115 protein-coding genes and 1 pseudogene (1 of these 116 only partly in view) are annotated in these 111,042 nt (G+C 63.1%); 61 read left to right on the forward strand and 55 right to left on the reverse strand.

Going from position 1 to position 111,042, the window contains the following annotated elements:
- Positions 1-728: 728 nt before the first annotated feature.
- Positions 729-1,304, reverse strand: coding sequence for a hypothetical protein (locus tag NKI10_RS09720; RefSeq protein ID WP_352859677.1), 576 nt, complete (start codon positions 1,302-1,304; stop codon positions 729-731).
- A gap of 57 nt (positions 1,305-1,361) precedes the next feature.
- On the opposite strand from NKI10_RS09720, the gene NKI10_RS09725 reads away from it, so the two are divergent.
- Positions 1,362-2,183 carry a M15 family metallopeptidase gene (locus NKI10_RS09725; protein ID WP_352859678.1) on the forward strand — a complete coding sequence of 274 codons (822 nt, stop codon included), beginning with the start codon at positions 1,362-1,364 and terminating at the stop codon, positions 2,181-2,183.
- Here NKI10_RS09725 and NKI10_RS09730 read toward each other — a convergent pair whose 3' ends face one another.
- The 5 genes from NKI10_RS09730 to NKI10_RS09750 form a co-directional block, all read right to left on the reverse strand.
- The gene (locus NKI10_RS09730) at positions 2,184-2,954 is read right to left on the reverse strand and encodes an SDR family oxidoreductase (RefSeq protein WP_352859680.1); all 771 of its coding nucleotides are present in this window, start codon (positions 2,952-2,954) and stop codon (positions 2,184-2,186) included. It abuts the gene before it with no gap.
- 12 nt (positions 2,955-2,966) lie between these two features.
- Positions 2,967-3,962, reverse strand: coding sequence for an ABC transporter permease (locus NKI10_RS09735; RefSeq protein WP_023694096.1), 996 nt, complete (start codon positions 3,960-3,962; stop codon positions 2,967-2,969).
- 160 nt (positions 3,963-4,122) lie between these two features.
- The gene (locus NKI10_RS09740; RefSeq protein WP_023684845.1) at positions 4,123-5,163 is read right to left on the reverse strand and encodes a sugar ABC transporter substrate-binding protein; all 1,041 of its coding nucleotides are present in this window, start codon (positions 5,161-5,163) and stop codon (positions 4,123-4,125) included.
- Positions 5,164-5,204: 41 nt separating this feature from the next.
- Positions 5,205-5,969 carry an ATP-binding cassette domain-containing protein gene (locus NKI10_RS09745; RefSeq protein ID WP_023669142.1) on the reverse strand — a complete coding sequence of 255 codons (765 nt, stop codon included), beginning with the start codon at positions 5,967-5,969 and terminating at the stop codon, positions 5,205-5,207.
- Positions 5,966-7,132: an ROK family transcriptional regulator gene (locus tag NKI10_RS09750; protein WP_023684846.1), complete on the reverse strand. Its 1,167-nt coding sequence runs from the start codon at positions 7,130-7,132 to the stop codon at positions 5,966-5,968. Before NKI10_RS09750 ends, NKI10_RS09745 begins: the two co-directional genes overlap by 4 nt.
- A gap of 211 nt (positions 7,133-7,343) precedes the next feature.
- On the opposite strand from NKI10_RS09750, the gene NKI10_RS09755 reads away from it, so the two are divergent.
- Positions 7,344-8,525, forward strand: a complete 1,182-nt coding sequence (locus tag NKI10_RS09755; protein WP_352859683.1) for a M24 family metallopeptidase — start codon at positions 7,344-7,346, stop codon at positions 8,523-8,525.
- A gap of 425 nt (positions 8,526-8,950) precedes the next feature.
- Here the strand turns inward: NKI10_RS09755 and NKI10_RS09760 are convergent, their stop codons facing one another.
- Positions 8,951-10,228 (reverse strand): M23 family metallopeptidase, encoded by a 1,278-nt coding sequence (locus tag NKI10_RS09760; RefSeq protein ID WP_352859685.1) that lies wholly within the window; start codon positions 10,226-10,228, stop codon positions 8,951-8,953.
- Positions 10,229-10,392: 164 nt separating this feature from the next.
- Positions 10,393-10,860 carry a peroxiredoxin gene (locus tag NKI10_RS09765; protein WP_023697549.1) on the reverse strand — a complete coding sequence of 156 codons (468 nt, stop codon included), beginning with the start codon at positions 10,858-10,860 and terminating at the stop codon, positions 10,393-10,395.
- Positions 10,861-11,044: 184 nt separating this feature from the next.
- On the opposite strand from NKI10_RS09765, the gene NKI10_RS09770 reads away from it, so the two are divergent.
- Positions 11,045-14,431, forward strand: a complete 3,387-nt coding sequence (locus NKI10_RS09770; protein ID WP_352859687.1) for a YhdP family protein — start codon at positions 11,045-11,047, stop codon at positions 14,429-14,431.
- Positions 14,432-14,448: 17 nt separating this feature from the next.
- Here NKI10_RS09770 and tyrS read toward each other — a convergent pair whose 3' ends face one another.
- The gene (gene tyrS, locus NKI10_RS09775; RefSeq protein WP_352859689.1) at positions 14,449-15,702 is read right to left on the reverse strand and encodes a tyrosine--tRNA ligase; all 1,254 of its coding nucleotides are present in this window, start codon (positions 15,700-15,702) and stop codon (positions 14,449-14,451) included.
- A gap of 254 nt (positions 15,703-15,956) precedes the next feature.
- Between tyrS and NKI10_RS09780 the strand changes: the two genes are divergently transcribed.
- The 4 genes from NKI10_RS09780 to NKI10_RS09795 all read left to right on the forward strand — a co-directional run bounded on the left by NKI10_RS09780 (position 15,957) and on the right by NKI10_RS09795 (position 19,626).
- Entirely contained in the window at positions 15,957-16,691 is a 735-nt protein-coding gene (locus NKI10_RS09780) for a glycosyltransferase family 2 protein (RefSeq protein WP_023684854.1), read from the forward strand.
- Positions 16,684-17,016: a lipid-A-disaccharide synthase N-terminal domain-containing protein gene (locus tag NKI10_RS09785; RefSeq protein WP_023669132.1), complete on the forward strand. Its 333-nt coding sequence runs from the start codon at positions 16,684-16,686 to the stop codon at positions 17,014-17,016. The genes NKI10_RS09780 and NKI10_RS09785 overlap by 8 nt, the downstream gene beginning before the upstream one ends.
- A 39-nt stretch (positions 17,017-17,055) precedes the next feature.
- Positions 17,056-18,699 (forward strand): ArnT family glycosyltransferase, encoded by a 1,644-nt coding sequence (locus tag NKI10_RS09790; RefSeq protein WP_352859692.1) that lies wholly within the window; start codon positions 17,056-17,058, stop codon positions 18,697-18,699.
- 195 nt (positions 18,700-18,894) lie between these two features.
- Complete coding sequence (locus NKI10_RS09795; protein WP_245263137.1) at positions 18,895-19,626, forward strand: phosphatase PAP2 family protein; 732 nt, start codon at positions 18,895-18,897, stop codon at positions 19,624-19,626.
- Between the two features lie 43 nt (positions 19,627-19,669).
- On the opposite strand, the gene NKI10_RS09800 is transcribed toward NKI10_RS09795, so the two are convergent.
- Entirely contained in the window at positions 19,670-20,317 is a 648-nt protein-coding gene (locus tag NKI10_RS09800) for an FMN-binding negative transcriptional regulator (RefSeq protein WP_023684857.1), read from the reverse strand.
- 213 nt (positions 20,318-20,530) lie between these two features.
- Positions 20,531-21,205 (reverse strand): alpha/beta hydrolase, encoded by a 675-nt coding sequence (locus tag NKI10_RS09805; protein WP_023669128.1) that lies wholly within the window; start codon positions 21,203-21,205, stop codon positions 20,531-20,533.
- Between the two features lie 255 nt (positions 21,206-21,460).
- Between NKI10_RS09805 and NKI10_RS09810 the strand changes: the two genes are divergently transcribed.
- The 7 genes from NKI10_RS09810 to sufA all read left to right on the forward strand — a co-directional run bounded on the left by NKI10_RS09810 (position 21,461) and on the right by sufA (position 28,696).
- Positions 21,461-22,624, forward strand: coding sequence for a cysteine desulfurase family protein (locus tag NKI10_RS09810; RefSeq protein WP_352839578.1), 1,164 nt, complete (start codon positions 21,461-21,463; stop codon positions 22,622-22,624).
- Positions 22,625-22,811: 187 nt separating this feature from the next.
- On the forward strand, positions 22,812-24,329 hold the full coding sequence (sufB, locus tag NKI10_RS09815; protein WP_023743149.1) for a Fe-S cluster assembly protein SufB: 1,518 nt from the start codon (positions 22,812-22,814) through the stop codon (positions 24,327-24,329).
- Between the two features lie 29 nt (positions 24,330-24,358).
- Positions 24,359-25,114 carry a Fe-S cluster assembly ATPase SufC gene (sufC, locus tag NKI10_RS09820; RefSeq protein ID WP_023748559.1) on the forward strand — a complete coding sequence of 252 codons (756 nt, stop codon included), beginning with the start codon at positions 24,359-24,361 and terminating at the stop codon, positions 25,112-25,114.
- 40 nt (positions 25,115-25,154) lie between these two features.
- Positions 25,155-26,423: a Fe-S cluster assembly protein SufD gene (gene sufD / locus NKI10_RS09825; RefSeq protein ID WP_352859694.1), complete on the forward strand. Its 1,269-nt coding sequence runs from the start codon at positions 25,155-25,157 to the stop codon at positions 26,421-26,423.
- A gap of 137 nt (positions 26,424-26,560) precedes the next feature.
- Positions 26,561-27,802: a cysteine desulfurase gene (locus NKI10_RS09830; protein WP_352859696.1), complete on the forward strand. Its 1,242-nt coding sequence runs from the start codon at positions 26,561-26,563 to the stop codon at positions 27,800-27,802.
- Between the two features lie 21 nt (positions 27,803-27,823).
- The gene (locus NKI10_RS09835) at positions 27,824-28,210 is read left to right on the forward strand and encodes an SUF system Fe-S cluster assembly protein (RefSeq protein ID WP_023709315.1); all 387 of its coding nucleotides are present in this window, start codon (positions 27,824-27,826) and stop codon (positions 28,208-28,210) included.
- Positions 28,211-28,315: 105 nt separating this feature from the next.
- Entirely contained in the window at positions 28,316-28,696 is a 381-nt protein-coding gene (gene sufA / locus NKI10_RS09840; protein ID WP_013532156.1) for a Fe-S cluster assembly scaffold SufA, read from the forward strand.
- A 144-nt stretch (positions 28,697-28,840) separates the two neighbouring features.
- Here sufA and NKI10_RS09845 read toward each other — a convergent pair whose 3' ends face one another.
- Positions 28,841-29,338, reverse strand: a complete 498-nt coding sequence (locus NKI10_RS09845) for a GFA family protein (RefSeq protein WP_023706439.1) — start codon at positions 29,336-29,338, stop codon at positions 28,841-28,843.
- Between the two features lie 83 nt (positions 29,339-29,421).
- On the opposite strand from NKI10_RS09845, the gene NKI10_RS09850 reads away from it, so the two are divergent.
- On the forward strand, positions 29,422-29,745 hold the full coding sequence (locus NKI10_RS09850) for a TfoX/Sxy family protein (protein WP_352859698.1): 324 nt from the start codon (positions 29,422-29,424) through the stop codon (positions 29,743-29,745).
- Positions 29,746-29,946: 201 nt separating this feature from the next.
- Here the strand turns inward: NKI10_RS09850 and NKI10_RS09855 are convergent, their stop codons facing one another.
- Together NKI10_RS09855 and NKI10_RS09860 are read right to left on the reverse strand one after the other, a co-directional pair.
- A complete protein-coding gene (locus NKI10_RS09855; protein WP_352859700.1) occupies positions 29,947-30,864 on the reverse strand; it encodes a pseudouridine-5'-phosphate glycosidase in 918 nt (305 codons plus the stop codon).
- A gap of 70 nt (positions 30,865-30,934) precedes the next feature.
- Positions 30,935-31,879 (reverse strand): carbohydrate kinase family protein, encoded by a 945-nt coding sequence (locus NKI10_RS09860; protein ID WP_023826169.1) that lies wholly within the window; start codon positions 31,877-31,879, stop codon positions 30,935-30,937.
- Between the two features lie 282 nt (positions 31,880-32,161).
- Between NKI10_RS09860 and recA the strand changes: the two genes are divergently transcribed.
- Positions 32,162-33,265 (forward strand): recombinase RecA, encoded by a 1,104-nt coding sequence (gene recA / locus NKI10_RS09865; RefSeq protein WP_023669117.1) that lies wholly within the window; start codon positions 32,162-32,164, stop codon positions 33,263-33,265.
- 273 nt (positions 33,266-33,538) lie between these two features.
- Complete coding sequence (gene alaS / locus NKI10_RS09870) at positions 33,539-36,205, forward strand: alanine--tRNA ligase (protein WP_352859702.1); 2,667 nt, start codon at positions 33,539-33,541, stop codon at positions 36,203-36,205.
- Positions 36,206-36,321: 116 nt separating this feature from the next.
- Here the strand turns inward: alaS and NKI10_RS09875 are convergent, their stop codons facing one another.
- The 4 genes from NKI10_RS09875 to NKI10_RS09890 form a co-directional block, all read right to left on the reverse strand.
- On the reverse strand, positions 36,322-36,903 hold the full coding sequence (locus tag NKI10_RS09875) for a demethoxyubiquinone hydroxylase family protein (protein ID WP_352859704.1): 582 nt from the start codon (positions 36,901-36,903) through the stop codon (positions 36,322-36,324).
- 14 nt (positions 36,904-36,917) lie between these two features.
- The gene (locus tag NKI10_RS09880) at positions 36,918-37,532 is read right to left on the reverse strand and encodes a glutathione S-transferase family protein (protein ID WP_023825120.1); all 615 of its coding nucleotides are present in this window, start codon (positions 37,530-37,532) and stop codon (positions 36,918-36,920) included.
- Positions 37,533-37,542: 10 nt separating this feature from the next.
- Complete coding sequence (locus tag NKI10_RS09885; protein WP_023669114.1) at positions 37,543-38,754, reverse strand: NADP-dependent isocitrate dehydrogenase; 1,212 nt, start codon at positions 38,752-38,754, stop codon at positions 37,543-37,545.
- 81 nt (positions 38,755-38,835) lie between these two features.
- Positions 38,836-38,988 carry a hypothetical protein gene (locus NKI10_RS09890; RefSeq protein ID WP_023756448.1) on the reverse strand — a complete coding sequence of 51 codons (153 nt, stop codon included), beginning with the start codon at positions 38,986-38,988 and terminating at the stop codon, positions 38,836-38,838.
- On the opposite strand from NKI10_RS09890, the gene NKI10_RS09895 reads away from it, so the two are divergent.
- From NKI10_RS09895 to murI, 3 genes are all read left to right on the forward strand, one after another.
- A complete protein-coding gene (locus tag NKI10_RS09895; RefSeq protein WP_023690202.1) occupies positions 38,971-39,819 on the forward strand; it encodes an RNA methyltransferase in 849 nt (282 codons plus the stop codon). The two genes, NKI10_RS09890 and NKI10_RS09895, sit on opposite strands and share 18 nt — an antisense overlap.
- Before the next feature lie 81 nt (positions 39,820-39,900).
- Positions 39,901-40,509, forward strand: coding sequence for a DUF805 domain-containing protein (locus tag NKI10_RS09900; protein ID WP_023690201.1), 609 nt, complete (start codon positions 39,901-39,903; stop codon positions 40,507-40,509).
- 145 nt (positions 40,510-40,654) lie between these two features.
- Positions 40,655-41,443: a glutamate racemase gene (murI, locus tag NKI10_RS09905; protein WP_023684874.1), complete on the forward strand. Its 789-nt coding sequence runs from the start codon at positions 40,655-40,657 to the stop codon at positions 41,441-41,443.
- 84 nt (positions 41,444-41,527) lie between these two features.
- Here the strand turns inward: murI and NKI10_RS09910 are convergent, their stop codons facing one another.
- Together NKI10_RS09910 and NKI10_RS09915 are read right to left on the reverse strand one after the other, a co-directional pair.
- Complete coding sequence (locus NKI10_RS09910; protein WP_352859707.1) at positions 41,528-41,710, reverse strand: hypothetical protein; 183 nt, start codon at positions 41,708-41,710, stop codon at positions 41,528-41,530.
- Complete coding sequence (locus NKI10_RS09915) at positions 41,703-42,911, reverse strand: ribonuclease catalytic domain-containing protein (RefSeq protein ID WP_352859708.1); 1,209 nt, start codon at positions 42,909-42,911, stop codon at positions 41,703-41,705. Before NKI10_RS09915 ends, NKI10_RS09910 begins: the two co-directional genes overlap by 8 nt.
- 162 nt (positions 42,912-43,073) lie before the next feature.
- Here NKI10_RS09915 and NKI10_RS09920 point away from each other — a divergent pair, with 162 nt between their 5' ends.
- The gene (locus tag NKI10_RS09920) at positions 43,074-43,262 is read left to right on the forward strand and encodes a DUF3008 family protein (protein WP_023684876.1); all 189 of its coding nucleotides are present in this window, start codon (positions 43,074-43,076) and stop codon (positions 43,260-43,262) included.
- Between the two features lie 83 nt (positions 43,263-43,345).
- Here NKI10_RS09920 and NKI10_RS09925 read toward each other — a convergent pair whose 3' ends face one another.
- Positions 43,346-43,525 (reverse strand): hypothetical protein, encoded by a 180-nt coding sequence (locus tag NKI10_RS09925; protein WP_023731159.1) that lies wholly within the window; start codon positions 43,523-43,525, stop codon positions 43,346-43,348.
- Between the two features lie 406 nt (positions 43,526-43,931).
- Between NKI10_RS09925 and rpsD the strand changes: the two genes are divergently transcribed.
- The 4 genes from rpsD (at position 43,932) to NKI10_RS09945 (ending at position 46,854) form a co-directional block, all read left to right on the forward strand.
- Complete coding sequence (gene rpsD / locus NKI10_RS09930; RefSeq protein WP_023669107.1) at positions 43,932-44,549, forward strand: 30S ribosomal protein S4; 618 nt, start codon at positions 43,932-43,934, stop codon at positions 44,547-44,549.
- 107 nt (positions 44,550-44,656) lie between these two features.
- Positions 44,657-45,544 (forward strand): tRNA 2-thiocytidine(32) synthetase TtcA, encoded by an 888-nt coding sequence (gene ttcA, locus NKI10_RS09935; protein ID WP_023734529.1) that lies wholly within the window; start codon positions 44,657-44,659, stop codon positions 45,542-45,544.
- Positions 45,534-46,361 (forward strand): inositol monophosphatase family protein, encoded by an 828-nt coding sequence (locus NKI10_RS09940; RefSeq protein WP_023684879.1) that lies wholly within the window; start codon positions 45,534-45,536, stop codon positions 46,359-46,361. Before ttcA ends, NKI10_RS09940 begins: the two co-directional genes overlap by 11 nt.
- 85 nt (positions 46,362-46,446) lie before the next feature.
- On the forward strand, positions 46,447-46,854 hold the full coding sequence (locus NKI10_RS09945) for a UCP034077 family protein (protein WP_023706454.1): 408 nt from the start codon (positions 46,447-46,449) through the stop codon (positions 46,852-46,854).
- Positions 46,855-46,911: 57 nt separating this feature from the next.
- Here the strand turns inward: NKI10_RS09945 and NKI10_RS09950 are convergent, their stop codons facing one another.
- Together NKI10_RS09950 and grxD are read right to left on the reverse strand one after the other, a co-directional pair.
- Entirely contained in the window at positions 46,912-48,180 is a 1,269-nt protein-coding gene (locus NKI10_RS09950) for a multidrug effflux MFS transporter (protein WP_023684881.1), read from the reverse strand.
- Between the two features lie 118 nt (positions 48,181-48,298).
- Positions 48,299-48,634, reverse strand: coding sequence for a Grx4 family monothiol glutaredoxin (gene grxD, locus NKI10_RS09955; RefSeq protein WP_023669102.1), 336 nt, complete (start codon positions 48,632-48,634; stop codon positions 48,299-48,301).
- A gap of 160 nt (positions 48,635-48,794) precedes the next feature.
- Between grxD and NKI10_RS09960 the strand changes: the two genes are divergently transcribed.
- Entirely contained in the window at positions 48,795-49,628 is an 834-nt protein-coding gene (locus tag NKI10_RS09960; RefSeq protein ID WP_352859711.1) for a phosphodiester glycosidase family protein, read from the forward strand.
- Positions 49,629-49,640: 12 nt separating this feature from the next.
- Here the strand turns inward: NKI10_RS09960 and NKI10_RS09965 are convergent, their stop codons facing one another.
- From NKI10_RS09965 to purL, 3 genes are all read right to left on the reverse strand, one after another.
- Positions 49,641-49,874: a BolA/IbaG family iron-sulfur metabolism protein gene (locus NKI10_RS09965; RefSeq protein WP_010909092.1), complete on the reverse strand. Its 234-nt coding sequence runs from the start codon at positions 49,872-49,874 to the stop codon at positions 49,641-49,643.
- Between the two features lie 99 nt (positions 49,875-49,973).
- Positions 49,974-50,495, reverse strand: a complete 522-nt coding sequence (locus tag NKI10_RS09970) for a hypothetical protein (RefSeq protein ID WP_352859713.1) — start codon at positions 50,493-50,495, stop codon at positions 49,974-49,976.
- Entirely contained in the window at positions 50,492-52,723 is a 2,232-nt protein-coding gene (purL, locus tag NKI10_RS09975) for a phosphoribosylformylglycinamidine synthase subunit PurL (RefSeq protein ID WP_352859715.1), read from the reverse strand. The genes NKI10_RS09970 and purL overlap by 4 nt, the downstream gene beginning before the upstream one ends.
- Before the next feature lie 188 nt (positions 52,724-52,911).
- On the opposite strand from purL, the gene NKI10_RS09980 reads away from it, so the two are divergent.
- Positions 52,912-53,076: a hypothetical protein gene (locus NKI10_RS09980; protein WP_023669098.1), complete on the forward strand. Its 165-nt coding sequence runs from the start codon at positions 52,912-52,914 to the stop codon at positions 53,074-53,076.
- A 42-nt stretch (positions 53,077-53,118) separates the two neighbouring features.
- Here the strand turns inward: NKI10_RS09980 and NKI10_RS09985 are convergent, their stop codons facing one another.
- The gene (locus tag NKI10_RS09985) at positions 53,119-54,528 is read right to left on the reverse strand and encodes an aminotransferase-like domain-containing protein (protein ID WP_023736517.1); all 1,410 of its coding nucleotides are present in this window, start codon (positions 54,526-54,528) and stop codon (positions 53,119-53,121) included.
- Between the two features lie 93 nt (positions 54,529-54,621).
- Between NKI10_RS09985 and NKI10_RS09990 the strand changes: the two genes are divergently transcribed.
- Positions 54,622-54,867 carry a DUF1127 domain-containing protein gene (locus tag NKI10_RS09990; RefSeq protein WP_023736518.1) on the forward strand — a complete coding sequence of 82 codons (246 nt, stop codon included), beginning with the start codon at positions 54,622-54,624 and terminating at the stop codon, positions 54,865-54,867.
- On the opposite strand, the gene NKI10_RS09995 is transcribed toward NKI10_RS09990, so the two are convergent.
- The 5 genes from NKI10_RS09995 to purC all read right to left on the reverse strand — a co-directional run bounded on the left by NKI10_RS09995 (position 54,834) and on the right by purC (position 57,778).
- Positions 54,834-55,526 (reverse strand): Pr6Pr family membrane protein, encoded by a 693-nt coding sequence (locus NKI10_RS09995; RefSeq protein ID WP_352462413.1) that lies wholly within the window; start codon positions 55,524-55,526, stop codon positions 54,834-54,836. The two genes, NKI10_RS09990 and NKI10_RS09995, sit on opposite strands and share 34 nt — an antisense overlap.
- A 4-nt stretch (positions 55,527-55,530) precedes the next feature.
- On the reverse strand, positions 55,531-55,941 hold the full coding sequence (locus NKI10_RS10000; RefSeq protein ID WP_023669094.1) for a hypothetical protein: 411 nt from the start codon (positions 55,939-55,941) through the stop codon (positions 55,531-55,533).
- A 41-nt stretch (positions 55,942-55,982) separates the two neighbouring features.
- Positions 55,983-56,651, reverse strand: a complete 669-nt coding sequence (gene purQ, locus NKI10_RS10005) for a phosphoribosylformylglycinamidine synthase subunit PurQ (RefSeq protein WP_352859717.1) — start codon at positions 56,649-56,651, stop codon at positions 55,983-55,985.
- A 1-nt stretch (position 56,652) separates the two neighbouring features.
- Positions 56,653-56,895: a phosphoribosylformylglycinamidine synthase subunit PurS gene (purS, locus tag NKI10_RS10010; RefSeq protein WP_023669092.1), complete on the reverse strand. Its 243-nt coding sequence runs from the start codon at positions 56,893-56,895 to the stop codon at positions 56,653-56,655.
- Positions 56,896-56,983: 88 nt separating this feature from the next.
- Positions 56,984-57,778: a phosphoribosylaminoimidazolesuccinocarboxamide synthase gene (gene purC / locus NKI10_RS10015; RefSeq protein ID WP_013532127.1), complete on the reverse strand. Its 795-nt coding sequence runs from the start codon at positions 57,776-57,778 to the stop codon at positions 56,984-56,986.
- A 275-nt stretch (positions 57,779-58,053) separates the two neighbouring features.
- Between purC and NKI10_RS10020 the strand changes: the two genes are divergently transcribed.
- Positions 58,054-58,374 (forward strand): DUF1476 domain-containing protein, encoded by a 321-nt coding sequence (locus NKI10_RS10020; protein WP_023669091.1) that lies wholly within the window; start codon positions 58,054-58,056, stop codon positions 58,372-58,374.
- Positions 58,375-58,500: 126 nt separating this feature from the next.
- The gene (locus tag NKI10_RS10025; RefSeq protein ID WP_023690189.1) at positions 58,501-59,274 is read left to right on the forward strand and encodes an HpcH/HpaI aldolase family protein; all 774 of its coding nucleotides are present in this window, start codon (positions 58,501-58,503) and stop codon (positions 59,272-59,274) included.
- Positions 59,275-59,293: 19 nt separating this feature from the next.
- On the opposite strand, the gene NKI10_RS10030 is transcribed toward NKI10_RS10025, so the two are convergent.
- Positions 59,294-59,848: an RBBP9/YdeN family alpha/beta hydrolase gene (locus NKI10_RS10030; protein ID WP_352624593.1), complete on the reverse strand. Its 555-nt coding sequence runs from the start codon at positions 59,846-59,848 to the stop codon at positions 59,294-59,296.
- Positions 59,849-60,042: 194 nt separating this feature from the next.
- On the opposite strand from NKI10_RS10030, the gene NKI10_RS10035 reads away from it, so the two are divergent.
- Positions 60,043-60,858, forward strand: coding sequence for a VOC family protein (locus NKI10_RS10035; RefSeq protein ID WP_352859720.1), 816 nt, complete (start codon positions 60,043-60,045; stop codon positions 60,856-60,858).
- Positions 60,859-60,873: 15 nt separating this feature from the next.
- Here the strand turns inward: NKI10_RS10035 and NKI10_RS10040 are convergent, their stop codons facing one another.
- Genes NKI10_RS10040 through NKI10_RS10055 form a run of 4 tightly spaced genes read right to left on the reverse strand, consistent with a single transcriptional unit; the run spans position 60,874 to position 64,218 of the window.
- On the reverse strand, positions 60,874-61,602 hold the full coding sequence (locus NKI10_RS10040; protein ID WP_352859722.1) for a metallophosphoesterase family protein: 729 nt from the start codon (positions 61,600-61,602) through the stop codon (positions 60,874-60,876).
- Between the two features lie 8 nt (positions 61,603-61,610).
- Positions 61,611-62,912, reverse strand: coding sequence for an adenylosuccinate lyase (gene purB / locus NKI10_RS10045; RefSeq protein ID WP_023734535.1), 1,302 nt, complete (start codon positions 62,910-62,912; stop codon positions 61,611-61,613).
- Positions 62,913-62,971: 59 nt separating this feature from the next.
- Positions 62,972-63,436: a hypothetical protein gene (locus NKI10_RS10050; protein ID WP_023709322.1), complete on the reverse strand. Its 465-nt coding sequence runs from the start codon at positions 63,434-63,436 to the stop codon at positions 62,972-62,974.
- A gap of 56 nt (positions 63,437-63,492) precedes the next feature.
- Positions 63,493-64,218 (reverse strand): DUF2259 domain-containing protein, encoded by a 726-nt coding sequence (locus tag NKI10_RS10055; protein WP_352859725.1) that lies wholly within the window; start codon positions 64,216-64,218, stop codon positions 63,493-63,495.
- Positions 64,219-64,355: 137 nt separating this feature from the next.
- Here NKI10_RS10055 and NKI10_RS10060 point away from each other — a divergent pair, with 137 nt between their 5' ends.
- On the forward strand, positions 64,356-64,610 hold the full coding sequence (locus NKI10_RS10060) for a DUF2171 domain-containing protein (RefSeq protein ID WP_023669083.1): 255 nt from the start codon (positions 64,356-64,358) through the stop codon (positions 64,608-64,610).
- A gap of 7 nt (positions 64,611-64,617) precedes the next feature.
- Here NKI10_RS10060 and NKI10_RS10065 read toward each other — a convergent pair whose 3' ends face one another.
- Both NKI10_RS10065 and NKI10_RS10070 read right to left on the reverse strand, forming a co-directional pair.
- Positions 64,618-65,637 carry a P1 family peptidase gene (locus NKI10_RS10065; protein ID WP_352859727.1) on the reverse strand — a complete coding sequence of 340 codons (1,020 nt, stop codon included), beginning with the start codon at positions 65,635-65,637 and terminating at the stop codon, positions 64,618-64,620.
- Complete coding sequence (locus NKI10_RS10070) at positions 65,637-66,707, reverse strand: branched-chain amino acid ABC transporter substrate-binding protein (RefSeq protein ID WP_352859729.1); 1,071 nt, start codon at positions 66,705-66,707, stop codon at positions 65,637-65,639. The genes NKI10_RS10065 and NKI10_RS10070 overlap by 1 nt, the downstream gene beginning before the upstream one ends.
- 179 nt (positions 66,708-66,886) lie before the next feature.
- On the opposite strand from NKI10_RS10070, the gene NKI10_RS10075 reads away from it, so the two are divergent.
- The 8 genes from NKI10_RS10075 to NKI10_RS10110 all read left to right on the forward strand — a co-directional run bounded on the left by NKI10_RS10075 (position 66,887) and on the right by NKI10_RS10110 (position 74,698).
- Complete coding sequence (locus NKI10_RS10075) at positions 66,887-67,414, forward strand: flavin reductase (RefSeq protein WP_023739380.1); 528 nt, start codon at positions 66,887-66,889, stop codon at positions 67,412-67,414.
- On the forward strand, positions 67,411-68,340 hold the full coding sequence (locus NKI10_RS10080) for an AAA family ATPase (RefSeq protein WP_023700847.1): 930 nt from the start codon (positions 67,411-67,413) through the stop codon (positions 68,338-68,340). The genes NKI10_RS10075 and NKI10_RS10080 overlap by 4 nt, the downstream gene beginning before the upstream one ends.
- A gap of 4 nt (positions 68,341-68,344) precedes the next feature.
- The gene (locus NKI10_RS10085; protein WP_352859732.1) at positions 68,345-69,610 is read left to right on the forward strand and encodes a vWA domain-containing protein; all 1,266 of its coding nucleotides are present in this window, start codon (positions 68,345-68,347) and stop codon (positions 69,608-69,610) included.
- A 58-nt stretch (positions 69,611-69,668) separates the two neighbouring features.
- A complete protein-coding gene (locus NKI10_RS10090) occupies positions 69,669-70,007 on the forward strand; it encodes an XdhC family protein (RefSeq protein ID WP_023734542.1) in 339 nt (112 codons plus the stop codon).
- A gap of 2 nt (positions 70,008-70,009) precedes the next feature.
- A complete protein-coding gene (locus NKI10_RS10095; protein WP_023745984.1) occupies positions 70,010-70,714 on the forward strand; it encodes an XdhC family protein in 705 nt (234 codons plus the stop codon).
- Positions 70,711-72,321 carry an NTP transferase domain-containing protein gene (locus NKI10_RS10100; RefSeq protein ID WP_023743121.1) on the forward strand — a complete coding sequence of 537 codons (1,611 nt, stop codon included), beginning with the start codon at positions 70,711-70,713 and terminating at the stop codon, positions 72,319-72,321. Before NKI10_RS10095 ends, NKI10_RS10100 begins: the two co-directional genes overlap by 4 nt.
- A 185-nt stretch (positions 72,322-72,506) precedes the next feature.
- Positions 72,507-73,418, forward strand: a complete 912-nt coding sequence (locus NKI10_RS10105; RefSeq protein WP_245271017.1) for an alpha/beta hydrolase — start codon at positions 72,507-72,509, stop codon at positions 73,416-73,418.
- A 74-nt stretch (positions 73,419-73,492) separates the two neighbouring features.
- Positions 73,493-74,698: an epoxide hydrolase family protein gene (locus tag NKI10_RS10110; protein WP_245271016.1), complete on the forward strand. Its 1,206-nt coding sequence runs from the start codon at positions 73,493-73,495 to the stop codon at positions 74,696-74,698.
- 36 nt (positions 74,699-74,734) lie between these two features.
- On the opposite strand, the gene NKI10_RS10115 is transcribed toward NKI10_RS10110, so the two are convergent.
- Positions 74,735-75,808 (reverse strand): DUF1176 domain-containing protein, encoded by a 1,074-nt coding sequence (locus tag NKI10_RS10115; protein WP_352859736.1) that lies wholly within the window; start codon positions 75,806-75,808, stop codon positions 74,735-74,737.
- Between the two features lie 125 nt (positions 75,809-75,933).
- Here NKI10_RS10115 and NKI10_RS10120 point away from each other — a divergent pair, with 125 nt between their 5' ends.
- Positions 75,934-76,440 carry a DUF1993 domain-containing protein gene (locus NKI10_RS10120; protein WP_352859738.1) on the forward strand — a complete coding sequence of 169 codons (507 nt, stop codon included), beginning with the start codon at positions 75,934-75,936 and terminating at the stop codon, positions 76,438-76,440.
- A gap of 112 nt (positions 76,441-76,552) precedes the next feature.
- Here the strand turns inward: NKI10_RS10120 and NKI10_RS10125 are convergent, their stop codons facing one another.
- Positions 76,553-76,711: a hypothetical protein gene (locus NKI10_RS10125; RefSeq protein ID WP_352859740.1), complete on the reverse strand. Its 159-nt coding sequence runs from the start codon at positions 76,709-76,711 to the stop codon at positions 76,553-76,555.
- A 352-nt stretch (positions 76,712-77,063) separates the two neighbouring features.
- Between NKI10_RS10125 and NKI10_RS10130 the strand changes: the two genes are divergently transcribed.
- From NKI10_RS10130 to NKI10_RS10140, 3 genes are all read left to right on the forward strand, one after another.
- On the forward strand, positions 77,064-77,588 hold the full coding sequence (locus tag NKI10_RS10130) for a hypothetical protein (RefSeq protein ID WP_352859742.1): 525 nt from the start codon (positions 77,064-77,066) through the stop codon (positions 77,586-77,588).
- 118 nt (positions 77,589-77,706) lie between these two features.
- Positions 77,707-78,774: an aldo/keto reductase gene (locus NKI10_RS10135; RefSeq protein WP_352859744.1), complete on the forward strand. Its 1,068-nt coding sequence runs from the start codon at positions 77,707-77,709 to the stop codon at positions 78,772-78,774.
- A 52-nt stretch (positions 78,775-78,826) separates the two neighbouring features.
- On the forward strand, positions 78,827-80,089 hold the full coding sequence (locus NKI10_RS10140; RefSeq protein WP_352859746.1) for a cysteine desulfurase-like protein: 1,263 nt from the start codon (positions 78,827-78,829) through the stop codon (positions 80,087-80,089).
- 4 nt (positions 80,090-80,093) lie between these two features.
- On the opposite strand, the gene NKI10_RS10145 is transcribed toward NKI10_RS10140, so the two are convergent.
- The 5 genes from NKI10_RS10145 to NKI10_RS10165 all read right to left on the reverse strand — a co-directional run bounded on the left by NKI10_RS10145 (position 80,094) and on the right by NKI10_RS10165 (position 85,790).
- On the reverse strand, positions 80,094-81,122 hold the full coding sequence (locus NKI10_RS10145) for a histone deacetylase family protein (protein WP_352859747.1): 1,029 nt from the start codon (positions 81,120-81,122) through the stop codon (positions 80,094-80,096).
- Positions 81,119-81,622, reverse strand: coding sequence for a GNAT family N-acetyltransferase (locus NKI10_RS10150; RefSeq protein WP_031196820.1), 504 nt, complete (start codon positions 81,620-81,622; stop codon positions 81,119-81,121). The genes NKI10_RS10145 and NKI10_RS10150 overlap by 4 nt, the downstream gene beginning before the upstream one ends.
- Before the next feature lie 209 nt (positions 81,623-81,831).
- Positions 81,832-82,761, reverse strand: coding sequence for a 3,5-dioxohexanoate:acetyl-CoA acetone transferase (gene kce / locus NKI10_RS10155; RefSeq protein WP_352859750.1), 930 nt, complete (start codon positions 82,759-82,761; stop codon positions 81,832-81,834).
- A gap of 10 nt (positions 82,762-82,771) precedes the next feature.
- Positions 82,772-84,145, reverse strand: a complete 1,374-nt coding sequence (locus NKI10_RS10160) for an aminotransferase family protein (protein WP_352802688.1) — start codon at positions 84,143-84,145, stop codon at positions 82,772-82,774.
- 1 nt (position 84,146) lies between these two features.
- Positions 84,147-85,790: a N,N-dimethylformamidase beta subunit family domain-containing protein gene (locus NKI10_RS10165; RefSeq protein WP_352859753.1), complete on the reverse strand. Its 1,644-nt coding sequence runs from the start codon at positions 85,788-85,790 to the stop codon at positions 84,147-84,149.
- A 169-nt stretch (positions 85,791-85,959) separates the two neighbouring features.
- On the opposite strand from NKI10_RS10165, the gene NKI10_RS10170 reads away from it, so the two are divergent.
- The 6 genes from NKI10_RS10170 to NKI10_RS10200 all read left to right on the forward strand — a co-directional run bounded on the left by NKI10_RS10170 (position 85,960) and on the right by NKI10_RS10200 (position 90,174).
- Positions 85,960-86,208: a ParB N-terminal domain-containing protein gene (locus NKI10_RS10170; protein ID WP_352859755.1), complete on the forward strand. Its 249-nt coding sequence runs from the start codon at positions 85,960-85,962 to the stop codon at positions 86,206-86,208.
- Positions 86,209-86,323: 115 nt separating this feature from the next.
- Positions 86,324-87,280 (forward strand): alpha/beta fold hydrolase, encoded by a 957-nt coding sequence (locus NKI10_RS10175; RefSeq protein WP_023756447.1) that lies wholly within the window; start codon positions 86,324-86,326, stop codon positions 87,278-87,280.
- Positions 87,281-87,467: 187 nt separating this feature from the next.
- Entirely contained in the window at positions 87,468-87,866 is a 399-nt protein-coding gene (locus NKI10_RS10180; protein ID WP_023743108.1) for a GFA family protein, read from the forward strand.
- A gap of 116 nt (positions 87,867-87,982) precedes the next feature.
- Complete coding sequence (locus NKI10_RS10185) at positions 87,983-88,174, forward strand: hypothetical protein (RefSeq protein WP_023669058.1); 192 nt, start codon at positions 87,983-87,985, stop codon at positions 88,172-88,174.
- Positions 88,175-88,451: 277 nt separating this feature from the next.
- Complete coding sequence (locus NKI10_RS10195) at positions 88,452-89,516, forward strand: glycoside hydrolase family 25 protein (RefSeq protein ID WP_502897537.1); 1,065 nt, start codon at positions 88,452-88,454, stop codon at positions 89,514-89,516.
- 151 nt (positions 89,517-89,667) lie between these two features.
- Complete coding sequence (locus NKI10_RS10200) at positions 89,668-90,174, forward strand: DUF2314 domain-containing protein (protein WP_023700830.1); 507 nt, start codon at positions 89,668-89,670, stop codon at positions 90,172-90,174.
- Here the strand turns inward: NKI10_RS10200 and NKI10_RS10205 are convergent.
- Positions 90,164-91,123, reverse strand: coding sequence for a LysR family transcriptional regulator (locus NKI10_RS10205; RefSeq protein WP_352859762.1), 960 nt, complete (start codon positions 91,121-91,123; stop codon positions 90,164-90,166). The genes NKI10_RS10200 and NKI10_RS10205 overlap by 11 nt on opposite strands.
- A 103-nt stretch (positions 91,124-91,226) precedes the next feature.
- Between NKI10_RS10205 and NKI10_RS10210 the strand changes: the two genes are divergently transcribed.
- From NKI10_RS10210 to NKI10_RS10220, 3 genes are read left to right on the forward strand one after another with little or no spacing between them, the layout of a single operon-like run.
- A complete protein-coding gene (locus NKI10_RS10210) occupies positions 91,227-91,400 on the forward strand; it encodes a hypothetical protein (RefSeq protein ID WP_023669054.1) in 174 nt (57 codons plus the stop codon).
- Positions 91,401-91,428: 28 nt separating this feature from the next.
- Positions 91,429-92,037: a class I SAM-dependent DNA methyltransferase gene (locus NKI10_RS10215; protein ID WP_352859764.1), complete on the forward strand. Its 609-nt coding sequence runs from the start codon at positions 91,429-91,431 to the stop codon at positions 92,035-92,037.
- Complete coding sequence (locus NKI10_RS10220; protein WP_023697600.1) at positions 92,034-92,918, forward strand: DMT family transporter; 885 nt, start codon at positions 92,034-92,036, stop codon at positions 92,916-92,918. Before NKI10_RS10215 ends, NKI10_RS10220 begins: the two co-directional genes overlap by 4 nt.
- Positions 92,919-92,938: 20 nt before the next feature.
- On the opposite strand, the gene NKI10_RS10225 is transcribed toward NKI10_RS10220, so the two are convergent.
- Positions 92,939-93,880 (reverse strand): phosphoribosylaminoimidazolesuccinocarboxamide synthase, encoded by a 942-nt coding sequence (locus tag NKI10_RS10225; RefSeq protein ID WP_023715977.1) that lies wholly within the window; start codon positions 93,878-93,880, stop codon positions 92,939-92,941.
- 163 nt (positions 93,881-94,043) lie between these two features.
- Here NKI10_RS10225 and NKI10_RS10230 point away from each other — a divergent pair, with 163 nt between their 5' ends.
- The 3 genes from NKI10_RS10230 to NKI10_RS10240 all read left to right on the forward strand — a co-directional run bounded on the left by NKI10_RS10230 (position 94,044) and on the right by NKI10_RS10240 (position 96,175).
- Positions 94,044-95,015 (forward strand): DUF3592 domain-containing protein, encoded by a 972-nt coding sequence (locus tag NKI10_RS10230; protein ID WP_352859767.1) that lies wholly within the window; start codon positions 94,044-94,046, stop codon positions 95,013-95,015.
- Positions 95,016-95,271: 256 nt separating this feature from the next.
- Positions 95,272-95,565 (forward strand): hypothetical protein, encoded by a 294-nt coding sequence (locus tag NKI10_RS10235; protein ID WP_352859769.1) that lies wholly within the window; start codon positions 95,272-95,274, stop codon positions 95,563-95,565.
- Positions 95,566-95,569: 4 nt separating this feature from the next.
- Positions 95,570-96,175, forward strand: coding sequence for a hypothetical protein (locus NKI10_RS10240; protein WP_352859771.1), 606 nt, complete (start codon positions 95,570-95,572; stop codon positions 96,173-96,175).
- Positions 96,176-96,198: 23 nt separating this feature from the next.
- Here NKI10_RS10240 and NKI10_RS10245 read toward each other — a convergent pair whose 3' ends face one another.
- From NKI10_RS10245 to NKI10_RS10255, 3 genes are read right to left on the reverse strand one after another with little or no spacing between them, the layout of a single operon-like run.
- Complete coding sequence (locus NKI10_RS10245) at positions 96,199-96,405, reverse strand: type II toxin-antitoxin system HicB family antitoxin (protein ID WP_023669048.1); 207 nt, start codon at positions 96,403-96,405, stop codon at positions 96,199-96,201.
- A gap of 4 nt (positions 96,406-96,409) precedes the next feature.
- Positions 96,410-96,610 (reverse strand): type II toxin-antitoxin system HicA family toxin, encoded by a 201-nt coding sequence (locus tag NKI10_RS10250; protein ID WP_023669047.1) that lies wholly within the window; start codon positions 96,608-96,610, stop codon positions 96,410-96,412.
- A gap of 6 nt (positions 96,611-96,616) precedes the next feature.
- Positions 96,617-100,381 carry a vitamin B12-dependent ribonucleotide reductase gene (locus NKI10_RS10255; RefSeq protein WP_352859773.1) on the reverse strand — a complete coding sequence of 1,255 codons (3,765 nt, stop codon included), beginning with the start codon at positions 100,379-100,381 and terminating at the stop codon, positions 96,617-96,619.
- 730 nt (positions 100,382-101,111) lie between these two features.
- Here NKI10_RS10255 and gltX point away from each other — a divergent pair.
- On the forward strand, positions 101,112-102,485 hold the full coding sequence (gene gltX, locus NKI10_RS10260; protein WP_023743097.1) for a glutamate--tRNA ligase: 1,374 nt from the start codon (positions 101,112-101,114) through the stop codon (positions 102,483-102,485).
- Here gltX and NKI10_RS10265 read toward each other — a convergent pair.
- Positions 102,403-103,608, reverse strand: coding sequence for a DUF2865 domain-containing protein (locus NKI10_RS10265; RefSeq protein ID WP_352859776.1), 1,206 nt, complete (start codon positions 103,606-103,608; stop codon positions 102,403-102,405). The genes gltX and NKI10_RS10265 overlap by 83 nt on opposite strands.
- A gap of 203 nt (positions 103,609-103,811) precedes the next feature.
- Here NKI10_RS10265 and NKI10_RS10270 point away from each other — a divergent pair.
- A pseudogene (locus tag NKI10_RS10270) lies at positions 103,812-104,431 on the forward strand (DUF1287 domain-containing protein).
- A gap of 5 nt (positions 104,432-104,436) precedes the next feature.
- Here NKI10_RS10270 and NKI10_RS10275 read toward each other — a convergent pair.
- A complete protein-coding gene (locus NKI10_RS10275) occupies positions 104,437-106,761 on the reverse strand; it encodes an NADP-dependent malic enzyme (protein ID WP_023694169.1) in 2,325 nt (774 codons plus the stop codon).
- Positions 106,762-106,920: 159 nt separating this feature from the next.
- Positions 106,921-107,700, reverse strand: a complete 780-nt coding sequence (locus tag NKI10_RS10280; RefSeq protein ID WP_352859778.1) for an SDR family oxidoreductase — start codon at positions 107,698-107,700, stop codon at positions 106,921-106,923.
- 120 nt (positions 107,701-107,820) lie between these two features.
- On the opposite strand from NKI10_RS10280, the gene NKI10_RS10285 reads away from it, so the two are divergent.
- Positions 107,821-108,636: a UDP-2,3-diacylglucosamine diphosphatase gene (locus tag NKI10_RS10285; RefSeq protein ID WP_352859780.1), complete on the forward strand. Its 816-nt coding sequence runs from the start codon at positions 107,821-107,823 to the stop codon at positions 108,634-108,636.
- Positions 108,637-108,740: 104 nt separating this feature from the next.
- Complete coding sequence (locus NKI10_RS10290) at positions 108,741-109,955, forward strand: MFS transporter (RefSeq protein ID WP_023694172.1); 1,215 nt, start codon at positions 108,741-108,743, stop codon at positions 109,953-109,955.
- Here NKI10_RS10290 and dgcA read toward each other — a convergent pair.
- A complete protein-coding gene (dgcA, locus tag NKI10_RS10295) occupies positions 109,926-110,909 on the reverse strand; it encodes an N-acetyl-D-Glu racemase DgcA (protein ID WP_352859782.1) in 984 nt (327 codons plus the stop codon). The two genes, NKI10_RS10290 and dgcA, sit on opposite strands and share 30 nt — an antisense overlap.
- 77 nt (positions 110,910-110,986) lie before the next feature.
- On the opposite strand from dgcA, the gene NKI10_RS10300 reads away from it, so the two are divergent.
- Positions 110,987-111,042, forward strand: the start of a protein-coding gene (locus NKI10_RS10300; RefSeq protein WP_023708615.1) for an MlaE family ABC transporter permease. 1,132 nt of this gene lie beyond the right edge of the window; the window shows 56 of its 1,188 coding nt (coding positions 1-56); it begins with the start codon at positions 110,987-110,989; the stop codon falls past the right edge of the window.

Below are 111,042 nucleotides of genomic sequence, written 5' to 3' on the forward strand. Positions count from 1 at the left end.
CTGGCGGTCTTAACTTCAGTCTTGGTCATGGTGGCGTTCCTTCGCGGGAATCAGGTGACGTGAACAATCACCAGCCTGCCATGACCGCCCTCTCTCAGCGAATTTGCAGAACTCTCAGCACACTACCCCCTTCGCGTCGCACGGTGGACTAAGTACAAGAGGCCATTACGGCGCGTCGCCAAAGCGGAATATACACAAATGTCTTCCGTCTGGATGGCAGCTGCAGAGCAAGATCGGCCCACGCCCGCAACGCCAGGCGAACAATGCCTTTACCGGATTAACTTGGCGTATCCGGAAAAGCAGGTTCATCCGGAAGGGCAGGGTGTTCTGGAAGGGTGGGTTCACCTGCACGGGTAGGTTCATCAGGAAGCTTAATATCTTGAGCGTCTATGCAATGTCGCTCTCTCAAAACCGGGGAACCGCTTTTGAGCGACACGCATTGGGTGAGCACAGAAAGACGATCGGCTCCGCCACTTCTTCCTGTTTCGGCTCGCCGATGCGGGCAAGCGTGTACTTGTCGACGTTGTTCGCATACGGCTTCGATATCGGCGTAGGTGCCGTGTCACCGTGCCGCGATAAGGGTTCACAGCGGTCGAGTTGACGATAGCGTTCTCAGCGAAGATGTCGGCGGTTCGAGCCCGTCATCGCCCACCATATCTGGCCGACCATATCTCGAATGCCGGGCGCGGCCGCAACGAGCCGCACCCGCCGTTCTTCCCCGGCGCCACCTATCGTTTGACGTAGCAGTTCTTCTTCACGCGGCGGATGGGATCCTCGCCAAAGGCGTCGACGCTGCATGTGACGCCGTTCCTGAATACGCCCTGGACGTACTGGCCACGCGCCCCGTATCTCACCAATTTGCGGCCACGGAACTCGCAGAACCGCCCCTCCGAGGCGCAGGCCACCCATCTGCCGCCGCCCTGGCCGTAGTCGTCATCGCCGTAATTGTCGTCGTCATTGTCGCCATAGTCGTTACCGCCCCCGCGCTTCACGATATAGCAAGCCTTGTCGCGGCCGGGCGCCGGGTCGCCAAAGACGCGATTCGTACACGGCACGGCACGACGATCGATGAAGCGCGAAGTGGTCTGCCCGCGCGCGCCGTAGACCACTTCCGAGGGGTAGGGCAGGCGGCAGATTTCGCCTTCGTCGGCGCATCGCTGCATCCGCTGGGCGGATGCGGTGGCTGGAAAAAGAATAGAGACGGACGAGGCCAGGCCGACCAGGCAGATGAATGTAAACGTCATCCGGATCAAAGCATTGAAGGTTTTTGACACGATTTGTCTCCCGTTCGATTCGACCAGCATGGTACAGCAGCCTTGTTAAATGCACGATGAACGAAAGCCCTCCGGGACGGCAGGACAATGATGGATCATCCAGGGCGCCTGATGCTGCGGTTGCTGTTCGCATTGGCAATCGTCGGCACTGGACGCTCCGCCTTTGCAGGGAATGCGGGCGACGGCGTCGACCAGCCGGCCGCCAAGGCTTCCTTGCTCAAGGCCTATCCCGGACTTTTCACCATCAAGGGCAATGTCCTGATCTGGACCGACGGCACCACAATGGTGTGGGACGACGGCAAGGCGCGCGACGCCGACGCGCTGCTTGAGAGCCCCGACATCGAAGACATGTTTCGCTACGTCTATCCCAGAGCAGCCGAGGGCGCGCTGGTCCCGGCGGAGGATTTCGATCCCGGCCGTATCCGCAATGAACCTTTCTTCGAGAAGCTCTACGGGGCAAGTGCCGCCGAGGTGGGCAAGCACATCGCCAACGTCAAATGGTTGCCGAAGCTCGGCAAGAAGACCGTGCAGGTCACCAGGATTTTCGGCATCAACGACCGGCTGGGCAAGGTCTCCGCTGCGCTTGAGGCGATGCCCGCGGAGCTGAGCCGTTACGGGCTCAAGCCCGGCGGCGGATTTGTCTGGCGGCCGATCGCCGGCACCGACCGGTTGAGCGTTCACTCGTTCGGAGCGGCCTTCGATATCAATGTCGGCTTCTCCGACTATTGGTACAACAACAGGAACAAAACCAACCCGAAGGCCCACATTCCCTTCAAGAACCGGATTCCGCTGGAAATCGTGGAATTTTTCGAGAAAAACGGCTTCATCTGGGGCGGGCGCTGGTATCACTACGACACCATGCACTTCGAGTACCGGCCTGAGTTGCTGCTGTACAAGAAATCCGGCTGATCACGGCGGCAGCAGCCGGAAATCCTTGCCTTCGGGCAGCAACTGGCCGCCGTCGACGACGATGGTCGTGCCGGTGATGTAGCTGGCATCGTCGGAGGCGAGGAACAGGAAGGCGTTGGCGACGTCGCGCGGACTGCCGAGGCGTCCGAGCGGGATCGAATCCTCCATGTTCTTGATGTAGGCGGCGCCCCGATGCAGCTCGATCGCTTCGGTCAGGATGTTGCCGGGCTCGACGCCGTTGACGGTGATGCCGTAGCCGGAAAATTCCAGCGCCGCCGATCGGATGAAGCCGTTGATGCCGGCCTTGCTGGCGGCGTAGTGGCCATGGCCGGGGCTGGTGACGTGCGGACCGGTGATCGACGAGGTGTAGAGCATGCGCCCGTAGCCCTGCGCCTTCATCGGCGCCAGCGCTGCCAGCGTGGCGTTGAAGGTGCCGCGCAGATTGACGGCCATCACCCGGTCCCAGTCGTCCGGGCTGGTGTTCTCGATGAGCTGCCAGGGATAGATGCCGGCATTCTGCACGATGATGTCGAGACGACTGTGGCGGCTCAGCGCCAGCGCAACCGCGGCTTCTGCGTCGGCAATTTGCGAAATGTCTGTTCGGATGAAGGCAGCGCCGAGCTCGTCCGCGGTCGCCTGGCCGGCCTCGGCCTCGCTGTCGGCCAGGACCAGTCTTGCGCCTTCTTCGGCAAAGCGCTGGGCGATGCCCTTGCCGATGCCGCGCGCGCTGCCGACGATCAGCGCGACCTTGCTTTCGAGCCGTCCTGTCATGCCAGCCGTCTCCTATGCCAGTCTTTGGCGAATGGTTTGCTTGAAGGCGTCGAGCAGCACGGCGGCGAGCACCAAAAGGCCGTGGATCACCTGGGTGAAATTCGCCGGCAGGCCCATCAGATTGATCGCCGTGTTGATGGAGGAGAGCAGCAGCACGCCGGCATAGACCCCGGGCAAGGTGCCGACGCCGCCTTTCAGGCTGACGCCGCCGATGACGACGGCGGCAAAGGCGTTGAACAACAGCCCGGTCCCGAGATTGGCGGTGGCGCCCGAGGTGCGGATGGCGAGCAGCCAGCCGGCGAGGCCGGCGATGGCGCCAGCCAGCACGAAGGCGATGATCAGGTTGCGGTTGACGCGGATGCCGGCGCGGAAGGTCGCTGTCTCGTTGCCGCCGATCATCACGAGGTGGCGGCCGAACGGCGTCTTGGCCATGATCAGCGAGAACAGGACGAAACAGGCGACGGCGATCCAGGCGGTCAGCGGCAGGCCCGCCAGCCGCTGGATGCCGAACCAGCGGATGGCCGGCGCCAGATCCTGTGCCGAGCGGCCGCCGGAAATCACCAGCACCAGGCCACGCACCCAGATGTAGGACGCCAGCGTGATGATGAAGGCGCTCATCTTCACCTTGACCACCAGATAGCCGTTGAAGGCGCCGATGAGGCCGCCGACGGCGAGCGCAACCAGCAGCGAAACCGGAACCATCAGCCATTGCGGATTGAGCTGTATGCCCATGCCGATGCCCGACGAGCAGAACAGGATGCCGACCGCCATGGCGCTGAGCGCGGCCACCGATTCCACCGACAGGTCCATATGGCCGGCAATGATGACCAGCGACAGGCCGATCGACATCACGCCGAGAACGCTCGAGGCCTCGATGATGTTGGCGAAGATGCCGAGCTGGAAGTAGTTGGGGACGAAGACGGAAAAGACAACCAGCACAAAGATCAGCATGAACCAGACGAGGTTGTCGAGGACGAACTCCAGGGCTTTGCGGCTGCGCGGGTTCATGGGCTGATCCGGTTGGCGCCCCCGAGAAAATCAGGCTAAGAAATCAACTCGATTTCGTCGGGTTCAGGCGCGGGTTTAGGTTCGCCACGGTGTCCTGGGACGCGGCGTCGTGAATGGGCAGGCTCCGGGCCCCAATGACCCGGAGCGCTTCGCTAAGCGACTATTCGACAGACTTGATCGTGTCCGTCGGCGGCTTCTGGTTGCCCCAGAAGGCCGGATTGTCGACGTTTTCCTTGGTGATGGCGGCGCCCGGGATCTTGATGTTGGGGCCCCAGCTCTCCTTGGTCACGGTCGACTTCAAGCCGAGCACGTCATACTCGCCAGGCTTGATTTCCTGCTTGCCGGCGATCTTGTCCATGAACATCGCCACGGCCGCGGCCTGCGCGTAGAGCGGCTGCTCGACTTCGACATTGAGCCAGCCCTTGCGGATCAGGTCGAGACCGACCGGAGCGCCGTTCGAGCTCATCAGCATGACGTCGCCCGGCTTCTTGCCGGCGGCCTCGAGCGAGGCGACGGCTGCGACCGACAGGTGCGCGGCATGGCTGAAGATCAGGTCGATGTCGGGGTTGGCGAGCATCTGGTCGGCAACGATCGTGCCGGCGTTGCTGGCTTCCCATTGCATGGCCGGCAGCGAGATGATCTTGACGTCAGGAAACGCCTTCAACTTCTCCTCGAAACCCTTCTGGATGTCGAGCGTGTAGGGATCGCCGGGATCGCCGAGCACCTGCAGGATCTTGCCCTTCACAGAACCGTTCTTGGCGGTCAGAAGCTTTTGCGCCTGCTCGGCGGCGACGTAGCCGATCTCGACCGTGCCCGCCACCGAGGTGAAATCGGACGGGGTCGAGGTGATCTGGCGGTCGAACTCGACCACCGGGATGCCGGCTGCACGCGCCGCTTCGATGGACGGCTTCAGCGCGTTGAAATCGACGGCGGCCAGGATGATCGCCGCCGGCTTCAGCGCAATGACGTCGTTCATCTGCGATTGCTGCGCGTCGGTCTTGTTGTCGGCGTTGAGTGTTTTCACCTCATAACCGACCTGCTTGAGGAACAGCTCCAGCGCGCTCACCGAGCCGGTCTGGAATTCATCGAGCAGGGTCGGGACCATGTAATAGACGGTGCCCTTGGTCTGGGACATTGCCGGCGTGAGCGAGGCAAGAGCCAGTGCCAGGATACCGAAGACAAGAACCAGTATTCGCTTCATGTCGTTCGCTCCTCTTTTATACCGGACCCCTCTTTTGTCCCTCAACCTGCCGGTCCGGCACCGGCAAGCGTCTCACCGGTGATCATGTTGATCACCGCATCGGGACTTGTTTTGTTGCGCGCGACATCGCCGGCCACGACGCCTTGCCGGATCACCACGATCCGGTCGGCAACCTGGAAGGCCTGTTGCATGATGTGGGTGATGATCACGACGCCGATGCCCTGGTTGGCCACCTGGCGGATCATCTCGAGGCCGCGCCTGGTCTGCTCGACGCCGAGTGCCGCGAACGGCTCGTCCAGCAGCACCAGCTTGCCGCCCCAATGGACGAAGCGGTTGAGCTCGATGGCCTGGCGCTGGCCGCCCGAGAGATGCTCGACATTGGTGCGCAGCGACGGAATGCGGGTGCCGGCACTGGCCAGCGCCTTGCCGACGACGGCCTCCATGGCGCGCTCGTCGAGGATGGGGACACCGAGAACCTTGCGGGTGATTTCGCGGCCCATGAAGAAATTGGCGACGACGTCGACATTGGTGCAGAGCGACAGGTCCTGGTAGACGGTCTCGATCCCGGCAGCCTTGGCCTCGGCCGGCGTCTTCGCCAGAAACTCCTTGCCCTCGAACAGCATGCGGCCGGAACTCGGTTCGAGGCCGCCGGCGATGATCTTGACCAGCGTCGACTTGCCGGCGCCATTGTCACCGAGCAGCGCCACGACTTCGCCCTTGCCGATCGAGAAGCTGATGCCCCTCAGCGCGTGGATGGCGCCGTAATTCTTGGTGACGTTTTCGAGTACCAGCAGCGGTTCGGTCATGCCGCCACTCCCTTGCTGTGCATGAGGTCTGACCGGCGCTCGCGCTCGGCAATGAACATCTGGCCGAAGCGCGGCGACAGCACGCCCGAAACGGCCAATGCGGCAGCGCCGCGCAGCACCGAATGCTTGCCGCCGGTCGCCACCGTCACGCGCGGTGTCTTGCGGTCGCGCCGCGCCGAGACCGAATTGGGAAGCTGTCCCGCCGCGCCGACCAGCTTTTCCAGGAGCTCGGTGGGGGCGAGCCCGCCGAGGATGACGGTTTCGGGGTCGAACACATTCTCTATGGTGACGATGGCGTTGCGGAAGATCGGCGCGATCTCGGCCACCCAGGCGGCATCGCTGATGTTGCGGCGGCGACGTGCTTCCAGCGAGAGATACCGTTCGAGGCAGCCGCTGTTGCCGCATGGGCAAGGCTCGCCACCGGGAACGGCAGGGATGTGTCCGATTTCGCCGGCATTGCCCCAGGCGCCGCGCATCACCGCGCCGTCATGCACGATGACGCCGCCGAGGCCGACGCCGAAATAGAGGTAGTAGTATTCGGAATAACCGGAGCCGAGACCGTAAAGCCGTTCGCCCATGGCCGCCGCCGCCATGTCGGTTTCGAAGAAGGCCGGCAGCCCGGTCGACGCCGCCAGCCGTTCCGGCAGCGCGACATCCTTCCAGCCGGCCATGGTCGTCGGGCCCACGAAGCTCATCGACTCCACGCCGAACGGTCCAGGCAGCGCCATGCCGATGCCGAGCACGCGTCCGCCGGGCCGCAGCGCGGTCAACTCGGGCACCATCGCGCCGATCAGCTCGAAGGCATGGTCGGGCGTCGCATGCGGCGCCTCGCGATGCATGCTCTCGATGACATCGCCGCTGAGATTGATGAGCGCCGCGTCGATCCCCAGCGGGGTGAGGTGGACGCCGACGGCATAGCCGCCCTCGGGGTTGATCCTGAGCGTCGCCGGCGGCAACCCGCGTCCGCGCGGCTCTTCGCGCAGCGACAGCACATAACCATGCTCTTCGAGTTCGCGAACGATGGTCGATACGGTCTGGACGGTGAGGCCGACCCGGCCGGCAATGTCGCCGCGAGCGATGGGACCGTGAAGACGGATGGACTCCAGCACGATGCGCCGGTTGTAAGGCCGCCCGAACTCCTGATTGGTCCCCCGCAGTGCCATGTCCCGCGCCCCATAGGAAGACCAAGACTTGCACAGGCAATTTATTCAGTCAAATGGAATTCAAAAATAATTCGTGACGGTTCCCGGGCGCGCTGCAGGACCTGTCCCATTCGTCGCGCTGGCCGATTGCAGCCGGGCTGAAACCACCGCAATGGTGAATGACGTCAGGCGGGCGCGGGGCTCGCCGGCCAACAATCCAGCAGGAAAACCGATGATCGAATTGCCTTTTGCGCGCGATGAGTACCAGCGGCGGCTCAAGAAGATCCGCGCCGAGATGGCGGCGCGTGGGCTGGAACTGCTGGTAGTCAACGATGTCGCCAACCAGCATTACATCACCGGCTATGACGGCTGGTCGTTCTACACGCCGCAGGTCGTGCTGGTCCCGATCGAAAACGAGGCCGAGCCGGTCTGGATCGGCCGCGCCATGGATGCGGCAGGCGGCTTGCTGACGGCCTGGATGAAGCCGGAGAATGTGGTCGGCTTCCCCGAGGACCACGTGCAGCGCGCCGATCGCCATCCGATGGACTGGATAGCGGCCTGGATCGTCGCCAAGGGCTGGGGCGCGAGACATATCGGCATCGAGCTCGAAGCCTATTATTTCTCGCCGAAGGCGCATGCCCGGCTGGTCGCCGGCCTGCCCAATGCGAAATGGCACGACGCCGATCTCCTGGTGAACTGGATCCGCGCCGTGAAATCCGCTCCAGAAATTGCCTACCTGCGCAAGGCGTCGACCTTGGCTGAAGCAGCTGTTGCGCGGGCCTTCGAAGTCATTGCGCCAGGTGTGCGCGAGTGCGATGCGATTGCCGCGATCCAGGCGACGCAGATCGCCGGCAGCGCGGACTTCGCCGGCGACATCACGGCACTGCCGCCGACCATCCTCGGCGGCGAGAATGCATCGGCTCCGCACATCATGTGGAGCGACCGGCGGTTTGGAGAGGACGAGACGATTGCGCTCGAACTTGCCGGTGTCTGCCGCCGCTATGCCGCCGGCCTCGCCCGAACGATGCAGCTCGGCAAGACGCCGGCCCGTGTCGCCGACACCGCAAAGGCGGTGATCGAAGGCATGGATGCGGTGCTCGACGCGGTCAGGCCGGGGACCACAGCCGAAGCGGTCGAGGCCGCATGGCGCAAGGTTATCCAGCGCTACGGGCTGAAGAAGGAATCGCGCATCGGCTACTCCATTGGCGTCGCCTATCCCCCGGATTGGGGCGAGCACACGATCAGCCTGCGGCCCGGCGACAAGACCGCGCTGCAACCCGGCAATGTCGTGCACTCCATTCTTGGCATGTGGATGGATGGCTGGGGCATCGAGATCAGCGAGACCATTCTGGTGACCGAGACCGGCCATGAGACGCTAACCAGATTCCCGCGAGACATCCATGTCAAATCCTGACCGGGCCCGCAGCACCAGGCGGTGCCGCGACCCCGCCATCGATGCCGGAATTCTCGATCGGATGGTCGAGATCCGCCGTCATCTGCACCGCCATCCCGAACTATCGAACCGCGAGATTGGCACGCGAGCTTATCTCAGGCCGATGCTGGCCGGGCAGGGGATATCAGATCCGCGACGTCGCCCGCTACGGCCTGGCCGTCGATATTGTCGGCTCCGGGAGGCCGTCAAACGCAATGAGGCGATAAGGGTGATGCATGCCCGTGGCCATGACGCCCATGCCTCGATGGGCTTCGCAGTGGCCGTGCATCTGTCTCAGCCCAGGGACAGTTTTGTCGGCACGGGTCCGCGCTTGGTGCGACCTTGGATCCGGAACCAGCGGGCAGGGCGCGGAGAAGTTGGGCAGCAACCAGCCGCCTGGCTTGACCCTACAGATACTGCTCGACCTTCTTGCCGACGGTCAGGAAGCGCAGCGGGTCGATGGCCTCGCCATTGTGGCGGACCTCGTAGTGCAGGTGCGGGCCGGTCGAGCGGCCGCTGCTGCCGGTCTTGCCGATGATGTCGCCGGCCGCGAGTTTTTGGCCGACGGCAACGTCGATCTCGCTCAGATGGCCGTAGCGCGTGGCAAAGCCGTTGCCGTGATCGACCTCGACCATGCGGCCATAGCCGCCGTTCCAGCCGGCCTTGGTGACGATTCCGGCCGCCGTGACCTTGGCCGCCATGCCGACCGGCGCGCGGAAATCCATGCCCGAGTGCAGGGCAGCGGTGCCGAGGATGGGGTCGGTGCGCACGCCGAACGGGCTGGTGACGGAGTGGCCCGGCGCCGGGTTGGCGAGCGGCAGCCGCCGCGCCTCTTTCTTCAACTGGTCGAGCGTATCCAGCGCCTCGTCCAGTTCCTTGACCTTGCTGTCGAACATCATCGAGCTGTCAAGCGGGATCAGCGGTCCGCCGACATCGCTTTCGTTCTTGCCGAAATCACTGTCGACCGGCAGACCGGCGGCTTCCAGCGCCTGGGTGATGGCATCGGCGTTCTTGTAGGCGTTGTCGGCCAAGGTTTCGATGCGGGTGAGCTGCTGGCTTTCGATAGCCTTCAGTGAATCATTGATCGAGACGAACAATTTGTCGGCACGGTCCGCTGCCGTTTCGCTGGGCAGCGGGTCGGAGCGTGTCGACCACAGCGAGAATGCCCTGGTGTCGCCCGAACCGAGGCTGGCGACCGAATAGGCGAGTGGCTCGCCGCCAGTCAGTTCGGCATGCTCGTCGAGTTTTGCCGCCACATCCGCGGCGGCCGGCGTGCCGACCTCGTTTTCCGCCCGTTCGAGGATCGGGCCAAGGCGGCCATGGCGCTGGCTGAGCTGGCTCTGCCGCTCGATCAATTCGCTGACCTTGGTCTCCATCAGTTTCTGGTCGAGAAGCTGGCGGCTGGTGATGCGGTCGACCTGCGCGCGAAGCGCCGAGATGCGATCCTCATAGGCCTGCTGCATGCGCGCCTGCCGGGCCGTGGTGGCGCCGATCAGATCGTCGCGCAGCACGAGATAGGAGGTCGCCAAGAGATAGCCGATGGCGATCGCCGCCAGTGCCGAGCCGAGAAAGGCGACGAGCCACGGCCGGATGGTGAAATGTCGTATTTCATTGCCCCGCGCAATGATGACCGTATGCGGCTCCTTGCGCCTGCCGAAGACCGCTGACTGACCGGTTAGGTTCACGGGACCAAGCTTTCGTTACGACACCAACGAAGCCCGATTACACATTATTAGGGTTAACAAAGTTTTGCCGTCTCGGGCGCGCTAGTGACCAACGGTGTCAGCCAACCGCATATATGTCCTATGCCCCTAATGCACTGCGCGGCGTTGGCCAGATCGGTGGCGCCTCAGAGCGCGCGGACCGCCTCCAGCACTGCTTCGGCATGGCCTTTCACCCGGACCTTGCGCCAGATCCCGGCGATCCGCCCGTCCTTGCCGATCAGGAACGTCGCCCGCTCGACGCCCATATAGTTGCGGCCATACATCGTCTTCTCGACCCACAGATTGTAGGCCTCGATCACCTTGCGCTCCTCGTCGGCAACCAAGTCGACGGTGAGATCGTATTTGGTTTTGAACTTGTCGTGCTTCTTCACGCTGTCCGGCGACAGGCCGATCACCACGGCGCCGGCCTTTTCGAACTCCGGCTTCAGCTGCGAAAAGCTGATCGCCTCATTGGTACAACTTGTGGTGTCGTCCTGCGGATAGAAATAAAGTACAACAGGCTTCCCCCGCATCGAGGCAAGGCTGAGTGAGCCGCCGCCGTCGCGCGGAAGATCGAATTGCGGCGCAACGTCGCCAACGTCGAGATCAGCCATATCGATGCCCTTGTTTGAGGTTACGCGGCCCTGAATCAAAGAGATAGAGCATGATGCCTGGACAAACGGAAACCGTTTGTCCGAGAAAACCGCCTCACACTTTTCGGCATCATGCTCTAGCCTGCATCGTTATAGTGTCGGGCGGGGATCCGTCCACGATCGAATTCGCACAACGGAAAATTGCGTGGATCAGGAAGAACCGCAACACGAGAAAATCCGGTTCAGGCGTGACGAGATCACCGACCTGGGGGCTTTCCCGTCCGCTTGCCGCGTGCCGCCACTCGGCAAGGCGCGGATCGGCGGCGGCTTTCGTATTCTTGTTCGCGCATTTGCCGGCATTGGAGCCCTTGTGCTGCTGGCAGCGGCGGCTGTCTACGTCATCGGCGCCACCGGCATCGGCAGCGAACGGCTGCGGTTGGAAGCCGAAACGGCGATCGAGAAACTGGCCGGTTTCGACGTCAAAGTCGCCGTCGGTCCTGCCAGCCTGACACTTGACGGATCGAGCTTCATTGCGCTGCAGGTCAAGGATGTCAGCGTCGAGACCGCCGACGGCAAGCCGATGGCCGATGCCGGGCGCGTCCGCTTCGGCATCCGGTTTATCCCGCTGCTTTCGGGCGAGGTTCGGCTGACCAGCGCCAGGATTTCCGACGCCCATATCGTCACCGCGGCAATGCCGTCGGGTGGTGACTGGACAGCGCGCCTGCGCAATCAAGAAGGTCTCATCGATCCGGAAAAACTGGCCGCCGCCGTCTTCAGTGACGTCAATCGTGCACTCGATGCCGTGCGCGAGGATTCGATGCGCCGCATCGATCTCAAAAATGTCGCGTTCGAGCTGCCCGAGGCCGGATCGGTCAAGCTGGTCACGATCGCCAACGCCACGGTGCTGCAGTCGGGCCCCGGCAGCATGGAGTTCTCGTCCGAGGCGGATGTCGATGGCCGCGCGCTCACCGTCACGGCCACCGCCACCCGCGATACGAGCTCGATGCGCGTCACCGCCTTGAACGCCGCCATCGACATGGCGGATGTCGCGGAGACCACGCCGGCGGCCGGCGGGCGAACCGGCGCGATGGCTTTGAAGCTCACGGGATCCGAAGGCTCGGGCGAGACCGATTCGCGGCTGACGGGCTCGCTGTCGCTAACCGGCTCGGTGCTCGACCTCGGCACACGCGGGCTGTTGCCGGCCGATGTCGATGTCGACGCCGCCCTTGTCTCCGGCTCCAACAAGATCGATGTCGGCAGGCTGGTTCTAAAGACCGGGCGCTCGGCGTTCAATTTCGCCGGCTCGATCGGGCCAAAGCCGTCGACCGGCGCGGCCGGCGAGGAGCCTTCCTATCGTTACGACCTGACCAGCGACGGCTCGACGCTGGCGCCTTCGGAATCGCCCGAGCCGGCGCTGAATTTCTTCGCTCGCATCGCCGGCGTCTATCAGATCAAGAGCCGCAAGCTTGTCGCCGACCAGATCGGTATCAGGTCGGGATCGGGGAGCGAAGTGCTGGGAACCGCTGCGGTTTCCTTCATCGACAACGGACCGCCGGGTATATCGGTGTCGCTCAACGTCCACGACATGGCGGTCTCGCACGTCAAGCAGCTATGGCCTTGGTTCTCCGCCAAGAACGCGCGGCTGTGGGTGCTGCAGAACCTGTTTGGCGGCCGCGTCGTCGATGCCAGCCTGCAGTTCCAGGTCGTGCCGGGGCGTCTCGGCAACGGCGTGCCGCTTTCGGCCGACGAGGTGTTCGGCCGCTTCCAGGTCGAGGGCTCGCGTTTCGACACCGCCGGCCGCATCCCGCCGATACGCGATGCCGTCGGCGTCGTTTCCTTCCACGGCAACGATGTCGACGTCGCGCTGTCCTCGGGCAGCGTCTATATGCCGAGCGGCCGCACCGTGGCGGCAAGCAATGGCACACTGTCGGTAAAGGCGGCAAACCACCCGCCGGTGATCGGCGCGCTCGACATCGACGTCGCCGGCGAGGCGCCGGCCATCGCCGAACTTGCCTCCTACGAACCGATCAACGCCATGCGCCATGTCGGCATCTTGCCGGACGACCTGTCGGGCACGGTGACCGGCCACGTCAAGGCCGACATTCCGTTGCAATCCGGCGTCGACACGTCGAAGCTCGATTGGCTGGTATCGCTCGACTACAAGGACCTGTCGCTCGCCAAGCCGTTCGAAGGCCAGATGGTGACCGATGCCGACGGTTCGATCGAAGTCGGGCCCGACAAGGCGGTGATCTCTGCCAAGGCGCGGCTGAACGGCATTCCAGCCCAGCTCGATCTGGTCGAGCCGCTCAGGGATGGCGGCCCGCCGCGCAGCCGCAAGGTGGCGCTTGTGCTCGACGACAAGACGCGCGCCATCGCCATGCCTGGCCTGTCGCCGCTGATTTCCGGCACCATCAAGGTGGCAATCGACAAGAGCGGCGAAGGCGGCAGCCAGAACGTCGACGTCGACCTGACGAGCGCCAGGCTGGACATTCCCTGGGCAGGCTGGAGCAAGGGGCCGGGCATTGCCGCCAATGCCACTTTTACCATGAGCAAGTCCGGCGATACCACGACGCTGTCCGACTTCGACCTCGACGGAAAGAGCTTTTCGGTCGAAGGCAATGTCGTCCTGGTCAAGGGCGCGCTGTCGTCGGCCCGCTTCAGCAAAGTCGCCTTGAACCGGGGCGACGATGTCGCCGTGACGGTGAAGCGGTCGGGCAAGGGCTTTGCCGTCGATGTCAGCGGCAACGCGCTCGATGCCCGCTCGCTGATCAAACAGTTCACCTCCGATGTCGATACCGCCACCAAAACCACCGGCACGGACGCGGTTTCGGTCAGCGCCGACGTCAATTCGCTAACCGGGTTCCATGACGAGGTCCTGTCCAATTTGAAGCTCGACTACAGTGCCGCCGGCTCCAGGGTGAACAGGCTCAAGGTCAGCGCCGCGGCAAGTTCCGGCGCCGCCATCACCATCAGCAATACGGCAGGCAATGGTGCCCGCGCGCTCACCATGAAGTCGGCCGACGCAGGCGCCATATTGCGCTTCCTCAACATCTACGAGCATATGGAAGGCGGATCGATCACGCTGGCGCTCAGCGGCGCGGCCGACGGCCCGATGCGGGGACAGGTCGATTCGAGCAACTTCTTCATCGTCAATGAACCCAAGCTCGCCTCCATCGTCTCGACCACGCCAACCGGCGACAGCCGCAGCTTGAACGAAGCGGTCAAGGGCAAGATCGACACCTCGCGGGTAAAATTCGAGCGCGGCTTTACCGAGATCGACAAGGGCAGCGGTTACCTGAAGCTGGCCAACGGCGTGCTGCGCGGCCCGCGCATCGGCACCACCTTCCAGGGCACGCTCTACGACCAGAACAACAATATGGACATGACCGGCACCTTCATGCCGGCCTATGGCCTCAACCGCATCTTCGGCGAGTTGCCGTTGGTCGGCGTTCTGCTCGGCAACGGCCGCGACCGAGGCCTGATCGGCGTCACCTACCGGCTCAAGGGCAACGCCAACAAGCCGGTGCTGGACATCAACCCGCTATCGGTAATCGCGCCGGGCATTTTCCGGTCGATCTTCGAGTATCGCTGAGGATCCCAGAAGACGGCTCAGGCAGGCCGCACAAGCACGTGCTTTTTCTTGCCCACTGAAAGCTTTGCGACGTTTTCCGGACTCAAATCCTGAGGCGTCACCATCCGCCGGTCGTCCGCCACCGGCTGGTCGTTGAGGCGCACGGCGCCGCCCTGGATATGCCGGCGCGCCTCGCCGTTCGACCCGGCAAGGCCCGCGGTGACCAGCAGCGACAGGATGCCGATGCCGGCTTCCAGCGCGGCGCCGTCCACTTCCACGGTCGGCAGCGTTTCGGCTGTCACGCCTTCCTCGAAGGTCTTGCGCGCGGTCTCCTCGGCTTGTTGCGCCGCCTCGCGGCCGTGCACGATGGCCGTGGTTTCGGTGGCCAGCACCTTCTTGGCCTCGTTGATCTCCGAGCCGCCAAGGGCGGCCAGCCGCGCGATCTCCGACAGCGGCAGCCGGGTGAAGATCTTCAGGAAGCGCTCGACGTCGGCATCCTCGGTGTTGCGCCAGAACTGCCAGAAATCATAGGGCGAGAAGAGGTCGCCGTTCAGCCACACCGCGCCCTTGGCCGATTTGCCCATCTTGGCGCCCGACGACGTCGTCAGCAGCGGCGTGGTCAGCGCATAGAGTTGCGGCGTGCCCATGCGGTGGCCGAGATCGACGCCGTTGATGATGTTGCCCCACTGGTCCGAACCGCCCATCTGCAGCCGGCAGTCGTGGCGGCGGCTGAGCTCGACGAAATCATAGCCCTGCAGGATCATGTAGTTGAATTCGAGGAAGGACAGCGACTGTTCGCGCTCGAGCCGCAGCCTGACGCTGTCGAAGGTCAGCATCCGGTTGACCGAAAAGTGGCGGCCGACATCGCGCAGGAACTCGACATAGTTGAGCTTCATCAGCCAGTCGGCATTGTTGACCATGATGGCGTCGTTGCCAGTGTCGCCGAAGCGCAGGATGCGGCCAAAAATGCGCTTGATGCCTTCGATGTTGGTGGCGATCGCCTCGGGCGTCAAAAGGCTGCGCTGGTCGTCACGGAAGGACGGGTCGCCGATCATCGAGGTGCCGCCGCCCATCAGTGCGATCGGCCGGTGGCCGGTCTCCTGCATCCAGTAGAGCATGGTCGCCGAAATCAGATTGCCGATGTGCAGGCTGGTCGCCGTGGCGTCGTAGCCGACATAGGCGGTCACGGTTTCCTTCGCGAAAAGTTGATCCAGCCCGGTCTCATCCGAAATCTGGTGGATGAAGCCGCGCTCGCTCATGACGCGCAGGAAATCGGACTTGAAGGCGGGCATTGTTTCTTCCTGAAAGCGCCGGGTCCGAACGGCCCGGCATGGCCTGAACGCGGGCGTTTAGCATCCAAGCGCGTCAAGCAAAAGTGGTTTCCGATTTTGCGCCGGCATGGACAGCCTATTCTGCACTGCCGCGCATGCTTGCTTCATCCTGTCGGCTGGCGTAATGAGGCGCCGCGCCAACGGGTTCGATCCGCTGGAACGGCACCGCACGGCATCCACCAAATGCCATATCTTGTGACAGAGCCCGACGCGATATGCCGGACGCATTGATATCCATCGTCATTCCCTGCCGCAACGAGGCGGCGAACCTGCCGCTGCTGATCGACGAGATCGAGGCGGCGATGACCGGGCGCGACTTCGAAATCATCGTCGTCAATGACGGTTCGACCGACGATACGGCTTCGGTGCTTGCCGCTGAAGCCGCCAAACGTCCGTTTCCGCTTCGCCAGCTTCGGCACGAGAAATCCGCCGGCCAGTCGCTTTCGGTGCGCTCGGGCGCCTGGGCGGCGCGCGGCTCGATCGTTGCCACCATCGACGGCGACGGCCAGAACGACCCGCAATATATCCCCGTGCTGGTCGATGCGCTGCGCCAGGCTGGGCCTGGGTTCGGAGCCGCGCAAGGGCAGCGGCTGAAGCGCCGCGACAGCAAGATCAAGCAATTGGCGTCGCGTTTCGCCAACTGGCTGCGTGGCGCGATCCTGCATGACGACACCCGCGACACCGGCTGCGGCCTGAAGGCCATCCACACCGACATCCTGCGCAAACTGCCCTTCTTCGACGGCACGCATCGTTTCGTTCCGGCCCTGGTCATCCAGGAAGGCTACCGCGTCGTCCATTGCGACGTCGTCGACCGCTCGCGCCGCCACGGCAAGTCGAATTACGGCATCTTCGATCGCGGCCTGCAGGGCGCGCTCGATCTCGCCGGCGTCTGGTGGCTTCGGCGCCGGCGCCGCAGAATGCCAAAGGTAGAGGAAATCACGCATGGCTAACGTGTTTCAGGAATTGGCGACCTGGCTGCACCAGGTTTTCGTCAAGCAGTTCGACGCCTGGGTTCTGCTCGGCTTCGTTGCCCAGTTCTTCTTCACCATGCGCTTCCTGGTGCAGTGGATCGCTTCGGAAAAGGCCAAGCGCAGCGTCGTGCCGATCGCTTTCTGGTTCTTCTCGCTGTTCGGCGGCGGGCTGCTGCTGGTCTACGCCATCCAGCGTGAGGATCCGGTGTTCATCGCCGGCCAGGCCATGGGCATGGTGATCTATGTCAGAAATTTATGGCTCATCGCCAATGAGCGCAAGGCGGCGATGACCAAGGTCGACTGAGCCACCAGTCCCGCCAAATTCAGTCTGTCCGGTGTCGAAATGAGCAGGAACTACATCTTTCTCTTCCTGTTCAGCCTGATGATGACGGCGTCGGGACTGGCCTCTTTGCCGCCGCTCGACCGCGACGAGCCGCGCTTCGTCCAGGCGACCAAGCAGATGACGGAGACCGGCGACTATGTCGACATCCGCTTCCAGGACGCGTCGCGCTACCAAAAGCCGATCGGCATCTACTGGCTGCAATCGGCCGCGGTGACGCTGAGCGGCGAGGGGGCACAGGCGCCGATCTGGATTTACCGGCTGATCTCGGCGCTGGGCATCGCCATCGCCGTCGTCGCAATCGCCTGGACCGGGGCCAATCTGTTCGGCGCCAATGCCGGTCTTGCCGCCGGCCTCGTCATGGCGGCGATTTTCGCCACCGCCTTCGAAGGCCGTGACGCCAAGACCGACGCGATGCTGCTTGCCTGCTGCGTTCTGGCGCAAGGCGCGCTGGCGCAGATTTATCTGGCATCGCGCCGCAACGAGCCTGTCGCCGGCCATCTGCCGTGGATTTTCTGGGCTGCGCAGGGCGCAGCTATCCTCATCAAGGGGCCGATTGCACCGCTGCTGTCGGCGCTGACGGTGCTCACGCTGGTTGCCTTCGAGCGCGACTGGCGCTGGCTGGCGAGGCTGAAAGCCGGGCGTGGGCTGATTCTGGTGCTGTTGATCGTGCTGCCTTGGCTCGCCCTCATCACCTGGAAGAGCAACGGCGCCTTCCTGCAGCAGGCCGTCGGCAAGGATATGCTCGGCAAGGTCGCGCAAGGCGAGGAGTCGCACGGCGTTCCGCCGGGCTTCTACGTGCTGACCTATTGCCTGTTCATGTGGCCGTTCGGCCTTGTGGCGCTCGGCGCCGGACTGCAGGCGCTCAACCGATTGCGCGACGATCCGCGCCTGCGTTTCTGCCTCGCCTGGTACGTTCCGTTCTGGCTCGTCTTCGAATTGATCCCGACGAAACTGCCGCATTATGTGCTGCCGGCCTATCCCGGCATGGCCCTGCTCATCGGCTGGCTTTTGACGCTGACACCGCAAGAGGCAAATGCGCCGCTCAGGCGCTGGCAGACATGGCTGTGGTGGGCGACCGCATTCGGCACCGTTCTGGTGACAGTCGGTCTCGCCGTGCTTTGCGTCGGTGCGCCGATCTATCTCATGAAGACATTTTTATGGTGGAGCGTTCCGGCCGCTGCGGCAGCATTGGGCGCCGGCTACCTCGCTGTTTCGCGCCAGGCGCTGGTGCCGCTGGTCCGCATCGGCGGGGCTGCGGTTTGCGCCGGTATAACCTACGCCCTACTGTTCGGTGTCATCGTGCCGTCACTGAAACCGATTTGGATGAGCCGGGAAATCGAGGCTGCGGTTCGCGCCGATCGTCCCTGTGAGATGAGCGTGCTCGCCTCCGCGCAATATCACGAACCGAGCCTGGTATTTCTGGTGGGCACAAAGACGGTACTAACCGATGTCGACGGGGTTGCGCAACATCTGCTTGGCGATCCGGCCTGCGCGCTGGGCCTGGCGCCGGTCGGCGATGAAAAACGGCTGGATGACCTGCTGGCGGGGCAAGGCAAGAAGGCCAGCCGCGTCGCTGAAATCGACGGCATCAACTATTCGTCAGGTGATAAACTGTCGCTCGGCCTGTACCGTGTGGCGAACTGATACCTCTTCAATGATGGCGCCGAGCTCCGCATGTTGATGAAGTCGCCAAAGCCGGCGCGTGCCGCTTTGCCTGCCATGCTCCGGCAGTCTGTCGCTAATTTCCGCGATACTTTCGGGATTGTACGGCATCGCCTGGCGACGCGCCCGGCGCGCTACCCGAAAATCCTGTGGTCGGTCTGGGTCGTGGCCTGGCTTTTGCTGACGATCGCGGTGTCGCTCCGTTTCGACCATCTTGCAGGGACCATGGCGAGGCAGTGGGCTTCAGGCTCGACCAATGTCTTTCGCATCGCCGAGTTTTTTACCTTCTTCGGCCTCGGCGGCTGGTATCTTGTCCCGTCGGTACTGGTGCTGATTGCCGCGAATCTGACGGATTGGCGCAGCCTTTCCCGGCGCGCGCGGATGACCTTCTACAACTGGACCTGCTTTGCCTTCATGGTGCTGGGTTCGATCGGGCTCTCGGCCATGGTCGTCAACGCGCTGAAATATGGCGTGGGCAGAGCCAGGCCAATGAATTTCGACAAGCTCGGCGATCTGTCGCTGCATCCTTTTTCCATGGAGGCGCGCTTTGCCAGCTTCCCGTCCGGCCATGCCACGACCATGGGTGTCATTTTCGGCATTGCGCTACTGTTGTTGCCCCAGCGCAGATGGGTGTTGCTGGCTGCAACCTTGTCGGTCGCATCGACCCGAATCTTTATCGGCGCGCACTATCCGAGCGACACTGTCGCCGGATTCGGCCTTGGCTGTGCTGTTGCCATCGTCTGTGCGATGGTGCTTGGCCGGCTGGGATGTATCTTCCGCTACACGGCGTCGGGGTTGCCGGTGGCAAAAACTACGTTCCGCCTATTCCGTCGGGCTCGCAAACCAAACCAAACGATGCGCCGAGACAAGACGAATTTCCGCATTGGAGCAGCGCCGGCAAGCAACTGAATTGCTGACGCCTTTGGAACCATCTAGACTAAGACCACCCCAGCTAGCTGTCGATGCCACCCCAGCTCCGCACCAGCCGAGCCATGTCAGGCGCGCTGGCGGCTTCCTTCTCCAGCCCTTCGGCGACACCGACGCGGTCGGCGACAGGCCGGTTCTGGCTGACTTTCCACTTGCCGCTGATTTCGGCGATCTCGATCTCAAGCCCGACAATGCCCTTGATCTGCGACTGGATGAAGGTAGGCGGCGCATCGGTCACCGCCCAGGGTCCCTCGCGGGCGCCTTCCTGCGACAGCGTCAGCTCGGTGATCTGCTGTGCGATCCAGGCGGAATCCTCGATCACTCTGACGGTTCCTCGCACCTGGACAATGGCGTAGTTCCAGGTCGGCACGACCTTGCCGGTCTCGCGCTTGGTCTCGTACCAGGACGGCGTCACATAGGCGTCGGCGCCCTGGAAGACGACCAGCACCGGCGATGTCGGATTGTCGGCCAGCTGACGCCATTGCGGGTTGGCCCTGGCCAGATGGGCGCGCAGCCGGCCATTCGGCCCAACCTCTGCATCAAGCAGGAAGGGAATGGCATTGGCGACCGGGCCATCGGCGCCGTTGGAGATCAGCAACCCCAGCGGATGCGTCCGGATCAGCCCGTGCAGGACGTCCGGCCGCGTTTCCTGGAAATGGGGAGGCTGGTACATGATCGGTCATGCCTTCTTGCGCTGCCTGAACCGGCATTGTGCACCGTTCAGCCGAGCCGCGCCACATGTCAGGCTGGCTTCACCGTTTGGATCAGCCGAAATGGCATTGTCGCGCCCATGATGGGCACGACTGTGCACGGCATCGGACCGGGAGTTTTTGTTTTGGCGCAATTCCGGACGGAAAACCCGTTTACACTTTTCCTGGAATTGCTCTTAGCGCAGCCGCTTCGGCCGCGGATCGGACAATTCGCCGGCCAGCCGCCGGTCGAGATAGTCGGCGCATTCCTCGAGCAGCAGATCGGCGTCGTTGGCGAAGAAGTGGTTGGCGCCTGGCAAGGTCTTCTGCGTGATGGTGATGCCCTTTTGCGTGTGCAGCTTGTCGACCAGGCCCTGCACATCCTTGGGCGGCGCCACTTTGTCGGCATCGCCATGGATGATCAGACCCGATGACGGGCAGGGCGCCAGGAACGAGAAATCATAGGTGTTTGGCTGCGGCGCGATCGAGATGAAGCCCTCGATCTCGGGCCGGCGCATCAGAAGCTGCATGCCGATCCAGGAGCCGAAGGAATAACCGGCCACCCAGCAGCTCTTGGAATCCGGATGCAGCGACTGCACCCAGTCGAGCGCTGCGGCGGCATCCGACAATTCGCCGGTGCCGTGGTCGAATTCGCCCTGGCTGCGGCCGATGCCGCGGAAGTTGAAGCGAAGCGTGGTGAAATCGCGCTTCTGGAACATGTAGAAGAGGTCATAGACGATCTTGTTGTTCATCGTGCCGCCGAATTGCGGATGCGGATGCAACACGATGGCAATCGGCGCGCTCTTCTCCTTGGAAGGCTGGTAGCGGCCCTCCAGGCGGCCGGCCGGACCGGTGAAAATGACCTCAGGCATGAAATACTCCAAATGGCATACGAATGCGCGGCGCCCGGAACAATTCTTACTCCAGCCCCAGCCCTTCCGGGCCTTGACGCAGGGCAAGCGTCTTCTTAGAAGCTAGTTTAGAATTGTTCAAAACTGGATAGCCAGCCGTGACGGCCCGGCCATCCTCGCCGCAAGCCGCGTAAATAGGACGTCTTGCCTTGCAATTTCAAGGAAATAACGCGCTATCCTTGCGGAAAGGGTCTTGACGGGATCGATTGGGTGAAAATGGCCGCAGCACGCGCCTATCTCGACTACAATGCCAGCGCGCCGCTCATTACCGAGGCGCGCGAGGCGATGATTGCCGCGCTCGATCTCGTCGCCAATCCGTCGTCGGTGCATGCCGAGGGGCGCGCGGCGCGGCGCCTGATCGACACTGCCCGGCGCGATGTGGCAGCACTTGTCGGCGCCAAGGCCGAGCATGTCGTCTTCACCTCGGGCGCGACGGAAGCCGCATCGACGCTGCTGACGCCGGATTGGCAGATGGGCCGTGGCACGGTGCGCATGAGCCGGCTCTATGTGTGCGAGGCCGACCACCCTTGCCTGTTGAACGGCGGCCGCTTCCCGGCAACACAGGTTTCGCGGATCGGCGTCGACGCCGATGGCATTGCCGACCTCGCTCAGCTGACAGCCGCTCTGGCCGCGCATGACAAGGCCGAAGGCCTGCCGCTGGTCGCCATCCATGCCGCCAACAACGAGACCGGCGTCATCCAGCCGATCGAGGCAATCGCTGCAATCGTCAAAGCGGCGGGCGGCATTCTGGTGGTCGATGCCGTGCAGGCTGCGGGCCGCTTTTCCATCGATATGTCAGAGCCTTACGCCGAATATCTGATTCTGTCTTCGCACAAGATCGGCGGCCCCAAGGGCGTCGGCGCCATCGTTGCGGCAGCCGATCTGATGATGCCGAAGCCGCTGATCAATGGCGGCGGCCAGGAAAAGGGCCATCGCGGCGGCACCGAAAACCTGGCGGCCATCGCCGGCTTTGGCGCTGCCGCCCGGCTGGCTTTGGCTGGACTGAACCATGTCGATGCGCTCGCGCACCGGCGCGACGAGGTCGAAACCATCATCAAAACACTGGTGCCGGACGCAGAAATCTTCGGATCCGGCGCGCCAAGGCTTGCCAACACGACATTCTTCGCTATTCCCGGCGTCAAGGCCGAAACGGCGCAGATCGCGTTCGATCTGGCTGGCGTTGCGCTGTCGGCGGGATCGGCCTGTTCGTCGGGCAAGGTCGGGCCGAGCCATGTGCTGAAAGCCATGGGTTATGGCGACAGCCTGGGCGCTTTGCGCGTGTCCATCGGCCACGCAACGAGTGCCGGGGATATCGAACTGTTCCGTGCTGCGCTGGCTGGTATTGCCCAGCGCCGGGCGGGCAGGGAACAAGCCGCCTGAGGCGGCGACAAAGAATTCAGGCCCTCGCGGCCTGGTAGAGCCGTGCGTTTGCAAGTGGCCGGGTGAATTCCCGGCCGAGACGCACTATATGAAACTTACGCCGCCTTCTGCGCCTCATGGGCAGCCCTGGCGATGCCATAGTTTGAAAACTGTCGGGCCTTGACCCCGGCGTGGATGGAGAACGCTTATGCCTGCTGTGCAGGACACGATCGATCGGGTCCGAAAGATCGACGTCGACCAGTACAAATACGGATTCCAGACAGAGATCGCGATGGACAAGGCCCCCAAGGGCCTGAGCGAAGACATTATTCGCTTCATCTCGGCCAAGAAGGATGAACCGTCCTGGATGCTGGAATGGCGTCTGGAAGCATATCGGCGCTGGCTGACGCTGGAAGAGCCGACCTGGGCGCGCGTCCATTATCCGAAGATCGATTTTCAGGACCTCTATTACTACGCGGCGCCCAAGAGCACGCCCGGCCCGACCTCGCTGAGCGACGTCGATCCCGAGCTGTTGAAGGTCTACGAGAAGCTCGGCATTCCGCTGCGGGAACAAGAAATCCTCGCTGGCGTGCAGAAGACCGACGCGTCCGATCTCGAGGAGCCCAGCGACAACGTCTACAAATCGGGCCGTGTCGCGGTGGACGCGGTGTTCGATTCCGTTTCCGTCGTCACCACGTTCAAGAAGGAGCTGGCGCAGGCCGGCGTCATCTTCTGCTCGATCTCGGAGGCCATCCGCGAGCATCCGGAGCTGGTGCAGAAATATCTCGGCTCGGTCGTGCCGACATCCGACAATTTCTACGCCACGCTGAATTCGGCTGTCTTCACCGACGGCTCGTTCGTCTTCGTGCCCAAGGGCGTGCGCTGCCCGATGGAGCTGTCGACCTATTTCCGCATGAACGAGAAGAACACCGGCCAGTTCGAGCGCACGCTGATCATCGCCGAGGAGGGGGCTTACGTCTCCTATCTCGAAGGCTGCACGGCGCCGCAGCGCGACGAGAACCAGCTGCATGCCGCCGTCGTCGAACTGGTGGCGCTCGACGATGCCGAGATCAAATATTCGACGGTGCAGAACTGGTACCCCGGCGATGCCGAGGGCAAGGGCGGCATCTACAATTTCGTCACCAAGCGCGGCGACTGCCGCGGCCACCGTTCGAAGATCTCGTGGACACAGGTCGAGACCGGTTCGGCGATCACCTGGAAATATCCGAGCTGCATCCTGCGCGGCGACGATTCCTCCGGCGAGTTCTATTCGATCGCCGTGTCGAACGGCTACCAGCAGGTCGACAGCGGCACCAAGATGATCCATCTCGGCAAGAACACGTCGAGCCGCATCATCTCCAAGGGCATCGCCGCCGGCTTCTCGCAGAACACCTATCGCGGCCAGGTTTCGGCGCACCGCAAGGCGACCAACGCCCGCAACTTCACCAATTGCGATAGTCTCCTGATCGGCGACCAGTGCGGCGCCCACACCGTGCCCTACATGGAAGCCAAGAATTCGACGGCGCAGTTCGAGCACGAAGCGACGACGTCGAAGATTTCCGAGGACCAGAAATTCTACGTCATGCAGCGCGGCATTCCCGAGGAGGAGGCGATCGCGCTGATCGTCAACGGCTTCGTCAAGGATGTCATCCAGCAGCTGCCGATGGAGTTCGCAGTCGAAGCGCAGAAGCTTATCGGCATCAGCCTCGAGGGCTCGGTCGGCTGACCGGACAATATATATCCAGGAAAGAAAAAATGCTTGAGATCAAGAATCTGCATGCCCGCATCGTCGATGACGGCACCGAGATCATCCGCGGCCTGAACCTGACGGTGAAAAACGGCGAGGTCGCCGCCATCATGGGCCCGAACGGCTCGGGCAAATCGACGCTGTCCTACATCCTCGCCGGCCGTGAGGACTATGAGGTCACCGAAGGCGACATCCTCTATAACGGCCAGTCGATCCTCGAAATGGATCCGGCCGAGCGCGCCACCGCGGGCATCTTCCTCGCCTTCCAGTATCCGATGGAGATACCTGGCGTCGCGACCATGGAATTCCTGAAAGTGGCGATGAACGAGCAGCGCAAGGCGCGCGGCGAGGAGCCGCTGAAGATCCCGGAATTTTTGAAGCGGGTGAAAGAGGCCGCAGCCTCGCTCAACATGGACATGGCGATGCTGAAGCGGCCGCTCAATGTCGGCTTTTCCGGCGGCGAGAAGAAGCGGGCCGAGATCCTGCAGATGAAGCTGCTGGAGCCAAAGCTCTGCGTGCTCGACGAGACCGATTCAGGCCTAGACATCGATGCGCTGAAGATCGTCTCGGACGGCGTCAACGCGCTGCGTTCGCCCGACCGTGCCATCATCGTCATCACCCACTACCAGCGCCTGCTCGAGCACATCGTGCCGGATAGCGTGCATGTGCTTTACAAGGGCCAGGTGATCAAGTCCGGCGACAAGTCGCTGGCGCTCGATCTCGAAGCCAATGGCTATGCCGGCGTGATCGGCGAAGCCGCGTGAGATGCCAGGTCATTTTGTACCAAAAGACAGGGCCAAGCTTATGAACATGCATTCGACACCCCAGCGCACCCAGGCCGAAACGGCGCTGATCGACGCTTTCGGCGAGCGGCTGTCGCTGCTGCCGGGCGACGGTGCGGTGATGCTGAAGCGCGACGACGCCATCGAGGCGATCAAGCACGGCCTGCCGACGCGGCGCATCGAATCCTGGCATTACACTGACCTGCGCCGGCTGTTGGCCGCGGTGCCGGCGTTCGATCCGACGGCCGCCGCCAAGGGGCTGGCTCCCATCGTCGAAGGTTCCGCCGTGCTGGCGGTTCTGAACGGCGTCTCGAGTGCGAAATTCCCTGCCATCGAAGGCGTGACCGTCCAGCGCCTGTCGGAAAAGCTGACCGATGGCTCGATTGCGCCCGGCCTCGACCCCTATGGCAGCGATGACGCCATTGGCGCGCTGAACACTGCTTTCGTCGCCGACGGCTGTTTCGTCGACATCGCCGATGGCGCAGCACTGGAAAAGCCGATCGAATTGCAGAACGTGCAAGCCGGCGGACAGACCCATGTGCGCTTTCCCGTGCGTGTCGGCGCCGGCGCCAAGGCTGCGATCGTCGAGCGTCAGGCGGGCGAGGGCGCGGCTCTGGCCAGCTCCGTCAGCCAGCTGGTGTTGGGCGAGGGCGCCGAGGTGACCTGGCTGATCATCCAGGAACAGCCGGAAACGGCCACCCATCTGGCGCAGTTCAAGGCGCATCTCGGCAAGAATTCGAAGCTGACGCTGTTCTTCATGAATGCCGGGGGCAAGCTTGTGCGCCAGGAGATCGTGGTGAAGACCACGGGCGAAGGCGCCGACTTCAAATTGCGCGGCATCAACCTTCTGGCCGGCGACACCCACACCGACGTGACAATGGTGCTCGACCATGCCGTGCCGCATACGACATCGACGGAAGTGATCCGCAATGTCGTGACCGGCAAGGCGCGCGGCGTCTTCCAGGGCCGCATCAACGTCCACCAATACGCGCAGAAGACCAACGCCAAGATGGCCTGCAACACGCTGCTTTTGTCGGATGATGGCGAGTTCTCGACCAAGCCGGAGCTGGAAATCTTCGCCGACGACGTCATCTGCGGCCACGGCGCGACCGTTACCGAGATCGACCACAACCATCTGTTCTACCTGATGGCGCGCGGCATCGACGAGAAGAGCGCCCGCGGCTTGCTGGTGAAGGCGTTCGTGGCCGAAGTAATCGAGGAACTGGACGACGAAACCATCGTCGAGGCCCTGGAAACAAGGCTGGACGACTGGTTCGTGGCGCACGGGTAAGCGCCTCTTTCCCTTCTCCCCTTGTGGGGTCCGAAGGACGGGCGAGGCAAGTGACTCGCCCCGGGCGGTGGCCGAGCGAAGCTCGGTCGGATGAGGGGTGCGTGACGAAGTGAGGCGGTGCCTCAAGAGAGCTTGTAATGGACCAGAAGATCGAAACAACCCCATACGACGTCGAGGCGATCCGCCGCGACTTCCCGATCCTGTCGCGCGAAGTCTACGGCAAACCGCTGGTCTATCTCGACAATGGCGCCTCGGCGCAGAAGCCGCAGGTGGTGCTGGATACGATCCAGCACGCCTATTCCCAGGAATACGCCAACGTCCATCGCGGCCTGCATTTCCTGTCCAATGCCGCAACCGACGCCTATGAGAAGGCGCGCGAGACGGTGCGCCGTTTCCTCAATGCGCCAAGCACCGACAACATCGTCTTCACCTCCAACACGACAGCCGCCATCAACACCGTGGCTTACGGCTATGGCATGCCCAATATCGGCGCGGGCGACGAGATCGTGCTGTCGATCATGGAGCACCACTCCAACATCGTGCCGTGGCATTTCATCCGGGAACGGCAGGGCGCCAAGCTGGTCTGGGTGCCGGTCGACGATCTCGGCATCTTCCACATCGAGGAATTCGAAAAGCGCCTGACCGACAAGACCAGGCTCGTCGCCATCACGCATATGTCGAACGCGCTGGGCACGGTGACGCCGATCAAGGAAATCGTGCGCATCGCGCATTCGCGTGGCATTCCCGTACTTGTCGATGGCAGCCAGAGCGCCGTGCACATGCCGATCGACGTCCAGGACCTCGACTGCGATTTCTTCGTCTTCACCGGTCACAAGGTTTACGGGCCGTCCGGCATCGGCGTGCTTTACGGCAAGAAGGATATTCTCTCGGCCATGCGCCCTTTCATGGGCGGCGGCGAGATGATCGAGGAAGTGACGGAAGACGTCGTCACCTACAACGAGCCGCCGCACCGCTTCGAGGCCGGCACGCCGCCGATCGTCCAGGCGATCGGGCTGGGTGCAGCATTGGAATACATGGAAAAGATCGGCCGCGAGCGCATCGCCGCGCACGAGGCCGACCTCAAGACCTACGCGCACGAGCGGCTGCGCGCCATCAACTCGCTGCGCATCTTCGGCGACGCGCCGGACAAGGGCGCCATCATTTCCTTCGAATTGCAGGGCATTCATGCCCATGACGTGTCGATGGTGATAGACAGGCAAGGTGTTGCCGTCCGCGCGGGCACCCATTGCGCCCAGCCGCTGTTGAAACGCTTTGGCGTAACCTCCACATGCAGGGCATCGTTCGGCATGTATAATACCAGGGCCGAAGTCGACGCTTTGGCCGATGCGCTGGAAAAAGCGCGCAAGTTCTTCGGGTGACAGGTTCTTTGGATGACGACCATGGATGATGCGAGCCACACCACCGCGCCGGAAGCAGCCATCAATCCGCTGGTTTCCGCCTCGGCCATTCCCGCCGACGAACTGGCGCGGCTGACCGACGACATCGTCTCGGCGCTGAAGACGGTCTATGACCCGGAAATACCGGCCGACATCTATGAGCTCGGCCTCATCTACAAGATCGACATCGAGGACAACCGCGCGGTCAAGATCGACATGACGCTGACCGCGCCCGGCTGTCCGGTGGCCGGCGAAATGCCCGGCTGGGTGGAAAACGCCGTCGGCGCCGTCGAAGGCGTCTCCGGCGTCGAGGTCAACATGACCTTCGACCCGCCCTGGTCGCCCGACCGCATGTCGGAAGAGGCGCAGGTGGCGGTTGGCTGGTACTAGGTTGACTGAGGTTGGTGCACTTGCACCAGTGGTAAAACTTCACCATTTTAGGTGAGGAATCATTCGGCAGGCCTTGAACCTGCATGGAATGGAAGAGGAAAGAGAATGGGACGCTTCGCCGTCATCACGATGACCGAAAAGGCAGCCGACCGGGTGCGCGAGATCGTCGCCACGCGCGACAATGCGCATGGCATTCGCCTCGGCATCAAGAAGGGCGGCTGCGCCGGCATGGAATACACGGTCGACCTGGTGACCGAGCCCAACACCAAGGACGACCATATCGAACGCGACGGCGCGCATGTCTATGTCGCGCCCGAGGCTGCCCTTTTCCTGTTCGGCACCGAGATGGATTTCGAGCAGACCACGCTGCGCACCGGCTTCACCTTCCACAACCCGAACCAGAGCTCGGCCTGCGGCTGCGGCGAATCCGTCGAACTCAAGCCCGCCGACCTGAAGGCGCTGGCTGAAGCGCGCGCTTCCGCCTGATCTTTCCTTCGCCCCGTTCACGGGGAGGTGAGGAATGGTCCGCGCAGCGGGCGAAAAGCCAATTGCTTGGCTTTTCGAATGACGAACGGCCCAAAGGGCCGGGTGAGGGGCAGCGCTAACCATCGGAAGTCGCGCTCCGAGCCCTCACTTCACCCACATCTTCGTCCGCTTGTGCCAGTCGGCGATCGATTCCTCGGGATAGACGTCGAACGCCTTGTCCTTTTTGCCGATCACCGGCTCGACCCAACTCGCCTTGTATTTCAACATCAGATGCACCTTCTCCGGCGGCTTCGGCAGCTCGCTGTCGATTGCCGAGGCGAAGGGGTGGACCAGGTCCGGCCATGTCGGATCGTAGAGCCAGAGCGCCGAACCGCACTTCTTGCAGAAATTGCGCTCGCCCGTCGAAATCTCACACTTTGGATGCTCGTCGTCCGCGATCTCTGCCTGGTAGACGCCGAGATTGCGCTTGCCCTTGATTTTCAGCGTCTTGTAATCGGCGCCGAGATTGATGGCGAAGCCGCCGCCGCCCTGCTGCTTGCGGCAGATCGAGCAGTAGCACAGCATGAACGGCACCGGCGTGTTGCTCTCCACCTCGAAATGGACGGCATCGCAGCGGCAGGATCCCTTGAGCAGCAGCGGCATGACAAAACTCCGACGGATGGCTCTCAACTTGCCAGCATGGTTTTTGGTTGCAGCCATGGCAAGCCCGGTGACATGATTGCGGCATGGACAATGAACGCATCGAAGAGCTGTTCGAAGGCCTCGGCCCGGTCAGTATCCGAAAACTGTTCGGCGGCAAGGGTATCTATTTCGACGGCGTCATCGTCGCTATCGTGCTGCGCGGCGAATTGCTGCTCAAGGCTGACGAGCAAAGCGCGCCCGACTTCGAAGCCGCCGGCTGCAAGCAATGGACCTATACCGGCACCCGCCACGGCAAGCTGGCCGCGATGCCGTACTGGAGCATTCCCGACGACGCGTTTGATGACCCTGACGAGATGAGGGTGTGGGCGCGCCGGGCGTATGAGGCGGGACGCCGGGCGGGGAAGTGAACCGGGACCGCCGCGTTTCTTCCCACCCCCCTCTGTCCTGCCGGACATCTCCCCCGCAAGGGGGGAGATCAGTTGTCACATTGGCCTTCGCCAATCACCAACGTTGAAAATGGGAGCCTGCGGCTAAGCTGTTAATCTCCCTCCTTGCGGGGGAGATGGCCGGCAGGCCAGGGGGGTGCTGTCCCGCCGACGTAGGCGATCCTACAGCGCCTTCGCAATCCTCGCCGCCAACCGCGCATTGTTCTCGACCAGCGCGATGTTGGTCTTCAAGCTCCGGCCGCCGGTCAGTTCGAGGATTTTGCCCAACAGGAACGGCGTCACCGCCTTTCCGGTCACATTCTGCACTTCCGCCGCCTTCTGCGCGGCCTCGATATAGCCGGCCATCTCGTCGGCCGGGATTTCATCGTCCTGCGGCACCGGGTTGGCGATCAGCATGCCGCCGACCAGGCCAAGTGCCGCCCTGGTCTTGTAGAAATGCGCGATCTCTTCCGGTCTGTGCAGGGTCAGCGGCGCGCGGAACGGCGAATGCCGCGACCAGAAGGCCGGCATCGTCTCGCAGCCATGGCCAATCACCGGCACGCCGCGCGTCTCCAGCACTTCCAGCGTCTTTTCGATGTCGAGGATCGCCTTGGCGCCGGCCGAGACGACGATGACCGGCGTGCGCGCCAACTCGTCGAGATCGGCCGAGATGTCGAAGCTCTTTTCCGCGCCCTTGTGGACGCCGCCAATGCCGCCGGTGGCGAACACCTTTATCCCGACCATGTCGGCCGCGATCATGGTGGCGGCGACCGTGGTGCCGCCGGTGCGGCCTTGCGCGACTGCAAAGCCGAGATCGGCGCGCGACAGCTTCATGGCATCGCCGGTCATGGCCAGCGACTCGCGCTCGCCGTCGGACAGTCCGATCTTGATGCGGCCGGCGACCACGGCGATCGTCGCCGGCACCGCGCCATTGCCCAGGATGATCTTTTCGACATTGGCGGCCATGGCGCCATTGTCGGGGTAAGGCATGCCATGGGTGATGATGGTGCTCTCCAGCGCCACGACCGGGCGGCCAGCGGCGAGCGCCTCGGCCACGGGCGCGTGGAGGTCGATCAAGGGGCGGGCGCTTTGCGGTGTCATGATGGTCTCCGATCCGGAGATCCGCGCGTCCGCTTGGACGTCGCGCTCCGGCAATGGCAATTGGCCGCCCTCATGCCATTTCCTGCGCGTCGGGCACAAGAGCCAGTGCCTCGGTGAAGGTCGCGGCGGTGAAGGCCGGCACGGCATCCGAACTTTCGATGGCGAGCGTCGCCGCGGCAACGCCTTCGCGGAGGGCCTGGCGCAATGCCAGGCCGCGCAGCAGGGCAGCGATGGTGGCGCCGGCCAGCGCGTCGCCGGCGCCGGTGACGTCGGCGACTTTTCTCGGCGCCGGCGGCAGGATAGAGAAGGCGCCGGCTTCGTCGAATCCCAGCACCGGGCCGTCGCCCGCCGTCACCACGCCACTGGTGAGGCCGCTGCAGCGCAGTCCGTCGACGGTCTCGCGCTCGGTGGCATTGGCATCGACGCCGGCCAGCACCATGGCCTCGCGCCGGTTCATGAAGACCTGCGCGAGTTCCTTCAGCACCGGTATCAGCCGCACCACCTTGGCCGGCGAAATGGCGATGGCGAACACCGGCTTGCCGGCGGCGAGCCCCACCAGCCGCTCCAGCGCCGTTGATGGCAGATTGGCGTCGCAGAGCACCGCATCGGCCTCGGCGACCACCTCGCGCACCTTGGAGCGGCGGATCTGCTTGGGGAACGCCAAATCGTAGAGCGCCATGTCGGCAAAGCCGGTGATCAGCTCGCCGTCGCGATCGATCAGCGCCGTGTAGCTCGGCGTCGTGCGGTCGAGGAAAACCGCCGACAGGTCGGCAATGCCGGAGTCGGCGATGGCGCGCGCAACCGTCTCGGCCGAGGCATCGCCGCCGCGCACCGACAAAAGCGAGGCCGAGACGCCGCGCCGCACCAGGCTGCGCAGCGCGTTGAATACGCCGCCGCCGACATCCTCGCGCATCGTGCCGGGGTTGGACGCCGCGGGCACGTACGTACCCGACACCTGGCCGCGGCGATCGATATGGGCGCCGCCCACCGCCAGTATCTTTGCTGATTTCACCATGCCGGCGATATGACCTTTGTTATTCGAGCCGCACAAGCGCTACGCTGTGCGGCGGAGCTTCGCAGGCGAGCCGGCGATTCGGCCGATCGAAACAGCCGGAGCGTCTGGCCCAATGGTGGATACATCCGGAAACGAAGGCGTGAGACAAAAAAAGAACAAATCCGGATAAAGATTGCTTTTCAGATATTTGACCCCTCTTGCCAAACGAGAACAAAAGTAGTACAAAATGGGCAGGGATTACGGATTGTCCGGCCTTCATTGACGACCAACGGGTGATGTATCATGGCTCAGAATTCTTTGCGGCTTGTAGAGGACAAAGCGGTGGACAAATCAAAGGCTCTGGACGCGGCGCTGTCGCAAATCGAGCGCGCCTTCGGCAAGGGCTCGATCATGCGGCTTGGCGCCAACGAGCAGGTCGTCGAGATCGAAACCGTGCCGACCGGATCGCTGGGCCTCGACATCGCGCTTGGCGTCGGCGGCCTGCCGCGCGGCCGCATCGTCGAGATCTACGGGCCGGAAAGCTCGGGCAAGACGACACTGGCGCTGCACACAGTTGCCGAAGCCCAGAAGAAAGGCGGTATCTGCGCCTTCGTCGATGCCGAGCACGCACTCGATCCGGTCTATGCCCGCAAGCTCGGCGTCGATCTGGAAAACCTCTTGATCTCGCAGCCGGACACCGGCGAGCAGGCGCTGGAAATATGCGACACGCTGGTGCGTTCAGGCGCCATCGACGTGCTGGTCGTCGATTCGGTGGCGGCGCTGACGCCACGCGCCGAAATCGAAGGCGAGATGGGCGATTCTCTGCCCGGTCTTCAGGCGCGTCTGATGAGCCAGGCGCTGCGCAAGCTGACCGCCTCGATCTCGCGCTCCAACACCATGGTCATCTTCATCAACCAGATCCGCATGAAGATCGGCGTCATGTTCGGTTCGCCCGAAACCACGACCGGCGGCAACGCGCTGAAATTCTACGCTTCGGTGCGCCTCGACATCCGCCGCATCGGCTCGGTCAAGGACCGCGACGAGGTCGTCGGCAACCAGACCCGCGTCAAGGTCGTCAAGAACAAGCTGGCGCCGCCCTTCAAGGTGGTCGAGTTCGACATCATGTATGGCGAGGGCGTCTCCAAGACCGGCGAACTGGTCGATCTCGGCGTCAAGGCCGGCGTGGTCGAGAAGTCCGGCGCCTGGTTCTCCTACAATTCGCAGCGTCTCGGCCAAGGTCGCGAAAACGCCAAACTGTTCCTGCGCGACAATCCCGACACGGCGCGTGAGATCGAACTTGCGCTGCGGCAGAATGCCGGGCTGATCGCCGAGAAATTTCTTGAAAATGGCGGCCCCGAGCGCGGCGAAAGCGACGACGGCTTCGAGGAAGAATCCGGCGCCATGTAGGGCACGGCCAGAGTTCGGCCATAAAAATCCAGTCTATTATCCGATGCTTAAGTAACCGAGTTCTTTAGTATTGCGTTTCAAACCGCCGGCCTTCGCGCCGGCGGTTTTCGTTTTTGGGCAGCGTGAAGCCGGCTTGGCAGTTGCCGGGATGGCCCAATTCCGTGTTTCTGGACAGGGTGGGGCGTGCCCGCTAAAAGGCCAAGTCAATCTTCTAAAAAGCAGAGACCAGTGTCCGCCGGCCGTGCCGGCGGTTTTCGCGAAAAGGCAGCAGTCATGAGTGGCGTGAACGAGATCCGGTCGACATTCCTCGACTATTTCCGCAAGGAGGGCCACGAGGTCGAGGCCTCGAGCCCGCTGGTGCCGCGCAACGACCCGACGCTGATGTTCACCAATGCCGGCATGGTGCAGTTCAAGAACGTCTTTACCGGCCTGGAGAAGCGGTCCTATTCGCGCGCCACCACCGCGCAGAAAAGCGTCCGCGCCGGCGGCAAGCACAACGACCTCGACAATGTCGGCTACACCGCGCGCCACCTGACTTTTTTCGAAATGCTCGGCAATTTCTCCTTCGGCGACTATTTCAAGGAGCGCGCCATCGAACTGGCCTGGAACCTGATTACCAAGGAGTTCGGGCTGAACAAGGACAAGCTGCTGGTCACCGTCTATCACACCGATGACGAGGCGGCCGGCTTCTGGAAGAAGATCGCCGGTTTCTCCGACGACCGCATCATCCGCATCCCGACCTCCGACAATTTCTGGGCGATGGGCGACACCGGACCGTGCGGGCCGTGCTCGGAAATCTTCATCGACCGTGGCGAGCACATCTGGGGCGGCCCTCCCGGCAGCCCGGAGGAGGACGGCGACCGCTTCCTTGAATTCTGGAACCTGGTGTTCATGCAATATGAGCAGGTCACCAAGGATGAGCGCATCGACCTGCCGCGGCCGTCGATCGACACCGGCATGGGCCTGGAGCGCATGGCGTCCATCCTGCAACGGGTGGAGAGCGTCTTCGAGACCGACCTGTTCCGCCACTTGATCGATGCGGCGTCATCGGCGCTCGGGCAGGGCCCGGACAAGGAGACGGTCGCCTCCTTCCGCGTCATTGCCGACCATCTGCGCTCGTCCTCCTTCCTGGTTGCCGACGGCGTGCTGCCGTCGAACGAAGGCCGCGGCTATGTGCTGCGCCGCATCATGCGCCGCGCCATGCGCCATGCGCAGTTGCTCGGCGCCAAGGAGCCGTTGATGTGGAAACTGGTGCCGGCGCTGGTGCGCGAGATGGGCCAGGCCTATCCCGAACTGCTGCGCGGCGAACAGCTGATCACCGAGACGCTTAAGCTCGAGGAGACCAGGTTCCGCAAGACGCTGGTGCGCGGCCTCGGCCTGCTCTCGGAGGCGACGGATACGCTGCACGCCGGCGATATGCTGGATGGCGAGACCGCGTTCAAGCTCTATGACACGTACGGCTTCCCGCTCGATCTGACGCAGGACGCACTGCGCCAGCGCAACATCTCGGTCGACCTTGCCGGATTCACCCATGCGATGGAGCAGCAGAAGGCCGAAGCGCGCAAGCATTGGGCTGGCTCCGGCGACGCGGCCACCGAGACCATCTGGTTTTCTGTACGCGAGAAGGCCGGCGCCACCGAATTCCTCGGCTACGAGACCGAACAGGCGGAAGGCCTCATCCAGGCGCTGGTCAAGGACGGCAAGACCGTCGACAGCGCGATCAAGGGCGACGCGGTGGCGGTGGTCGTCAACCAGACGCCGTTCTATGGCGAGTCCGGCGGCCAGATGGGCGACACCGGTATCATCTCCGGCGAAGGTTTCTCGATCGAGGTTTCCGACACGCAGAAAAAGGCCGACGGCCTGTTCGTGCACCTGGGCAAGGTGACGAACGGCACGGTCAAGCCAGGTGCAGCCGTCGAGCTGAAGGTTGACCATGCGCGCCGCACCCGGCTGCGCGCCAATCATTCGGCAACGCATCTGATCCACGAGGCGCTGCGCGAGGTGCTGGGCACCCATGTCGCGCAGAAAGGTTCGCTGGTCGCGCCCGAGCGCCTGCGCTTCGACATCTCGCACAACAAGCCGATCTCGGCCGAAGACCTCGAAGAGGTCGAGCGCATGGCCAACGAAATCGTCGTCCAGAACAGCCCGGTGACGACGCGGCTGATGTCGGTCGACGACGCCATCGCCGAAGGCGCCATGGCGCTGTTCGGCGAGAAATATGGTGACGAGGTGCGTGTCGTTTCGATGGGCACCGGCGTGCATGGCGCCAAGGCCAACCGGCCCTATTCGGTCGAGCTCTGCGGTGGCACCCATGTCCGGGCGACCGGCGATATTGGTCTGGTTCGCGTTGTCTCCGACAGCGCGGTCGCCGCCGGCGTGCGCCGCATCGAGGCGCTGACCGGCGAAGCCGCACGAAAATATCTCGACGAGCAGGACAGGCGCCTGAAGGCGACGGCGGCTGTGTTGAAGATTTCGCCGGCCGACGTGCCGGCGCGTGTCGAGGCGCTGCTCGAGGAACGCAAGAAGCTCGAGAAGGAACTGAGCGAAGCCCGCAAGAAACTCGCGCTGGGCGGTGGTGCCGCGGCCGATGCTCCGGCCACCACCGAAACCGTCGCCGGTATCGGCTTCCTCGGCAAAGCGGTTTCCGGCGTGTCGCCGAAGGATTTGAAGCCGCTGGCCGATGCCGGCAAGACTTCGCTCGGCTCAGGCGTCGTCGTCTTCGTCGGTGCGGGCGAAGACAACAAGGCAAGCGTCGTGGTCGCAGTGACGGACGATCTCGTCGGCCGCTTCAGCGCTGTCGATCTTGTGCGCGTTGCCTCGGCCGCATTGGGCGGGCAGGGCGGTGGCGGACGGCCCGACATGGCGCAAGCCGGCGGCCCGGACGCCTCGAAGGCCAATGATGCGATCGCCGCGGTGAGGGCGGCGCTGGAGGCAGCCTGAAAGCCACCCTATGTCGTATCTGGTTCGTGTGCGGCTTTCCGGCCTTCGCCGCCGTGCTTGCCATTCTGTGGCTGATAGTGGCAAGCCTGCAATCAGCTCTTAGACGGTCCGTCTAGCTAGTTCTTTTTCGCCGCTTTCAGGGCGCGCGTCATTCTGCTGGAATCGCCCCAGGTGGACAGCCAGATCAGCACGTCCGTGGCGATCGAAATCAGCGACCGTAAAAAGTTCAGCGCCGGGCCGGGCGATTTCAGCTGCTCTTCGGCGTGATGGAGATGGGCGAGCTCTTCCTCGCGGATCGCCAGGATGATGCCGTGCAAGTCGTGGTCGCGATTGGCGAGGAAAAACAGCTGATCGTCCAGATGGCGATGCACCGCCGCTTCAACCGCCGCCGTGCAGGCCCAGATGCCTTGCGGACCGAGCAGGGCGGTGACAAAACCCAGCACCCAGCCACCCCAGCTCCAGAACTGCATTACCCGGCACGGTCGCGACCGCCGCGCCGGCATGGCGGCGCGGAACGCAGCCCAATGCGTGCGCTCGTGCCCAAGCATCTCCGACAAGGATCGCACGCAATCCGGCCATAAGCGCCTGGCGACAAGAATCTGCGCCGAATAGATCCTGATCGCACCGAACTCACCGGCGTGGTTGACCCTGACAATTCTGGCGACGGTGAGCGCGTCCTGGCGAGATGGGTCAGCCATGGCCCGAACCCATATCAGCCCGCCACCAGGCTCGGACGTTTTGCGATGCCCTCCCACCAGGCCTGGATGTCGGCGAACGCCGCAAGCAGCTTTTGCCCGTCGGCGACCTTGACGAAATAGGCGATGATGGATGCCGCATGCAGGTCGGCCAGCGTCAGATGGTCCCCGAGCAGCCACGGCCCGGGAGGCTTGAGTGCGGTGAGCACCCGCAGCACCGTTTCCGCCTGGCGCAGCCCGTTGGCGACCAGTGCCTCGTCTGGCGCTTCCTTCTCAAGCCGCTCGACGGCGACGTCCCAGACCATCGATCTGTAGGCATAGGCGTCGAGCATGCCGATGATCTGGTTCATCGTTGCGCGGGTGCGGGCGTCTTTTGGCTGCAGTGCCGGGCCGTCGAACGCCTCGTCGACATAGCGGGCGATTGCGCTGGTTTCGAACAGGCGAAACCCGTCATGCTCGAAGGCCGGAATGCGGCCGAAAGGGTGATGCTCGAAGTACCAGGCGGGAGTGCCCTCGGCGGCAAAGACATCGACCGGCACAAGGTCGTAGTCGATGCCTTTTTCCGCCAGCACGAGGCGGACGATGCGCACATAGACGCTGTAGTCCGCCCCGTAGACGACCGGCTTGGCCATGGCTGCCGGCTTACGCCATCGCCTTCTGCAAATTCTCGTCGATCTTGTCGAGGAAGCCGGTGGTCGACAGCCATGGTTGGTCGGGACCGATCAAGAGCGACAGGTCCTTGGTCATGAAGCCGCTCTCAACCGTCTGGATGCAGACCTTCTCCAGCGTGTCGGCAAATCGCTTCAACTCGGCATTATCGTCGAGCTTGGCGCGGTGGGCGAGGCCGCGCGTCCAGGCGAAGATCGAGGCGATCGAATTGGTCGAGGTTTCCTCGCCCTTCTGGTGCTGGCGATAGTGGCGCGTCACTGTGCCGTGCGCGGCCTCCGCTTCCACCGTCTTGCCGTCCGGCGTCATCAGCACGGAGGTCATCAGGCCGAGCGAGCCAAAACCTTGCGCCACCGTGTCGGACTGGACGTCGCCGTCATAATTCTTGCAGGCCCAGACATAGCCGCCAGACCATTTCAGGGCGGAGGCCACCATGTCGTCGATCAGCCGGTGCTCGTACCACAGCTTCTTCGCCTTGAACTCGGCCTCGAATTCAGCCTCGTAGACCTCCTGGAAAATGTCCTTGAAGCGGCCGTCATAGGCTTTGAGGATGGTGTTCTTGGTCGAGAGATAAACCGGATAATTGCGCAGCAGGCCGTAATTCAGCGAGGCGCGGGCGAATTCGCGGATGGAGTCGTCGAGATTGTACATCGCCATGGCAACACCGGCGCCGGGTGCGTCGTATACGTCGTGCTCGATCACCTTGCCGTCCTCGCCGACGAACTTGATGGTCAGCTTGCCCTTGCCGGGGAAGCGGAAGTCGGTGGCGCGATACTGGTCGCCGAAAGCATGACGGCCGACGATGATCGGCTTGGTCCATCCCGGCACCAGACGCGGCACGTTCTTCATGATGATCGGTTCGCGGAAAATGGTGCCGCCGAGAATGTTACGGATGGTGCCGTTCGGCGACTTCCACATCTTCTTCAGCTTGAATTCCTCGACGCGCTGCTCGTCGGGCGTGATCGTCGCGCATTTCACGCCGACGCCCCATTTCTTGATGGCATTGGCCGAATCGATGGTCACCTGGTCGTTGGTGGCGTCGCGGTGCTCGACGCCGAGGTCGTAATATTCGAGCTTCAGGTCGAGATAAGGGTGGATCAGCTTGTCCTTGATGAACTGCCAGATGATGCGGGTCATCTCGTCGCCGTCGAGCTCGACGACCGGGTTCGCCACCTTGATCTTCGCCATGAAAAGAATGCCTCGCTTTTGGGGAACAAAACGGCCTCGCCCGCATGGCTTCGGCCGGGTATGCGGAGCGTATATCAAAGCCTATTTGGCCGCGCAAACGACCATCCGTGCAGAATGGGTCGTCTGTGCCGCGACCGGTGTTTGCAAAAGCTTCATTTTGCCGAGCGGATGTGGCAGGGAACGCTGAAATGCCGCAAACAGCAGTTCATTGAGATCATGTCCGCCGTCGATCATCCTGAAAACGCATCCGCCGCCGGGCCGGCGATCATCCTGGTCGAGCCGCAGCTCGGCGAGAATATCGGTATGGTTGCGCGCGCCATGGCTAATTTCGGCCTTGCCGAACTGAGACTGGTCAACCCGCGTGACGGCTGGCCGAGCGAGAAGGCGCGCGCCGCCGCCAGCCGCGCCGACCATGTCATCGATGCCGTAACAGTGTTCGGCGACCTGGCGTCCGCCGTCGCCGACCTCAACTTCGTCTTCGCCACCACGGCGCGGGAGCGCGACGGCTTCAAACCCGTGCGTGGTCCGGTCGAAGCGGGCAGGGCGCTGAGGGCGCGTCAGATGGCCGGCCTGCGCACCGGCATCTTGTTCGGCCGCGAGCGTTTTGGGCTCTACAATGACGAGGTCGGGCTGGCCGACGAGATCGTCACCTTCCCGGTGGATCCCGGCTTTTCGTCGCTCAACATCGCCCAGGCCGTGCTGTTGATGTCCTATGAATGGATGAAGTCGGGCCTGGAAGACGAGACGGCGACCAATTTCTCCAGCCCTGAAATGAAGCCGGCAAGCAAGGAAGAGTTGCACGGGCTGTTTGCCTATCTCGAAGGCGCGCTCGAAGCGCGCGGCTATTTCCGCCCGGCGCCCAAGAAACCCAAGATGGTCGACAATCTGCGCGCCGTCTTGACGCGCGCCGGTTTCGCCGAGCCGGAACTGAAAGTGCTGCGTGGCATCATCTCGTCGCTCGACCGGTTTTCGCCGGCCATGCCGCGCGGTGACGGCTCGCCGGGAGACGATCCAAGGCGTTTGCCGGCCGCTGCGCGAAAACGCCAGGCAGACAAAGAAGATTAGAAATCGCTAAGCTTCGAACGGCTGAAGTAACCGAATTTTATTTGCCTCTCGTCCATTGTTGTCAAAACGGTGGGGTGGCAAATGTTCACGTCCAAAATCGGCCGTATGCGCTTCTTCTTCTATTCGCTCGGCGTAGCCCTGCTCGAGGCCGTTCTTGCTGTGCTGTGCATCGTTGGCACGATCGGCTTTGAGGGGCTGGTCAACTCGGCGCCCGGTCCATCGCGGCAAGGCATGGCAGGCGCGGTTCTGGTCGTTTCCCTCCTGGCCGTGGTCATGCGTGCCAACATCGCCTGGCGACGCAGCCGCGACGCCAACGGCAAAGCCTGGATCCTGTGGTCCTACATCGTGTTCTGCGCCATCTACGCCTTTCTGCAGGCAGGCACGCTGCTGGTCATCGATTTCAAGAATCCGGAAAGCACGTCCAGCGGTTTGAACCTGCTGGCGCTGTCGATCTTTGGCCTTTGGTGCACGATCCTGGTGGCTAAGCCGGTGGCGGGCATCAATATCGACGAACTGACATCGGTTTTCGATTTCGATGGCGATACGCCCATGCCTGCGGGATCCGGTCGGATGGCCAGCAGCACGGCACAGTCTTCCATGCGCAACGCCACACCGGCCACGCGCTCGGTGCCGTCCGCCCAGCCTATGGGCCGCCCGAGGCCCGCCGGCTTCGGCAAGCGCGGGCTCTAGACCGAGGCAAGGTCGTCTTCGCCGGCTTTGCATAGAACTTGCTGACATTCGCCACTTCAAGACCATGATGGTTGCAGATAGAAGAACGGCATTGGCCAATGACCGCCAAGCCTTCTGATCCAGCCTCTTTCATGGTCCGATATCAATGAGCCACCGTCCGATCCTGATGTTCGATTCCGGCGTTGGCGGATTGACCGTGCTGCGCGAAGCGCGCGTGCTGATGCCCGACCGGCGCTTCGTCTACGTCGCCGATGACAAGGCCTTTCCCTACGGCGCGTGGGAAGAGCCGGCGCTGCAGGCCCATATAGTCGAGCTCTTCGCCAAGCTGCTCGACCGTTTTGATCCGGAAATTTCGGTCGTCGCCTGCAATACCGCTTCGACGCTGGTGATCGATGCCTTGCGGGAAAAATTCCCTGGCCATCCCTTTGTCGGCACGGTGCCGGCAATCAAGCCGGCTGCCGAGCGCACCCGGTCCGGGCTGGTCTCGGTGCTGGCGACGCCGGGCACGGTGAAGCGCCAGTACACGCGCGACCTGATCGGCAAATGGGCGCAGAAATGCCATGTCCGGCTGGTCGGCAGCAACAATCTCGCCGGACTGGCCGAGGCCTACATGCGCGAGGGCTTTGTCGACGAGGAGGCCGTGCGTGCCGAGATCGCACCGTGTTTTGTCCAGCATGACGATTTGCGCACGGACATCGTCGTGCTCGCCTGCACGCACTATCCGTTCCTGGCCAATCGCATGCGCAAGACCGCGCCCTGGCCGGTCGACTGGATCGACCCGGCCGAGGCGATTGCGCGGCGCGCTCTGTCGCTGCTTCCGGCTGTCGACGGGCCATTGCCGCAAAGCGAGCCCGACATCGCCGTCTTTACCTCGGGAAAGGCGGACTTCGCCATCAGCCGGCTGATGCAGGGTTTTGGATTGAGCGCACGCTAATGCATGTCGCCCAAAAGTGCGCAGCGGTTTTGGGACAAGGACATGCATAAAAACAAAAAAACTAAAGCGCGTCGCCGACGCGCTTTAGACAGGTTCGAAGACAATGACGCGCCGATCCGGATCGGCCGAAACAAGCCTTAGCGTCAGGCCATCGCCCTGCCTGAACCCTGAGGCCTTCACATTCGCAACGACAGGCATGTCCGAGAGCTGAACGCGCGCACGCTGATCACCGACGTCGGTGACGACGGCCTTGAATGTTTCACCCACACGCCCCCCTCAGCATCACCGCCTCGGCAAGGTCGATGGCCGCGTGGTTGATCTGCGAGGCGCGGGCGCCTGCGCGGCCCATCACCTTCGGCAGTCTGGAAAACGCCTCGTTAACGACTTGCGGCACCGGCTGGCCGTTGACGATGGCCAGCACGCAGCGCACGACATAGCGATCGGCCAGCCGCCTCAGGGGTGCGGTGGCGTGGGCATAGGTCGCGGCCATCGCCTCGTGCCAGGGGACAACGCCTTCCTCATAGGGCTGGTAGGACGCACCGGAGCCGGCGCGGCGGATTTCCAGCATCAGCGCTGCCTGTTGCATGTTGGCAGGATCGAGGGTTCGCTGATAGTCGGGCAGGCTGGTCGAAGGAGGCCAGGACAGGCCTAAGGCCCGTGCCGCGCTGCGCAGTCTTTGCACTTTGGAAGCATCGGGCGGCGCCATCACCCGGAACAAGCCGGTCCGGTGTGCCAGCATGGCGTCGGCAATCGCCATGTTGGCGGCCAGCGAAAGTGCTGCGTTGTCTTGCTCGGATTGCAGCAGCGGTCTGAACGCAAGCTGGAACGTGCCATCGGCAAGCTGTTCCACCTCCTGCTCGGGCGGGTCGACGCGCGAAGCGCCGCGACGGTCTTCGGCCGCCGCCATGCGCCGCGCGATTTCGGCGAAGCCGACTGGGACGTCGGCGGCCTGCACGCTGTCATAGGCGAGCTTGGCGCGGCTTTGAATGATTGCCCGCTCCGCGCCATCCAGCCTTACCGCTCCGTCGTCGACGATCCGGACCGTGAAGATGACAGCCGGACGCGGACCGCTGGGCAGCAAGCTCGCGGCGCCCTCGGCAAGCACCCGGGGATAGAGCCCGGCCTTGCCGTCCGGCAAATACAGGGTTTCGCCTCGCGCCCAGGCTTCGCGATCCACCGCGTCGCCGTCCGCGACGAACCAGGCTACGTCGGCAATCGCATAGTGCAACAGAAGGTCGCTACCGCTCGCTTCGATCGAAAACGCTTGGTCAAGATCGGTGGAAGCCGCGGGATCGAGCGTCACGAAGGGCATCGCCGTGCGGTCGGCATGCTGGTCGGGCACGCACCTGGCCGCCGTCTGTGCCATGGCCATTACATCAGGGGGAAATCCCTCCGGCACATGGAACTCGGTGCGGATTTTCGCGAGGCCGGTGGCGAGTGCCTGCGAGGGATCGTTCAACGATTTCATGGCGCCGTCCTACACCGGCGTTGCGGGCACGGGAAGGTGGTTTTGCCGGCAGTGCCGGCCGACCATGGGCAGGCATGAGCGCGGAACGGAAGTTGACCGCCAGCGCTGGAACCGTCGCCGGAGTGCAACGTTTCTTCCTGTGGCAGCAAAGGAGGAGCCGATATGCCTGCAACCTCAAAAGCACAGCAAAAGGCCGCTGGCGCAGCCCTGTCGGCCAAGCGCGGCGAGACCAGGAAGAGCGAGCTTCAAGGCGCGTCGAAGTCGATGTACAATTCGATGAGCGAAAAGCAGCTCGAGGAATTCGCAGAGACCAAGCGCAAAGGCCTGCCGGAGAAGAAATCGGCAGACTGAAACCTTGAACCGAGTCGATAAACAAAGCCCGTGGCCGAAACCACGGGCTTCTTCGATTCAGGCCAAGCCCGAAACTCCTGACGTCACCAGCAGCGCTTCACCTTGTAGCGGATGACCTTCTTGTGGCCATGCCGCCAGATGACCTTCTTCTTCACCACGACATGGCAGGTCTGACGATGCTTGTGGCCCTGCCAATGCTTGGCCATCGCTGGCTCGGGCACGGCGATCGACATCGTCCCGGCCAGGACGGCTGCACCGACCAACGAGAGGAAAACTTCTTCATGCGACTTCGGGCTCCTTTGGCTCCAGTCCCTTCCTAAATGCCGTCGGCGCAACAACCTCCCGCCGCATCCGGCACGGCACTCAACGCCAAAGACGTGATATGGTTGCCGGGCCCAGCGCCAGCGACGCGCTTGACTCTGCTCAAATCTCCGTTTAACGAGCCCACCAACACCGGGCCGCAATGCCCGGTTGTTTCTTTTGCATGGCAAGCCCGGGAAAGCAGGTTTATCGTTTCCTGGGTTTTGTCTAGACTGACGTGTCCCGTGGGTTTTCCGCCGCGTTGCGTGGGAAAACCCTGTCAGGCCTCGAAAACGGAGGCCAGAGGAGGGCGCGTTTCCTTCACCCGGACCATGAGGCTCCGGGTGGTTTGTTTTGAAAGGGAATGCGATGAGCAAGCGCGAATCCGCGAAGTACAAGATCGACCGCCGTCTCGGCGAAAACATCTGGGGCCGCCCGAAGTCCCCGGTCAACAAGCGTGAATACGGCCCCGGCCAGCACGGCCAGCGCCGCAAGGGCAAGCTTTCCGATTTCGGCCTGCAGCTGCGGGCCAAGCAGAAGCTGAAGGGTCACTATGGTGATGTCTCCGAAAAGCAGTTCCGCAAAGTCTATGAAGAGGCTGATCGCCGCAAGGGCGACACCTCCGAGAACCTGATCGGCCTGCTCGAGTCGCGTCTCGACGCGGTCGTCTACCGCTCCAAGTTCGTGCCGACCATTTTCGCGGCTCGCCAGTTCGTCAACCACGGCCACGTCAACGTCAACGGCAAGCGCGTCAACATCGGCTCGTACCGTTGCAAGCCGGGCGACGTCGTCGAAGTGCGCGAAAAGTCGAAGCAGCTGGTCATCGTGCTTGAAGCGGTCGGCCTCGCCGAGCGCGACGTGCCGGACTATATCGAAGTCGATCACAACAAGATGGTCGCGACCTTCTCGCGCATCCCCGGCCTGGCCGACGTTCCGTTCGCCGTGCAGATGGAGCCGAACCTGGTCGTCGAATTCTATTCGCGCTAAGCGATCGCTTTTCTGCGATACCGGAAAGGGCCGCCCGTCGAGGCGGCCTTTTCTTTGTCGGCCATGTCCGCTAATCCGGCACTCTCGGCTATGGGAAGCGACAAGCCATGAACATGCTGGCAGACATCGAAACAGTTGAACCGATTGCTGAAGGCGGCTTCCATCCGCTGTTTGCCGACGTGCCGTCATCGGTCGAGTTCAACAAACTGCGTAAGCGGCTGTTGCGGTTGACCCGCCAGGCGGTCGAGGATTTCGCCATGACGAGGCCCGGCGACCGTTGGCTTGTCGCTTTGTCCGGCGGCAAGGATTCCTACGGCCTGCTGGCCGTGCTGCTCGATCTCAAATGGCGCGGGCTACTGCCGGTCGAGCTGCTGGCCTGCAATCTCGACCAGGGCCAGCCGAATTTCCCGAAGCACATTTTGCCCGATTACCTCGATGCGCATCGCATTCCCCATCGCATCGAGTATCAGGACACCTATTCGGTGGTCACCGACAAGCTGCCTCAGGGCAGCACCTATTGCTCGCTGTGCTCGCGGCTGCGGCGCGGCCATCTCTATCGCATCGCGCGCGAGGAGGGCTGTTCGGCGCTGGTGCTCGGCCACCACCGCGAGGACATTCTCGAAACCTTCTTCATGAATCTATTCCATGGCGGCCGCCTTGCCGCCATGCCGCCAAAGCTGCTCAATGACGACGGTGACATCATGGTGCTGCGGCCGCTGAGCTACTGCGCCGAGGTCGATCTGGAGAAATTCGCCGCCGCGATGAAATTCCCGATCATTCCCTGCGATCTCTGCGGCAGCCAGGAAGGCCTGCAGCGCAACGCCATGAAGGCGATGCTGGACGATATGGAAAAGCGCATGCCGGGCCGCAAGGATACGATGCTGCGCGCGCTGTCCAACACCAGGCCGTCGCATCTGCTCGACAGAAAGCTGTTCGACTTTGCCGCCCTCAATGGCAGCCTCAGCACAGGACAAGACATTTCCGATGATATTTGACGACCAAGCGATCGACTGGCTGGCCGAGCTTCTCGCCGATGCAGCCAGGGCCGAAATCATGCCACGCTTTCGCCGGCTGGGCGAGGGCGACATCAGACAGAAGACCTCGGCTGCCGACCTGGTGACCGAGGCCGACATCAACGCCGAGCGGCTGATCACGGCCAGGCTGCGCGAGCGCTATCCCACGGCGATGATCGTCGGCGAGGAAGCCTGTTCCGACAATCCGGCGCTGCTTCAGGGGCTCGGCGATGCCGACCTCGCCTTCGTCGTCGACCCGGTCGACGGCACCTTCAACTTCGCCTCCGGCGTGCCGCTCTTCGGCGTCATGCTGAGCGTCGTCGTCAAGGGCGAAACCGTCGCCGGTATCATCCATGACCCCGTAGGCCGGGACTGGCTGATCGGCGCCAAGGGCGCCGGCAGCCATATCCGCCATGCGCATGGCGCGTTGGAGACGGTGCATGTCGCCGATGCCGTGCCGATCTCGCAGATGACCGGCTCCGTCTCCTGGCAATATCTGGCGGAACCGCAACGCTCGCTCCTGGCGCGCAACCAGACCAAGACCCTGTCGCAGTTCGGCTATCGCTGCGCGGCACATGAATACCGTCTTCTGGCCAGCGGCCATGCCCATTTCGTCGTCTACAACAAACTGATGCCGTGGGACCATCTGGTCGGTGTGCTGATCCACGCCGAGGCCGGCGGCTACACCGCGCGGATCGACGGTAGCGCCTATCTGCCCTCGCATATCGACGGCGGCATTCTTGTCGCCCCGGACAAGGAAAGCTGGCAGGAGTTGCGCAGGGAACTCTGGGCGCAATAGTCGGTCCAACTGCCGGTAGACGCTTTCGTCAAGTATATTGGCTCTGTTATAGTGGTCCAATCTCTCGCGAAGCCGGAGCCGCGAAATGAAACATCGGTCCGCAATTGTCGCAACGGCACTTGCACTTGCCCTGGTCGCCTGCGCCACTGAGGCACGATCGCAGGAGCGCGCGTGTCGTAGCCCCGATCCCATCGACACCATCGACGAAATGTTCGACGCGATCTTTGCCTGTTGGCAGCCGCCGCCTGGAAGTGCTGGCCTGACCCTGACGCTGAGTTTTTCAATTCGCAAAAACGGCACGCTGATGGGCAAGCCGCGCGCCACTTTCTCCCATATGGGAGATGATGCCTCGCTCAACCGGGTCTTTGTGTCATCCGTGCTCGAAGCGCTCGACAAGGCTCTGCCGATGCCGCTGTCGGACAGCATGGGTGGCGCCATCGCAGGGCGCCCGCTGTTCCCTCGTTTCACGGCAGTGATTGGCGGCGCATCCTGAAACGCGTCGCATAAAGGTGGATGCGGTTTTGAGACCAACAATCTCAAGGCGCGTCGCTCAATGCAGGTCGGTGACGTGCCCTGAAATGGGTGGGTTGTGCGGCTGGAACATCTTGCCGCGCTCGGCGATCAGGATCATCAGCAGGGCCGCGACCGAGACGCTGCAGAAGCCGGCGGCAAGCGGCGTCACCGTGCCGTTGAAGGCCTGGCCGATCAGCGTGCCGAGGATGCCGCCGAGAAAAGTCTGCATGAAGCCCAGGATGGACGACGCGGTGCCCGCCAGTTGGCCGAGCGGTTCCATCGCGAGCGCGTTGAAATTGGCGCCGAGCGCGCCGAACGGGAGCATCGCACTGGCGAAGAAGGTGATGAACAGCCAGAGTGGCATCTTCATTTGAAGCGAAACGGTGAGCCAGGCAAGGCTGATCACCAGGAACAACAGCAGTGCGCTCTGCGACAGGCGGCGCATGCCGATGCGGCCGACCAGGCGCGAGTTGAGGTAGTTCGAAAAAGCGAGAACGCCGGCGACACCCGCGAAGATGACAGGAAACAATTCGCCGACATGAAAAATGTCGACATAGATCTGCTGTGCGGAGGCGATGAAGCCGAACATGGCGGCGAAAATGAAGGTGCTGGCAAAGGCGTAGCAAAGCGCCATGCGGTTGGTGAGCACGATGCGGAAACCACCGACGACGGATGAGACTGTCAGCGGCCGGCGGTACTCCGGATGCAGCGTCTCCGGCAGCCGCAGCAGCGACCACGCCGACACGATCAGCGCTCCGACGGCCATGGTGACGAAGATCCAGTGCCATGTTGCGAACAGCATGATGAACTGGCCGATCCCAGGCGCGATCACCGGGATGGCCATGAACACCATGAAGATCAGAGACATCACCTCGGCCATGCGCCGACCGTCGAACGTGTCGCGCACGATCGAGACGGCGATGACGCGGGTCGCCGCCGCACCGATGCCTTGCACCAGCCGGCACAGCAGCAGGACGGCGAATGACGGGGCGATGGCGGCAGCTGCCGCCGCCACGACATAAATCGCCAGCCCGGCAACGAGTGGCGCGCGGCGCCCGAACCGGTCCGAGATCGGTCCGAAGAAAAGCTGTCCGCCACCGAAGCCCAATATATAGGCGGTGATCACATACTGGCGGTGGTTTTCATTCTCAACGCCAAGCGTGGCGCCGATTTGCTGCAGTGCCGGCAGCATGATGTCGATGGCCAGCGAGTTCAACGCCATCAGTGCCGCGCAAAGCGCGATGAATTCCCAGCGCGGAATAGGCAATTTGCGTGCCTGTTGCGGCGCTTTTGCTGGCTGGTCCACGGCGGGTCCGATCTTCAAAACGAATATGCGCCGGCATGCCGGCGCATAAGTTCGTCCTCACTCCGATAGGGGGAGGTAACATTTTGCCGGGGCGGGGCTGCCCCGTCTCAACTCAGAATCAGGCTGTCGCTTTGACGCTGACGCCCTTGTCGACGAGCAACGTCTGCAGCTCGCCCGCCTGGAACATTTCGCGGATGATGTCGCAGCCGCCGACGAATTCGCCCTTGACGTAAAGCTGCGGGATCGTCGGCCAGTTCGAATATTCCTTGATGCCTTGGCGCAGTTCGGCCGAGGTCAGCACGTCGACGCCCTTGTAGTCGGCGCCGATGTAATCGAGGATCTGGACGACCTGGCCGGAAAAGCCGCACTGCGGAAAACCGGGCGTGCCCTTCATGAAAAGGACGACGTCGTTGCCCTTCACTTCGCTGTCGATGTAGTCGTTGATGCCGCTCATGAGATATCCTTTCACGCCTGTGGGAGTCAGGCTCGAAGCATAGCCATCAAATAAACCCATAGATGGGCCGAAACAAGATGTTTGCGCCGCCGTCGCGGAAATGGCGCAAAGGATCGCCTGTCTTGGGCCAAGCATCCCTGCCGATTGAAGCCTCCGGGACATGATGAAAAGACGATATGGCGCCGCCCTTCTGATCGCCATCCTGCTGGCCGCGATTGCCGTTGTCTGGTGGCCGAGACGCCCGGAGCCGCCGCCGCTGGTCATTGGCGGTGACCTGCCCGCGCCTTGCCGGAATGTCGCCTTCGAGGCGGTGACCTATGTCGTCTGCACGGTCGACCTGCGGACCTACAACCTCGCTGTCTTTCACGTCGGTGCCGACGGCAAGCCCTTCGGCTCGCTGGAGGCCTTCGGCAAGGCGGTTGCGGGCGAGGGGAGGCCGGTGCCGCTCGCCATGAATGGCGGCATGTATCACGAGGATTTGTCGCCGGTCGGCCTGCTGGTCGAGAACGGCAGCGAGAAGTCGCCGCTCAACCTTGCCGACGGCGAAGGCAATTTCTTCCTGAAACCGAACGGCGTCTTTCTGGTGGGCAATGACGGCAAGGCGGCTGTCATGGAAAGCAACGCCTATGCGGTTACTAAACGCGATGTTGCCTTCGCCACGCAGTCCGGCCCGATGCTGGTGATCGATGGCAAGATTCACCCACGCTTCGAGCCGAACGGAACCTCGCGCTACATCCGCAACGGCGTCGGCGTGCGCGATGAAAACACCGTTTTGCTGGCGATCTCGCGGTCTGAGGTCAGTTTCGGCAGCTTTGCGCGGCTGTTTCGCGACGCGCTACAATGCCGCAACGCGCTGTTCCTCGACGGCGCGGTCTCCGCGCTGTCGGATGGGAAAAGAATGATCGTCGGCGGAAAATACCCGGCGGGCCCGATCATCTCAGTGTCGGCGAAGCCGATCACGTCAGTGTCGGCGAAGCAGCCGCAGAAACAGTAGGCCAGCCTGGCTTCAGTCCGGCACGCTGGTCTGCAGGGCCAGCGCGTGCAGCACGCCGCCCATATTGCCCTTCAGCGCATCATAGACCATCTGGTGCTGCTGGACGCGGCTCTTTCCGCGGAAGCTTTCGGCCACCACTTCGGCTGCATAGTGATCGCCGTCACCGGCGAGGTCGCGGATCGTCACCTTGGCGTCCGGAATGCCGTCCTTGATCAGTTTTTCGATGTCGTGGGCATCCATTGCCATGGCAAAATCCTGTTCTGGGCGGCTAGGCACGAGTGACTCGGACGGCAGCCTAAAGCCTTTCTGGTCCGGGTTGAAGCCGTTCTGTCGGCGACGCAGTGTCTAAGGGCCATCCTGCCGCGGGTGAACCACACCATCTTCTGTAATGTCGTCGCGGGTCGAGAACCCCCGGCCAAGGCTGAACACCAGGACATAGAGCGGGATGTTGAGCGCCAGGTTGATGATCGGGAGATAGCTGGTCATCTGCCACAAGGGCGAAAAGAATGGTTGGCCATAGCCATCGCAGATCAGCGATGAGCCGTATTCCCACAGCGCGCCGGTAATGACCGCAACGGCAAAGAGCTTGATGCAGGTGGCGACATGCCTTGCGCGCGCCGGGTTCAAAAGGCGGCTCCACAGCACCAGGCAGACGATGGGAATCGCATAGATCAGGCTCTGCAAAGCCAGCATCGGCAGTGTGCCATTGGCCGCCTCAAGGAACTGGTCACGCCTTTCCAGCAGCGGACAGACCTCGCTCGAGGTCGTCGACAGCAGGAAAAAGACGAACGGCCCGAGGAACCAGAAGAAGAACAGCGACGGCCAGAAGACGACTGCGATCAGCGTCCGGGCTGCCAGGCTGGTCAACTGGACTTGTCCATGAAGTTCGGGAACCAGCCTTCGTGGGCGGCGGTCAATTCGCTGACCGGGATCGCCCTGGCATCGCCGAGCTTCAGTTCGTTTCCACCGGTCGAGCCGATCCATGGCGCAAAGATGCCGAGCTTGCTCTGTTCCTCGCGGATGGCGTCCCATTCCTTGCTCTGCGGATCGACGGACAGCGTCAGCAGGTAGCGGCCCTGGTCTTCGCCGAACCAGACCGGGATCGGGTCGGTGCCGGCGAGCCCCGGAATTGTGGCGCCGATGCCGGACGCCATCGCCATTTCGGCCAGAGCTATCGCCAGGCCGCCATCGGAAAGGTCATGCGCCGCGGTGACGACGCCCGACGCGATTAGCGCGCGGACATGGTCGCCGACGCGCTTTTCATGGGCGAGGTCGACGGATGGCGGCGGCCCGTCGGTACGGCCATGGATGTCCCTGAAATAGGCGGACTGGCCGAGATGGCTGCCCCAGCTTGCGGGTGCGCCGACCAGCAGGATCATCTGGCCCTCGGCGGCAAAGCCGATACGGGTCATCTTCGACCAGTCGGCAATCAGCCCGACGCCGCCGATGGTCGGCGTCGGCAGGATGCCCTGGCCGTTGGTTTCATTGTAGAGCGAGACATTGCCCGACACGATCGGGAAGCCGAGCGCGCGGCAGGCATCGCCAATGCCTTTCACCGCGCCGACCACTTGGCCCATGATCTCAGGCCGTTCCGGATTGCCGAAATTGAGGTTGTCCGTCGCCGCCAGCGGCAGCGCGCCGGTGGCGGTAAGGTTGCGCCAGCATTCGGCCACAGCCTGCTTGCCGCCTTCATACGGGTCGGCCTCGCAATAGCGCGGCGTCACGTCGGAGGAGAAGGCGAGCGCCTTGGTCGGATGGCCTTCGACGCGCACAACGCCGGCGTCGCCGCCCGGAAGCTGCAGCGAATTGCCCTGGATCAGCGTGTCGTACTGCTCCCACACCCACCGGCGCGACGACAGGTCCGGCCCGCCGAGCAGTTTCAACAGCGCATCGGCGACATCGGCCTTCGGCGCATCGCCGGCGGCAAGCGCCGCAGGCTTCTTCGGCTCGACCCAGGGGCGGTCATATTCCGGCGCCTTGTCGCCAAGGTCCTTGATCGGCAGGTTGGCGACCTCGTCACCCTGGTGAATGACGCGGAAGCGCAGATCGTCGGTGGTCTTGCCGACAATGGCGAAGTCGAGGCCCCATTTGTGGAAGATCGCCTCGGCTTCCTTTTCCTTCTCCGGGCGCAGCACCATCAGCATGCGCTCCTGGCTCTCCGACAGCATCATCTCATAGGCGCTCATGCGCTCTTCGCGCACCGGCACCTGGTCGAGGTGAAGCTCGATGCCGAGGTCGCCTTTGGCGCCCATCTCGACCGCCGAACAGGTGAGGCCGGCCGCACCCATGTCCTGGATGGCGATGACGGCGCCGGACGCCATCAGTTCAAGGCAGGCTTCGAGCAGGCATTTTTCGGTGAAGGGATCGCCGACCTGCACGGTCGGGCGCTTCTCGTCGATCTTGTCGTCGAACTCGGCCGAGGCCATCGTGGCGCCGCCGACGCCGTCGCGGCCGGTCTTGGCGCCGAGATAGACGACCGGCAGGCCTACGCCCTTGGCTTCCGACAGGAAGATCGCATCGGTCTTGGCGAGGCCCGCGGCAAAGGCGTTGACCAGGATGTTGCCGTTGTAGCGGGCGTCGAAATTGACCTCGCCGCCGACCGTCGGCACGCCGAACGCATTGCCGTAGCCGCCAACGCCGGAAACCACACCGCTGACCAGGTGCCTGGTCTTGGGATGGTCGGGTGCGCCGAAGCGCAGCGCATTCATCGCCGCAATCGGCCGCGCGCCCATGGTGAAGACATCGCGCAATATGCCGCCGACGCCGGTCGCCGCACCCTGGTAGGGCTCGATGTAGGAGGGATGGTTGTGGCTCTCCATCTTGAAGACGACGCAGTCGCCATCGCCGATATCGACCACCCCGGCATTCTCGCCCGGACCCTGGATGACCTGAGGCCCGGTGGTCGGCAGCGTGCGCAGCCATTTCTTCGAGGATTTGTAGGAGCAGTGCTCATTCCACATCGCCGAGAAGATGCCGAGTTCGGTAAAGCTCGGTTCGCGCCCGACCAGGTCGAGGATGCGCTGGTATTCGTCGGGCTTCAGCCCATGCGCGGCGATGAGTTCCGGGGTGATCGGCACGGAATTGGAAATGGTCATGGGCGGCGATTGATGTCCATGGGAGAGGGGAATTTGAGTCCCCTCATATCGCAAGCTTTGGCGTGATACACCCCATTGGATGACGAAAAACGCCGGAAAACCACAGGGCGACGATGGTAGCGGGGAGCCGCTGGGGAACGGTATGGCATCCCGGCCGTTAGGCCTCAAACCAATCAGGAGATTTCGACATGGCCACCAAGCAAGGCAAGAAAGACAATCGCCTCTCCGACAAGGAGGCCATGCATATTGCCGAGACCACCGACGTTTCGCCCAAGCAGGCCAAGGACCTGGCCGAGAAGCACGGCAAGGACAAGGGCGCGAAGGAAGCCAAAAACTTCAAGGCAGAGGGCTGAACCTGAGATCGGTACGCAGGGGCACGGTTTAGCGCCAACGATTCAGGACGAACTGTCGTAGCCGGCGCGGCCTTCCTCCAGCAGCCGCCGGATCACCGCGACGCCGCCGGTGATGTCCTCGCGCCGCCTTGGCTGCGAGACGCCGAAACGCACGCCGTGAAAAACCTGCTCGGAACGCCCCGCCTTGAACTCGTCCTCGTCGTCGAGGAGCACGCCATTTTCGAGGCATGCGCTCCTGAAAGTGCCGGACAGCCAGGGATCGGGCAGCGTCAGCCAGACGAAGGGCACGCTGCCGTGTGACTTGAAGGCGAAACCCGCCAGTGTCTCGCGCACGATGGCGATGCGGGCGGCAATTTCGGCAATGCTGCGTTTGCGGATATCGCCAGCCTGCCCAGACAGCACCAGCCGCGCATTCACCTCCGCCAGCAGGAACGGCATCCCGCCGGTCATCATCTTGTGGGCGACGCGGATGCGATGGCGATAGGCGGGCGGGCAGGAGAGCCAGCCGCCGCGAACACCTGCCGCGACCGATTTCGACAGACCGCCGGCGACAATGGTGCGCTCGGGTGCATATTCGGCGATGAGCGGCGTCGGATCTTCGGTCAGGCCGCCATAGAGATCGTCCTCGATGACGATGACATTGTACGCGCGCGCGACACGAGCGATCGCCTCGCGGCGCGAAACCGACAGGATCGCCAGCGTCGGGTTCTGCACCGTCGGCATCAGGAAGATCATCTTCGGGTGCTTTTGCGCGCAGACGCGTTCGAAATCCTCGGGATCGAGGCCTTCTTCGTCCGATGCCACCAGTGCTATGCGCCGCCCGATCAGCCCGGCGCTGCGGGCGATCTGCGAATAGGTGAGGTGCTCGAAGGCGACATAGTCGCCCGGTGTGGTCAGTGCCGCAATCGCCGCCATCACCGCGGCATGTGTGCCAAGCGTGGGAACGATGGTGTCGGCCGCCGGACGGAACGAATTGCGCGACAGCCAGCGGGCGCCGGCCTCGAACCAGCGCTCCGGAAAATCCCTGGTGTAGCTCGAAATCTCGTGCGGGTGATCCTGCACCGTGCGCGAGAGCATGTCAGCGACAATGGCGCCCTGGCCGATGTCGGGCGCGGCAGTGCTGTCGAAACGCAGCTTGCCGGGCGGCGCATCGACATAGCGCGTGCCTTGCACGGCAGGCTCGGCGAATTCGGGTGACGCTTCCGATTGCTGCGCCAGCACATAGGTCCCGCGACCGACTTCGCCGCTCACCAGGCCGCGCTCGCGCAGCAGCTGATAGGCTCGGCCGATCGTGCCGACCGTCGTGCCGATATCATAGGCGAGATCGCGCTGCGGCGGCAATTTTGCCCCGGCATCGATGACGCCCTTGTCGATGTCCGACTCGATGCTGTCGGCAAGGCGCTGGTAAAGCGGGCCGGAACCGATGGTAAGGTCAGGGAGCCAATTTGTCATGGTGACAATTCTGTATATTGCACCAGATCGGGTGTCAATGCATATCAGAACCGTACCAAGATGGGTACAATTTGCAAGGTTGGCAGAAAGACAATGGATACAATCGAGACAATCCGCTGCGCGGGCATTGAATTGGTCGGGCCGAGCCCGTCCAGCCGGCGAGGCTTTGTCGGCCGGATCGTGGATGTGGTCAGATCGCTGGCGCGATGGATCGACGTGCTGATCGAGCGCCGTCGCGGCCGCCTGGCTTTGCTCGAAATGACCGACGAGCAACTCAGGGATATCGGTGTTTCGCGTGGCGACGCCTACCGTGAAGGGATCCGACGGCTCTGGGACTGACCCGGAGCCGGTTCGTCAACGACGGGTGCGCGGAGCCTGAGGCGTGAGACGCCCTTGTCGGCAAGCACGGCGAGGATGCAAAGCACCAGGAAAACCCCGGTGACGGCCAGCGCCGCAAGCGCGACGCTGGCCACGCCGTTCTTGGCGGCGTCGAGGAACGGATAGGGCACTTCGCCTGCGATCGGCGCGCGCGCCAACGCGTAGGCGAGATAGGCGATCGGATAGGCCATCCACCAGGAAATGTCGCTCCACCGTGTCCTGCCGTCGGCGCCAGCCACCAGCCACCACAGCACGAACAGCACCGGCGTCACGTAATGGAGCAGCACGTCGCAGAGCAGAAACAGCCCTTGCGGCTGCCAGAGCTGCGCCAGAACCGTGGCATAGACGATGAAGACCAGGGCGATTGACACCGCCACGCCCGCCCGCATCCGCGGCCCGGCAAAGGCCGGCAGCCAGGCGTAGCCCGAAGGCGACAGCAGCGAGACATGGACCAGCACTGCACCGATGTTGGTCAGGATGGTGAAGAAGCTGAACAGAAAGACGATGGAGCCGAGAAAACTGCGGCCGGCTTCCATCGATGCCGGGATGGTGATGCACGCTTGCAGGACAAGCCCGGCCAGACCGATGATCAATCCCGCAAACTGCAGGAAGCGGCCCATGGCGTCAGGCGGCCGCGTTGCAGGAGGGGTTGCCCGTTTGCCAGCGCGCAATGTCGGATCCGATGCGCGCGCCGAGCGGATCGTCCATCAGCGGACCGAACACGTCGACGCGGCTGGAATTGCCTTGCGCCTGGACGACCAGCAGCGGCTTGCCGCCATAATGCTTGGCCGGCACCAGCAGGAAGCGCGGCGTGCCGCTGAACGAATTCAGCTCATTGGCCATCTGATAGGATTTGAAGGCGGGATCCTTGCTGGCGATCCAGCATTTGTGGGCCGATATCGCCACCTGTTCCATGGCCAGCAGCGAAGCGCTCTTGCCCGTGGGGACCGGCGCGCTCTTCGGGCTGGACTGGCAGGACGCCAACGCCAAGCCGGCAGCAGCCAGGGGACCCAGGCGAACAATCGTCAGTCTCATGGTCAACCGCCCCCGCGTTTTGAAAGGAATTCGAAGAGATATCAGGCGGCGATGCCGAGCGCGCCTTCGAACAGGGCGCGGCCGTCGCTTCCGCCATGCGCTGCCTCGATCAGGTTTTCGGGATGCGGCATCAGGCCGAGCACATTGCCCTTCTCGCTGACGATACCGGCAATGTCGTTCATCGAGCCATTGGGATTGGTGCCTTCGGCATAGCGGAACACAACCTGTCCTTCGCCCTCGAGGCGCGCAAGCGTGTCGGCATCGGCGAAATAATTGCCGTCATGATGCGCAACCGGCGTGCGGATGATTTGGCCCGGCTGATAGCGGCGGGTGAACATGGTGTTGGCGTTGGCGATCTGCAGCTTCACCTCACGGCAAACGAATTTCAGCGAAGCATTGCGCATCAGCGCGCCGGGCAGCAGGCCGGCCTCGACCAGAATCTGGAACCCGTTGCAGACGCCAATGACCATGACGCCCTTGGCGGCCTTTTCAGCGACTGCCCGCATTACCGGCATCCGCGCGGCAATCGCGCCGCAGCGCAGATAATCGCCGAAGGAGAAGCCGCCGGGAATGGCGATCAGGTCGACATCGGGGATTTCGGTGTCGGTCTGCCAGACGGTCGCCGGCGCCTGCCCGGAAATCTTGGTCAGCGCCGCAATCATGTCGCGGTCGCGGTTGAGGCCGGGGAGAAGAACGACAGCTGATTTCATATCAAGCGATCTCCACCGCGTAATTCTCGATCACCGTATTCGCCAGCAGCTTGTCGCACATGGCTTTCAGATCGGCTTCAGCCTTGGCCTTGTCGGTCTCTGAGAGCTCGAGGTCGAAGACCTTGCCCTGCCGCACCTGGCCGACGCCGCCGAACCCCAGTCCGGACAGAGCGTGCTCTATGGCTTTTCCCTGCGGGTCGAGCACGCCGTTCTTGAGGGTGACGGTGATGCGGGCCTTGATCATGCTGGACAGGTTCCTGTTCGAAGACTTAGCAATTCCAGGAAAAGTGTGAAGCGGTTTTCCGTCCGGAATTGCGTCAAGAAATGAAGACTTAGTGCGGCTTGCCTTTGAGGCCGTCGGTCGAGGCGACGAGCACCGGGCCGGTCGGGCGCGGCGGCTCGTTCTCGTTCATGATGCCAAGGCGGCGGGCAACTTCCTGATAGGCTTCGACGAGGCCGCCCATATCGCGGCGGAAACGGTCCTTGTCGAGCTTGTCCTGCGTTGCCACGTCCCACAGCCGGCACGAATCCGGCGAGATCTCGTCGGCAACGACGATGCGCATCATGTCGCCCTCGAACAGGCGGCCGCATTCGATCTTGAAATCCACGAGTTGGATGCCGACACCCATGAACAGGCCGGAGAGGAAGTCGTTGACGCGGATGGCCAGCGCCATGACGTCGTCGATCTCCTGCGGGCTTGCCCAGCCGAAAGCGGTGATGTGCTCTTCCGACACCATCGGATCGTCGAGCGCATCGGCCTTATAATAGAATTCGATGATCGAGCGCGGCAGAACGGTGCCTTCCTCGATGCCGAGGCGCTTGGACAGCGAGCCGGCGGCGACATTGCGCACCACCACTTCGAGCGGAATGATCTCGACTTCCTTGATCAACTGCTCGCGCATGTTGAGCCGGCGGATGAAGTGGGTCGGAATGCCCATGCGGTTCAGATGGTTGAAGATGTACTCGGAAATGCGGTTGTTGAGCACACCCTTGCCGTCGATGACCTCATGTTTCTTCTTGTTGAATGCGGTCGCATCATCCTTGAAGAACTGGATAAGTGTGCCCGGTTCCGGTCCCTCATAGAGGATCTTGGCCTTGCCTTCATAAATGCGGCGGCGATTTTTCATCTGATTTTTCTCTGGATTTGCGGGCAGGCGGCAAGCGACCAGTTCCTGTCCGTCTGCCTAAATTGGTGCGGCGACGGGTGGGGTTCAATGCCGGGTCTATCCCAATCACAGCGTTTGCTCAATCGGCAAATCCTTTCCATCGACCGCTTTCAGGAATGAAATGCCGCAGCGCAGCAAGCGATGTAGCATATTGACCGGCCTGCGCCCTTTTGGTTTGTGCTGCGGCAGCACACATATCCATCACCAACGCGAATCGATTTCATCGGAGGGAAGCCATGAGCAGCATGAAAGACCGCGAAGAGGGTTTTGAGCGCAAATTCGCCTTCGACGAAGAACTTCGCTTCAAGGCTTCGGCACGCCGCAACAAGGCGCTTGGCCTGTGGGCAGCCGAAAAGCTGGGCAAGTCCGGCACTGACGCCGACGCCTATGCCAAGGAAGTTGTGGTTTCCGATATCGAGGAAGCCGGCGATCACGACGTATTCCGCAAGATCCGCAAGGATTTCGACGCCGCCGGCGTCGACCAGTCGGATCACCAGATCCGCCGCACCATGGACGAACTGATGGCGCAGGCGATCGAGCAGATCAAGAACACCTAGAGCGAGTAGCGCTGGACCAATCGACCGCCCGGTCCAGCCGGGCGGTTTTTCTTTGCCTTTTCAGCCTTTTCCGGCTGAAACTGTGCGTGGGCCTGTTACAAGGCTCTACCCAACGAGGAAAGCACCATGTCCCTGAAGTCACGCCTGGCGGCGGATGAAACGCTGTTCACCGCCTGGTCCGGCGTTCCGGACGCTTTGACGGTCGAAATCATCGCCAAGCAGGGTTTTGACGCCGTCACCCTCGATATGCAGCATGGCGGACACCACGAGGACTCGGTCCTGCGCGGGCTGGTGCCGGTGCTGGCCGCCAACAAGCCGGCGCTAGTGCGCATTCCGGTCGGCCGCTTCGACATGGCCAGCCGCGCCCTCGATTTCGGTGCCGAGGCGGTGATTGCACCGATGGTGAATTCGGTGGCCGATGCAAAACTCTTTGCCGCGGCGATGAAATATCCGCCGATGGGCGAGCGCTCCTGGGGCCCGACCTATGCTTTTCCGCGCCATGGCAAAGGCGACCACGCCGAATGGCTGCGCGACACCAATCAACGCACCATGGCCTTTGCCATGGTCGAAACGCGCGCCGCACTCGATGCGCTGGACGGCATCCTCGACACGCCGGGCATTGACGGCATCTTCCTCGGCCCATCGGATTTCTCCATCGCCTGGTCGAATGGCGCCACCGTCAATTCGACGCTGGAAAGCATGATGGAAACCGTCACCTCCATCGCCGAGCGGACGCGCAAGGCGGGCAAGCATGCGGCAATCTACGTCGTTGAGCCGGCGATTGCCGGCCGCGTCGTGGCGATGGGCTACCGGCTGCTGGCGATGGGCTCGGACCATGCGCTGATTTCGCTCGGCGCAAAGACACTCATCAAAAGCATGAACGATTCGATCAAGGGCTGAGGCGTGGTGCCTTGCCCGGTCAGGCCTTGAGGTCGGTCAGGAACTTGGCGAAGGTCATCGACCCTTCCGGCCACGGGCCGAAGCCGGCATCCTCATTGAGGTGACCGGTTTCGCCGGCATCGATGAACAGCGAACCCCAGGCAGCGGCAATGCCCTCGGCAACCTCGAAGGCGCAGAACGGATCGTTGCGGCTGGCGATGACGATGGACGGGAAGGGCAGCGGTTTGCGCGCATAGGGGCCAAAGGTCATCAGGTGACGCGGCCTTATCTCCGGGTTGGCGACGTCGGGCGGTGCGACAAAAAACGCGCCGGCGACCGGCTTCCTGAACTGCGGAATGGCCTGCACCGCGGCCGCCACACCGAGCGAATGGGCAACGATCACCACCGGCCGCTCGGCCTCGTTGACAGCGTTCGCCACGCTCGTCGTCCAGTCCTCGCGCACCGGCTTCGACCACTCCGCCTGTTCGACCCGACGCGCCGTCGACAGTTTCGATTGCCAGCGTGTCTGCCAGTGTTCGGGGCCGGAATTGGTGTAGCCCGGCACGATCAGAATATCTGCGTCTTTGACTTTCATGGCGCTGAGATAGCGAGCGACCGTGTCTCGTGCAACCCGCGCTGACGCATGCGGTGCATCACAATCGTGAACAACCTGTTCGATTCTTTCCATCTTGTGTGAACGATCGGGATCGACGATTTGAGGCGGGGAGAGATGGACAACAGAATAGGCTGGTGCGCGCCCTAGGGATAACGCGCTGAACGGAGAGTTTTATGAGCGAACTGCCTTTTGCCGCGACGACCCCCGTCAGCGTGTCACGCGTGGGCCTGAAGGCGCGCGACGCCGAAGGACTTGCCGATTACTACCGGGCTGTTGTCGGCCTGCAGGAATTGAGCCGCGCCGATGGCGCCATCACGCTGGGCGCTGCCGAGCGCCCGCTGCTGGTGATCGAGCCTGACGCAGCGGCCAAGCCCGACGATGCGCGCAGCGCCGGCCTTTTCCACACCGCTTTCCTTCTGCCCAGCCGCGCCGATCTCGGCCGTTGGATAAACCATGCCGCCGCCAACAAAATCCGCATCGAGGGCGCCTCCGACCATCTGGTCAGCGAGGCTTTGTACCTGACCGACCCCGAAGGCAACGGCATTGAAATCTATAGGGACCGTCTGCCGCAGGAGTGGAAGTGGAACGGCGACAAGATCGCCATGGCGACCGAGCGGCTGAATCTGGCCGCCGTGGTTGGCAGCGTGCCGGCCGGTGACGCCGGCTGGCAGGGCGCGCCGCAAAACAGCATTATCGGCCATGTCCATCTGCGCGTCGGCCGGCCGGAAGATGCCGAGGCCTGGTGGCACGACGAATTTGGCTTCGACACGGTCGCTAAGTATGGAGGGCAGGCGGTGTTCCTGTCGTCGGGAGGCTACCACCATCATATCGGTGGCAATTCGTGGCACAGCGCCGGCGCCGGGCGCCGCGATCCGTCCCGCTCAGGGCTGGCCTGGGTCGAGATGCGCTCGGACAAGACAACCGCTGACATCACACGGGAAGATCCGTGGGGCACGGTGATCCGCACCGTGCCAGGCGCCCCAGGCTGAGCGTCTGCTCGGTTCTTACAAGGAATTGGCGGCGTAGCCCGTCAGCAGCCCATGCGCCCAGCTGTCGAATCCGGTCGCCGTGGCGCGGCCGGATGCTTCGGTCCAGTCATAGCTGACCGTATGATGGCTGAACGACCATTGTCTGTCCTTGCGCGTGGCAAGGGCATAGCGGGCATCCGGACTGCCGGTCACAGTCAAACCTGGGAATGCCTGGACGCCGACACTGCCGGGATTGAGGATTGTCCGGTTGTCCGACAAGCGCACAACGCGCGGCGTATGTGTATGGCCGCACAAGGTCAGCCCGGCGCCGGCGCTGCCCAGCTTGTGCCTGATCTGCTTTTCATTGGACGGGTGGAAGTGGCTGCCTCCGTCTTCCTCGAGCAGGAACACGTCGTCGTCACTGGGGCTGCCATGGCAAAGCAGGATGTCCTGGGCAGGCGACAGGGTGACCGGCAATGCCGAGAGCCAGGTCAATGACGCCTGGGACAGGCATTGGTGGGTGAAAGCATCGACGTCTTCCAACCCGGAAGCAGGCGGCTCGACCAGCACACGGTCGTGATTGCCGCGCACGGTCGGCCAATTCTGTGCAATCAGATATTGCGCGGTTTCTTCAGGCCATAGCGGCCCGGAGAGACAATCGCCCAGATTGACGATGATGTCGGGAGAAGCGTCTTTGATCTGCGCATGAACCGCCTCAAGCGCGCGCAGATTCCCATGGATGTCGGAAAGGACAGCCAGCCGCATGGAAGATCCTATCCGAAAACCCGCTTGAAGATCGTATCGACATGCTTGGTGTGATAGCCCAGGTCGAATTTCTCGCGGATCTCGGCTTCGGGCAGCGCTGCGGTGACTTCCTTGTCGGCCAACAATTCCTCAAGGAAATCAGCGCCATGTTCCCATACCTTCATGGCGTTGCGCTGCACCAGGCGGTAGGCGTCCTCGCGGCTGACGCCGGCTTGCGTCAGCGCCAAAAGCACGCGCTGCGAATGCACAAGGCCACGGAACTTGTTCATGTTCTTCAGCATGTTGTCGGGATAGACCAGCAATTTGTCGATGACGCCGGTCAACCGCGACAGCGCGAAATCGAGTGTTATCGTGGCGTCCGGGCCGATCATGCGCTCGACCGAGGAATGCGAAATGTCGCGCTCGTGCCAGAGCGCGACATTCTCCATCGCCGGCAAGGCCATGGAGCGCACCATGCGGGCAAGGCCGGTGAGGTTTTCGGTCAGCACCGGGTTGCGCTTGTGCGGCATTGCCGACGAGCCCTTCTGGCCCGGCGAAAAATACTCTTCCGCTTCCAGCACCTCGGTGCGCTGCAGATGGCGGATCTCGGTCGCCAGCCGCTCGACCGACGAGGCGATGACGCCGAGCGTGGCAAAGAACATGGCATGGCGGTCGCGAGGGATGACCTGCGTCGACACCGGCTCCGGCTTCAGCCCAAGCTTTTTCGCCACATGTTCTTCGACATAGGGATCGATGTTGGCGAAGGTGCCGATCGCGCCCGATATGGCGCAGGTGGCAATATCCTCTCGCGCGTGCACCAGCCGCTCGCGGCAGCGCGAGAACTCGGCATAGGCCTGCGCCAGCTTGACGCCGAACGTGGTCGGCTCGGCGTGGATGCCGTGGCTGCGGCCGATGGTGACGGTGTCCTTGTGCTCGAAGGCCCGGCGCTTCAGCGCGGCGAGCAGGCCGTCGAGGTCGGCCAGCAGGATATCGCTGGCGCGGCCGAGCTGCACCGCAAGGCAGGTGTCGAGAACATCTGACGAGGTCATGCCCTGGTGGATGAAACGCGCATCCGGCCCGACGAATTCGGCCAGATGGGTGAGGAAGGCGATGACGTCGTGCTTGGTCACGGCCTCGATCTCGTCGATCTTGCCGACGTCAAATTTTGCCGCGTTGCCCTTTTCCCAGATGGTCTTGGCGGCTTCCCTGGGGATGACGCCGAGCTCAGCCAGCGCATCGCAGGCATGGGCCTCGATTTCGAACCAGATGCGGAAGCGGGTTTCCGGCGACCAGATGGCGACCATTTCCGGCCGGGAATAGCGAGGGATCATCCGTCAGTCCTGATATGTCGGTGGTTAAGTGCGCCTCCTATCAGAGGCGGACCGAATGCTCAACGCTGCTGGCGTGCAAACCACACGCTGGCGGCGGCAAGCGCGATGAATCCGAGCGGAAAATAGAGCCTGATACCCAGCACCACGAACTGGTAGAGCGCCGTCAGCGAGGTGAAGACCAGTTCGAACGCCCACCGGGCGGTGAAGGCCTCCGCGTGCCATTCGGCATAATAGGAGCGGTATTGCAGCGCAAACAACCCGCCGGTGAAGGCGAGCGTCGTGGCAAGCAGGCAGACGAAGGCGGCGGCGAACGCCACCTCCCAGTGCCGGTCCAGCGAGACCAGCCGCGCCGCGAACAACCCGACGGGAAAGGCCAATGCCGCGCCGGTCGCAAACAGCAGGGCGACGAAGCGGATCTTTTCCGGGGTCTCCCAATTGTCGAGCCAAAGACCGGTCAGCGCGCTGGCGCCCATGGCCATCGCCCACAGCAAGGCGCCGACAAGCGCCGTGCCCGTCGATGGCATGGCGCGGCTGACGCGATTTCCGGCGCGCTTGCGCCAACTGGATTGATCGAGCGATGTCACAGGCGTCCGGTCACGGCGATCCAGCGAAAATCCGGCCCTTCGAAGCCGTATTGGCGCACCGCGATCAGCACCGCATAGGCGCTGATGCCGTCCATCGAAAATGTCTGCACCGCGCCGATCCGGTAGCCGTTCGGGCAGCCACGGCTTTTCGGGATCGATTTATCCTCATGCAGCAGATGGGTCTGGCCGCCATCCCTGGCCTCGATCCGCAGCAAGCGAAAACCGTTGACCTCGCCTTGGCTCTGGCAGCTTTCGGTGTCGTTCATGCCGATCTCGTCGAGCCGGAATTCCAGCGGCGGGTCGACCGGCGAAAAGATCGGCCGTGGGTTGACCACCATGCGGAACGGGTCGGCCGACAGTTCGGTCACCGGGTTGAAGCCGGCGGTGATGCCGCGGTTGGCGGTAAGCTCGACCTGGGCAATGATTGCTTCGCCTTTTTGCCTGGCTTGCTGACGGGCCGTCTCGAGCGAGGCGGTCTCATCCTCTAGCCGGACCCGGATTGGCGTGCCCTTCAGGAACGTGTCGTCGGCGGTGTCGATGTAGTAGCGATTGGCATAGGGAAAGCCCGAACCGTCTGCCACACCATATTCCTCGAAGGCGAAGACGCTGCCATCCTTGCTGAAGCCGAGGATTTCAAGCTCGGCGACATCGCCCGCTCGGGCGGCCATGGCGGATGCCAGATGGACCAGCAGGCAAACGCCAATCAGGACGAGATTTCGCATCGGGGTTCCGCTCCGCCTGCCTTGGTTCGATCGTTCCCTATCACGAGACAGTCAAAACATCGTGCTATTCAAAAGGCGATGCATCCAATTTCGCCTCTGTTTGTTATCGTCGATCGTTTTCAAAAGGAGAACACCCCATGACTGAGGCCAGCAAGATTCGCGAGCATATGGAAGTGGTCGGCGCCGACGGCGTTCACATCGGCACCGTCGACAGGGTCGATGGCGAGCGGATCAAGTTGACCAAGGCCGACAGCGGCGAGGGCGCCCATCAGGGGCATCACCACTACATTCCCTTGAGCCTGCTTGCCGAGGTCGAGGGCCAGAAAGTCTGGCTGTCGGCGAATTCGGATGTCGCGGTCAGCTTCGAGGAAGAGGAGTCCGACCCGACCTGACTGAAAGTCAGCGCGACGACCACACCGCAAACAGATCGCCATCGGCCGGCGTCGCGGCGTGGATGCCGCGGCTGATGGCGCGCGCCATGGTGGCGCCGGCGGCGGCAAAGAAATCGACGGCATCGTCGGCGCTGAGTTCTGTGCCGCTCTTCCCCGTCGCCAGCGCGAACACCAGATCGCCGTCAGCCGGCGTGTGCACGGGCCAGATGGCGCGCACGAAACCGTCATGCGCTGAAATGGCCAGCCGCTTGGCTGCCGCCTTGGTCAGCACGGCGTCGGTGGCGATGACGGCGATGGTGGTGTTGCCTCCGGCCTCGGCTTGTCCACCGACACGCTTGTCGCGGTATTTCAACAGGATCCGCCTGGCGTCGTCCGGCATCGGCGAGGGATAGCCGAGGCCTCCGAATTCATCGCCGATCTCGAATGGCGCCGCCCAGAAATAGCGTGTACGCGCAATCGTCACCGAGCCGGTCGGGTTGGCGGCGGCCAGTGCGCCGATGGTGACGCCGCTGTCGAGCACGGTCGAGGCAGAGCCGAGGCCGCCCTTCAGCCCGGAACTCAGCGCCCCGGTGCCGGCGCCGATTGTGCCGAGCGGAAAGTCGACTGTTGCCGCCTGGGCGGCTTGGTAGCCGAGGTCGCGGTAGGGAGGATAACGGCCCCAATCCTTGTCGCCGCCATTGCGCAGGTCGAACAGGATCGCCGCCGGCACGATCGGCACGCGAAAGCCGCCGACATCGATGCCTATGCCGTTTTCACGCAACGCCGCCTGCACCCCCGATGCGGCGTCGAGGCCGAAGGCCGAGCCGCCCGACAGCACGACGGCATGAACCGCCTCGATGGAATTGTGCGGTTCGAGCAGGTCGGTCTCGCGCGTGCCCGGCGCGCCGCCGAGGATCTGCACGCCACCGACCGCCGGTTCATCGCACAGCACGGTCGTGACGCCCGATTTCAACCTTGCGTCCGACGCGTTGCCGACGCGCAGGCCGGCGACATCGGTGATCAGATTGCGCGGCCCGGTGCGAAACATCAATTCTTCTCCGCCGGCACGAAACGCGTCCCGTCGAAGCGGAAGGCGCGATAGAGGTTTTGGCTCAGATCGCCTTCGTCGTCGAACCGCAGCGGGCCGATCGCGGTGGTGAAATCATGCCCGGTTAGCGCGTCGGCCAGCCCTTTGCCCGAGGTCTCGGGCGCGGCCGAGGCCGCCTTGGCAATCTCCACCGCCGCGTAGGCCGGCAAGGCATAGCCATCCGGCGCGATGTTTTTGGCCGTAAACGCCGCCAGCACCTTGGGATCGGCGACATCGGCCCATTCCGGCGGCGCGATCATCAGCGTGCCGATGGCGTAAGGCACATCGCCGGGTGGCGTGCGCAAATTCTCGCCGCCGGCAAAGACGATGCCGGCCTCGAGCTGGCCGGCGTCGCGGCCCATAATGGCGATGTCGTCGCCGTCGCCACCGGCAAAGACATGCGTCGCGCCTGATTTCTTCAGCCGGCCGATCAGCCCGATCTGGTTGTCGAGCTGGGGCCGGAACGTGTCTGTGAAGACCGGCTTCAGCGCCGCCTGTTCGGCCGCTGCGCGCAGCGTCTCGGCGATTTCGCGGCCATAGATGGTCCCGTCATCGACGATGGCGAACAATTCGCTCTGCCACAGCCGGGTCAGGATGCCGGCCACGGCATTGCGCTCGTCGTCGCCGCGTGGCCCCAGCCGGTAGACCGGCCAGCCGGTTTTGGCGCGGCGATCGGTCAGGCTTTCGGTGCGCACGCCAACGGTGATGACCGGTATGTTGGCGTCCTTGAGGATCGGCAGCGCCGCCTGGATCGCCTCGGTGCAGAGGAAGCCGACGACGATATCGACCTTCGCAGCGGCGAATTCCCTGGCGGCGGCAGCCCCGCCATCGGCGGTGCAGGCATCGTCGACCGTCTTGATCTCGGCGCCGTTGGCTTCTGCTGCCAGGGCAGCACCCGCCTCGATCTGCTTGCCCAGGATCGCCGACGGACCGGACAGGGGCGCGGCGACGCCGACAAGCAGCGTCTGCGCGCCGGCGCTTGCCGGCAGCAGCCAGAGCAGTGCCGCTATTACAGCTGTTGGGGGTCGCATTCTGACGACGAATTCCTCCGTGCCGGTCGCATGCTTCCAGCGTCTCTTGTGCCAAGACCTAAAGGCTGCCCGCCCCAGGCGCAACACGGGAATTGCGGATTGGCGTCAACCACTTCGCTTGTGGCCTATTGTGTGCCGCCATATATAACGCTTGGGTTCCCGCTTATGGAAAATTATCGGTGTTGAAGTTGAACGACATAGGGCCTCAGGCCTATCGCGACGCGATGGCGCATTTTGCCGGCCACGTCCATGTGGTGACCACCGACGGGCCCGCCGGCAAACGCGGCACGACGGTGATTGCCGCCTGTTCGGTGTCGGACACGCCGCCGACGGTTCTCGTCTGTCTCAACCGCGAGAATGCCAAGAACGAGCTGTTCATGCAAAACGGCCGGTTTGCGCTGAACACGCTGGCTTCGCACCAGCAGCCCCTATCGGTGGCGTTTTCAGGCCTGACCGGGCTGTCGGCCGATGAGCGTTTCGGGCTTGGCGAGTGGGATGTCATATCGACGGGCGCGCCTACCCTGAAGGGCGCTCTTGCGGTTTTCGACTGCGAATTGATCGACACCAAGGATCTCGCCACCCATCGTGTGCTTTTTGGCAAGGTGACAGGCCTGCGCATGGGCGATAATTTGCGGCCGCTGATCTACCACGCCCGCGACTACCACGTGCTGCAGAGCGGAGCAGAGGCGGCAACGGAGAAAGAATGACCGAGCTGAAACCGCGCCCCGCGCCGCGGACGATCGACGAAACGCTCGATCTCCTGACCGGCGCGGACTACGTCGCGGACCGCTCGCTGGCAACGGTGCTGTTCCTGTCCCTGCGCATGCAGCGGCCGCTGTTCCTTGAAGGGGAGGCCGGCGTCGGCAAGACCGAGATCGCCAAGGTGCTGGCGCAGGCACTCGGCCGCCGGCTGATCCGCCTGCAATGCTATGAAGGGCTCGACGTCTCGTCCGCTGTCTATGAGTGGAATTACGCCGCGCAGATGATAGAGATCCGCATGGAGGAGGCGGCAGGCTCGGTCGACCGCTCCGACATGGAGCGCAATGTCTTTTCCGAAAAATACCTGATCCGCCGCCCGGTGCTCGATGCGCTGACCGGTAAGGCGGGTGCGGCCCCGGTGTTCCTGATCGACGAGCTCGACCGCACCGACGAAGCCTTCGAGGCGTTCCTGCTCGAAATCCTGTCCGATTTCCAGGTGACGGTGCCCGAGCTTGGCACGATCAAGGCGGAGGAGCCGCCGATCGTCATCATCACCACCAACCGCACCCGCGAAATCCACGACGCGCTGAAGCGGCGCTGCCTCTATCACTGGGTCGACTATCCCAATGCCGAGCGCGAGCTGGAGATCGTGCGCCGCAAGGTGCCGCAGGCCAACAGCCGACTTTCCGCGGAAGTGGTGTCGTTCATCCAGAAGCTGCGCCGGGTCGAGCTGTTCAAGGCGCCGGGTGTCGCCGAAACCATCGACTGGGCCGGCGCGCTGACCGAACTCGACAAGGTGGCGCTCGATCCCGAAACCGTCTCCGACACGATCGGCGTTTTGTTGAAATACCAGGACGACATTGCCCGCATCGGCGCGGGCGAGGGCCGGCGCATCCTCGATGAGGTCAAGGCCGAACTGGCGGCGGCGGAGTAGGGCAGTGAAGGCGCCGGGTGCTTACCCCAAAGAGACCGACCCCAGAGAGGCGACGGAAGACGGGCGCATCGCCGACAACATCGTCTATTTCGCCCGCACCTTGCGCAAATCCGGCATGCGGGTCGGGCCGGCTTCGGTCAAGGATGGGATCGAGGCGGTGCTGGCAGCCGGCATCGGTTCGCGCGACGATTTCTACTGGACGCTGCATGCCGTGCTGGTGTCGCGGCACGAGGATCACCCTGTTTTCGACGAAGCCTTCCGGCTGTTCTGGAAATCGCGCGAGCTGATCGAGAAACTTCTGGCGATGTTCTCGCCGGTGGCGCCCGACACCAGGGAGAAGCAAAAGCCGCGCACGGCAGAAAACCGCGTCAGCCAGGCCATGTTCGAAGGCCACGAGAAGAATCGGCCGGTCAGGGAAATCCCGGAGATTGAAGTCGACGCCCGGCTAACCTTCTCCGGGAATGAAGTGCTGCGCGGCAAGGACTTTGCCCAGATGAATGCCGACGAGATGGCAGACGCCAAGAAGGCGATTGCCCGGCTGCGGCTGCCGTTCGACATGGTCCGTACCCGACGCTTCAAGGCAGACCTGCATGGCCGCCGTATCGATCCACGCGCCATGATGCGCTCGGCCGCGCGCACCGGCGGCGAACTGATCCTGCCGAAATTCCGCTCAGCCCGCGAAGTGCATCCGCCGCTGGTGGTTCTCGCCGATATCTCCGGTTCGATGAGCCAGTACACGCGCATCTTCCTGCACTTTCTGCATGCGCTGACCGAAAAACGGCGGCGCGTGCACACCTTCGTCTTCGGCACGCGGCTGACCAATCTCACGCGGCAGATGCGCCATCGCGACCCCGATGCCGCCCTTGCCGACTGCTCGGCGGCGGTGAAGGACTGGTCGGGCGGCACCCGCATCGGCGATACGCTGGCGGTGTTCAACAAGCACTGGTCACGCCGCGTGCTCGGGCAGGGTGCGGTGGTGCTGCTGATCACCGACGGGCTGGAGCGCGACGATGTCGCCGGCCTGTCGGAGGAGATGGATCGCCTGCACAAATCCTGCCGGCGGCTGATCTGGCTGAATCCCCTATTGCGCTTCGACGGTTTCGAGGCCCGCGCCCGCGGCGTCAGAGCGATGCTGCCTCATGTCGACGAGTTCCGCTCGGTACACAATCTCGATGCGCTGGCCGACCTCTGCGCCTCGCTGGACAAGAAATCCGCCGCTTCGGTCGATCCGCGTCGCTGGCTGGACGCTGGTGTCAGGCGCGCCGCATAGCCATATTGGATTCCGAAAACAGGCTCCCAGAGAAAAACAGACTTTGAGGCAAGCGATCATGGACAACAGCATCTATCTCGATGAGGCCCGCGACCCCTTGATCATCGCGGAAGGCTGGATGAAGGACGGCAAGGATGTCGCCATCGCCACTGTGGTCGAGACCTGGGGTTCGGCGCCGAGGCCGGTCGGCAGTCATCTGGTCATCGACGCCGAAGGCAATTTCCACGGCTCGGTCTCGGGCGGCTGCGTCGAGGGCGCCGTGGTAAGCGAGGCGATCGACGTCATCGACAGCGGCAAGGCCAAAATGCTGGAGTTCGGCGTTGCCGACGAAACCGCCTGGCAGGTCGGCCTGTCCTGCGGCGGCCGCATCAAGGTCTATGTGGAGCGGCTCGGTTAGGCATGGATCCCTACGCTCTCAAAACGCTCAATGCCGAACGCCGGGCCCGCCGCGCCGCGATCCTGGTCACCGATCTCGGCGACGGCCGCGACCGCATCGTGCGCGAAGGCGACCAGGTTGCCGGCGATCTCGGGCAAGCGATCGCCAAGGCATTTCGCACCGGCAATTCCGGTTCGGTCGAGGCTGAAGGGCGCACCTTCTTCCTCAACGCGCATTTGCCGCAGCCGCGCCTGGTGGTAGTCGGCGCCGTCCATATCAGTCAGGCGCTGGCGCCGATGGCCAGGATCGCCGGCTATCCCCTGGAGATCGTCGATCCGCGCACCGCCTTCGCCACCCCGGACCGTTTTCCCGATGTAGCACTCCATGCCGAATGGCCGGAGGATGTGCTGAAACGCCAGCCGCTCGACAGCTATACGGCGCTCGCCGCCGTAACCCATGATCCGAAGATCGACGATTTCGCACTGAAGGCCGCGCTCGACGCCAACTGTTTCTATGTCGGCGCACTCGGCAGCCGCAAAACACACGCCAGGCGCGTCGAGCGCCTGCTGGCGCTCGGCGCCAGCGCCGACCAGATCGCCCGCATCCACGCACCGATCGGTATCGACATTGGCGCGGCGAGCCCGGCCGAGATCGCCGTCGCCATCCTGGCGCAGACGATCCACGCCTTTCGCTCGCGCGGGCTGGAATCGAAAGGCGCTGCGGCGTGAGATTCGGTCCGGTTCCAATCGACAAGGCGCAAGGCGCGGTGCTGGCGCATGCCACGACGGCGGGCGAGCGGCGTTTCCGCAAGGCGCACAGGCTGAGCACGCAGGACGTGGCGGTGCTGAAGGCGGCCGGCATTACCGAGATCGTCGTGGCGGTGCTTGCCGCCGATGACCTCAGCGAGGATGCGGCGGCCGAAAAGATTGCTGCCAGCATGGCCCACCGCAACATAGAGGCAAAACCGGCCGCGACCGGCCGCGTCAACCTCCATGCCAAGGCCGCCGGTCTCTTCACCGTCGATGCCGCCATGATCGACGCCATCAATGCGGTCGACCCGACCATCACCATCGCCACGCTGGCGCAGCACGCGCCGGTTGAGCAGGGCCAGATGGTGGCGACGGTCAAGATCATCCCGTTCGCCGTTGCCTCGGCCCTTGTCGATGCGGTGACAAAGATCTGCGCCGGCGGCGAGATCTTCGCCGTCAACGCCTACCATCCGGTGCGCATCGGCGTCATCCAGACGGTGCTGCCCGGCATCAAGGCGAGCGTGCTCGACAAGACGCTACGCGTCACCGAAGCGCGGCTGGCACGCTCCGGCGGCCGGCTGACGACGGAGCGCCGCACGCCGCACGAAATTGCGCCCGTCGCCGAGGCCGCCGCCGCGCTGGCGCGCGACAACGACATGGTGGTGATCTTCGGCGCCTCGGCGATGAGCGATTTCAACGATGTCGTTCCGGCGGCGATCGAGGCAGCAGGTGGCACGGTGATCCGCGCGGGCATGCCCGTCGATCCCGGCAATCTGCTGGTGCTGGGCACGCTCGACGGCAAGCGCGTCATCGGCGCGCCCGGTTGCGCCCGCAGCCCCAAGGAGAACGGTTTCGATTGGGTGCTCGACAGGCTGATCGCCGGTCTCGACGTCACCGCCAAGGACATCGCCGGCATGGGCGTTGGCGGCCTCTTGATGGAAATCCCGACCCGGCCGCAGCCGCGCGAGCCGCTGCCGGCGAGAGCCGGGCTGAAGGTCGAGATCGTGCTTCTGGCCGCCGGTCGCTCCAGCCGCATGGGCGGGCCGAACAAGCTTCTGGCGCTGTTCGACGGCAAACCGCTGGTGCGCCGGACAGTCGAGCGCGCACTGGCCTCGAAGGCAACCAGCACCGTTGTCGTCACCGGCCACCAGCGTGAGCGGGTGCACCAAGCCTTGACCGGCCTCGACGTGATCTTCGCCGACAATCCGGATTTTGCCGACGGCCTTTCCTCGTCTCTAAAAGCCGGCATTGCCCGCGTTGGAGCCGAGGCGGCCGGCGCCATGATCGTCCTCGGCGACATGCCGGGTATCTCATCGGCCGATCTCGACCGGTTGATCGAGGCCTTCCGTAGGGACGGCGGCCGCTCAGTGGTGCGTGCCGCCCATGACGGCCGCCGCGGCAATCCGGTGCTGCTGCCACGCGCGCTGTTTGGAGGCATCGCTCACCTCGAGGGCGACACCGGCGCCCGCCATCTGGTCGAGGCCGAGGGACTGGATGTCATCGACGTCGAGATCGGCGACGGCGCGGCGATCGATGTCGACACCCGCGAGGCGCTGGAAGACGCCGGCGGCGTGCTGCAGGATTGACAAAGCGAAGCCGAAAAACGCATGCCTTTAGCATGGCTCTCTCTTTACTTGCCTCAGCGCTTCTACCCCCCTCTGGCCTGCCGGCCATCTCCCCCTCAAGGGGGGAGATCAGCAGCCTCGATGGCGGCGTCTATCCTGCAGCTTTGAAGATTGGCGGAAGGCGGCGTGATATCCAATCTCCCCCCTTGAGGGGGAGATGGCCGGCAGGCCAGAGGGGGGCGGCCGCGCTCCATAGCCTTCTGATTTCGCTCTTTTTCCTGTTCTCTGCCGCTCACGCCGACGCGCTCGAACTAAAACCCTACAAGGATGACCTCTTCGCCTATCCGGCGACGCTCTCGTCCACGGACAAAGGCGCCTACACCGTCATCGACTATCGCGAGATGCGCGACATCAACGACCGCGACGAGGTGCCGGAAAAGCGCGTGCAGGCTAAGTATACCGACACCGGCGTGCGCAAGGTGCAGCGGGATTTGATGCTGAAAACCGATGCCGGCGATGTCAGGCATGTCGCCGTAGGCAAGACCGAAGGCGCCGGTATCATCGTGCTTTACCTGCACGGGCAGGGCGGCAGCCGCAAGCAGGGCGTCGACGACTTCACCTTCGGCGGCAACTTCAACCGAATCAAGAACCTGATGGCCGGCAATGGCGGCCTCTATCTCTCACCCGATTTCACCGATTTCGGCGACAAGGGCGCGGCCCAGGTCGCGGCGCTGATCGGCCACTATGCCGAGGCCTCGCCGGACGCGAAAATCTTCGTCGCCTGCGGCTCGATGGGTGGTGCGCTGTGCTGGAAGCTGGCCGGCCGCAACGATACGGGACGGCGCATCAACGGGCTGCTGCTGCTCGGCTCGCTATGGGATGACAGTTTCCTGTCGAGCCCGGCCTACAGGCGCCATGTGCCGGTGTTCTTCGGCCAAGGCAGCAAGGATCCGGTCTTTCCCGTGGAGAAGCAGGAGGCCTTCTTCCGCTCGATCACTGCGAACTCGAAAGCCTATCCAACCCGGTTCGTCCGGTTCGAGACCGGCACACACGGCACGCCGATCCGCATGGTCGACTGGCGCCAAACGCTGAACTGGATGCTGTCGAAGGCGCCCTGAGGCATATCGCCCAGAGGTGCCCCTTGGTTTTGGCAATCATGGTTCGGCCGATATCCTCTTAGGTGTAGGCTGATATGATCCAACAGATCGGAAGCACAGCGATGGACGCCCACCCCTTCAAGATCCAAATTCCGAACGAACAACTTGAAGATCTCCAGCGCCGGCTTAGCGCAACAAGATGGCCAATTCCGCTAAGCGAAGCGGGCTGGAGCGATGGGGCCGAGCTGCCGTTCATCAAGCGCCTTGCGGATTACTGGCGAGACCGCTTCGACTGGAGAGTGCAAGAGGCGCGGCTGAACCGGCTGCCGCAATATCTGACGAGGCTGAACAACCTAGATGTCCACTTTGTCCACCAGCCAGGCAACGGACCGGCGCCGCTGCCGCTGATCATAACGCATGGCTGGCCCGGCTCGTTCATCGAAATGGAACACGTCATTCCATTGCTGGCAGACCCAGCTGCCCATAGTGGTGACCCGGCCGACGCTTTCCACGTGGTAGTTCCCTCCTTGCCCGGATACGGCTTTTCCCAGGCGCCGACGGAACCAGGCTTCCATTCCGGCCGCATCGCGGAGTTATGGGTACAGTTGATGCGCGGGCTCGGCTACGACCGCTTCGCTTCCCAAGGAGGCGACATCGGCGCGGGCGTTTCCGCCTGGATGGCACGGCTCCATTCCGAAAGCGTGCTTGGCGTCCACGTCAATTACATTCCCGGGAGCTATCGGCCACCCTTGGGTGCAGGTCTGCCACCTGTCACCGTTGAGGAGCAGGCCTTTCTGGAAAAGGCCGCGGCCTGGACGGCAACGGAGGGCGCCTATGCCCATCTGCAGGGCACGAAGCCTCAGACGCTTGCTTATGCTCTGACAGACTCGCCGATCGGTCTCGCAGCCTGGATGATCGAGAAGTTCCGTAGCTGGAGCGATTGCGACGGTGACGTGGAGCGCACCTTCGGCATGGACACGCTCCTTACGGATGTTTCTCTCTATTGGTTCAGCAACGCGCTCACCTCGTCCTTGCGACTCTACAAGGAGAATCGACTGTTCCCTCTTGCGTTCGAGACGCTGGAACGCGTTTCGCCGCCATTTGGGGTAGCGCTTTTCCCTCGCGAGTTGCCGATGCCGCCTCGATCCTGGGTGGCGCGGGTCTTTGACGTTCAGCGATGGACATCGATGCCGCGAGGCGGCCATTTCGCTGCGCTGGAGGAACCGAGTCTTCTGGTCGAGGACATTCGCGCCTTCTTCCGGCCGATGCGTTCGCGGCCTGAAACGAGAAGGCGAATGTGAAGGACTGCTTGAGCGCGGCGGTTCCTGCTAAGACCCCTACGGCGCGGTGTTGTAGTCGACCACCGTCTGCGGGTTCTCCTCGCCATCGTAAGACGCGTCCACATCATATTGGACGAGGGAGAAATCGCCGTTACGGAACAGGTATATCCCCTTGTCCGAGGCGTCGCCGATGCCGCGCCATTTGTTGAACGTGGTCAGCGTCTTGGCTTCTTCGTCATATTCGGAATTGGCCGCCCAGCCGGTTGTGCGGAAGCCGATGATATCCATGCCCAGCAGTTTGCCGTCGCTGTCATTGTTCTCGTAACGGATATCCATTTCGGGCTCGGTGAACTGCAACTGCCGCACGCCCGATACTTCGTCGGTCATGTAGTAGACCGAACTTGCGTTATAGGCTGCCGCTTGGCAGTAGAACTCGAAAAGCCGCGTTTCCTTGTCGGGATCGCTGGCAGCCGCGTCCTTTGCCTTGTATTTGATCGAAAAGATGTTCGGCTCCTCGCCGAGAAATTGCTTGTCACACTGATCGCCATAATCGGCGGCGAACAGTTTCTTCACCTGCTCGAGTGCGGTGTCCTTCTTCGGCGGCGGCGGCCCGTCACCACAGCTTGGCGGCAGCGCCCCCTCGAAATCGGCCTTGGATGGCTTCAGCGCGCCCTTGTCGATAAAGATCGGTCGGAACGGCGGGGCCTGGATCTGAGCGCCGGCCTGGCGCAGCGTGTAGCAGCCGGCGAAGACTGCTTCCTTGCCGTCCTTGTCGGTGGCGCGGATGGCCACCGGGACACTGTAATAGATGCTGCCGGCGGCACCTTCATCGGAAATGGCGCCGGTTTCCACGTCGACCTTGTCGGTGCCGTCATAGCCCTTGACGAAAGTGTCGAAATCCTTTGCCGGCTTGGTATCGCCGTAGTAAGCCCAGGCGCGGGCGAATTCGTGCCGGTTGATGGCACTGTAGAGCGAGCGGATGACGGCTGCGGCGTCCGACCTGTCATCGACGTAAGGGGCTTGGTCATCGGCTGCCTGATCACCGGCTGCTTGTTCATCGTCGGCGAACACAGCCTGGCCGGATGCGGCAAGGGAGCAAAAGGCGGCCGCTGCCAGAAAGACGCGTCTCATCGGAGAATCTCCACCACGAAGGAGTCTATCATAGAGATTGCGGCGACGTGGTGACGCTTGAAAAATCGCCTGGGAAGGCGCTACGTCCCGCCGGTCGGCGCTTCAGCCGCAATGGAGATTTGAACGTGACACTATCGATGTACGAGGCCTCGGTGCCGGTGTTTTCGGCTAGGCTGAAGGCGCTGTCCGGCGTGCTGACGGCGGCCGAACAGAATGCAACTGAACGCAAGATCGACCCGCAGGTGTTTTTGACCGCAAGGCTGGCGCCGGACATGTACGCGCTGGTCAGGCAGGTGCAGGTCGCCACCGACCACGCCAAGGGCGCGCCGTCGCGGCTGGCCGGCCGCGAGGTGCCGAAATACGAAGACAATGAAGCGACCTTCGCCGAGGTTCAGGCGCGCCTGACCAAGACGCTCGATCTGCTGGCGTCATTCTCGGCTGCCGAATTCGATGGTTCGGATGAAAGGGTCGTCGAGCTGAAGTTTGGCCAGCGCGAGGCCTCGATGCCCGGCATGCAGTATCTGCTGCACGTCGCCATGCCCAACTTCTATTTCCACGTCACCACCGCCTACGACATCCTGCGCCACAATGGCGTGCCGCTGACCAAGGGTGCCTATCTCGGTAATCGTTGAAGAATTCGGCGTTGCGAGGTTTCCCGGTCGCTGCCGGGAAACCTCGTATGGCGCTGGTTCAGCGCCCAGGCCCTAATCAGCGCCCAGGCCTTAATCAACGCCCAGGCCTTAATCAACGCAATGACATTTCGCGCGCGATGCGTGGGAAATCGGCCGGTTTGACGCCGATGTCGGCGCGGTCGGCATTGCTCATCGAATGAAGCATTGCAGAGCGGTAACGCTGATGCTCCTGCGGACGCGGACGAGCAAACATTTCAGTGAAGAACCCCATGATTCGGCCCCTTGTTGATCCTCCACGATGCCGAATATAGGAAAATTATGAAGATTGTGCAGTGCAGCATTTGCATGGCAGCCATGCCATGCAAATTTTTTTCGGCACAATTGGCCCATTTGCTGAAACTTTTAGCTGGTGCCGACCGTATGCATAGACGCTGGCACATGGCCGGCTTTTCCTCGCCACTCCTGGCGAATATCCGGACTGCATGCAAATGCAGTCCGGCTTTTTGTTGAGCTTCCCGCACCATCAGCCGGTCCGCGCAAGCCTGGCGAACGCCTAAACTCGTTAAGATCAGTGGCATTCATTTTTAACGAGCCGGTTCTATGGTGCGACCGGCTCTGTTCGCATGTGCACGCTTAAACGAGGGGAGGCTGACATCGGCGCCAAGCGGGATTTCGCTTCCTTGCTCGACGATCTGTTCGTTGCCTCCGACAAGGAGGAGGCGGGCGAGGAGACAGGCGCGCGGCCGTCGATCCCGTTCGACTATCTCTCCGTGGCCGACGAGCTTCATTCCGGCCGCATCAAGGTCTCCGGCGAAACCTTTGCCGCCGAGTATCGCGAGGCGGGGTCCGATCTCGCCGCAGAATTTGCGGCCCTTCTCGATCATGCCAAGCTGGCGCTGGCCGGCGAGGAGGCAAAGCCCGAGGAAAAGCTTCCGCCGATCGATCCTGACGCGATCGCCGTCGAACTCGGCCTCGATCATCCCGTCAAGAGCGCCGATCTCGGCCGCATGCGCCGCAGCTTTGCCTTCGCCAATCATCCCGACCGCGTCGCGCCGCATCTGCGCCAGCGCGCCATGATCCGCATGCAGATCGCCAACATGCTGATCGACGAGGCCAAGCGGCGCGCTGTCGCCGGCGCAAGGCGCTAACTTTCTCTCCTTCACGCAAAAGTCGGGTCCCTGAGGGTTGGAGAGCGGCGCCGCTTTCCCTATAGATGCGGCTTCCTTCCCGCGTAGCCGCGCAAAATTTCCCGCCGGAGAAAATTCCATGCACAAACGCCGTCTCGGTCGGACCGACCTTCTTGTTACCCAGATCTGCTTGGGGTCGATGACCTGGGGCGAGCAGAACACCGAGGCCGATGGCCACGCGCAGATGGATCTGGCTTTTGAGCGCGGCGTGAATTTCATCGACACCGCCGAGCTCTACCCGATCCCGCCCAAGGCCGAGACGCAGGGGCGCACGGAAAAGATCATCGGCAGCTGGATGAAGGCCAACGGCAATCGCGAAAAGGTTATCCTGGCCTCGAAAGTGGTCGGCCGCACCGCCAACAGCTGGTTTCGTGGCGACCGTCCGTCGAAACTGGTGCGCGCCGACATCTTTGACGCCATCGACAAATCGCTGGCCAAGCTCGGCACCGACTATCTAGATCTCTACCATATTCATTGGCCGGAGCGCGACATCCCCTGGGGCGCCAACCCGACCCGCGTCGGTGCTGTGCCGCGCCGTGCCGATGCCGTTGGCGCGCCGGCCGGCGAGACGCCGATCGCCGAGACACTCGCCGTCTTCGAGGAGCTGGTGAAGGCGGGAAAGATCCGCCATGTCGGCCTGTCGAACGAAAGCTCCTGGGGCGTCATGCGCTTCATCGCCGAGGCCGACAAGGGCGTCGGCCCGCGCATCGTTTCGCTGCAGAACGCCTACAATCTGGTCAACCGTACGTTCGAGGTGAACCTGGCCGAAGTCTGCGGGCGCGAGGATGTCGGCTTTCTCGCCTATTCGCCGCTGGCGCAGGGCTATCTCACCGGCAAATACGACCACGGCGCACGGCCGCAGGGTTCGCGCTCGCAGCTGTTCAACCGCGGCCAGCGCTACGAGACGCCGAATGCGGCGGAGGCGCAGCTCGCATACAACGAACTGGCGCGTTCCTTCGGCCTTGAACCGGCGCTGTTTGCCAACGCCTATGTCGCCAGCCGGCCTTTCGTCACGTCCAGCATCATCGGCGCGACGACGATTGCCCAGCTTGAGATGGCGCTGTCGTCAGCCGACGTGACCTGGACCGACGAGATGCAGAAGGGCGTGGATGCGATCCACCAGCGCGTCGGCAATCCGTGCCCATAAGCAGACCGTTTGGCCGGGATTGCCGAGCAAAGACAAGGGGAAGGGGACAGCCATGGATTTTCCGATCGAGACCGTCAGGGGAAAATTTCCGGCGCTGGACCTGACCGACAAGGGCCGCCGGCGCATCTATCTCGACAATCCGGCCGGCACGCAGGTGCCGCAAGCGGTTGCCGACGCGGTGGCGCGCTGCCTCCTCACCACCAACGCCAATCTCGGCGGCTATTTCGAAACCACGCTTGCCGCGCAAAAGGTGTTCGACGACGCCCATGAGGCGATGGCCGATTTCCTGGGTGCAGCGAGCGCTGAGGAAATCATCATCGGCGCCAATATGACGACGCTGACCTATCACATGTCGCGCACGCTCGGCCGCGGCTTCAAGCCGGGCGACGAGATCATCGTCACCCGCATGGATCATGAGGGCAATGTCTCGCCCTGGCTGCAACTGGCCGAAGATCTTGGCCTCTTGGTGCGCTTCCTGCCTTTCGACGAGAACAGCTGGCAGGTCGAGGAGGCGGCGCTCAGCGCTCTGCTTACCGACAGGACAAAACTCGTTGCGCTGAACTATGCCTCGAACCTCACCGGCTCGATCAATCGGGTGAAAGCGCTGACGGCCATCGCCAAACAGGCCGGCGCGGTGGTCTATGTCGACGCCGTGCAGTTCGCGCCGCATGGGCTGGTCGACGTGCAGGACCTCGGCTGCGACTTCCTGGTTTGCTCTGCCTACAAGTTCTTCGGCCCGCACATGGGCATTCTTTGGGGCCGCCGCGACATCATCGATGCGCTGAAACCCTACAAATGCCGTTGCTCGTCCAATGGCCTGCCGGAGCGCTTCGAACTCGGTACGCCGCAGATCGAACTGATGGCCGGACTTACCGCAGCGGTCGATTACTTCGCCGAACTCGGTGCTGCAGCCGGCGAGGGCGGTTCGCGAAGGCAAAAGATCGCAAAGGCATACGAAGTGTCGATCGCCTACGAAAACCCGCTGGCGCTGAGGCTGATCGATGGGCTGTCCGCCATTGAGGGCCTGACCATCCGCGGCATCACCGATCAGAAGCGTGTCATTGAGCGCGTGCCGACCGTGTCCTTCACCGTCGACGGCATCGTGCCAGAGACGATCGTGCGGCAGATGAATGCCGAGAACATTTTTCTATGGTCGGGTCACAACTACGCCTGGGAGATCGTCCACCATCTCGGCATTCCGGCCGAGCAGGGAGTCGTGCGCATCGGTATTGCGCACTACAACACGGCGGCAGAGATCGACGAGACGTTGGAAAGCGTGCACCGGGTGATCGCCATGCTGAGGCAGCAGCGCTAGTCCGCTATCGCTGTTTGCCGCCGAAACCGGTGAGGAACGCCGTGAGATTGTCGCCGAGCGCGTCGCAGAGATAGCCGCCTTCCTGGACGATAACCGTCGGCAGGCCAAGCTTGGCAATTGCCTCGCCGATCCGCGAGAAACCGGGCGTGGTCACCGAAAGCCCGCCGAACGGATCGCCCTCGAACGCATCGAGACCGAGCGCCACGACCAGCGCGTCCGGCGAAAAGGCGCGGATACGCTGGAACGCCACTTCGAGGGCCTCCAGAAACGCCGCGTCGGCTGATTTGCGCGGCAATGGCAGGTTGAAATTATAGCCGAGGCCCGGACCTTCGCCGCGCTCATCGGCATGGCCCCAGAAGAACGGATAGAAGCGCACCGGATCGGCGTGCAGCGACACCGTCAGGACGTCGGAACGCGTATAAAAGATGCCTTGCGTGCCGTTGCCGTGATGCAGGTCGACATCGAGGATCACCACCCGCACTGCCTGCTTTCGCAACACCTGGGCCGCGACCGCTGAATTGTTGATGAAGCAGAAGCCGCCGGCGACATCGGCAAAGGCATGATGGCCGGGCGGCCGGCAGAGCGCATAAGCGGCAGGCGCGCCCGATATCACCGCTTCGGCTGCCTCGACTGCACTCCAGGCGCTCCACAGCGCGCTCTGCCAGGTTTCGGCCGAGATCGGGCAAGCGGTGTCGGCCATGTGGTAGCCGGCCTGGCCGACCGCCGAGGCCGGATAGGACCCTGTGCGGGCCAGTGGATGGATGTTGGGGATGACTTCCGCGGATGCGCCCTCGATGCGCTGCCAGCGCGCAAAAATGTGTTCGAGGAAGGCGAGATACTCCGGCGTATGCACGGCCGCCACCGGGCCTAGGCCATGTTCCCTGGGCCGCTCGATCATCAATCCGGCGGATTTTGCGCCGGCTAACAATCGCTCTACCCGCTCCGGCTGTTCGGGATTGGGCTGCGGCGCACCGCTGGACAGAAAGGCCTTCGGGTCGTGGCGTTTCTGCTCCTCGGCAAAGAAGGCTTTCATTCCGCGTCCCCATCCTGCGCTGCATCGGCAAAGGCGAAAAAGGCATCGCCAACAATCTTCTGCGTCTGCTCGTAGCTCGACCAGGCGATGCCCAGCCGCTCATAAAAAGCCTTGGCGCCGTCATTGTCGGTGTCGACGGACAGCCTGAGATAGGCGCCGCCATCCCGGCGGCAGTCGCGCGCGACCCGGCGCAGCAGTCTTTCGCCGATCTTGCGGCCGCGAAACCGGTCCTCGACATAGAGGTCCTGGATATAGACGCCGGGCCGCCCCATCCATGTCGAGAAGATCGGGAAATGCAGGCAGAGCCCCGCAAAATCGCCGCCGATCTCGGCGATCAGGGTGGAGAAGGCGGGTTTGTCGCCAAAGCCGTAGCGGCGGAGATCGTCGGCAGTGGACGTGATCTCCTGATGCGCGCCGATATGGGTGCCGAGCTTGAGCAGCGCGGCATGGATGGTGTCGACGTCGTCGATGGTGCCGGGGCGGAGGGTGACTGTACTCACGATAGGCAAGGCGCCCAGGCACCCCCCTCTGTCCTGCCGGACATCTCACCCTCAAGGGGGGAGATTGGCAGCTTTGGCGCTGCCATCCATTTTGCAACGATTGAGATTGGCGAAGGCCGCAGTGACATCCGATCTCCCCCCTTGAGGGGGAGATGGCCGGCAGGCCGGAGGGGGGTGTGCCAGAACGCCATCATCGCAGATCAATCATCTCAAAACGCCACCCTATCGCCACCCTTCAGCGCCAGCATCTCGCGCGCCTCGGTCGGCGTTGCGACTTCCAGCGACAACCCGTCGAGAATGGCGCGTATCCTGCGCACCTGATCGGCATTGGATTTCGCCAATTGCCGTCCATCGTAGAGACTGTCCTCCAGCCCGACGCGGACATTGCCGCCCATCGCCGCCGCGATCGAGATCAGGGGCATCTGATGGCGGCCGGCGGCGAGCACCGAGAACTGGTAGCTGTCGCCGAACAGCTTGTCGGCGATGCGCTTCATATGGATGAGATTGTCGGGATCGGCGCCGATGCCGCCGAGAATGCCGAGCACGAACTGGATGAACAGCGGCCCCGACACCAGCCCGCGGTCGCGAAAATGCGCCAGCGAATAGAGATGGCCGACATCGTAGCATTCGAACTCAAAGCGCGTGCCGCAGCCCTTGCCGAGCTTTTCGAGCACGCCTCCCATATCGGCAAAGGTGTTCTTGAAGATGGTGTCGCGCGTGGCTTCGAGCAGCTTTGGTTCCCACTCGTGCTGCCACTCCCTTGGCTTGTCGAGCATCGGGAACAGCGCGAAATTCATCGAGCCCATGTTGAGCGAGCACATTTCCGGCTCGGCCCGCAGTGGTGCCGCCAGCCGCTGGTCGAGCGTCATCAGCGACGAACCGCCGGTGGTGATGTTGATCACCGCATCGGTCGCTTGCTTGATGCGCGGCAGGAACTGCATGAACACCTCAGGATCGGCGGTCGGCCGGCCGTCTTTGGGATCGCGGGCGTGGAGATGCAGGATTGAGGCGCCAGCCTCGGCCGCCGCGATGGCGTCGGTCGCGATCTGGTCCGGCGTCACCGGCAGATAGGGCGACATGGACGGGGTGTGCACCGAGCCAGTGACCGCGCAGGTGATGATGACTTTCCTCGGCGCCATTCTTTAGCCCTCAGCCTTCGACCGGCAGGTCGAGTTCGGCGGCCAGAACTTCCAGCGAATCGCCGATGATGGAAATGATCTCGCCGACCTCTTCAGCCGTGACGATCATCGGCGGCGCCACCATGAAATTGTCGCTGTCGACACCGCCCTTGACCCTGCGGCCGTAGATGATCAGCCCGCGCTCGTAGGCGAGGTCGAGCAGGCGCTGCGTGGCTTTCTTGCCCTGTTCGATCGGCCGTAGAGTTTCGGGATCGGCAACCATCTCGGCGCCGGTGAGCAGGCCTTTGCCTCGGACATCGGCGATGAACGGAAAACGCTTCGCCAGCCCTTTCAGCCCGTCCATCAGCACGTCGCCCATCGCGGCGGCATTGGCGATCAGGTCGAGGCGGTCCATCTCGCCGAGCACGGCGAGCCCGGCCGCGCAGGCGAGCGGATTGCCAGCGTAGGTGTGGCCATGCTGGAAGCCGCCCGACGCCAGCAGCGGCTCGACCAGCCGCATCGGGGCGGCCAGCGCGCCGAGCGGCGCATAGCCGGAGCCAAGCCCCTTCGACAGCGCGACGATGTCGGGCTTGCAGTTCCAATGGTCGCCGCCAAGGAATTTTCCGGTGCGGCCGGCGCCGCTCATCACTTCATCATGGATGAGCAGGATGCCGTAGCGGTCGCAGATCTCGCGGATACGCGGATAATAGCTGTCCGGTGCGACGAGGGCCGAAGTCGCCGCACCGCCGATCGGCTCCATGATGAAGGCGAGCACGCTGTCCGGGCCCTCGGCCTGGATCTTCTCCTCCAGCATGTCGGCATAGCGGACGCCGCGCTGCTCCATCGAAAGATTGTCGCGGTCGCGCCATGCCGTCGGCGCCGGCACGGTCGGCATCACCCGCATCATCGGTGTGAACGTTTCGGCCAGCGCATCGTCGCCGGTTATCGAAAGCGAACCCAGCGTGCCGCCATGATAGGAGGGAAAACGCGTGATAACCTTCCAGCGCTTCGGCTGGCCGGTCGCGACCGCCCATTGCCGCGCCAGCTTGATGCAGGATTCCGTCGCCTCCGAACCGCCGGAGACGAAGAAGATTCGGTCCATGCCCTCCGGCAGTTTGCCGGCGAGTTCCCGCGCCAGTTCTTCCGCCGGTTCGTTCTCGAAATGAAGTCGGTAGGCGAAGGTGGCGCGGTCCATCTGCCGCTTCATGGCGTCGAGCACGTTGCGGTTGGAATGGCCGATATTGGCGACCATCGGCCCGCTCGATCCATCGATGAAGCGGCGGCCGTCCTGCGTCCACATATAAATGCCTTCGGCGCGGTCGATCAGCGGCCGCCGCAGGCTGGAGAGGTAGAACAGGTGCGATGGCGCGCGCGCTTCTGAACCGGCGGAGGAGGGCTTCTGCATGTCAGGTCTTTCCGAGGTAGCGATCGATTACATTCCTGGTCACGCGCTCGACCATCGGATCCTGCCTGAGCAGGCCAGCCACCCATTCGCAGCTTCCGGCGTGGAAAACCTCGCCCTTGCCGCGCGGGAAATTGACGATCATGCCGTTGCCGCGTTTGACCTTTTCCAGATTGGCGTCGGTCGCCTCGCCAAACAGCGTTTCGGCCGTAAAGCGGCCATCCTCGTTGGTGAGAAACTGGTCCTCGATCGGGATGTCGGCGCTTTCCTCGACCTGGCTCGCCATGCCGACGGCCAGCACCTGCAGCCCGTCAGGCGCACCGCTGTCCGGTGTCGGATAGGGCAGGCCGCCGCGGATCTCGAAATCGAGCCCGTCGACCTCATAGCCATAGACATGGCTGTCAGCGCCGAGCAGGTCGCCATAGTACATGCCGGTGCCGGCAAAGGCCCAGTGCTCGGGCCGATAGACCGGAAAGCCGCGCACGCCGCGCGGTGCGCATCCGCCCCAGCCGGCATAGACGCCGCGCGTCGCGTTGAGGCCGAACGTCATTGCGCCGGGACGACCGATCTCAGGCGCTTCCCAGGAGTTGGTGGCGCGGGTGACGTCGCCGCCTCGGAAGTAGGCTGGGTCTTCGGCGCGCGCCCGGTATTTGTAGCAGACCTGCCGCCGGCCTTCGTCCTCGAGCCTGGTCTGCCACATGAAATTGCCGGCAAAGCGCGCCGCACGACCGCCGCGCTCGACGTAGCTGTCGACGGCGTCCCGCATCTCCCAGGTCCAGTACTCGTCATGGCCGACGAAGACCACGCAGTCGTAGCCGTCGAGGATCTCGGGCGAGAAGTGCAAATCGTGCTGGCTGGCGAGATCGACGCCATAGCCGGCGCGCTCGGCAAAGCGGAAGAAGTGGCTGTCATAGCTCGCCCAGCCGGAGGAGGTGTATTTCTTCGAATGTCCGGTGGCGTACGCCCATTCCATGTGCGGATAGCGCGGCACTGTTTTCGGCGGCACCGCAACCTCCAGCGGCACGCGCGGCGCATCCTTGGGCAGCACCACGAAGCCGCGGCACCAGGGCCGCTGGGTCGACACCATGCGCGCATATTGGTCGCGGCCCGGGCCGGTGATGCCTTGATAGGCGTTGGAGCCGCCCCATGTGTTGTAGGACAGCCAGGTGCCGGTCCCCGCCACCTGCAGCACGCGACCGGGCTTTTTGCCGGGCAGGGGCGCGACGATGATGAGGTGGTGGCAGTGGATCGGCTTGCCATCGCCGCCGTCCGCCGTCAGCGTTAGCCGGTAGGCGCCGGACGGCCAATCCTTGCCGATGCTGAATTGAAACGACGCCTCCCAGCCGCAGCCCTCGACCGAGCACTGGTCCGGCGTATCCTGCCAGCGCGCCGAAAGCCCCGTTTGCTCGAAGACTTTTGTCTCGCTGCCGCCGTCGCGGACAATGACAATGCTGAAGCGCGGCACTGTCGAACTGACATGCAGCGTCACGGTATCGCCGGCGCGGTAGGAAAAGCGGTTGGAATAACACCAGATCTCGCCGCGCTCGCCGTCCATTCCTGGCCATTCATAGTAATGGCCGCGCACTGCCTCGCGGCGCTGCTCGGGCGTCAGTCCGAAATCGGGAAATTCGGTCGGCAGTTGGGTCATGAACACCGGAAAAGTGACAGGCCGCCATTTCGGCCATCTGCCGGCCAAGCGTCAAATGGAAACGATCGGGCCAGCAATTGCATACGACACAATTGCTTGGCCGCTCTTGGCCGCACCTGGCAAACCGACTATCTCAGGCGAGGCGGCATTTTCCGCCTCGGGAGCCGGTATGCTGAGAGTGCAGAAGGTCAAGGTCGACGAAATCTACGTGCCGACGGCGCGCAAGAGGACGCTGCATCCCGAAACGGTCCGGCATCTGGCCGAAGACATACTGGAAAACGGCATGAAGACGCCGATCCAGGTTCGCCATGACGGCAAGCGCCACATCCTGGTCGAGGGCCTGCACCGGCTGGAAGCCGCCAAATGGCTCGGCGAGACCGAGATCGACGCCTATCTGGTGCAAGCCAAGCGCCACTGAGGCGCGCGACCGATCGACAACAGCCAAACCGATCATTCTTCCGCGGATTTTTTCGCAGGGCATGTCGGCACGCGGCGTGCTCGCTCGTCCTTGGGGGGAACCTGAGGAGACCGACATGTCCAGACGAATCTATTTCGCCATTCTTGCCTCGGTCGCTGCCTTGTTTGCAGCGCCCGGCCCAGCCAATGCAGAGGAGACCAAGCCCGCCATGACCACCGAGGCAACAGCCATGCCGAAGCCGGAAAAGTCCGGCCTGCTGCCGATCGACGGCCTGAATTACTACTATGCCGTCTATGGCAAGGGCGAACCGCTGCTTCTGCTGCATGGCGGCCTTGGCACGTCGGACATGTTCGCGCCGCTGCTGCCGAAGCTGGCGGAAAACCGCACCATCATTGCCGTCGACCTGCAGGGCCATGGCCGCACCGCGCTCGGCGAGCGACCCTTCAGCCTGGAGGGGATGGGCGACGACATGGCTGGTATCGTCAAGGCGCTCGGCTATGACAAGGTCGACGTGCTTGGCTATTCGCTGGGCGGCGGCGTCGCCTTCCGTATGGCCGTTCAGCATCCCGAGACGGTGCGCCGGCTGGTCCTGGTCTCGACCGGCTTCGCCGCCAATGGCTTCTATGACGAGATGCGCGGCCAGCAGGCGCAGGTGAGCGCGGCCGCCGCCGATTTCATGAAGGACACGCCGATGTACAAATCCTACGTCGCCGTCGCCCCACGTCCCGACGATTTCCCCAAACTGCTCGACGCGCTGGGCAATTTCATGCGCAAGGATTACGACTATTCCGCCGATGTGGCGAAGCTGAAGATGCCAGTTATGCTGGCCTATGGCGACAGCGACATGTACAAGCCCGAGCACGAGATCAGGTTCTACCAGATGATCGGCGGCGGGCTGAAGGATGCCGGCTGGATGCGTGAGAACCTGTCGCAGAACCGGCTGGCCATCATTCCCAATCGCACCCACTACGACGTCTTCTTCGCACCGGAGCTGACGGCAGCGGCACTGCCCTTCCTCAATGGCGAAACCAAGGTGAAGACCTGGGACGAAGTCCTCAGCGAAACGAAATAGCTTGCCTGAAAATATATGCCGGCCGTCTCGAAGAGGCGGTCGGCTTTTTTGTGCCTGCGAAGCTACGGAGCCTTGGCGCAGCCATTGGTCCTATCGGCGCAATCGATGGCGCCATCAGGGCTTTTCAATTGACCGAAAGGTACCTGTCGATATCATCAAGAGACCTTCAGTGTGATGGGTTCGAATGATGACGAAATACCAGGGCGGATGCCATTGCGGGGCAGTGCGCTACGGCACCGAGGCGGCGCCGCTCAACCAGCGCGTCTGCCACTGCCGGCGCTGCCAGAAGGTCATAGGCGCGGCCTTCAACGCCCGCCTTTTGTTTCGCATCGACGATGTCACGGTCGAGGGGCAGGTGGCGACGGTCAACACCTCTCCGGACCTCAAGCGCGGCTTTTGCGCCGCTTGCGGCACCACGCTGTTTTCCCGACGCGACTCCGCCGGCATCGTCGGCATCACCACCGGCTCGCTCGACGATCCCTCGCTGTTCAAGCCGGAAATGCATATGTGGACCGCCTCGAAGCAGCCCTGGCTGCAACTCGATGACGGCCTGCCGCACCATGAAGGCGCGCCGCCTCCGAACTGACGCCGGCCTTACCGGAAATTAATCCCGAAACCACGACATAGCCGGCAAAGCGTCATTGGCGGGCCATGATTGCCTGCCTATCTATCGTCTGCGGGCCGGTATCGAGGAGACGACCGATGAGCGACAGAATCAGCACCCTGGACGAGCTTTTGAGCGACCCGATGGTCCTCCTCGTCATGGAGCGTGACCGCGTGCGCCCCGAACAGGTTCGCCTGCTGCTCGAACGTGCCCGCCGCCCGGCCGCCGACGCCGTGCCACCGGCGCATGTGGTGGCGAAAAGCTGCATGCAGCAATGGCTGGGAAGGTAAGGGCTTCCCCTTCTCCCCTTGTGGGAGAAGGTGAGCGAAGCTCGGTCGGATGAGGGGTGTTCCAGGGAACGCCAACGCCTCACTCCGCTGGAACACCCCTCATCCGTCTCGGCGCTACGCGCCGATCCACCTTCGCCCACAGGGGGAGAAGACAAGAGGGCCAATTCCTAACAACTTGATTCAAACTTTGTTGGTAATTTCTCGTTAGTAATCGAGGCCGGTTTGTCCGGCGGCGTCTGTTTGCCATCGGTCTGTTGTGTTTTGCGTACAGGTCCAGATGCGGATTTCAGGCGTCGTCAGTTTTGTCGTGGCATCGATTTGCCTTGCCGGCTGCTCGTCCACAGCGAGCGTCGATGGCTTGCAGCCGTCGAACGAGACGACCAGTTCGGTCGTGCGTCCGAGCGCGCCGGTCACAGCGGCTCCGGCGGAGACCGCCGACCTCGCGCCGATGCGGTCCGACATGGTGGCCGACAACGCTGTGGCCGACAATGCGCCGCCCTTTTCCATGGTCGAGGAAGAGGAGGCCATCGTCGCGGGCACGCCGCAGGGGAGCGCCAGACCGCAGCTCGAGCCCGCTGCTCTGATGTCTGCGCCGAAGCGGTTGACGCGCGCTGCGCCGGCCATGCTGGCCTCGCCGGTCACCCGCTACGGTTTCCGCGACGCCAAGCCGATCAATTTCGGCAAGGCTTCGCCACGCTACCTTGCCGTCCACGGCGTCGACGTCTCGCGCTGGCAGGGCAATGTCAACTGGGGCAAGCTGCGTGCCCAGGGCGCCAACTTCGCCTATATCAAGGCGACCGATGGCGGCGACCATCTCGACCCGATGTTCATGAAGAACTGGCGCAATGCCGACGCCGCCGGGCTGAAGCGCGGCGCCTATCATTTCTTCTACTGGTGCCGCACCGCGGGCGAGCAGGCCGACTGGTTCATCCGCAATGTGCCGAGGGTCGAAGGCGCGCTGCCACCGGTAATCGATGTCGAGTGGAACGGCGAATCTTCCTGCAAGCGGCGGCCGTCGCGGGCCACCGTGCTGGAAAAGATGAAGGTGTTCATGGACAAGCTGGAGCGCCATTACGGCCAGCGGCCCATCATCTACACCGCACCGGATTTCTATCGCGACAATCTCAAGGGTGCGTTTCTCGTTTATCCGTTCTGGCTGCGCGCCGTGGCGCGGCATCCCTCAAAAGTCTATCCCGGCCGCAAATGGCTGTTCTGGCAGTACTCCGGCTCCGGCCTGTCGCACGGCGTGACCGGCCGCATCGACCTCAACGTCTTCCATGGCGACGAGCGCGCCTGGCGGGCATGGGCAGGCGGGCAGACGACCGTCGCCGACGCCGACTGAACGTCAGGCCGGTGCCGGTGCGCCTGCGCTGCCTGCCGCTGCGCCTTGGGTGAATTTTCAGCGTCTCGCTAACGATCCGCTCACTGTGTCCTTTAGCGGTATCGCAACAGCCTTCCGGTAACGTGCCCGTGATCGGGTTTCGGAGGGATCCATGCGCAATCCAGTTGTGGCTGTCGCACTTGCCGCCGCCGTCGGCTACGGGTTTTTCAGTTCGCTCGGCCACATGCCGGGCGGAAGTGGCGCTTCGCTGGCGGAGTCGAAGCAGAACGTCGTGTCCTATTCCACCGAGGACAAGGCGATGCAGGCCGCCAAGGACAGCGGCCGCTCGACCCTCAAGCGCTTCCACGAACTGATGGACGCCGGCACGCCGGGCACCTACACGGTAAAATTCCCGCTGACCCAGAACGGCGCCACCGAGCATATCTGGCTGCAGCTGGTGGGCTACAGCGAAGGCTCCTATATCGGCCTGCTTGCTGACGTGCCGGTCAATGGCAACAAGTACAAGATGGGCGACAGGATGACGGTAACCGAGGCCGACGTCGAGGACTGGATGATCAAGAACGGCAAGGTGATCTACGGCGGCTACACCACGCGCCAGGCGCTTGCGGATATGCCGAAGGAGCAGGTTGCAAAGTACGGGTTGACCTTCAAGGACTGAGGGTTGAGGCGCGGGCGAGTTTTATCGCGGTGCCTAGAGGGCTGTCGCGCTTTTCGCGTTCGCGTATCTCTGCCGTCTGCGCCAGCACCCAGTCGCGAAACACCTTGATTTTGGGCGCGTTGCGGCGGCTCTCCAGATGCACCAGCCAATAGCCGTCGCCGTCCGATCCAAGCACGCCGAATGGCTGTATCAACTGGCCCTTTTCCAACAGGGCGCTGTAAAGGTTTTTGGTCAGGATCGCGGCGCCCTTGTCGGTCAGCGCCGCCATCGCATCATAGGCCTGCGTACCCAGTTTCGGGCCAGCGATGACGCGATCGGGCTCGAACGGCACGCCGGCAGCCTTGAACCAGATTTCCCACCAGGGATCGTCGGCACAGCATAGCGGCAGTTGGTAGAGATCCTCGGGGCGGTGGATGCCGCCGACGCTTTCGGCGAGTCTCGGGCTGAGCATCGGCGTATAGTCCGCCTTGAACAGATAGTGAGCCGTCAGGCCCGGCCATTTTCCACTGCCGGTGCGAATGCCGACATCCATGTCGCCGCGCGTGAAATCGACCAGCCCGTGCGATGTATTCACCTTCACGGCAAGATCGGGATGCATCAGCTGGAATGTTCCAAGCCATACGGCCAGCCAGTTCGATGCGAAGGTTTCCATGGTCGTCACCGACAGCACGCCGGTCGCTCCACCCTTGGTGGCGACCCATGCGTCGGCCAGGGTCGAGAACGCGCCTGTTGCGTGCGGCGCCAGCTGCTGTCCGGCCTCGGTCAGCGCGATCTGCCTTGTTTTTCTTATGAAAAGCGGCGTTCCGGCACGTTCTTCCAGCACCTTTATCTGATAGCTGGCAGCTGATTGGGTCATGCCGAGTTCTTCGGCTGCCTTGGTGAAACTGCCCAGCCGGGCCGCGGCTTCAAAGACCCTGATGGCTCCTAATGGTGGTAGTTCCCAGCTCATGACGCATCAATCCTGCTGATGCATACTACGCGACGTTCGATTGGAAACCAAGCCCGGAAAACGGCATGCTGCATTCATCGGATCAAACCCTGAGGATACGGCAATGACCACCACCATCGCTCTCTACAACACGCTTCGCCGCCCGGTGCTCGACCTCTTCACCGCGCCGTTCAGGCCTCGCAAGCGCGGCCTGCTCGACCGCCGCTCGCTGTCGGATCATTTCCTCAGGGATATCGGTATGCTTGACGGACGCGTGCCTCCCGGCACCATTGGCTAAGCAAGCTCTTTGACCAGGGGAGGGAAAGATGACTGTGCCATCCGAGGATCTGGCGAAGAGCCGCCAAACGATCAACGCCTATGAGGACTATGCCGAACGCTACGACGCTCTGGTGCGGCACGTTCCGAACCAAAGAGAACAGAAATGGCTGAAGCGCCTGGTGAAGATCGCCGGCAAAGGTGGCCGGATTCTGGAAGTCGGTTCGGGGCCCGGATACGATGCGGACTTCGTCGAAGGGCTCGGTGTCCAGGTTCGGCGCACAGACGCAACGAAGCGGTTTCTCGAGTTGCAGGCCGCACGCGGCAAGCATGGTGAGTTTCTCGATCTCATCACCGACGATCTCGGCGGCCCCTACGACGCGGTGCTCGCATTGTGCGTCCTGATCCACGTGCCGCGCGAGCAGGCCGACCAGGTGCTTGCCAAGATTGCCGGGTCGCTGCGGCCGGGCGGCGCCTTCCTCGTCTCGATGCGCATTGGCGATGGCGAGAAGAGCGGCGAATATCATACGGTCTACTGGCGCAGGGACGACTTCGCGGCCCGCCTCGAAAACTCCGGGCTGGTCCTTGTCGGAGACGAATTCAACGTCGGCCGCGATCGCGAAGAGTGGACCACCTTTCTGGCTGTGAGGCCGTCATGACGCGCCGCGGACTGTTTTTGTTCGTGCTGCTCAGCCTCCTGTGGGGCATTCCCTATTTGTTGATCAAGCTGGCAGTTGCCGAGGTGTCGGTGCCCTTCCTGGTCTTTGCCCGAACAGCCGTCGGCGCCCTGGCGCTGCTGCCCTTCGTCCTTGTCCAGCGCAGTTTCGGATGGCTGAAGACACATTGGCGAGCGGTCGCCGCATTCTGTCTGGTCGAGATGATCCTGCCATGGGGGCTGATCACCCATGGCGAAGTCAGCATCGACAGTTCCACCGCCGGACTGCTGATTGCCATGACGCCGGCCGTAACCGTCGCGCTCTCAAAGCTGATGGGCTCGGATGAGCGGCTGGGGATACGCCGCTGGACCGGCCTTTTCCTCGGTTTTGCCGGTGTCTTCGTGCTGGCGCTGCCGACCTTGGGTGGCGGATTTCTCGCGGTCGTCGAGATTCTCATGGCCGCGGCCTGCTATGCCTCGGGTTCGATCATCGCGTCGCGCTGGCTGAACGATGTGCCGGCAACCTCGCTGACGGCAGTCTGTCTGGCAGGGGCCGCGCTGATCTACGCCGTGCCGGCGGCGTTGGCCTGGCCGGCGGCCATGCCGTCGACAACGGTGGTTGGCGCAATCCTCGGTCTTGGCGTGTTTTGCACGGCGATTGCCTTCGCCACCTACTTCTTGCTGGTGCGGGAGATCGGCCCCGAACGGGCGGTCGTCATCACCTATGTGGCGCCCGCCGTCTCCGTGGCAGCCGGCGTGCTCGTCCTTTCGGAGCCGCTCGATATCGGCATTGTCGCGGCCTTCGCGCTCATCCTGTGCGGATCATATCTCGGCACGTGGCGCGCTCCGCCAGAACCGTCCGTGTCCGCGACCTCGGCAAGTTGACCGGCGGCCGCCAGCCGCCGTCAGAAATAAGGTCGCAGGTTCTCGCGAATGCGGTCCAGCACCGTCTTTCCCGAGATATCGGCGGTGAAGGTCTTGCCGGTGATGGTCTCAAAGGCCTGCGTGTAAACCCGCGATGTCTGCTCGATGAGCTCGGCGGGGATTCTCGGAATACGATCCTTGTAGGGATCGCAGCGCGCGGTCACCCAGGCGCGAATAAAGTCCTTGTCGAAGCTTTGCGGCCGCTCGCCTGCCTTGAAACGCTCTTCATAGCTTGCCGCAAGCCAGTAGCGGCTTGAGTCGGGCGTATGGATTTCATCGGCAAGGATGATGGCGCCATCCTTGTCCGTGCCGAACTCATATTTGGTGTCGACCAGGATCAGGCCGCGTTTGGCGGCCAGCGCCTTGCCGCGCGCAAACAGCGCCAGCGCATAGCGCGAGACGGTGTCCCATTGCTCTTCCGATAACAGGCCGCGCGTCAGGATCTCATCGCGCGTCAAGGGCTCGTCGTGACCGCCATCGAGCGCCTTGCTGGTCGGCGTGATGATGGCTTGCGGCAGCTTCTCATTGTCGCGCAGTCCGTCCGGCAGGCGGATGCCGTACATATCGCGTTCGCCGTCCTTGTATTTCGTCAGCACCGAAGTGCTGGTGGTGCCGGCGAGATAGTCGCGAACGACGATTTCCACCGGCAGAATGTCGAGCCTGGTGCCGACGACGACATTGGGGTCGGGATAATCGAGCACATGGTTGGGGCAGATGTCCGCCGTTTCCTCGAACCAGTAGCGCGCCGTCTGCGTCAGCAGCTCTCCCTTGAGCGGTATTGCGGTCAGGATCACATCGAAGGCGCTCAGCCGGTCGGTGGCGATGATGATGCGGCGGCCATCCGGCAGATCGTAATTCTCGCGGACCTTGCCTTTGTAGTGGTTCGGGAGTTCCGGAATGAAGGCATCCGAGAGAACGCGCAGTGCTGTCATCCTGGTCTCATGGCTCCTAACAGTTTGGGCGACTCTTAACAAAGTTGAGGGGGCTTCGATACCCGAGGAAGGGCGGTTCGTCCTTTGCGAATAATCAAGACATTGCCTTCGCCGTGCTATCTATTTGCAGCTTCCGGCACTCCTGGGGGACGCGGTGGACGTAGAGCTCAAATTTCTGATTGTCGGATTTGCCTGCGCGATCGCGGGCGGTCTGTCGTTCATCACCTTCGTCAAGTGGCGCGAGGTGCAGGCGATGAGCCACTGGCTGCCGGCGCCGGGCAAGATCATCTCGTCGCGCGTCGAGGCGCGCGAAGTCAGAAGGTCGGGCGTCGGCTCGGACAGCAGCGACACCACCGAGATGCGCAATTTTCCGGCGGTCACCTTCGAATACAAGGTCGGTAAAAAGAAATTTCAAAGCTCGCGCTACAGCGTGAAGGAGAATCTGGGGAATTTCGAAGTCACCGAAACCTTGGCGCAGTTTCCCACCGGCGCTGAAGTGACCGTCTTCTACAATCCGGCCGATCCGGGCAAGGCCGTGATCGAACGCACCCTGCCGGACGGCGCCTTCAAGTTCATGGTCAAGCTCTCGGCCGGGCTGGTGATCGGCACGGTGGTGTTGGTGTTTTCGCTCGGTGGCGTGCTGGAGGCGATCCGGCCGCACCTGCCCAAGCCGCAGAACCTCGGCGCCGGAGCGCTGCTGCTGTTCATGGGCCTGATGATCCTGCGCATGGCCTTCGTCCAGAAGTCGCTTGCCGAGCAGGCGGCAAAATGGCCGGTCGCCCCCGGCCGCATTGACTCCTCGGGCCTGCAGACGCTGCGAAACTACGGCAGCCATCGACGCTGGAGCACCGTCTTCAAATCCCGCATCGTGTACAGCTACGGCGTCGCAGGCCAGCACTACACCTCAGACCGCGTCACCTTCGGCGCCACGGTCACCGCTTCAATGCCCGGCCTCGTCAGCGGCCAGGCGCGCAGCTATGCCGAGGGCGGCAAGGTCGACGTGCATTACGACCCAGCCAACCCCGCCTCGGCAGTGCTCGAATGCAGGGTGCGCGGGCTTTGGCTGCTGTGGGTCTGTTCGGCCGCGTTTTTGGGCGGCGCGGCTTGGCTGGTCGGTTTTATCTGAGGCGCCACTTTCATGACAAGACATCCAATGATCGTCCGCAGGCTGGCCGTCGTTTGCCTGGCTCTGCTCGGCGCCGTGCAGGCAGCGAGCGCAAAGGAATGTCTGCTCAGCCACGCCACCTATCGCGAGCCGCGTTCGGGTGCGGTGTTGCAATTCCGGCCGCTCGACAATGAGCCGGCGGCACTGACGGCCGAAGTGTTTTCGGTGACCGTGCCCAACACCGAGACGCGCTTGCCGGCCGACATCACCTGGACCAATGGCAAAAAATTCGTTTCCGCTCGGCACCATCCGCCACGCCTGCACCGACGACGACCGCGAAGCGGGGCTGGAGGATGGCAGCGGGATGTGCCGGATATGGATGGGCCAGGTCTATGCCTTGACCGGAGGCGGAGCCGAGCAGCTGAATTCACGCGAAGCGACACCGGCGCCGAAAGGGCTGTTGCTGCCCGATTTCGGCGCGGGCTTCACCGAATTTGCCGATTTCGCCAATGCCAATCCGGACGGCTCGGCGTGGGACGCCTTCACATTGACAGGATGCAGCGATGAATAGCGCCATGAGACCGATTGTCTGGATATGCACGCTGTTTGCCTCGGCGACGATATCAGCCGCAGCGCGGGCGGACGAGCCGGCGCCATCGCGCCCGCCGATCGACAAATGCGTCTGGGAAAAGCTGGCCGACAAGACGATCGGGCTGGCCGCCTGGGCGCAGCGCTGCGATTTCGGCTTCCGCCAGATCCATTTCGAATTCGTCGGCAACGCTCTCGCCATCAAATACAGCGATGGCGGCGCGCCCGATCCGCTGGTCGAGGTGTTCGACATCAAATCAGGCGAAACCGCCGAGGCCGCGGTGTTGCGCTTGTTGCTGGAAAAGACCGACAAGGCCATCAGCGCCCGCTGCGTGCTCTCGCCCTACACCGAAGGCACCGTGCCCGCCGGCGTCAAACGCTACACATTCAGCCCCGATGCTGCCTATGCGAAAGAGCTGAAGGCGCTCGCCAATGATGAGGTCCCCGAACCGCCCTGCGGTGACTGGGGTGAAATGCCTGACGGCATCCAGTATTTCGAGGTGCCGGCGGGTGAGGGGCGGAAGGTGCTGTTTGTGCGTGCGGGGCAGGACGAGCCGTTGTTTGACGAGCAGACGCTGCGGGTGCCGGGATAGGATGTTGTCCTGAAGGCTACCGCTTATGCCTCTACATATTCAGCGAGACTGATTCCTTTGGGCACCTCCAGCCCATCGGCGCGCAAGCCCTCGATGTGAAAGCGTATAGCGTCGCGAATTTCGATTTCTACTTCTGGCACGGTAGCACCAGTTGCGATGCAGCCGGGTAGGTCCGGCACATAGGCAGAGAAATTGTTGCCTGCTTTTTCAATCACCACCGCGTAACGCATACAATCACTCCTTCAAACCGGACTGCTTGAGGATGCTGTTCAGTGTTCCTGGCGCAACCTCTTCAGACGGTTTGCCGGCCACGGTGACGCGGCCGGCTTTGGTTTTGTGCTTATATTGGCGATGGCTGCCCTTGGTTGCAACCAGATACCAACCGTCGGTCTCCAGCAGGCGAATGACTTCGCGGACTGTAAGCCGAGGCGGCATGAGTTCTCAGCTGCACCCGCTCGTCGATCCACAAGTATCGCACTTCTCGCAGGTGCCGTTCCGCACCATGGTGAAGTTGTGGCATTCCGAGCATTCGTTGCCGGTGTAGCCTTGCATCAAGGATTGCTGCCGCCGTGTGGAGGCAAGCGCCTTTGCCTCGGCCGCTTCTTTCGCTGCTTCGTCGGTGAACAACCCGGTGGGGTCGGCAGCCTCCTCGGAAACAATATCTTCGACCAATTCCTTGGCTCGCTCCTCATAGTCGCGCTTGTAGGCGATGGCTTCGTCGCTTGCTGGTTTAAGCGCCAACACGTTGGAGCCTGAGAACGCAGTTGGGGTGACCCGGGCAGGGGCCGCGGCAGGTGATCCGGCAAAACCCTTGGGTTCGCCACCTAGGCCAGACACCAACTTGACCGGCGAGGCGCCGCGGGTAAGGCCCTTCGAGAACGGCGTCGCCTTGCCTTCGTTGATGCCGCGTCCGAGCGCCGTCTTGTCGAAATCCGACTGGTCGACATGGGCGAGGTCGTGGCGGCCGAGGTAGGACACGGCGAGTTCGCGGAACACGTAGTCGAGGATCGACGTCGCATTCTTGATCGCGTCGTTGCCCTGCACCATGCCGGCCGGCTCGAATTTGGTGAAGGTGAAGGCCTCGACAAATTCCTCGAGCGGCACGCCGTATTGCAAGCCAAGCGAGATGGCGATGGCGAAGTTGTTCATCATCGCTCGGAAAGCGGCGCCTTCTTTGTGCATGTCGATGAAGATCTCGCCGATGCGGCCGTCGTCGAATTCGCCCGTGCGCAGGTAGACCTTGTGGCCGCCGACGACTGCCTTCTGGGTGTAGCCCTTGCGGCGATTCGGCAGTTTTTCACGATCGCGGTAGAGGCGTTCGATGACGCGCTCGACGATCTTCTCGGTGACCTGCACGGCACGCTGTGAAGCGGGCGCCGCGATCAACTGCTCGACCACATCGTCCTCGTCGTCCTCGCTGTCGGCGAGCAGCGACGAATTGAGCGGCTGCGACAGCTTCGAGCCGTCGCGATAGAGCGCGTTGGCCTTCAGCGCCAGCTTCCACGACAGCATGTAGGCGCCCTTGGCGTCTTCCACCGTCGCATCGTTGGGCATGTTGATGGTCTTGGAGATGGCGCCGGAGATGAAAGGCTGTGCCGCAGCCATCATCTGGATGTGGCTGTTGATGGACAGCGAGCGCTTGCCGATCTTGCCGCACGGGCTGGCGCAGTCGAACACCGCGAGATGCTGGGCCTTGAGGAAGGGCGCGCCTTCCAGCGTCATCGCACCGCAGACATGGATGTTGGCGGCTTCGATGTCCTTCCTGGAGAAGCCGAGCGCCGGCAGCATCTCGAACGAGAAGTCGTTGAGCTGCTCATCGGTGAAGCCGAACGTCTCCTTCACCCAGTCGGCGCCGAGCGTCCACTGGTTGAAGACGAACTTGATGTCGAAGGCCGACTTCAGTGCTGCATTGAGCGCCGCGATCTTGTCGTCGGTGAAGCCCTTCGCCTTGAGCGAGCCGGGGTTGACCGCCGGCGCCTGGTTCATGTTGCCGTGACCGACCGCATAGGCCTCGATCTCGGCGATCTGGCTTTCTGAGTAACCCAGTGTGCGCAGCGCTTCCGGCACGGCGCGGTTGATGATCTTGAAATAGCCGCCGCCGGCAAGCTTCTTGAACTTCACCAGCGCGAAGTCGGGCTCGATGCCGGTGGTATCGCAATCCATAACCAGGCCGATCGTGCCGGTCGGCGCAATCACGGTCGCCTGCGCATTGCGGTAGCCATGCTCTTCGCCGAGTTCGATGGCGCGGTCCCAGGCAGCCTTGGCGTGCGTGGCCAATTCCTGCTGCTTCAGGTCGGACGCGACCAGCGGCACCGGATTGACGGCGAGCTTCTCGTAGCCCTGTTTCTCGCCATAGGCGGCACGGCGATGGTTGCGCATGACGCGCAGCATGTTCTGCGCATTGCGGTCGTAATCGGCGAAGGCGCCGAGCTCGCCGGCCATCTCGGCCGAGGTGGCATAGGCGACGCCGGTCATGATGGCGGTCAGCGCTGCGCAGATGGCGCGGCCCTCGTCGGAATCATAGGGAATGCCGGACGTCATCAAGAGGCCGCCAATGTTGGCATAGCCGAGGCCAAGCGTGCGGTATTCGTAGGACTGCTTGGCGATCTCCTTCGACGGGAACTGCGCCATCATCACCGAGATTTCGAGGACGACTGTCCACAGCCGCACCGTGTGCTCGTAGGCGGCGATGTCGATCGTGCCGTCGGCATTGCGGTAGGGCAGCAGGTTGATCGAGGCCAGGTTGCAGGCCGTGTCGTCGAGGAACATGTATTCCGAGCACGGATTGGAGGCCCGGATCGCACCAGCCGAAGCGCAGGTGTGCCAGTCGTTCATCGTCGTGTTGAAATGCAGGCCCGGATCGGCCGAAGCCCAGGCGGCGTAGCCGATCTTTTCCCAGAGGTCGCGTGCCTTCAGCGTCTTCAGCACCTTGCCGTCCTTGCGGGCGGTCAGATGCCAGTCGGCGTCGTCCTCGACGGCGCGCAGGAAGTTGTCCTTCAGCGACACCGAATTGTTGGAGTTCTGGCCGGAAACGGTGAGGTAGGCGTCGGAATCCCAGTCGGTGTCGTAGGTCTTGAACGACATCGCGGTGTAGCCCTGCTTGGCGAACTGGATGACGCGGTAGATGTAGTTCTCCGGCACCGCCGACTTCTTGGCCGCCTTGATCTCGCGCTTCAGCGCAGAGTTGAGCGCCGGGTCGAAGCAGTCGTCATCATGGCCTTCGCAGTTGATGCAGGCCTTCATGATCGCTTCGAGATGTTTTTTCACGATCTTGGAGCCGGTGACCAGCGACGCCACCTTCTGCTCTTCATTGACCTTCCAGTCGATGAATTCCTCGATATCGGGATGGTCGGCGTCGACAATGACCATCTTGGCCGCACGACGCGTGGTGCCGCCCGACTTGATGGCGCCCGCCGCGCGGTCGCCGATCTTGAGGAAGCTCATCAGGCCGGACGAACGGCCGCCGCCCGACAGCTTTTCGCCTTCGCCGCGCAGCATCGAGAAATTGGAGCCGGTGCCCGAGCCATATTTGAACAGACGCGCTTCACGCACCCACAGGTCCATGATGCCGCCTTCGTTGACGAGATCGTCCTGCACGCCCTGGATGAAGCAGGCATGCGGCTGCGGATGCTCGTAGGAGGACTTCGACTTGGTCAGCTTGCCGGTGAACGGGTCGACATAATAGTGGCCCTGGCTCGGGCCATCGATGCCGTAGGCCCAGTGCAGGCCGGTATTGAACCATTGCGGCGAGTTCGGCGCAACGCGCTGGGTGGCGAGCATATAGGCGAGTTCGTCGCGGAAGGCGCTGGCGTCTTCTTCCGACTTGAAGTAGCCGCCCTTGTAGCCCCAATAGGTCCAGGTGCCGGCCAGCCGGTCGAAGACCTGGCGGGCGTCGATTTCGGAACCGTAGCGCTCGGCTTCCGGCAGCTTGGCAAGCTCGGCCTCGTCGGCGACGGAGCGCCACAGGAAGGAGGGGACGTCGTTCTCCTCGACCTTCTTCAGGCGCGCGGGCACGCCGGCCTTGCGGAAATACTTCTGCGCCAGGATGTCGGCGGCAACCTGCGAGAACTGCGCCGGCACATCGATATTGTCCAAGCGGAACACCACCGAGCCGTCCGGATTCTTGATCTCCGAAAGCGCCTTGCGGAATTCGATCTCCGCGTAAGCTGATTGGCCTGGCTTGGTGAAACGACGCTCGATGCGCATTGGTCCGGTCCCTTTTGTCTATATATAGCGCTTTTCCTCGGGGATTTCTGCCCCCAATGCGAAACGCGCATGTCCGCCGTCTGCCGGCGTTCGAAAACACCGGCTCTCCTTGTGGCAGTCTTCGTCGCCTTGCCGGTCGAGCTTCTTACGAAGCCGCTGTTCCAACTCTGCGCCGAACCCTGCGGGTCCCTCAAAACTGAATTTTTCCTCGATTCCCTCGACCGAGGGAAATTCACACTATCTAGCGTCGAACCTGCCTGCAAACACTAAATATAGTGTTAACAGACAATTTATTCCAGTCCGACAAATCTCCCTTTTCGCTCCCGAAGCCCCCACGATCCAACGCTTCCGCCAGCCTCGTAAACAGGCGGAAATCATGGCCAAAACGCACAAAATCCGGGGAAATGACCGGGCTCGAAACTCTCCGGTCGCGCCCTCAACAAGAGCACATGGCACATAAAAGGCGACTCGGTTTGCGTCGTCAAGGATTCGTTTGCGTAGCTTTTGTGACCCCAACATCTTGTGTGTCACATATGTGGATAACGGGGACAAAAAGCGGCTGAGGAAAGCCCGATTCTGCCGGCGTGGACCGCTGGTGAGCGGTTCACCCAGGCAGGCCCGGCCGGATTCTGGCTCACAGCCTTTTCATTTTAGCTGGCGTGCATTATGTCTTTGGCCTCGCGCGGGGGCGCGTCTTGTCAATTCCAAGAGCATCCGTTACGCCCCGCCCATGACAGTTACCGTCCGTTTTGCCCCCTCACCAACCGGCCGCATTCATATCGGCAATGCCCGCACCGCCTTGTTCAACTGGCTGTTTGCCATGAACAACAAGGGCCGTTTCATCCAGCGCTTCGACGACACAGACATTGCCCGCTCGAGGCAGGAATTTTCCGACGCCATCCTCTACGACCTGCACTGGCTGGGGATTTTCCCCGATGCCACCGAATACCAGTCGCGGCGCTTCGAAACTTACGACGCGGCAGTGGAGCGGCTGCAAAGGGCCGGCGTTGTCTATCCCTGCTACGAAACCCCCGAAGAACTCGACCTGCGCCGCAAGGTGCGCCGCACGCGCGGCCTGCCGCCGGTCTATGGCCGCGAGGCGCTGGCGCTTTCGCAGCAGCAGATCGCCGAATACCGGTCGGACGGGCGCCGGCCGCACTGGCGCTTCCTGCTGCCGAACTTCACCAGCGATCCGCTGCAGCCCGAGCGCACCGAAATCCACTGGAACGATCTGGTGCGCGGCGAGGAAACCGTCGATCTGGCCTCACTGTCCGATCCGGTGCTGCGGCGCGAGGACGGCACTTATCTCTACACGCTGCCATCGGTCGTCGACGACATCGAGATGGGGGTCACTCATGTTATCCGCGGCGACGACCACGTCACCAACACCGGCGTGCAGATCGCGCTGTTCAAGGCGCTAGGCGCCGAGCCGCCTGTCTTCGGCCACCACAATCTCTTGACCACGGCCTCGGGCGAGGGCCTGTCGAAGCGCAGCGGTGCGCTGTCGATCGAGAGCTTGCGCGAGGAGGGCATCGAGCCAATGGCGGTTGCCTCGCTGGCCGTCCTTGTCGGCACCTCGGAAAATGTCGCGGCGGTGCATGACATGCCGGCACTGGCCGCGCGCTTCGATCCCGCCGCCACGTCGAAATCGGCGGCCAAATTCGACCCGGACGAGCTGTTCGTGCTCAATCGTGCGCTCATGCACCACATGCCTTTTTCCGAGGCGCGGGACCGGCTGATCGTGCTCGGCATCTCCGGCGACAAGGCCGAGCCGTTCTGGCTGGCGGTGCGCGGCAATCTCGACCGGCTGAGCGACGCGGTCGGCTGGTGGCGTATCCTTGCCGACGGCCCGCAGCCGGCGCCGGAATTTTCCGACGAGGATCGCGACTTCCTGCAGCAGGCCTTCGACCTGCTGCCGGAAGAGCCGTGGACCGGCACGGTCTGGAAAGACTGGACGGCCAGGATCAGGGAAGCCAGCGGCCGCAAGGGCAAGGCGCTGTTCATGCCGCTGAGACTGGCGCTTACCGGACTTGCTTCCGGGCCGGAGCTTGCAGATCTATTGCCGCTGCTGGGTCGGGAAGGAACGCTGGCCCGACGACCCTGACCTTGCGCTGGTCCGGCGGGATCAGCGACACCGGCGACACCGGCGACACCACCGGCTTGACGGCAAGGCGCTTGATGGCGGCGCGGTCGAGCCCGCCTTGTACGTTCGCCAGCGTCTCCGGATCCGCGCCCGGATCGGGTTTGGCCGCCGGCACCGGAATGAATGGCGTTGTCTCGGTATCAGGCTGCGATTGCTCGGGCGGTAGCGGGTTGCCGCCGATGATCTCGAAATTTCCGGCCTGCGCATTGCAGCCACAAGCCAGCGGCCGCGACATGTTGGGCTGTTTGTAGAGATAGGCGGTCGGCAACTCGCTGTAGGGCCTGCCGGTCGCCGACGACGTCATGTTGGCCGAATCGTCTTCCATGCCGCGCGAATAGAACACCTGCATTTCGGTGCCGGGGCAGCTCGATTCGCAGTTCTTCTGGTCGCGCTCGAAATCGCCGAGCGAAGCCGAGTTCGACATCGGGAAGAAATAGCCGTCGCAGGTGCGCACGCAGCTCGTATGGAACTCGCCGCCGACCGTCGGGAAATCCGGCACGCCGGGCTGATTGAGCACCCGGCGCACATTGCGCTCCTCGCCGGGATCATCGGGCTGATCGAGCGTGTCGATCTGCCGGTTGCCGCCGAAAAGCTGGTCGAACAGATTGCCGTCGTCGGGTTCGCGGCTGGCTTCCTGCAGCGGCTCCCGGCGCGGCGCGGGCTCGTCACGGCAGCCATTGGCGTCGAGCGCGGCCAGGATGCGGCCGCGGTCGCGCCGCGAGCCGCCGCCGGCAAGCTGCGCGCGCTTGGCTTGCAACGCATCGAGATTGGCGTTCATGCGATCGATGCTGCTGTTCAGCGCAGCACATTGGCTGACATTGCGCGAAAACAGCGAAAACCCGCAATTCGCATCGCTCGCACGACCGCGCACCTTTGATAGCTGTTCGAACTGGCGGGAGATGGCCTTGTCATACTTCCGCACCATGCTGGAATTGCCGCCGCCATTCGATGAAGAAGCAAGCTCGGCTTCCAGTTGGCGGCAAACGCGGGAGGCGGCCTGCGGTTCAGTGGTGGCGACGGCCGAAAGCACAAGCGCGCCGAGCAGCGCAGCCAGATGCTTCAGCCTCCATCGTCCGCCCGTCATTGCCCGAAACCCCGCTTGCCTGCCTGTCTACCGGATTCGCAGTTAACCGTTCCCTCAATCTACAACCAAAGATGGTCTTAGCCCATAGACGCGTTGCAGGAGGCGTTTGGATAGGGCGGCAACTGTGCGGTCTCACCGCTGCATGAAAAAGGCGCAATCGCCCCGGAATATCCCACGATCCAGCAATGCCCCGGGGAGCTGGCATGATCGCGATTAGCCGCCGAACTGCGCTGCAGTTCGGTCTGTTGTGCCTGGCGGCGCCCGCCGCCCGGGCGCAGGGAAATCCAGCCGCTCCGGACTGGCGCAGCAAATTGGTCGAAGCCGCGCGTGAGCAGATCGGCGTCACCACCTTCTACGACCCGGCCTATGTCCGCCTCGACTATCCCGGCGGCGATGTCGCGCCGGATCGAGGCGTGTGCACGGACGTCATAGTGCGCGCCTATCGCCGCGCCTTCGAGCTCGACCTGCAGAAGCTGGTGCATGAGGATATGGCGGCCAATTTCGCCGCCTATCCCAAGACCTGGGGTCTGAAGCGACCGATCGAAACATCGACCACCGACGGGTCGGCAATCTTGCCGCTTTTTTCGGGCGCAAGGGAGTTTCCTTGCCCGCCAGCGAGTATCCTCCCGACTTTCAGCCGGGCGATGTCGTCACCCAGATGCTGCCCGGCAACCTGCCGCACATCGTCATCGTCTCATCCGAACGCTCGGCGGACGTTCCGGAACGAGCGCTGGTCATCCACAATATCGGGTCGGGCGCCCGCGAGGAGGACACGCTGTTTGCCTTCAAGCAGACCGGGCATTACCGTTTCGTGCCTGCCTGACGGCGTCAGTTGAAATGAACCACCGCCTGCGCCTTGTGCGCCGCCTCGACCACTGCCAGCGCCGTCATGTTGACGACGCCGCGCGACGTCACCGACGGCGTCAAAATATGCGCCGGCTTGTCGGTGCCAAGCAGGATCGGCCCGACATGCAGCGCGTCCATCATCGTGCGCAGCGCGGTCAGCGTGATGTTGGCGGAGTCGAGGTTGGGGAACACCAGGAGATTGGCTTCGCCCTTCAGCCGCGAATGCGGATAGACGCGCTGGCGCAGATGCTCCGACAGGGCTGAATCGGCATGCATCTCGCCGTCGCATTGCAGGTCGGGCGCAACGCGCGCCAGGATCGCCGCTGCCTGCCGCATCTTCAGCGCGCTGGGAGAATCGCGCGAGCCGAAATCCGAATGCGACAGCAGCGCCGCCTTCGGCTCGATGCCGAAGCGCTGGATTTCCTCCGCCGCCAATATGGTCATTTCGGCGATCTCCTCGGCCGTGGGGTCGACCGAGACATGGGTGTCGGTGAGGAAGATGATGCCGCGTTGCGAGATCAGCATCGACAGCGTCGACAGGTCGCGGTCCTTGACGCCCGCGCGTGGTCCGATGACCAGCGTCACATTGCGCAGATGCCGCTCGAAACGACCCTCGAGGCCGCAGATCATGGCGTCGGCATCGCCGCGCTTCAGCGCCAGTGCCGCAATCACCGTATTGTCGGTGCGCACCATGGTGCGCGCGGCCTCCGTCGTCACGCCGCGCCGGCCGGCAAGCTCGATCAACAGGTCGACATAATGGCGGTAGCGCGGATCGTCTTCCGGGTTGATCAGGCCGAAATCTACGCCCGGCTTGATACGCAGGCCGTAGCGCTTCAGCCTGACCTCGATGACATGCGGGCGGCCGATCAGGATCGGCTCGGCAATGCCTTCCTCCAGCACCACCTGGGCTGCGCGCAGCACGCGCTCGTCCTCGCCGTCGGCATAGATGACGCGCTTGGCGGTCGACGCCTTGGCCGACGAAAACACCGGCTTCATCACCAGGCCGGAGCGGAAGACGAAGCGGTTGAGCTGGTCGATATAGGCGGCGAAGTCGGTGATCGGCCGGGTCGCGACGCCGGTGTCGCAGGCAGCCTTGGCCACCGCCGGCGCGATGCGCAGGATCAGGCGGGGATCGAAGGGCGAGGGGATAAGGAAGTCGGGTCCGAAGATCGGCGTCTCGCCGGAATAGGCGCGGGCGGCGACGTCGGATGGTTCTTCGCGGGCAAGCGCGGCGATCGCCCGGACCGCGGCCATCTTCATCTCCTCGTTGATGGCGCTGGCGCCGCAATCCAGCGCACCGCGGAAGATGTAAGGAAAACAAAGCACGTTGTTGACCTGATTGGGGAAATCGGAACGGCCGGTGCAGATCATCGCGTCGGGACGAGCGGCGCGCGCGACCTCCGGCATGATCTCGGGATTGGGGTTGGCCAGCGCCAGGATCAACGGCTTAGGCGCCATATGATCAAGCAATTCCGGCTTCAGCACGCCGGCGGCCGACAGGCCGAGAAAAACGTCGGCGCCAGGGATCACATCGGCCAGCGTGCGCGCCTCGGTGTCCTTCACATAGGGGTCTTTCCAACGATCCATCTCGTCGGTGCGGCCCTTGTAGGCGACGCCGAAGCGGTCGGTGACCCAGATGTTCTCTACCTTGGCGCCAAGCGAGACCAACAGGTTGAGGCAGGCGAGCGCTGCCGCACCGGCGCCTGAGGTGACGATCTTGATGTCGGAAATGGTCTTGCCGGCGAATTCCAGCCCGTTGAGCACGGCGGCGGCGACGATGATGGCGGTGCCATGCTGGTCGTCATGGAAGACGGGAATGCCCATGCGGGCCTTCAACTGCGCCTCGACCTCGAAGCATTCGGGCGCCTTGATGTCCTCGAGATTGATGCCGCCGAATGTCGGCTCCAGCGCCGAGATCGTCTCGACCATGCGCTCTATGCCCGGCGCGTCGATCTCGATGTCGAAGACGTCGATGCCGGCGAATTTCTTGAACAGCACCGCCTTGCCTTCCATCACCGGCTTGGAGGCGAGCGGGCCGATATTGCCGAGCCCGAGCACGGCCGAGCCGTTGGAGACGACGCCGACCAGATTGGCGCGCGCTGTATAATCGGCCGCGGTTGCCGGATTGTCGCGGATTTCGAGGCAGGGCGCGGCAACACCCGGCGAATAGGCCAGCGCCAGATCGCGCTGGTTGCCGAGCGGCTTGGTTGCCTGAATCTCGAGCTTTCCCGGCCTTGGATGCTTGTGGAAGTAGAGGGCGGCTTCGTCGAGGTCCGAACGTGCCGTTTTCTTGTTCTCGCCTTCCATGCGGCCGCTCCCTCAAACCTGCTTTGCAGCCTTTTAGCACGCAAGAATGGTTTTTCGCGACGCCAAATAACGCAAGGGCGGCTAAAACAACCGGGGCCGAAAAGACCGAATCATTTCAAACGGTTGCGCGGAAATCCTGCTAACGATGCACTGAGCCCTTCAGAACGCGCTGACATAGAGGCCGCCATCGACCGGGATGTTCTGGCCGGTGAGATAACCGGCATGGACCGAGCACAGAAAGGCGCAGATCTGGCCGAACTCTTCCGGCGTGCCGAGTCGCTTGGCCGGAACGTCGGCGCTGATGCGGGTCTTGCGCGCTGCGGCCGCTGCCGGGTCTTCCATCGTGCCGGCCTCATGCGGGCCGCGCAGCCGGTCGGTGTCGAGCTTGCCCGGCAGCAGACTGTTGATGGTGACGTTGCGGTCGATCACCGTGCGCGCCACGCCGGCCAGGAACGAGGTCAGGCCGGCGCGCGCGCCGGACGACAGATCGAGGCCGGGAATCGGGACGTAGACCGACAGCGAGGTGATGTTGACGATGCGGCCGAAGCCGCGGTTGGCCATGCCGTCGATGACGGCCTGCACCAGTTCGATCGGCGTCACCATGTTCTGCGTCACGCCTTCGAGGATCTTTGCGCGGTCGAGTTCGCGGAGATCGCGCAAGGGCGGGCCGCCATTGTTGTTGACCAGGATATCCGGGTCGGGGCAGGCGGCCAGGATTGCCTTCTGCACCTCGGGTTTCGAGACGTCGCCGACGATCTCGGTCACCTTCACGCCGTAGCGTTCGCGCAGTTCGGCTGCGGTTTTTGCCAGCAGCTCGGCATTGCGGCCGTTGACAACGAGATCGCAGCCGGCCTCGGCCAGCGCCATGGCGCAGCCGCGGCCCAGCCCTTTGCTCGATGCGCAGACGATGGCTTTCTTGCCCTTGATGCCGAGATCCATGACGATTTTCTCCTGTGAATGGCGCGGCACGCTAGCCCTTTGGCTGGCCCAATCGCAACCGTCATACGGTTGTTGCATGAATCGGGGCATAGCCTGCGCGAAAGCAACGGTGACGATCTGATGTCCGGTACAGAAACCCGCACTTTCCGCAGCATGTTCATATCCGACCTGCATCTCGGATCGAAGGCGGCCAAAGCCGAGTTCCTGATCGATTTCCTGCGGTATCACGACGCCGATATCATCTATCTCGTCGGTGATATCGTCGACGGCTGGCGGCTGCGGCGCAGCTGGCATTGGCCGCAGAGCCACAATGACGTCGTCCAGAAACTGCTGCGCAAGGCGCGCAAGGGCACCTCGATCACCTATATCGCCGGTAATCACGACGAATTCGCGCGTCAGTTCCAAGGCGTGCATTTCGGCGGCATCGTCGTTGCCGACCGCGCCATCCACGAAACCGCTGATGGCAGGCGCCTGCTGGTCATCCACGGCGACCAGTTCGATACCGTCGTCCACAATGCACGCTGGCTGGCCTACCTCGGCGACTACGCCTATGACGCCGCGATGGTGGTCAACCGCGTGGTGACGAGGCTCCGCCATATGCTCGGCCTTCCCTACTGGTCGTTCTCGTCCTGGGCCAAGGTCAAAGTCAAGAAGGCGGTCAACTTCATCGGCTCGTTTCAGACGGTGCTGACCGAGGAGGCCCGCCGCTCGCATGTCGACGGCGTCATCTGCGGCCACATCCATCACGCCGCGATCGAGACTTATGAGAATGTGCAGTACATCAACACCGGCGACTGGGTGGAGAGCTGCACGGCGGTGGTCGAACATTTCGACGGCAAGATGGAGATCATCCACTGGGCGCTGGTGCTGCCCGAAGCACCGGACGAGCCGTTCATCCCGCTGCTCATCGAAGACAGGGTCGTCGAAGCGGCATAACCCTCCTGTTAATCGACTGGTCCAGGCAGTTTCGGACCGCTTTCGCGCATGTTAAGGGATCGATCTGCGTTGCAGCCCTTTGTGCAGCGTAATTGGATCGATTCATGTCGCTGCCGCCGCTCTCGCCCGAACAACTCGTCAAGCCGCGCCATTTCGAACTGCGCATGAGTCTGATCTTCGCGACATTATTCGTGTCGCTGGGAACGCATGTGCCTTATTTCCCGCTGTGGCTGCATGCCCAGGGTTTCCACGCCGAGCAGATCGCCATCATCCTGGCGGCGCCGATGTTCCTGCGCGTGGTGACAACACCCCTGCTGACGGCGCTGGCCGACCGGGCGAAGGACAGGGCGGATGTCTATATTGCGCTGGTGGCCGCGACGATGGTGCTTTCCGCCGGCTATTTCCTCAACCCGACCTACGCCATGGTGCTTGCCGTATCGCTGGCGCTGACGGTGGTGTGGACGCCGCATTCGCCGATCGCCGATTCGCTCGCGCTGTCGGGTGTGCGCCGCTTTGGCTCGAACTACACCGCGATGCGCAAATGGGGCTCGATATCCTATCTCTGCGCCAATGTCGCAGGCGGCTTTATCCTCGCCTGGACGAGCCCGCAGGCCGTGCCGGTAATCATCTTTGCGGCATTGTCTGCCGCGCTCGTCGCCGGATTGCTGGCGCCGCGGCTTGGCCGCCCGCGCCGGGCTTCGCCGCTATCTGCCGCCGACATCCAGCATCAGGCGCCGAGCCTTCTCAATCCGTATTTCCTGTATTTCACCCTCGGCGTCGGCATCATCACCGCCAGCCATGCCTTCCTCTACGGCTTTGTCTCAATCTACTGGAAATCGGTCGGCATCAGCGATTCCGTCGTTGGCCTGCTGTGGGCCTGGGGCGTGGTGGCCGAGGTCTGCATGTTCGTGTTTTTCAACCGTATTTTTGCCTCCGTCTCAGTCGTCAAGGTGATGCTGATCGCCGGCGTCGGCTCCATCGTGCGCTGGATCGCCTTTCCGTTGATCTGGCCACTCGGGCTTGGCGTTGCCGGTTTCTTCGGCGTCCAGACCCTGCATTCGGTGTCGGTGGCGATGGTGTTGATCGGCCTGCAGAAGATGATCGGCGAAACGGTTTCGGAAGAACGCACGGGTGCGGCGCAAGGCATTGCCTATTTCTTCAACGGCTTCTTCATGGCGGCGGTGACGCTGGCGTCCGGCCCGCTTTATGAGCGCTACGGCGTCGACGGCTTCCTGGCGATGATCCCGATCGCCATCATCGGCCTGGCACTGATCGGGCTAGCCGCGCGTTCAGCCCCACAGCATCCTGTCAGGCGGTAACACCAGCGACCCCTGGTACACGAGGCCGGGCTGGCGGTCGCGGGCAAGCAGCAGCGGACCGTCGAGGTCGACGAAGTCGGCGCCTTGCGCCAAAAGCACTGCCGGCGCCATCGCCAGCGACGTGCCGACCATGCAGCCGACCATCACGCCGAATCCCAGCTCCCGGGCGCGGTCGCGAAGGGTAAGGGCGGCGGTCAGGCCGCCGGATTTGTCGAGCTTGATGTTGACGGCGTCATAGAGGCCGACAAGCGCTTTGAGGTCCTTCGCCTCGTGGAGGCTTTCGTCTGCGCAGATCGGCACCGGATGCGCGATGTGGCGCAGGATGGCATCATGGCCAGCGGGAAGCGGCTGTTCGATCAGGGCTATCCCATGTTCGGCGGCGAAAGCGAGATTCTCGATGATGTTGGCATCGGTCCAGCCTTCATTGGCGTCGAGGATGATGCGGCTGTCGGGCGCCGCTTCGGTCACGGCGCGGATGCGGGCCAAGTCGTTGTCGCCGCCGATCTTGACCTTGAGCAGCGGCCGTCCGGCATTGGCGCGGGCTTGCGCCGCCATTGTCTCCGGCTCGCCCAGCGACAGCGTGTAGGCCGTCTCCAGCGCCGACAAGGGCACAGCGTGGATGGCGTCCGCGACCGCAACGCCGCTGATCTTCGCCTCCAGGTCCCACAAGGCGCAATCGATGGCGTTGCGGGCAGCACCCGCCGGCATCGCATCGAGCAGGTCCTTGCGGCTGATGCCGCCTTCCATCTGCCGGCGCATGGCCTTGATGGCGTCGCGAACCCCCTCCATGGTCTCGCCATAGCGCTTGTAGGGGACGCATTCGCCCCATCCGCGATTGTCCCCATCGCTGATCGTGCAGGTAATGACTTCGGCTTCGGTCTTCGACCCGCGCGAGATGGTGAAGGTGCCGGCAATGGGAAAACGCTCGGCCTCAACCGAAATGACACGCGCCATAATTTTCTGCTCCGGCTATGCGACAACGCGTCGTCGGCAAATCGACAGGTACGACCCGTCAGGCTAAACAGGACGCCATGTTGACCATCGGCAAACGCGACGCAAGCGGCAACGCCGCCAAGGAGGCCGACCA

Origin of the sequence: Mesorhizobium sp. M0802 (genome assembly GCF_040320115.1) — a bacterium.
Classification (GTDB): domain Bacteria; phylum Pseudomonadota; class Alphaproteobacteria; order Rhizobiales; family Rhizobiaceae; genus Mesorhizobium.

Coding starts and splice junctions, on each gene's coding strand:
- dgcA (WP_352859782.1), bottom strand. CDS start 110,909: ATGGCGCGTGTCATTTCGGTTGAGGCCGAGCGTTTTCCCATTGCCGGC.
- NKI10_RS09805 (WP_023669128.1), bottom strand. CDS start 21,205: ATGCCTGAGGTCATTTTCACCGGTCCGGCCGGCCGCCTGGAGGGCCGC.
- NKI10_RS09875 (WP_352859704.1), bottom strand. CDS start 36,903: ATGGCTGACCCATCTCGCCAGGACGCGCTCACCGTCGCCAGAATTGTC.
- purQ (WP_352859717.1), bottom strand. CDS start 56,651: ATGAAATCAGCTGTCGTTCTTCTCCCCGGCCTCAACCGCGACCGCGAC.
- NKI10_RS09880 (WP_023825120.1), bottom strand. CDS start 37,532: ATGGCCAAGCCGGTCGTCTACGGGGCGGACTACAGCGTCTATGTGCGC.
- alaS (WP_352859702.1), top strand. CDS start 33,539: ATGAGTGGCGTGAACGAGATCCGGTCGACATTCCTCGACTATTTCCGC.
- purL (WP_352859715.1), bottom strand. CDS start 52,723: ATGACCATTTCCAATTCCGTGCCGATCACCCCGGAACTCATCGCCGCG.
- NKI10_RS09850 (WP_352859698.1), top strand. CDS start 29,422: ATGGACAATGAACGCATCGAAGAGCTGTTCGAAGGCCTCGGCCCGGTC.
- NKI10_RS09985 (WP_023736517.1), bottom strand. CDS start 54,528: ATGACAAATTGGCTCCCTGACCTTACCATCGGTTCCGGCCCGCTTTAC.
- NKI10_RS10165 (WP_352859753.1), bottom strand. CDS start 85,790: ATGACCCAACTGCCGACCGAATTTCCCGATTTCGGACTGACGCCCGAG.
- NKI10_RS10110 (WP_245271016.1), top strand. CDS start 73,493: ATGATCCAACAGATCGGAAGCACAGCGATGGACGCCCACCCCTTCAAG.
- NKI10_RS09945 (WP_023706454.1), top strand. CDS start 46,447: ATGAAACATCGGTCCGCAATTGTCGCAACGGCACTTGCACTTGCCCTG.
- sufA (WP_013532156.1), top strand. CDS start 28,316: ATGGGACGCTTCGCCGTCATCACGATGACCGAAAAGGCAGCCGACCGG.
- NKI10_RS10215 (WP_352859764.1), top strand. CDS start 91,429: ATGACTGTGCCATCCGAGGATCTGGCGAAGAGCCGCCAAACGATCAAC.
- NKI10_RS10205 (WP_352859762.1), bottom strand. CDS start 91,123: ATGAGCTGGGAACTACCACCATTAGGAGCCATCAGGGTCTTTGAAGCC.
- murI (WP_023684874.1), top strand. CDS start 40,655: ATGAGCCACCGTCCGATCCTGATGTTCGATTCCGGCGTTGGCGGATTG.
- NKI10_RS10240 (WP_352859771.1), top strand. CDS start 95,570: ATGAGACCGATTGTCTGGATATGCACGCTGTTTGCCTCGGCGACGATA.
- purS (WP_023669092.1), bottom strand. CDS start 56,895: ATGATCAAGGCCCGCATCACCGTCACCCTCAAGAACGGCGTGCTCGAC.
- NKI10_RS09790 (WP_352859692.1), top strand. CDS start 17,056: ATGAGCAGGAACTACATCTTTCTCTTCCTGTTCAGCCTGATGATGACG.
- gltX (WP_023743097.1), top strand. CDS start 101,112: ATGACAGTTACCGTCCGTTTTGCCCCCTCACCAACCGGCCGCATTCAT.
- NKI10_RS10040 (WP_352859722.1), bottom strand. CDS start 61,602: ATGCGGCTGGCTGTCCTTTCCGACATCCATGGGAATCTGCGCGCGCTT.
- NKI10_RS10160 (WP_352802688.1), bottom strand. CDS start 84,145: ATGCAGAAGCCCTCCTCCGCCGGTTCAGAAGCGCGCGCGCCATCGCAC.
- recA (WP_023669117.1), top strand. CDS start 32,162: ATGGCTCAGAATTCTTTGCGGCTTGTAGAGGACAAAGCGGTGGACAAA.
- NKI10_RS10185 (WP_023669058.1), top strand. CDS start 87,983: ATGAGCGACAGAATCAGCACCCTGGACGAGCTTTTGAGCGACCCGATG.
- ttcA (WP_023734529.1), top strand. CDS start 44,657: ATGAACATGCTGGCAGACATCGAAACAGTTGAACCGATTGCTGAAGGC.
- NKI10_RS10025 (WP_023690189.1), top strand. CDS start 58,501: ATGTCCCTGAAGTCACGCCTGGCGGCGGATGAAACGCTGTTCACCGCC.
- NKI10_RS10195 (WP_502897537.1), top strand. CDS start 88,452: ATGCGGATTTCAGGCGTCGTCAGTTTTGTCGTGGCATCGATTTGCCTT.
- kce (WP_352859750.1), bottom strand. CDS start 82,761: ATGGCGCCGAGGAAAGTCATCATCACCTGCGCGGTCACTGGCTCGGTG.
- NKI10_RS10115 (WP_352859736.1), bottom strand. CDS start 75,808: ATGAGACGCGTCTTTCTGGCAGCGGCCGCCTTTTGCTCCCTTGCCGCA.
- NKI10_RS09830 (WP_352859696.1), top strand. CDS start 26,561: ATGGACCAGAAGATCGAAACAACCCCATACGACGTCGAGGCGATCCGC.
- NKI10_RS10170 (WP_352859755.1), top strand. CDS start 85,960: ATGCTGAGAGTGCAGAAGGTCAAGGTCGACGAAATCTACGTGCCGACG.
- NKI10_RS10135 (WP_352859744.1), top strand. CDS start 77,707: ATGCACAAACGCCGTCTCGGTCGGACCGACCTTCTTGTTACCCAGATC.
- NKI10_RS10210 (WP_023669054.1), top strand. CDS start 91,227: ATGACCACCACCATCGCTCTCTACAACACGCTTCGCCGCCCGGTGCTC.
- NKI10_RS09735 (WP_023694096.1), bottom strand. CDS start 3,962: ATGAACCCGCGCAGCCGCAAAGCCCTGGAGTTCGTCCTCGACAACCTC.
- NKI10_RS09915 (WP_352859708.1), bottom strand. CDS start 42,911: ATGAAATCGTTGAACGATCCCTCGCAGGCACTCGCCACCGGCCTCGCG.
- NKI10_RS09960 (WP_352859711.1), top strand. CDS start 48,795: ATGATGAAAAGACGATATGGCGCCGCCCTTCTGATCGCCATCCTGCTG.
- NKI10_RS10050 (WP_023709322.1), bottom strand. CDS start 63,436: ATGCCATCGACGGGCACGGCGCTTGTCGGCGCCTTGCTGTGGGCGATG.
- NKI10_RS10255 (WP_352859773.1), bottom strand. CDS start 100,381: ATGCGCATCGAGCGTCGTTTCACCAAGCCAGGCCAATCAGCTTACGCG.
- NKI10_RS10030 (WP_352624593.1), bottom strand. CDS start 59,848: ATGAAAGTCAAAGACGCAGATATTCTGATCGTGCCGGGCTACACCAAT.
- NKI10_RS09800 (WP_023684857.1), bottom strand. CDS start 20,317: ATGTACCAGCCTCCCCATTTCCAGGAAACGCGGCCGGACGTCCTGCAC.
- NKI10_RS09750 (WP_023684846.1), bottom strand. CDS start 7,132: ATGGCACTGCGGGGGACCAATCAGGAGTTCGGGCGGCCTTACAACCGG.
- NKI10_RS10125 (WP_352859740.1), bottom strand. CDS start 76,711: ATGGGGTTCTTCACTGAAATGTTTGCTCGTCCGCGTCCGCAGGAGCAT.
- NKI10_RS09995 (WP_352462413.1), bottom strand. CDS start 55,526: ATGGGCCGCTTCCTGCAGTTTGCGGGATTGATCATCGGTCTGGCCGGG.
- NKI10_RS09745 (WP_023669142.1), bottom strand. CDS start 5,969: ATGACCGAACCGCTGCTGGTACTCGAAAACGTCACCAAGAATTACGGC.
- NKI10_RS10180 (WP_023743108.1), top strand. CDS start 87,468: ATGACGAAATACCAGGGCGGATGCCATTGCGGGGCAGTGCGCTACGGC.
- NKI10_RS10220 (WP_023697600.1), top strand. CDS start 92,034: ATGACGCGCCGCGGACTGTTTTTGTTCGTGCTGCTCAGCCTCCTGTGG.
- NKI10_RS10245 (WP_023669048.1), bottom strand. CDS start 96,405: ATGCGTTACGCGGTGGTGATTGAAAAAGCAGGCAACAATTTCTCTGCC.
- NKI10_RS09765 (WP_023697549.1), bottom strand. CDS start 10,860: ATGGCTGATCTCGACGTTGGCGACGTTGCGCCGCAATTCGATCTTCCG.
- NKI10_RS09895 (WP_023690202.1), top strand. CDS start 38,971: ATGTCCGCCGTCGATCATCCTGAAAACGCATCCGCCGCCGGGCCGGCG.
- NKI10_RS09980 (WP_023669098.1), top strand. CDS start 52,912: ATGGCCACCAAGCAAGGCAAGAAAGACAATCGCCTCTCCGACAAGGAG.
- NKI10_RS10250 (WP_023669047.1), bottom strand. CDS start 96,610: ATGCCGCCTCGGCTTACAGTCCGCGAAGTCATTCGCCTGCTGGAGACC.
- NKI10_RS10055 (WP_352859725.1), bottom strand. CDS start 64,218: ATGCGAAATCTCGTCCTGATTGGCGTTTGCCTGCTGGTCCATCTGGCA.
- NKI10_RS09755 (WP_352859683.1), top strand. CDS start 7,344: ATGATCGAATTGCCTTTTGCGCGCGATGAGTACCAGCGGCGGCTCAAG.
- NKI10_RS09730 (WP_352859680.1), bottom strand. CDS start 2,954: ATGACAGGACGGCTCGAAAGCAAGGTCGCGCTGATCGTCGGCAGCGCG.
- NKI10_RS10235 (WP_352859769.1), top strand. CDS start 95,272: ATGGCAAAAAATTCGTTTCCGCTCGGCACCATCCGCCACGCCTGCACC.
- NKI10_RS09860 (WP_023826169.1), bottom strand. CDS start 31,879: ATGGTGAAATCAGCAAAGATACTGGCGGTGGGCGGCGCCCATATCGAT.
- NKI10_RS10000 (WP_023669094.1), bottom strand. CDS start 55,941: ATGAGACTGACGATTGTTCGCCTGGGTCCCCTGGCTGCTGCCGGCTTG.
- NKI10_RS10140 (WP_352859746.1), top strand. CDS start 78,827: ATGGATTTTCCGATCGAGACCGTCAGGGGAAAATTTCCGGCGCTGGAC.
- NKI10_RS09940 (WP_023684879.1), top strand. CDS start 45,534: ATGATATTTGACGACCAAGCGATCGACTGGCTGGCCGAGCTTCTCGCC.
- NKI10_RS10020 (WP_023669091.1), top strand. CDS start 58,054: ATGAGCAGCATGAAAGACCGCGAAGAGGGTTTTGAGCGCAAATTCGCC.
- purC (WP_013532127.1), bottom strand. CDS start 57,778: ATGAAAAATCGCCGCCGCATTTATGAAGGCAAGGCCAAGATCCTCTAT.
- sufB (WP_023743149.1), top strand. CDS start 22,812: ATGCCTGCTGTGCAGGACACGATCGATCGGGTCCGAAAGATCGACGTC.
- NKI10_RS09835 (WP_023709315.1), top strand. CDS start 27,824: ATGGATGATGCGAGCCACACCACCGCGCCGGAAGCAGCCATCAATCCG.
- NKI10_RS09920 (WP_023684876.1), top strand. CDS start 43,074: ATGCCTGCAACCTCAAAAGCACAGCAAAAGGCCGCTGGCGCAGCCCTG.
- sufD (WP_352859694.1), top strand. CDS start 25,155: ATGAACATGCATTCGACACCCCAGCGCACCCAGGCCGAAACGGCGCTG.
- sufC (WP_023748559.1), top strand. CDS start 24,359: ATGCTTGAGATCAAGAATCTGCATGCCCGCATCGTCGATGACGGCACC.
- NKI10_RS09965 (WP_010909092.1), bottom strand. CDS start 49,874: ATGGCAATGGATGCCCACGACATCGAAAAACTGATCAAGGACGGCATT.
- NKI10_RS09890 (WP_023756448.1), bottom strand. CDS start 38,988: ATGATCGACGGCGGACATGATCTCAATGAACTGCTGTTTGCGGCATTT.
- rpsD (WP_023669107.1), top strand. CDS start 43,932: ATGAGCAAGCGCGAATCCGCGAAGTACAAGATCGACCGCCGTCTCGGC.
- NKI10_RS10145 (WP_352859747.1), bottom strand. CDS start 81,122: ATGAAAGCCTTCTTTGCCGAGGAGCAGAAACGCCACGACCCGAAGGCC.
- NKI10_RS10090 (WP_023734542.1), top strand. CDS start 69,669: ATGGACAACAGCATCTATCTCGATGAGGCCCGCGACCCCTTGATCATC.
- NKI10_RS09740 (WP_023684845.1), bottom strand. CDS start 5,163: ATGAAGCGAATACTGGTTCTTGTCTTCGGTATCCTGGCACTGGCTCTT.
- NKI10_RS10290 (WP_023694172.1), top strand. CDS start 108,741: ATGTCGCTGCCGCCGCTCTCGCCCGAACAACTCGTCAAGCCGCGCCAT.
- NKI10_RS10095 (WP_023745984.1), top strand. CDS start 70,010: ATGGATCCCTACGCTCTCAAAACGCTCAATGCCGAACGCCGGGCCCGC.
- NKI10_RS10285 (WP_352859780.1), top strand. CDS start 107,821: ATGTCCGGTACAGAAACCCGCACTTTCCGCAGCATGTTCATATCCGAC.
- tyrS (WP_352859689.1), bottom strand. CDS start 15,702: ATGCCCGCCTTCAAGTCCGATTTCCTGCGCGTCATGAGCGAGCGCGGC.
- NKI10_RS10175 (WP_023756447.1), top strand. CDS start 86,324: ATGTCCAGACGAATCTATTTCGCCATTCTTGCCTCGGTCGCTGCCTTG.
- NKI10_RS09900 (WP_023690201.1), top strand. CDS start 39,901: ATGTTCACGTCCAAAATCGGCCGTATGCGCTTCTTCTTCTATTCGCTC.
- NKI10_RS10130 (WP_352859742.1), top strand. CDS start 77,064: ATGTGCACGCTTAAACGAGGGGAGGCTGACATCGGCGCCAAGCGGGAT.
- grxD (WP_023669102.1), bottom strand. CDS start 48,634: ATGAGCGGCATCAACGACTACATCGACAGCGAAGTGAAGGGCAACGAC.
- NKI10_RS09785 (WP_023669132.1), top strand. CDS start 16,684: ATGGCTAACGTGTTTCAGGAATTGGCGACCTGGCTGCACCAGGTTTTC.
- NKI10_RS09725 (WP_352859678.1), top strand. CDS start 1,362: ATGATGGATCATCCAGGGCGCCTGATGCTGCGGTTGCTGTTCGCATTG.
- NKI10_RS10065 (WP_352859727.1), bottom strand. CDS start 65,637: ATGTTTCGCACCGGGCCGCGCAATCTGATCACCGATGTCGCCGGCCTG.
- NKI10_RS10070 (WP_352859729.1), bottom strand. CDS start 66,707: ATGCGACCCCCAACAGCTGTAATAGCGGCACTGCTCTGGCTGCTGCCG.
- NKI10_RS10035 (WP_352859720.1), top strand. CDS start 60,043: ATGAGCGAACTGCCTTTTGCCGCGACGACCCCCGTCAGCGTGTCACGC.
- NKI10_RS09855 (WP_352859700.1), bottom strand. CDS start 30,864: ATGACACCGCAAAGCGCCCGCCCCTTGATCGACCTCCACGCGCCCGTG.
- NKI10_RS09720 (WP_352859677.1), bottom strand. CDS start 1,304: ATGCTGGTCGAATCGAACGGGAGACAAATCGTGTCAAAAACCTTCAAT.
- NKI10_RS10200 (WP_023700830.1), top strand. CDS start 89,668: ATGCGCAATCCAGTTGTGGCTGTCGCACTTGCCGCCGCCGTCGGCTAC.
- NKI10_RS09780 (WP_023684854.1), top strand. CDS start 15,957: ATGCCGGACGCATTGATATCCATCGTCATTCCCTGCCGCAACGAGGCG.
- NKI10_RS09810 (WP_352839578.1), top strand. CDS start 21,461: ATGGCCGCAGCACGCGCCTATCTCGACTACAATGCCAGCGCGCCGCTC.
- NKI10_RS10275 (WP_023694169.1), bottom strand. CDS start 106,761: ATGGAAGGCGAGAACAAGAAAACGGCACGTTCGGACCTCGACGAAGCC.
- NKI10_RS10265 (WP_352859776.1), bottom strand. CDS start 103,608: ATGACGGGCGGACGATGGAGGCTGAAGCATCTGGCTGCGCTGCTCGGC.
- NKI10_RS10060 (WP_023669083.1), top strand. CDS start 64,356: ATGACTGAGGCCAGCAAGATTCGCGAGCATATGGAAGTGGTCGGCGCC.
- purB (WP_023734535.1), bottom strand. CDS start 62,912: ATGATCCCTCGCTATTCCCGGCCGGAAATGGTCGCCATCTGGTCGCCG.
- NKI10_RS09885 (WP_023669114.1), bottom strand. CDS start 38,754: ATGGCGAAGATCAAGGTGGCGAACCCGGTCGTCGAGCTCGACGGCGAC.
- NKI10_RS09990 (WP_023736518.1), top strand. CDS start 54,622: ATGGATACAATCGAGACAATCCGCTGCGCGGGCATTGAATTGGTCGGG.
- NKI10_RS10280 (WP_352859778.1), bottom strand. CDS start 107,700: ATGGATCTCGGCATCAAGGGCAAGAAAGCCATCGTCTGCGCATCGAGC.
- NKI10_RS09845 (WP_023706439.1), bottom strand. CDS start 29,338: ATGCCGCTGCTGCTCAAGGGATCCTGCCGCTGCGATGCCGTCCATTTC.
- NKI10_RS10080 (WP_023700847.1), top strand. CDS start 67,411: ATGACCGAGCTGAAACCGCGCCCCGCGCCGCGGACGATCGACGAAACG.